The 115,343-nt window shown below is 64.5% G+C and carries 98 protein-coding genes and 1 pseudogene (2 of these 99 running past the window's edge); 55 read left to right on the plus strand and 44 right to left on the minus strand.

Translation table 11 applies throughout. The features are described from left to right. The 4 genes from KF886_05940 to KF886_05955 all read left to right on the plus strand — a co-directional run. Positions 1-585: the 3' end of a glycosyltransferase family 39 protein gene (locus tag KF886_05940; protein MBX3176877.1), read on the plus strand. Its footprint begins 1,137 nt before the window's first position; only the last 585 of its 1,722 coding nucleotides appear in the window; its start codon lies beyond the left edge, outside the window; the stop codon is at positions 583-585. A 2-nt stretch (positions 586-587) separates the two neighbouring features. Further along, a complete protein-coding gene (locus tag KF886_05945; GenBank protein MBX3176878.1) occupies positions 588-1,301 on the plus strand; it encodes a glycosyltransferase family 2 protein in 714 nt (237 codons plus the stop codon). 2 nt (positions 1,302-1,303) lie between these two features. Next, positions 1,304-2,401: a DegT/DnrJ/EryC1/StrS family aminotransferase gene (locus tag KF886_05950; protein MBX3176879.1), complete on the plus strand. Its 1,098-nt coding sequence runs from the start codon at positions 1,304-1,306 to the stop codon at positions 2,399-2,401. A 237-nt stretch (positions 2,402-2,638) separates the two neighbouring features. Next, entirely contained in the window at positions 2,639-3,340 is a 702-nt protein-coding gene (locus KF886_05955) for a hypothetical protein (protein MBX3176880.1), read from the plus strand. Positions 3,341-3,347: 7 nt separating this feature from the next. Here KF886_05955 and KF886_05960 read toward each other — a convergent pair whose 3' ends face one another. Beyond that, positions 3,348-4,145 carry an ankyrin repeat domain-containing protein gene (locus tag KF886_05960; protein MBX3176881.1) on the minus strand — a complete coding sequence of 266 codons (798 nt, stop codon included), beginning with the start codon at positions 4,143-4,145 and terminating at the stop codon, positions 3,348-3,350. Between the two features lie 92 nt (positions 4,146-4,237). Here KF886_05960 and KF886_05965 point away from each other — a divergent pair, with 92 nt between their 5' ends. Next, positions 4,238-5,002 carry a class I SAM-dependent methyltransferase gene (locus KF886_05965; protein ID MBX3176882.1) on the plus strand — a complete coding sequence of 255 codons (765 nt, stop codon included), beginning with the start codon at positions 4,238-4,240 and terminating at the stop codon, positions 5,000-5,002. Here KF886_05965 and KF886_05970 read toward each other — a convergent pair. Then, positions 4,975-6,732, minus strand: a complete 1,758-nt coding sequence (locus KF886_05970; protein ID MBX3176883.1) for an arylsulfatase — start codon at positions 6,730-6,732, stop codon at positions 4,975-4,977. The genes KF886_05965 and KF886_05970 overlap by 28 nt on opposite strands. 143 nt (positions 6,733-6,875) lie before the next feature. On the opposite strand from KF886_05970, the gene KF886_05975 reads away from it, so the two are divergent. Beyond that, the gene (locus KF886_05975; protein ID MBX3176884.1) at positions 6,876-7,892 is read left to right on the plus strand and encodes a hypothetical protein; all 1,017 of its coding nucleotides are present in this window, start codon (positions 6,876-6,878) and stop codon (positions 7,890-7,892) included. 348 nt (positions 7,893-8,240) lie between these two features. Here KF886_05975 and KF886_05980 read toward each other — a convergent pair whose 3' ends face one another. Together KF886_05980 and KF886_05985 are read right to left on the minus strand one after the other, a co-directional pair. Next, a complete protein-coding gene (locus KF886_05980) occupies positions 8,241-9,428 on the minus strand; it encodes a zf-HC2 domain-containing protein (GenBank protein MBX3176885.1) in 1,188 nt (395 codons plus the stop codon). Between the two features lie 34 nt (positions 9,429-9,462). Next, a complete protein-coding gene (locus KF886_05985; protein ID MBX3176886.1) occupies positions 9,463-10,065 on the minus strand; it encodes a sigma-70 family RNA polymerase sigma factor in 603 nt (200 codons plus the stop codon). A 392-nt stretch (positions 10,066-10,457) separates the two neighbouring features. On the opposite strand from KF886_05985, the gene KF886_05990 reads away from it, so the two are divergent. The 6 genes and pseudogenes from KF886_05990 (at position 10,458) to KF886_06015 (ending at position 17,029) form a co-directional block, all read left to right on the plus strand. After that, positions 10,458-11,831: a dipeptidase gene (locus KF886_05990; GenBank protein MBX3176887.1), complete on the plus strand. Its 1,374-nt coding sequence runs from the start codon at positions 10,458-10,460 to the stop codon at positions 11,829-11,831. A 137-nt stretch (positions 11,832-11,968) separates the two neighbouring features. Next, entirely contained in the window at positions 11,969-13,288 is a 1,320-nt protein-coding gene (locus KF886_05995; protein ID MBX3176888.1) for a putative sulfate exporter family transporter, read from the plus strand. Then, positions 13,285-13,527: a hypothetical protein gene (locus KF886_06000; protein ID MBX3176889.1), complete on the plus strand. Its 243-nt coding sequence runs from the start codon at positions 13,285-13,287 to the stop codon at positions 13,525-13,527. Before KF886_05995 ends, KF886_06000 begins: the two co-directional genes overlap by 4 nt. A gap of 39 nt (positions 13,528-13,566) precedes the next feature. After that, a complete protein-coding gene (locus KF886_06005) occupies positions 13,567-15,570 on the plus strand; it encodes a heavy metal translocating P-type ATPase (protein MBX3176890.1) in 2,004 nt (667 codons plus the stop codon). Positions 15,571-15,958: 388 nt separating this feature from the next. Continuing rightward, positions 15,959-16,318: pseudogene (locus KF886_06010) on the plus strand (DUF1559 domain-containing protein). A gap of 21 nt (positions 16,319-16,339) precedes the next feature. Continuing rightward, on the plus strand, positions 16,340-17,029 hold the full coding sequence (locus KF886_06015) for a hypothetical protein (protein ID MBX3176891.1): 690 nt from the start codon (positions 16,340-16,342) through the stop codon (positions 17,027-17,029). A gap of 180 nt (positions 17,030-17,209) precedes the next feature. Here KF886_06015 and KF886_06020 read toward each other — a convergent pair whose 3' ends face one another. Next, the gene (locus tag KF886_06020; protein MBX3176892.1) at positions 17,210-19,369 is read right to left on the minus strand and encodes a cation:proton antiporter; all 2,160 of its coding nucleotides are present in this window, start codon (positions 19,367-19,369) and stop codon (positions 17,210-17,212) included. 354 nt (positions 19,370-19,723) lie between these two features. On the opposite strand from KF886_06020, the gene KF886_06025 reads away from it, so the two are divergent. Further along, a complete protein-coding gene (locus KF886_06025) occupies positions 19,724-20,491 on the plus strand; it encodes an enoyl-CoA hydratase/isomerase family protein (protein ID MBX3176893.1) in 768 nt (255 codons plus the stop codon). A gap of 15 nt (positions 20,492-20,506) precedes the next feature. On the opposite strand, the gene KF886_06030 is transcribed toward KF886_06025, so the two are convergent. Continuing rightward, positions 20,507-21,373: an aldo/keto reductase gene (locus KF886_06030; GenBank protein ID MBX3176894.1), complete on the minus strand. Its 867-nt coding sequence runs from the start codon at positions 21,371-21,373 to the stop codon at positions 20,507-20,509. A 247-nt stretch (positions 21,374-21,620) separates the two neighbouring features. Here KF886_06030 and KF886_06035 point away from each other — a divergent pair, with 247 nt between their 5' ends. Both KF886_06035 and KF886_06040 read left to right on the plus strand, forming a co-directional pair. Beyond that, positions 21,621-21,782 carry a hypothetical protein gene (locus KF886_06035; GenBank protein MBX3176895.1) on the plus strand — a complete coding sequence of 54 codons (162 nt, stop codon included), beginning with the start codon at positions 21,621-21,623 and terminating at the stop codon, positions 21,780-21,782. Between the two features lie 11 nt (positions 21,783-21,793). Continuing rightward, positions 21,794-22,072 carry a hypothetical protein gene (locus KF886_06040; GenBank protein MBX3176896.1) on the plus strand — a complete coding sequence of 93 codons (279 nt, stop codon included), beginning with the start codon at positions 21,794-21,796 and terminating at the stop codon, positions 22,070-22,072. A gap of 73 nt (positions 22,073-22,145) precedes the next feature. On the opposite strand, the gene KF886_06045 is transcribed toward KF886_06040, so the two are convergent. After that, positions 22,146-22,664: an O-acetyl-ADP-ribose deacetylase gene (locus KF886_06045; protein MBX3176897.1), complete on the minus strand. Its 519-nt coding sequence runs from the start codon at positions 22,662-22,664 to the stop codon at positions 22,146-22,148. Continuing rightward, positions 22,661-24,571, minus strand: a complete 1,911-nt coding sequence (locus KF886_06050) for a heparinase II/III family protein (GenBank protein MBX3176898.1) — start codon at positions 24,569-24,571, stop codon at positions 22,661-22,663. Before KF886_06050 ends, KF886_06045 begins: the two co-directional genes overlap by 4 nt. A 592-nt stretch (positions 24,572-25,163) precedes the next feature. Here KF886_06050 and KF886_06055 point away from each other — a divergent pair. The 5 genes from KF886_06055 to KF886_06075 all read left to right on the plus strand — a co-directional run bounded on the left by KF886_06055 (position 25,164) and on the right by KF886_06075 (position 32,635). After that, on the plus strand, positions 25,164-26,444 hold the full coding sequence (locus KF886_06055) for a response regulator (GenBank protein ID MBX3176899.1): 1,281 nt from the start codon (positions 25,164-25,166) through the stop codon (positions 26,442-26,444). A 42-nt stretch (positions 26,445-26,486) separates the two neighbouring features. After that, positions 26,487-27,557 (plus strand): PA0069 family radical SAM protein, encoded by a 1,071-nt coding sequence (locus KF886_06060; GenBank protein MBX3176900.1) that lies wholly within the window; start codon positions 26,487-26,489, stop codon positions 27,555-27,557. A 165-nt stretch (positions 27,558-27,722) separates the two neighbouring features. Continuing rightward, complete coding sequence (locus KF886_06065) at positions 27,723-29,420, plus strand: hypothetical protein (protein ID MBX3176901.1); 1,698 nt, start codon at positions 27,723-27,725, stop codon at positions 29,418-29,420. Beyond that, positions 29,421-29,933, plus strand: coding sequence for a PaaI family thioesterase (locus tag KF886_06070; protein MBX3176902.1), 513 nt, complete (start codon positions 29,421-29,423; stop codon positions 29,931-29,933). It abuts the gene before it with no gap. Between the two features lie 239 nt (positions 29,934-30,172). Continuing rightward, a complete protein-coding gene (locus KF886_06075; GenBank protein MBX3176903.1) occupies positions 30,173-32,635 on the plus strand; it encodes a glycosyltransferase family 39 protein in 2,463 nt (820 codons plus the stop codon). An 11-nt stretch (positions 32,636-32,646) separates the two neighbouring features. Here the strand turns inward: KF886_06075 and KF886_06080 are convergent, their stop codons facing one another. From KF886_06080 to KF886_06090, 3 genes are all read right to left on the minus strand, one after another. Beyond that, positions 32,647-33,612, minus strand: a complete 966-nt coding sequence (locus KF886_06080; protein ID MBX3176904.1) for a MoxR family ATPase — start codon at positions 33,610-33,612, stop codon at positions 32,647-32,649. A 50-nt stretch (positions 33,613-33,662) separates the two neighbouring features. Further along, a complete protein-coding gene (locus KF886_06085) occupies positions 33,663-34,766 on the minus strand; it encodes an exo-alpha-sialidase (GenBank protein MBX3176905.1) in 1,104 nt (367 codons plus the stop codon). A gap of 676 nt (positions 34,767-35,442) precedes the next feature. Beyond that, on the minus strand, positions 35,443-36,705 hold the full coding sequence (locus KF886_06090) for a histidinol-phosphatase (GenBank protein ID MBX3176906.1): 1,263 nt from the start codon (positions 36,703-36,705) through the stop codon (positions 35,443-35,445). Positions 36,706-36,853: 148 nt separating this feature from the next. Here KF886_06090 and KF886_06095 point away from each other — a divergent pair, with 148 nt between their 5' ends. Beyond that, the gene (locus KF886_06095; GenBank protein ID MBX3176907.1) at positions 36,854-37,066 is read left to right on the plus strand and encodes a type II toxin-antitoxin system HicB family antitoxin; all 213 of its coding nucleotides are present in this window, start codon (positions 36,854-36,856) and stop codon (positions 37,064-37,066) included. Between the two features lie 494 nt (positions 37,067-37,560). Here the strand turns inward: KF886_06095 and KF886_06100 are convergent, their stop codons facing one another. The 4 genes from KF886_06100 to KF886_06115 all read right to left on the minus strand — a co-directional run bounded on the left by KF886_06100 (position 37,561) and on the right by KF886_06115 (position 43,430). Further along, entirely contained in the window at positions 37,561-40,608 is a 3,048-nt protein-coding gene (locus KF886_06100; protein ID MBX3176908.1) for a right-handed parallel beta-helix repeat-containing protein, read from the minus strand. Positions 40,609-40,726: 118 nt separating this feature from the next. Further along, positions 40,727-41,317, minus strand: coding sequence for a hypothetical protein (locus KF886_06105; GenBank protein MBX3176909.1), 591 nt, complete (start codon positions 41,315-41,317; stop codon positions 40,727-40,729). Beyond that, entirely contained in the window at positions 41,304-42,623 is a 1,320-nt protein-coding gene (locus KF886_06110; protein ID MBX3176910.1) for an ATP-binding protein, read from the minus strand. Before KF886_06110 ends, KF886_06105 begins: the two co-directional genes overlap by 14 nt. A 561-nt stretch (positions 42,624-43,184) precedes the next feature. Then, positions 43,185-43,430 carry a hypothetical protein gene (locus KF886_06115; protein ID MBX3176911.1) on the minus strand — a complete coding sequence of 82 codons (246 nt, stop codon included), beginning with the start codon at positions 43,428-43,430 and terminating at the stop codon, positions 43,185-43,187. A 34-nt stretch (positions 43,431-43,464) separates the two neighbouring features. Here KF886_06115 and KF886_06120 point away from each other — a divergent pair, with 34 nt between their 5' ends. Beyond that, on the plus strand, positions 43,465-44,136 hold the full coding sequence (locus KF886_06120) for a hemolysin III family protein (GenBank protein MBX3176912.1): 672 nt from the start codon (positions 43,465-43,467) through the stop codon (positions 44,134-44,136). Between the two features lie 371 nt (positions 44,137-44,507). Here the strand turns inward: KF886_06120 and KF886_06125 are convergent, their stop codons facing one another. Further along, positions 44,508-45,698: an aspartate/tyrosine/aromatic aminotransferase gene (locus tag KF886_06125; protein ID MBX3176913.1), complete on the minus strand. Its 1,191-nt coding sequence runs from the start codon at positions 45,696-45,698 to the stop codon at positions 44,508-44,510. 227 nt (positions 45,699-45,925) lie between these two features. Between KF886_06125 and KF886_06130 the strand changes: the two genes are divergently transcribed. The 7 genes from KF886_06130 (at position 45,926) to KF886_06160 (ending at position 56,364) form a co-directional block, all read left to right on the plus strand. Continuing rightward, a complete protein-coding gene (locus KF886_06130; GenBank protein MBX3176914.1) occupies positions 45,926-46,573 on the plus strand; it encodes a hypothetical protein in 648 nt (215 codons plus the stop codon). An 842-nt stretch (positions 46,574-47,415) separates the two neighbouring features. Then, positions 47,416-49,623 (plus strand): ATP-binding protein, encoded by a 2,208-nt coding sequence (locus tag KF886_06135; GenBank protein ID MBX3176915.1) that lies wholly within the window; start codon positions 47,416-47,418, stop codon positions 49,621-49,623. A 95-nt stretch (positions 49,624-49,718) separates the two neighbouring features. After that, positions 49,719-51,443, plus strand: a complete 1,725-nt coding sequence (tadA, locus tag KF886_06140) for a Flp pilus assembly complex ATPase component TadA (protein ID MBX3176916.1) — start codon at positions 49,719-49,721, stop codon at positions 51,441-51,443. A 44-nt stretch (positions 51,444-51,487) separates the two neighbouring features. Continuing rightward, positions 51,488-52,561 (plus strand): PilT/PilU family type 4a pilus ATPase, encoded by a 1,074-nt coding sequence (locus tag KF886_06145; GenBank protein MBX3176917.1) that lies wholly within the window; start codon positions 51,488-51,490, stop codon positions 52,559-52,561. 22 nt (positions 52,562-52,583) lie between these two features. Next, positions 52,584-54,197, plus strand: a complete 1,614-nt coding sequence (locus tag KF886_06150) for a PAS domain S-box protein (GenBank protein MBX3176918.1) — start codon at positions 52,584-52,586, stop codon at positions 54,195-54,197. Continuing rightward, on the plus strand, positions 54,145-55,605 hold the full coding sequence (locus tag KF886_06155; GenBank protein ID MBX3176919.1) for a sigma-54-dependent Fis family transcriptional regulator: 1,461 nt from the start codon (positions 54,145-54,147) through the stop codon (positions 55,603-55,605). Before KF886_06150 ends, KF886_06155 begins: the two co-directional genes overlap by 53 nt. Positions 55,606-55,638: 33 nt before the next feature. After that, positions 55,639-56,364 carry a trypsin-like peptidase domain-containing protein gene (locus KF886_06160; GenBank protein MBX3176920.1) on the plus strand — a complete coding sequence of 242 codons (726 nt, stop codon included), beginning with the start codon at positions 55,639-55,641 and terminating at the stop codon, positions 56,362-56,364. Positions 56,365-56,806: 442 nt separating this feature from the next. On the opposite strand, the gene KF886_06165 is transcribed toward KF886_06160, so the two are convergent. The 8 genes from KF886_06165 to KF886_06200 form a co-directional block, all read right to left on the minus strand. Then, the gene (locus KF886_06165) at positions 56,807-57,361 is read right to left on the minus strand and encodes a hypothetical protein (protein MBX3176921.1); all 555 of its coding nucleotides are present in this window, start codon (positions 57,359-57,361) and stop codon (positions 56,807-56,809) included. Positions 57,362-57,379: 18 nt separating this feature from the next. After that, positions 57,380-59,110, minus strand: a complete 1,731-nt coding sequence (locus KF886_06170) for a hypothetical protein (protein ID MBX3176922.1) — start codon at positions 59,108-59,110, stop codon at positions 57,380-57,382. 2 nt (positions 59,111-59,112) lie between these two features. Further along, positions 59,113-59,727 (minus strand): prepilin-type N-terminal cleavage/methylation domain-containing protein, encoded by a 615-nt coding sequence (locus tag KF886_06175; GenBank protein ID MBX3176923.1) that lies wholly within the window; start codon positions 59,725-59,727, stop codon positions 59,113-59,115. Position 59,728: 1 nt separating this feature from the next. Further along, the gene (locus tag KF886_06180; GenBank protein MBX3176924.1) at positions 59,729-60,184 is read right to left on the minus strand and encodes a hypothetical protein; all 456 of its coding nucleotides are present in this window, start codon (positions 60,182-60,184) and stop codon (positions 59,729-59,731) included. 289 nt (positions 60,185-60,473) lie between these two features. Then, positions 60,474-61,868, minus strand: coding sequence for a sigma-54-dependent Fis family transcriptional regulator (locus KF886_06185; GenBank protein ID MBX3176925.1), 1,395 nt, complete (start codon positions 61,866-61,868; stop codon positions 60,474-60,476). Positions 61,869-61,870: 2 nt separating this feature from the next. Then, on the minus strand, positions 61,871-63,961 hold the full coding sequence (locus KF886_06190; protein MBX3176926.1) for a PAS domain S-box protein: 2,091 nt from the start codon (positions 63,959-63,961) through the stop codon (positions 61,871-61,873). A gap of 110 nt (positions 63,962-64,071) precedes the next feature. Continuing rightward, positions 64,072-64,617, minus strand: a complete 546-nt coding sequence (locus tag KF886_06195; GenBank protein ID MBX3176927.1) for a hypothetical protein — start codon at positions 64,615-64,617, stop codon at positions 64,072-64,074. A 379-nt stretch (positions 64,618-64,996) separates the two neighbouring features. Beyond that, positions 64,997-65,833 (minus strand): hypothetical protein, encoded by an 837-nt coding sequence (locus tag KF886_06200; protein ID MBX3176928.1) that lies wholly within the window; start codon positions 65,831-65,833, stop codon positions 64,997-64,999. Between the two features lie 899 nt (positions 65,834-66,732). Between KF886_06200 and aroC the strand changes: the two genes are divergently transcribed. After that, positions 66,733-67,917, plus strand: a complete 1,185-nt coding sequence (aroC, locus tag KF886_06205) for a chorismate synthase (protein MBX3176929.1) — start codon at positions 66,733-66,735, stop codon at positions 67,915-67,917. Positions 67,918-67,951: 34 nt separating this feature from the next. On the opposite strand, the gene KF886_06210 is transcribed toward aroC, so the two are convergent. Both KF886_06210 and KF886_06215 read right to left on the minus strand, forming a co-directional pair. Then, positions 67,952-68,998 carry a hypothetical protein gene (locus tag KF886_06210; GenBank protein ID MBX3176930.1) on the minus strand — a complete coding sequence of 349 codons (1,047 nt, stop codon included), beginning with the start codon at positions 68,996-68,998 and terminating at the stop codon, positions 67,952-67,954. 602 nt (positions 68,999-69,600) lie between these two features. Next, positions 69,601-70,158 (minus strand): hypothetical protein, encoded by a 558-nt coding sequence (locus KF886_06215; GenBank protein ID MBX3176931.1) that lies wholly within the window; start codon positions 70,156-70,158, stop codon positions 69,601-69,603. Positions 70,159-70,463: 305 nt separating this feature from the next. On the opposite strand from KF886_06215, the gene KF886_06220 reads away from it, so the two are divergent. Both KF886_06220 and KF886_06225 read left to right on the plus strand, forming a co-directional pair. After that, a complete protein-coding gene (locus KF886_06220) occupies positions 70,464-71,177 on the plus strand; it encodes a superoxide dismutase (GenBank protein MBX3176932.1) in 714 nt (237 codons plus the stop codon). Between the two features lie 138 nt (positions 71,178-71,315). Next, a complete protein-coding gene (locus KF886_06225; protein ID MBX3176933.1) occupies positions 71,316-71,900 on the plus strand; it encodes a DJ-1/PfpI family protein in 585 nt (194 codons plus the stop codon). A gap of 58 nt (positions 71,901-71,958) precedes the next feature. Here the strand turns inward: KF886_06225 and fliS are convergent, their stop codons facing one another. From fliS to KF886_06265, 8 genes are all read right to left on the minus strand, one after another. Next, positions 71,959-72,399 (minus strand): flagellar export chaperone FliS, encoded by a 441-nt coding sequence (gene fliS / locus KF886_06230; GenBank protein ID MBX3176934.1) that lies wholly within the window; start codon positions 72,397-72,399, stop codon positions 71,959-71,961. Positions 72,400-72,489: 90 nt separating this feature from the next. Continuing rightward, complete coding sequence (fliD, locus tag KF886_06235) at positions 72,490-74,208, minus strand: flagellar filament capping protein FliD (GenBank protein ID MBX3176935.1); 1,719 nt, start codon at positions 74,206-74,208, stop codon at positions 72,490-72,492. Between the two features lie 347 nt (positions 74,209-74,555). Then, positions 74,556-74,993, minus strand: coding sequence for a cyclic nucleotide-binding domain-containing protein (locus tag KF886_06240; GenBank protein MBX3176936.1), 438 nt, complete (start codon positions 74,991-74,993; stop codon positions 74,556-74,558). A gap of 70 nt (positions 74,994-75,063) precedes the next feature. Then, the gene (locus KF886_06245) at positions 75,064-75,894 is read right to left on the minus strand and encodes a PTS sugar transporter subunit IIA (protein ID MBX3176937.1); all 831 of its coding nucleotides are present in this window, start codon (positions 75,892-75,894) and stop codon (positions 75,064-75,066) included. Between the two features lie 133 nt (positions 75,895-76,027). Beyond that, a complete protein-coding gene (locus tag KF886_06250; protein MBX3176938.1) occupies positions 76,028-76,213 on the minus strand; it encodes a hypothetical protein in 186 nt (61 codons plus the stop codon). Positions 76,214-76,245: 32 nt separating this feature from the next. Continuing rightward, complete coding sequence (locus tag KF886_06255; protein ID MBX3176939.1) at positions 76,246-77,112, minus strand: shikimate dehydrogenase; 867 nt, start codon at positions 77,110-77,112, stop codon at positions 76,246-76,248. A 58-nt stretch (positions 77,113-77,170) separates the two neighbouring features. Further along, complete coding sequence (locus KF886_06260) at positions 77,171-77,518, minus strand: histidine triad nucleotide-binding protein (protein MBX3176940.1); 348 nt, start codon at positions 77,516-77,518, stop codon at positions 77,171-77,173. Positions 77,519-77,689: 171 nt separating this feature from the next. After that, a complete protein-coding gene (locus KF886_06265; GenBank protein MBX3176941.1) occupies positions 77,690-79,960 on the minus strand; it encodes an aconitate hydratase in 2,271 nt (756 codons plus the stop codon). Between the two features lie 423 nt (positions 79,961-80,383). On the opposite strand from KF886_06265, the gene KF886_06270 reads away from it, so the two are divergent. The 3 genes from KF886_06270 to KF886_06280 all read left to right on the plus strand — a co-directional run bounded on the left by KF886_06270 (position 80,384) and on the right by KF886_06280 (position 82,728). Then, positions 80,384-80,737, plus strand: a complete 354-nt coding sequence (locus KF886_06270) for a DUF202 domain-containing protein (GenBank protein MBX3176942.1) — start codon at positions 80,384-80,386, stop codon at positions 80,735-80,737. A 90-nt stretch (positions 80,738-80,827) separates the two neighbouring features. Next, a complete protein-coding gene (locus KF886_06275; protein MBX3176943.1) occupies positions 80,828-81,781 on the plus strand; it encodes a sugar ABC transporter substrate-binding protein in 954 nt (317 codons plus the stop codon). Then, the gene (locus KF886_06280) at positions 81,781-82,728 is read left to right on the plus strand and encodes an ABC transporter permease (protein MBX3176944.1); all 948 of its coding nucleotides are present in this window, start codon (positions 81,781-81,783) and stop codon (positions 82,726-82,728) included. The genes KF886_06275 and KF886_06280 overlap by 1 nt, the downstream gene beginning before the upstream one ends. Positions 82,729-82,797: 69 nt before the next feature. Here the strand turns inward: KF886_06280 and KF886_06285 are convergent, their stop codons facing one another. After that, positions 82,798-83,286, minus strand: a complete 489-nt coding sequence (locus KF886_06285; GenBank protein ID MBX3176945.1) for a hypothetical protein — start codon at positions 83,284-83,286, stop codon at positions 82,798-82,800. 223 nt (positions 83,287-83,509) lie between these two features. Continuing rightward, positions 83,510-83,989 carry an OmpH family outer membrane protein gene (locus KF886_06290; GenBank protein MBX3176946.1) on the minus strand — a complete coding sequence of 160 codons (480 nt, stop codon included), beginning with the start codon at positions 83,987-83,989 and terminating at the stop codon, positions 83,510-83,512. A gap of 317 nt (positions 83,990-84,306) precedes the next feature. Here KF886_06290 and KF886_06295 point away from each other — a divergent pair, with 317 nt between their 5' ends. From KF886_06295 to KF886_06315, 5 genes are all read left to right on the plus strand, one after another. Then, positions 84,307-84,966, plus strand: a complete 660-nt coding sequence (locus KF886_06295) for a diguanylate cyclase (GenBank protein ID MBX3176947.1) — start codon at positions 84,307-84,309, stop codon at positions 84,964-84,966. A 386-nt stretch (positions 84,967-85,352) separates the two neighbouring features. Beyond that, entirely contained in the window at positions 85,353-85,919 is a 567-nt protein-coding gene (locus KF886_06300) for a DNA-3-methyladenine glycosylase I (protein MBX3176948.1), read from the plus strand. 68 nt (positions 85,920-85,987) lie between these two features. Further along, entirely contained in the window at positions 85,988-87,394 is a 1,407-nt protein-coding gene (gene leuC / locus KF886_06305; protein ID MBX3176949.1) for a 3-isopropylmalate dehydratase large subunit, read from the plus strand. 664 nt (positions 87,395-88,058) lie between these two features. After that, positions 88,059-88,655 (plus strand): 3-isopropylmalate dehydratase small subunit, encoded by a 597-nt coding sequence (leuD, locus tag KF886_06310; protein ID MBX3176950.1) that lies wholly within the window; start codon positions 88,059-88,061, stop codon positions 88,653-88,655. A 92-nt stretch (positions 88,656-88,747) separates the two neighbouring features. After that, positions 88,748-89,377 (plus strand): hypothetical protein, encoded by a 630-nt coding sequence (locus tag KF886_06315; protein ID MBX3176951.1) that lies wholly within the window; start codon positions 88,748-88,750, stop codon positions 89,375-89,377. 53 nt (positions 89,378-89,430) lie between these two features. Here the strand turns inward: KF886_06315 and KF886_06320 are convergent, their stop codons facing one another. After that, positions 89,431-90,201 carry a DUF1295 domain-containing protein gene (locus KF886_06320; GenBank protein ID MBX3176952.1) on the minus strand — a complete coding sequence of 257 codons (771 nt, stop codon included), beginning with the start codon at positions 90,199-90,201 and terminating at the stop codon, positions 89,431-89,433. Between the two features lie 745 nt (positions 90,202-90,946). Between KF886_06320 and KF886_06325 the strand changes: the two genes are divergently transcribed. Further along, positions 90,947-91,126, plus strand: coding sequence for a hypothetical protein (locus KF886_06325; GenBank protein ID MBX3176953.1), 180 nt, complete (start codon positions 90,947-90,949; stop codon positions 91,124-91,126). 34 nt (positions 91,127-91,160) lie between these two features. Here KF886_06325 and KF886_06330 read toward each other — a convergent pair whose 3' ends face one another. Then, entirely contained in the window at positions 91,161-92,789 is a 1,629-nt protein-coding gene (locus KF886_06330) for a sodium:solute symporter (protein ID MBX3176954.1), read from the minus strand. Between the two features lie 120 nt (positions 92,790-92,909). Here KF886_06330 and KF886_06335 point away from each other — a divergent pair, with 120 nt between their 5' ends. Then, on the plus strand, positions 92,910-93,164 hold the full coding sequence (locus KF886_06335; GenBank protein MBX3176955.1) for a Smr/MutS family protein: 255 nt from the start codon (positions 92,910-92,912) through the stop codon (positions 93,162-93,164). A gap of 14 nt (positions 93,165-93,178) precedes the next feature. Beyond that, on the plus strand, positions 93,179-94,798 hold the full coding sequence (locus tag KF886_06340; protein ID MBX3176956.1) for an FAD-binding oxidoreductase: 1,620 nt from the start codon (positions 93,179-93,181) through the stop codon (positions 94,796-94,798). Here KF886_06340 and KF886_06345 read toward each other — a convergent pair. After that, positions 94,795-95,925, minus strand: coding sequence for a hypothetical protein (locus KF886_06345; protein MBX3176957.1), 1,131 nt, complete (start codon positions 95,923-95,925; stop codon positions 94,795-94,797). The genes KF886_06340 and KF886_06345 overlap by 4 nt on opposite strands. A gap of 183 nt (positions 95,926-96,108) precedes the next feature. Beyond that, a complete protein-coding gene (locus tag KF886_06350; protein MBX3176958.1) occupies positions 96,109-97,362 on the minus strand; it encodes a hybrid sensor histidine kinase/response regulator in 1,254 nt (417 codons plus the stop codon). A gap of 826 nt (positions 97,363-98,188) precedes the next feature. Between KF886_06350 and KF886_06355 the strand changes: the two genes are divergently transcribed. From KF886_06355 to xerD, 3 genes are all read left to right on the plus strand, one after another. After that, positions 98,189-98,611: a sigma-70 family RNA polymerase sigma factor gene (locus KF886_06355; protein MBX3176959.1), complete on the plus strand. Its 423-nt coding sequence runs from the start codon at positions 98,189-98,191 to the stop codon at positions 98,609-98,611. A 287-nt stretch (positions 98,612-98,898) separates the two neighbouring features. Beyond that, a complete protein-coding gene (locus tag KF886_06360; protein MBX3176960.1) occupies positions 98,899-99,552 on the plus strand; it encodes an OmpA family protein in 654 nt (217 codons plus the stop codon). A gap of 105 nt (positions 99,553-99,657) precedes the next feature. Then, on the plus strand, positions 99,658-100,551 hold the full coding sequence (xerD, locus tag KF886_06365; GenBank protein ID MBX3176961.1) for a site-specific tyrosine recombinase XerD: 894 nt from the start codon (positions 99,658-99,660) through the stop codon (positions 100,549-100,551). 831 nt (positions 100,552-101,382) lie between these two features. Here xerD and KF886_06370 read toward each other — a convergent pair. From KF886_06370 to KF886_06385, 4 genes are all read right to left on the minus strand, one after another. After that, entirely contained in the window at positions 101,383-102,453 is a 1,071-nt protein-coding gene (locus KF886_06370; protein ID MBX3176962.1) for a LacI family DNA-binding transcriptional regulator, read from the minus strand. Positions 102,454-102,531: 78 nt separating this feature from the next. Beyond that, positions 102,532-103,554 (minus strand): hypothetical protein, encoded by a 1,023-nt coding sequence (locus KF886_06375; GenBank protein ID MBX3176963.1) that lies wholly within the window; start codon positions 103,552-103,554, stop codon positions 102,532-102,534. A 396-nt stretch (positions 103,555-103,950) separates the two neighbouring features. Beyond that, the gene (rlmN, locus tag KF886_06380) at positions 103,951-104,982 is read right to left on the minus strand and encodes a 23S rRNA (adenine(2503)-C(2))-methyltransferase RlmN (GenBank protein MBX3176964.1); all 1,032 of its coding nucleotides are present in this window, start codon (positions 104,980-104,982) and stop codon (positions 103,951-103,953) included. After that, positions 104,979-105,836, minus strand: a complete 858-nt coding sequence (locus KF886_06385) for a hypothetical protein (protein ID MBX3176965.1) — start codon at positions 105,834-105,836, stop codon at positions 104,979-104,981. Before KF886_06385 ends, rlmN begins: the two co-directional genes overlap by 4 nt. A 510-nt stretch (positions 105,837-106,346) precedes the next feature. On the opposite strand from KF886_06385, the gene rpmB reads away from it, so the two are divergent. The 9 genes from rpmB to KF886_06430 form a co-directional block, all read left to right on the plus strand. Further along, the gene (rpmB, locus tag KF886_06390; protein MBX3176966.1) at positions 106,347-106,628 is read left to right on the plus strand and encodes a 50S ribosomal protein L28; all 282 of its coding nucleotides are present in this window, start codon (positions 106,347-106,349) and stop codon (positions 106,626-106,628) included. A 139-nt stretch (positions 106,629-106,767) separates the two neighbouring features. Continuing rightward, positions 106,768-107,574 carry a DUF1460 domain-containing protein gene (locus KF886_06395; GenBank protein MBX3176967.1) on the plus strand — a complete coding sequence of 269 codons (807 nt, stop codon included), beginning with the start codon at positions 106,768-106,770 and terminating at the stop codon, positions 107,572-107,574. 84 nt (positions 107,575-107,658) lie between these two features. Then, on the plus strand, positions 107,659-109,134 hold the full coding sequence (gene zwf / locus KF886_06400; protein MBX3176968.1) for a glucose-6-phosphate dehydrogenase: 1,476 nt from the start codon (positions 107,659-107,661) through the stop codon (positions 109,132-109,134). Positions 109,135-109,776: 642 nt separating this feature from the next. Continuing rightward, positions 109,777-110,448 (plus strand): 6-phosphogluconolactonase, encoded by a 672-nt coding sequence (locus tag KF886_06405; GenBank protein MBX3176969.1) that lies wholly within the window; start codon positions 109,777-109,779, stop codon positions 110,446-110,448. 40 nt (positions 110,449-110,488) lie between these two features. Beyond that, entirely contained in the window at positions 110,489-111,580 is a 1,092-nt protein-coding gene (locus KF886_06410; protein MBX3176970.1) for a DUF481 domain-containing protein, read from the plus strand. A 131-nt stretch (positions 111,581-111,711) separates the two neighbouring features. Continuing rightward, a complete protein-coding gene (locus KF886_06415; GenBank protein MBX3176971.1) occupies positions 111,712-112,707 on the plus strand; it encodes a hypothetical protein in 996 nt (331 codons plus the stop codon). Between the two features lie 275 nt (positions 112,708-112,982). Continuing rightward, entirely contained in the window at positions 112,983-113,927 is a 945-nt protein-coding gene (locus KF886_06420) for an ABC transporter ATP-binding protein (GenBank protein ID MBX3176972.1), read from the plus strand. A gap of 1 nt (position 113,928) precedes the next feature. After that, a complete protein-coding gene (locus KF886_06425; protein MBX3176973.1) occupies positions 113,929-114,783 on the plus strand; it encodes an ABC transporter permease subunit in 855 nt (284 codons plus the stop codon). A 4-nt stretch (positions 114,784-114,787) separates the two neighbouring features. Then, a protein-coding gene (locus tag KF886_06430) for a hypothetical protein (protein MBX3176974.1) crosses the window boundary here: on the plus strand, positions 114,788-115,343 show its beginning. 899 nt of this gene lie beyond the right edge of the window; only the first 556 of its 1,455 coding nucleotides appear in the window; it begins with the start codon at positions 114,788-114,790; its stop codon lies beyond the right edge, outside the window.

The raw sequence follows: 115,343 nt of genomic DNA on the forward strand, positions 1-115,343 counted from the left end.
CTCGCGCTTGCCATCGCGTCGGGCTTTCGTGGGCCCCGCCGCCTGCCCGCGCTCGTGCTCCTCCTTTTCGCGGTGTTCATGGGCTACTGGTGGTTCTTCTTCACCCCGGGCCACCTGCACCGCTACCTCTGGAACAGCTACGCCATCCTCGCCCTGTTCGCGGCCCCGTGGCTCTGCCGCGCCCTGGCCGAACTGGCCCGACCGGAATTTCCCGCAAGGCGGCGGATCGCGGCGCTCGCCTGCGCCATCCTCCTCGCCGCTCCACAGGCGCGCTGGATCGCGTTCCAGGCCCGCGAAATCGCCACAAATTCCGAAATGCATCCAGAGTATGCGCTGATTGGCGCGGTCGAGGCCCTGCCCGCCGATCAGCGGATTGCCACCGACGTGGAACGCCTCCCGGGCCTGCTCCATTTCTTCGCCGGCAGGCGCGTGGAGACCGGCGAAGATCCGGTGGCCCTGCTCGCGGCGTACGACACCGTGATCGCGCGCGATTCCCCCGCGCTGCGCGGCGTGCTCCACGATGGGATCCGTGTGCAACCGGCGGGCGCCTTTGTGCTACTGTCTATCGCTGAAAACCCGGAGTAAACATGGCCCGATTACGCGTTTCCATCTTCTATCCCTGCTACAACGACTGGGGGACCATGGGCAGCATGGTCATGCTCTCCCGCCAGACCGCCGAGCGCCTGGATCTCGACTACGACCTGACCATCGTGGACGACGGAAGCGCCGATCAGACCCAGGCCCTGCTCGACGAGATAGAGAAGACCTTCCCGGACGTCAATATCATCCGCCACGAGAAGAACCGCGGCTACGGCGGCGCGCTGCGCAGCGGTTTCGCGGCGGCGACGGGCGACTGGATCTTCTACACCGACGGCGACGCGCAGTACGATGTCCGGGAGTTGGATCGCCTCGTCGCCCTGGCGGGTGACGGCGTGGACGTCGTCCAGGGCTACAAAATAACCCGCCACGACCCCCTGCACCGCATCGTGATCGGGCGCATCTACCACCACATCGTGAAGCTCGCCTTCGGCCTGAAAATACGCGACGTTGACTGCGACTTCCGGCTGATCCGGAGAACCGTTTTTGATACGGTGGCCCTCAAAAGCGACAGCGGCGTGATCTGCGCCGAAATGATGGTCAAAATACAGCGCGCCGGATTTCGCGTCGTCGAGGCCCCTGTGCACCACTACGAACGCCACCACGGAAAGTCGCAGTTCTTCAATGTGCCGCGTATTCTTCGGGTGGCGCGCAACCTGACTGGACTATGGATCCGCATGGTTGTGCTGCGGAGGGATGGCTAGCCGTGATACCATTCGTCGAACTCCAGACGCAGTTTCGCGAACTGGAAGGCGAGATCCGCGCCGCCATCGACCGCGTCCTCGCAAGAGGATGGTTCGTTCTCGGCGAGGAGTGCGCGGCCTTCGAGCGGGAGTTTGCCGACGCCATCGGCGTCGCGCATGCCGTGGGGGTCGGTTCCGGCACCGACGCCATCCAGCTCGCCCTGCGCGCAGCCGGCGCCGGGCCCGGGTGCGAGGTCATCACCGCCGCCAACACCTGCGTCCCCACCATTACCGCCATTGCCGCCTGCGGCGCGCGCCCCGTGCTCGTGGACGCGCATCCCGACACCCTCACAATGGACCCGGTGAAGCTCCCCGGGGCCATTTCCGCCTCCACGCGCGCCATTGTCCCGGTGCACCTCTACGGGCATCCGTGCGACATGGACCCGATTTGTGAAATTGCCGGCGCGCACGGCATCGCCGTCGTGGAGGACTGCGCGCAGGCCCACGGATCCCGCTACAAGGGAAGGCCATGCGGCACGCTGGGCCACTTCGCCGCCTTCAGCTTCTACCCCTCCAAGAACCTCGGCGCTATGGGCGACGCCGGCGCCGTCACGGTCCAGGATCCGGAGCAGGCCGCCCTCCTCAAAAAGCTGCGCAATTACGGCGAGGAAACCCGCTATTTACATACGGTGCAGGGGATCAACAGCCGCCTCGATGAAGTACAGGCCGCCATCTTGCGCGCGAAGTTGCCCCATCTGGACGCCTGGAACACGTCGCGCCGAGAGATTGCGGCCCGATACGACCAGGCGCTTGCCGATCTTCCCATCGACCTGCCGCCCCGCGCGCCCTGGGCCGAATCGAACCGCCATCTGTACCCCATTCGCACGAGCGATCGGGATGCGCTCCAGGCCCGCCTCCGCGACGCCGGAATTCAGACGCTCATTCACTATCCCGTGCCGGTTCACCTCCAACCGGCCTACGCGGGTCTGGGCTACGGCCCCGGCGCCTTTCCCCGGGCCGAGGCCGCCTGCGCGCGGGTGCTGTCCCTGCCGCTGTATCCCGAACTCCCCGCGGATCACCAGGATCGCGTGGTCGCCGCACTACGCCAATTCTTCGCGTAAAACCGCAAAAGCGGCGTTGCGTTTTTCCCGGCCAGGTGCTATCCTCAACCTCAGTGAGCACAAATCCAAAGGTTCTGACTGGAGGGCTATTGCATGCGGCAGCCGCGCGGATTCACACTCCTCGAATTACTCGTCGTCATTTCCATCATCAGTATCCTCGCCGCCATGCTCCTGCCCGGACTCTCCCGGGCCCGCGAGGCGGCGCGCCGGGCCAGTTGCTCGAACAACCTGCGCCAGATGGGGCTCGCATTCACCATGTACGCCAGCGAATCCCAGGGAGAGTACCCCACAATCCAGCGCTACATCGGCGACCAATGCGATATCAAGAACAAGCGGGTGCTTATGTTCGACGGGAAGTCGATCTATCCCGAGTACCTGGCCGATGCGCGCGTCCTGGTGTGCCCGTCCGGCCTGGACGCCGTTCAGGAGCAGCGCGTCGGGCGATGGAGTCGCCCCGACGGCCCCGGGGGGTCCCGTGAGGGCGGCTCCGCAAACCCCTGCCTGTTCGACCAGCTCTCCTATTTCTACCTGGGCTGGATCGTCACGACTCGGATGATCGAGGAGGTGGGTACCAAGGACGTCAGCCCCGCGTTTCGCGACGCCTTCCGCGAGGTACTCGAAGGCGATTCCCCGGAGGCCTTCGGGCAGTCCTGGAGTTTTACGGATGAATTCGGCGAGCAACGCCAGGTGCTCCGGCTGAAGGAGGGCATCGAACGCTTCCAGATCACGGATATCAACAACCCGTCCACCGCGAATATCTCGCAGAGTATCGTTGCGGTAATGTACGACCGCATCGATCTCGACCCCAGGGGCTTCAACCACGTTCCCGGCGGAACGAATGTCCTCTTTATGGATGGGCACGTCGAGTGGGTGAAGTATCCGGGCCCCTTCCCGACCAACCGCGCCTGGGCCACACTCGTGGACGAGCTGAACGTGTAAGCGCGTTCTACTGGCGTCCGCCGGCCTGCCAGATCAGCTCCGCGACCGCCATTTGTTGCGCCTCTACCGCCACACCCAGCGGCGTCAGGCGCGCCCGGTTACGCGCGTTGGGGTCGGCCCCCGCCGTCAGTAGCGCGCGCACCGCATCCAGGTCGTCATGGCGCGCCGCGAGGTGCAGCGCCGTATTGCCTTCGCCGTCCGCAAGTTCGGGCTTCGCCCCCCGCTGCACCAGGAAACTTGTGACGGTGGGATGCCCCTTCTGGAGCGCCAGGAGCAGGGGCGTGAGGCCTTCCTGGTCCAGCGTGTTGGGATCCGGCTTCCCGGAGGGGCCATGTCCCGACCAGTCGCGGTAGATGGTGTCCAGGATGGGGAGGTTCCCCTTGAACGCCGCCAGGTGCACGGGCGTCCAGCCCTCCGGCGTCGCCCGGGAAGCCGCCGCACCATAACTCATCAGCGTCTCCACCATCTTCTGGTGGCCCCGCCATACCGCCAGGTGAATCGCTTCCCACCCATCGCTCGTCGTCATCGACGGATCCGCATGGTTGCGGAGGAGCAGCGTCGCAAGCTCGATGTCGTTGTTCTTCGCCGCCGTGTGGAGCGGCGTGATACCGTCCAGATCCGGCGCGTTAACCTTGGCCCCGTTCTCGATGAGCTTGCGCACCGCCTCGATATCGCCATCCCGCGCCGCCTTGTGAATTTCCAGGAAACCCATGTGATCGCGCTGGCGGTTGACGCGCGCCTCGCACCCGGCAAGCGCAACCACCACACATACCGCCGCAAGCCATGCCGCAAGATAGCTTCTCATATCGACTCGCCCTTGAATCCCGGTTTTCCCGGCGCGACAATACGCCCCGCAACAAACCCATCCTACCATGGCCATGCCGGGAGCGCAAAACCGTGAATACGGAAGAGTACAGGCGCATGCACCACGCCGAAACCCGACATTGGTGGTACCGCGCCCTCCATGCGCGCGTACTCCACGCCTGTGAACGTTTCGCGCCGCGCGCCCGAACGATACTCGACGTCGGCTGTGGGACAGGCGGGATGCTGGCGCGCCTACCGGCCGAAATCCGCGCCGCCGGCGTCGACCTGGCGCCCGAGGCCGTGGCCCGGTGTCGTGAGCGCGGGCTGCCCATGATCACCCGCGCATCGGCGGACGCGATCCCGTTCGAAGCCACTTCGGCGGACGCCGTCCTGCTGTTGGACCTGCTCTACCACCGCAATGTGCTCGATCCGGCCCGTGTCCTCCACGAGGTGCGTCGCGTGCTGTCGCCGGAAGGTGTGGCGATCATTAACGCGCCCGCCTATGCGTGGCTGCGCTCTTCCCACGACGACGCCGTCCACACGGGCCGCCGTTTCACCCGCAGGGAACTCATCCAGTTGCTGGAGGGCGCGGGTTTCGAGGTGTGCTATGCGAGCTACTGGAACACCATCCTGTTTCCGCCCATCGCCCTCCTCCGTGTCTTGCGGCGCTGGTATCCGCCGTCGGGCTCGGATGTGTCGGAAACCGGTCCCGCCTGGGCAAACACCCTGCTCGGCGTGGTGCTGGCCCTGGAGGCCGCCGTCATGTGGCGCGTCCCGCTGCCTTTCGGCGTCTCCATATTCGCGGTGGCGCGTCCCGCACGACCGCCGATTCAACCCGTGCGCGTCACGGAGACGTAGTACGCGCCCCGCTCCACGCCGGCCTCGTCAATAAACGCCGTCTCGAGCCGGGTTTCGCCCTTTTCCAACCGGAGCGTGAAGTCCGCTGCAACGTCGCCCTCGTTCACGGGACTCGACGCCTCCTGGCCGCCAATTCGAATGCGCGCCTCCACGATCGCCAGGGCCGCGCCGCCATCCACCGCCGCGCGAATGGGCGCGTTGGCCTCCCGGGGCCAGCGGCGGAGCGCGAAGTGGTATTCGCCCGCTTCCGCAACCTCCACCGCCCAGAATCCGTTCCCCGCAAGCCCGGCCAGAATGTGTTTCTGATGCCACGGGATCTGCTCGATCGGGGTATGCCAGTCGTGCCCGTTCAGGTGCGTCGCCCCCTGGCCCGCCGCGCCGATAACCAGCGGGCAATAGCGGTCAAAGGTCCGGGAAACATCCGCCCACCAGCGCTCGTAGACCTCCCGCAAGTGCGCGGCGAGGGCGGGCTCTTCCGCGGCGCGATCCTGCTCCTGCCCGGGGTCGCGCGACAGATCGTAAAGCTCCGTCCCGTTAATCAGCCGCCAGCGGCCTTCAAGCACCGCGCTCTTGCGCCATTTCTCCGGGTGCTCGATGCGCTGGGAGTCCACCACGATCGCGCGTTCGGGCGCGGGCGTTTCGGGCGCGTTAAGCCACGGCGCCAGGGACACGCCATCAAAGGGCGGGCCACCTTCCGGGGAAATGCCGCAGTAGCCGAGCAGCGTGGGGAGGAGGTCAATGTGGGCCGAGAGCACGGGGATGTCCGCGCCCCGCGCAACCGGCCCCGCGGGCCAGCGCACGAAACACGGCACGCGGTGGCCCCCTTCGTATTCGCTTCCCTTGGCCCCGCGCATCCCCGCCCGATCGCCCGCCGATGTGCCGTTGTCGGTCATGAAGATCAAGATCGTGTCTTCCGCGATCCCCTGTTCGTCCAGCGTCTGGAGCAGCCGGCCCATATTCTCGTCGAGATTCGCGATCATCCCGTAGAAGTTGGCCTGATCGTCGCTCAGCCCCTGCGCCTTGAACGGCTCGCTGTATTCCGGGGGCACGATATACGGATGGTGCGGCGCGTTCGTCGGCAGGTAGCAGAAAAATGGCGCATCCCGGTGCTCCGTGATGAAACGCCGGGCCGCGTCAAACCACACATCGGTGCAATACGCTTCGAAGCTCTCCGGTTCGCCGTTGTGGAAGTACGTGTCGTTGATGTATTCGTTGCCCCAGTAGTCCGGCGTCTGGCCGATGCCGCCGCCGCCATGCGCCAGTACCTCCTGAAACCCGCGATCCCGCGGGCGGTACGGGTAGTCGTCGCCCAGGTGCCACTTCCCGAAAAGGCCCGTGCGGTACCCCGCCCCCGCGAAGTAGTCCGCCATCGTCTTTTCGTCGCGCGCCAGCAGCGATCGCCCCATCACCGTATGCCACACCCCGCTCCGGTTGTTGTAGCGCCCCGTCAGCAGCGCCGCGCGCGTCGGCGCGCACGTCGGGCTCACGTGGAAATCCGTCAGGCGCGCGCTCTCCGCATGCAACCGGTCCAGGTGCGGTGTCTTCAACACGGGATTCCCCAGACAACCCAGATCCCCGTAGCCCTGATCGTCGGTCATCACCAGAACGACATTCGGACGCCGGGATGCGCGCGCCGGCACCGCCGCCCCGCAGGCCAGCGCCCCAACAGCGGCCCCGCATAGAAACGCGCGGCGGGAAAAACGGGGCTGGGCGACAAAGTCAGCGGGCATGATACAACTCCTTCCAGGAATGGCGTGCGTGCCGTATACTCTTGCCCATTTCAGAAAGGATGTCAAGTTGGGCGCGCGCCCCCGGGTCAGGCATACTGGGCGCGCTCGCACAACGAAGACCAGGTCAATTTGGAGGATATACCATGCGCCGCGCCGCCCGTTTGCTGCCAATCCTGCTTGTCGCGATCGGCGGCGGCCTCGTCCATCCGGCGGGCGCCTCCACCGGGGACAATTGGGAAGTCCACCGCGTGATTCCCGGCGGGCGAATTGACGCCGTCGCCAGCCTGGGCAACGGCATAGTACTCGCCGGGTCCCGCAATCCCAAACCCGGCCACATTTTCCGCAGCACCGACTGCGGCGAAACCTGGACCGACCTCGGCAACCTGCTGGGCGAGGGCCTTCATACGGGCAGCGTCACATGCATCGCCTCCGCCGGCGAGGGCGTCGCCTACCTCGTCACGGGAGACGCGCACGTCTGGAAATCGGCGGACTGGGGGCTGACCTGGACGCCCCTGGGCCAGGTATCGGACATGCCCCGCCTCGAGCCCTACCACTTCAGCTACAGTATCACCGTGCTACCCTCGGGCACGGTATTGATCAGCAACACCAACCCGGACGGCGGCCACGTCTTCCGCTCTGAGGATGGCGGCGCGACCTGGGACGATGTGGGGGCCATATCGCCGAAGGCGCTGTACCGCTTCGAAAAAACGTCGGATGGCGTCCTCGTCAATGGCTGGGCCGGACACGTATACAAGAGCGCCGACGACGGCAAGACCTGGGCTGATCTCGGCAAGCTCAGCGACCAGGCGCTGTACGCCACGGAATACCTGGAGGACGGCGTGGTGCTGCAGGGCGGCGAAGACGGGCGCATCTTCCGGAGCGACGACTTCGGCGCAACGTGGACCGAAGTCGCCCGTTTCCCCGATTCCGCCGACGATTTCGTCTACCTGGGGAACGGCGTCGTTCTGTACAGCACCTACACGGGCGAGCGAAACGTCTACCGGTCAACCGACGCCGGCCGCACCTGGGCCTCCATCGGGCCCGTACCCGCCGGCGCCGAAGGCGACACCCTCGACCACGCCGTGGCCGTACCCTGCGGCGACGCCGCAGTCAGCGTGGGGGGAACGGCCCGAGGCAACATCCTGCGCTACCGCCCGTAGCGCCGCAACGCCCGACGCCACGGTAACCACCCCGAAAAGAACGTGGCACAGGCGTCCCGCCTGTGTTCCGCGCCGAAGGTGCGGCAGGGACTCCGACATTCCTGAGTGGATCACCCAATAACCGCCGCATATCGGCACGCCGCCACGATCATTCAACGCGCGCCAACGTGGCCTGGCCTTCCAGGTTGAGACTGCGTGAGCGGAGGGTTCGAACAGCCCATTGAGGTCGTGAACACAGCCTCGGATTTCCAAAGCGAGACGGTCCTTTCTTCATTCGTGTCCATTCGCGTTAATTCGCGGTTCAACTTTTTGGTTGTGGCAGGCGACTGCCCTGCGTCCACTCGTGGTTCACTCGTCTTCCGTCGCGTCCAACGGCTGCTCCACACCCCCCTCCGCATCCTCCCGCCGGAATTCATACCATGCCCCGTCAAGCGCCACGATAACCGGCTCCGCGACATCACACAGGTGGTGCAGGTCATTGTGCCGGTCCAACATCGCGTTCCAGGCGGCGGACGGAATCGCAATCACCGTGCGCGGCTCCGCGCCATAGCCCGCCTCGCGCCAGGTCCCATCCTCCAGGCGGAATTCGCGATCGCGCCACTGCCGGACCGTCACCGCGACGGCGTCCGCCGGCCCCTCGGCCAGATCGGGCGCCGGTGGCGCCATCTTAAGTTGGAAAGCGGCCTCGGGGGCCTCTGAACTCTCTTTCGCCGCACCGGGCCCGGCGGGCGCAACCGGTTCCTCGGCCGGCTGAGACGCGGCCCGCGCGCCCGCAGCCCGACCCAACGCGGCGCCGCCGCCAAATCCACCACCTGCCAAACCGCCGCCGCCGAAGCCGCCACCTCCACCCCCAAGCCCGACGCCCCGCGCGCCGTCATCCGCCGCCGCCGATTCGGCCTCCAGAGGCTCCGACGCCATGGCGGTTTCCGCGGCAGTGGCGCCGGCGGCCAGATCCTCCCGCCCAATCGCGCGGGCGGGCGCGGGTGGTGACGCAGGTGGCGCCGGAGCGGGTGGGGGCGCGGCTCCTGCGCTCTCCGAGAACGCGGCCACGTCTTCATCCGACATCGCGGGCGCCGATCGCAGCGCCAGCGTTTCGCCCGAGAGCGGGGCGGCGGGCGGCGCCTCGGCCATCGGCATCGCCTCGTTCGCCATGTGGGCTTCGGGCGCAGCCGCACTCGGCGCCGCCTCGTACCGCGCCATATCCAGCGCGCTCTGGCCCGACTGGGCCCCGCGCCATACCACCAGACCGCCGACCAGCGCGATTGACGCCGCCGCCAGCCCATAGCGCCACCAGAACGCGCCCGGCAGCCGCCGGGACGCGGGCCGGAGCGCTTCCCGCACGCGCGCTTCGAAATCCGCCGGCGCCTTCACCGGATGGTGATACCGGTACGCTTCCGTGACCTGCTTGTAGCCGTGCAGCTCACGGAGGCAGTCGGAGCATTCCGAAAGGTGCTCTTCCACCAGCTCGCGGTCTTCCGCGTTAAGCTCGTCATCGAGCAGCGCCGAGAATTCGGTCCGTATGTGTTCGCAATTCAAGGCCATAATCAATGGGGACGGGGCGAGGGCTTCCTTAGAGCAGCCCGCGCCGCGTCAGGCACTCCTTCAGCAGCTTGCGCGCCTGGTTCAAACGCGATTTCACCGTGCCCTCCGGGCAATCGGCGGATCGGGCGATGTCGCTGTAGCCAAGGTTGTCAAACGTGCGCAGCACAAATACCAGCCGGTACGTGTCCGGCAGGCCTTCCAGGCACGCCTTGAGCCCCTCGTCGAGCTCGCGCTTCTCCGCCAGATGGCTCGGCGTCACGTCCGTCGAGGTCGCCCGCTGCGCCACCGAAGGCGCGCTCTCGGAAAGCGCCTCGAACGATACCCCCATGTTCCGGCCCTTCCGGTTGCGATCGCGCAGCCGGTTGCGGCATGTGTTCGCGGCGATGCTGTACAGCCACGTGTACACCTGCGAATCGCCCTGGAACGTGCTCAAACTCCGGTACGCCCGCACAAACACCTCCAGCGCCACGTCCAGGCTGTCTTCATGGTTGCCAAGATAGCGGTACACCACGTTGTACACCCGGTCCTTGTAACGGCGGACCAGTTCGTCGAACGCCGTCTCATCGCCGTTCAGGCAGGCCTCCACCAGATCAATATCCGGGGTCTTTCGGACAGCTTCCAGCAATTCCACGCGTGGCGACGCTCCAACTATTTCCTGCTACCTTGGACACCAAAACCCCGTCCGGGTTCGGACGCCGTATTGTACCCCGGCCCGCTCGGAATCCGCTAATCCCCCGGGCCAGGGCAATCGCATTTAGACTTCCAACTCGAGCCGAGCGCCATACGAACCACCTTCAATGTTCAAAAGGGCGCGTGTTGGAGCGCTGGCATCCTTGCCGGCACAGATGCCGGCGCTCCAAAACGCTCACTTTCGTTTATTCAAGGTTCCAAATCGACTCAAAATTACGCCCAAATACCGAGATCGATTATAAATGCGATTGCCCTAATCCCCGGGCGTTTGCCATCCGCCGGGGACGATACGGTATGCTATGCGCTCAACCCCCCTCTGGAGAACCTCGACTCATGTCCCAAATGGAACAGGCCCTCGCCCAGGCCCGGCGCGATCGCGAGCGGCACCTCGCCGAATACCGCGAAGTCCTGGCGATTCCCAGCATTTCCACCTTGTCCGAGCACAAGGGCGACGTCCTGCGCACGGCGGAGTGGCTCGCGGCACAGCTCCGCGCGCTGCGCATGGACAACGTGGAAATCATCCCGACCGCCGGCCATCCCATCGTTTATGGCGAGTGGCTGCATGCCCCGGACAAGCCGACCATCCTGATCTACGGCCACTACGACGTCCAGCCCGTCGACCCCGTCAACGAATGGGATTCCCCGCCCTTTGGCGGCGACATCCGCGGCGACTTTCTCTACGGGCGCGGCGCTTCGGACATGAAAGGACAGATCTTCGCGCAGATCAAGGCCATGGAATGCCTCGCCGCGCACGGGGACTACCCCGTGAACGTCAAGTATCTCCTGGAAGGCGAAGAGGAAATCGGCTCGCCAAGCCTGCCGGGCTTCATCGCCGAAAACCGGGATCGGCTTGCCTGCGACGCCGTCCTGAACTGCGACGCCGGCATCCACGACAAGGACACCCCCGCAATCACCTACTCCCTGCGCGGGCTCGCCTATTTCGAGCTCGAAATCCGCACCGCAAAGAAGGATCTCCACAGCGGCCTCTTCGGTGGCTCCGTGCGCAACCCGCTCCATGTGCTCGCAGACGTGATTTCCGCCATGCACGACGCCGACGGCCGCGTGACCCTGCCCGGCTTCTACGACAACGTGCGGGCGCTGAGCGACGAGGAGCGTGAATTGCTCCGCCAGGTGCCCTACTCCGACGCGGACTGGACCGCCATGGCGGGGACCCAGCGCTGCTTTGGCGAGGCGGGCTTCACCACCGTCGAGCGCATCGGCGCACGCCCGACCCTCGAGGTTAACGGCGTCTGGGGCGGATTCACCGGCGAAGGCGCGAAAACCGTTCTCCCCGCGCGCGCCCACGCCAAAATCAGCGCGCGCCTCGTCGCCGATCAGGATCCCGACGCCGTCGAGGGGCAGTTGCGCGCCTTTCTGGAGGCGCATGTGCCGGCGGATGTCGCCTGGAGCCTGCACAAGCACTCCAGCGGCCCCGGCTCGACCATGGATCGCAAGTCCCCCTATATGAAGGCCGCCGAAGAGGCCCTCAAGACCGTCTTCGGAAAAGCGCCCCTCTTCAAGCGCGAAGGGGGGAGCGTGCCCATCGTCGGCCTCCTGCAGAAGCAGCTCGGCGTCGACACCGTGATGCTGGGGTTTGCGCTCCCAGACGACGGCATCCACGGCCCGAACGAGCGCCAGTACCTGCCGAACTTCTACCGCGGCATCGAAACCTACATCCACTACCTGTGCGCGCTCGGGACAAAATAGTCCGAAAAGCCCATCACAGGCGTCTCGCCTGTGTATCCGCGCCGTAAGGCGCGCCAACCCTCGAGTTAAGCCGGGTTGCTCAAACCCGGACCGGGCGCTCGCCTCCGACGCCCGGCGTTCAGATGGAAGGGAAGAACATGTCCACGCGACAACGCTGGGCCGACCTGATTCGGCTCGAAGACTGGTGGGCCATCTGGCTCGGATTCATCGTGCTCGCGGCGGCCTCCGCCGGCTGGATCGCCGACATCCCCAAAATGCCGAAATGGACCTGGGGCGAGTTCGGCGCCCTCGCGGAAAGCATCCCCTACGGCGGCGCGGTCCTGCTCGCCATCGGGCTCTACGTGCTGTTCGGCGCCGCGATCGCCATCATGCAGCGCGGGGGAGCCGCCGCGCGGTTCGCGCCCGGTTTCTTCTTCATCTTCGCGCTGGCCGCCGTCTCCAGTATCCTCTCGAACGAAACCATCGTTCGATACTACGGCATCAACTATGCCTTCTGGGCTGTTGGCATCGGCCTGCTGCTGGCGAATAGCTTCGGAACGCCCGCCTGGCTTCGGCCCGCGATCCGAACCGAGTTCTACATCAAAACCGGGCTCGTCCTCATGGGCGCCGAAATCCTCTTCGGCAATATCCTCCGCTTCGGGGCCTACGGCCTGATCATCGCCTGGGGCGTCACGCCCGTGGTCATTGTGTTCATGTGGCTCTTCGGCACGCGCGTCCTCAAAATGGTCAACAAGCCGCTTGTCATTGTAATTGCCACGGCCACCTCCGTTTGCGGCGTTTCCGCCGCCATCGCCGCCGCCGCCGCCTCGCGCGCCAAAAAAGAAGACCTCACCATCGCCGTCGGCATGACGCTCATCTTCACCGTGCTCATGATGCTCGCCATGCCGCTCCTCGCGCAGGCCCTCGGCCTCTCGCCGCTCATCGGCGGCGCCTGGCTCGGCGGCACCATCGACGCCACCGGCGCCGTCGGCGCGGCGGGGGCCGCGCTCGGGCCCGAAGCCGAGGCCGCCGCCATCATCGTCAAGATGATTCAGAACATCCTGATCGGCGTGGCCGCGTTCTGCATCGCCGTGTACTGGGTTACCTGCATTGAAGAAAACCCCGGCGGACGCCGGCTCGGCGTGGGGGAGATCTGGATCCGCTTCCCGAAGTTCATCCTCGGCTTTATCGCGGCCTCCCTGCTCGCCTCCTTCGCGCTCCTGCCGGCGCTCGGCGAGGACGCCGTCGAAGGCATCCTCAAAAACACCGACGCCGTCCGGAACTGGCTCTTCGCCATGGCATTCCTATCCATTGGGCTGGAGTCCAACTTCCGCGAAATGGCCACACAGATGCGCGGCGGAAAGCCGATGATACTGTATGGCGTCGGGCAGACCTTCAACATCGTGCTCACCCTCTTCGTGGCGTGGCTCGCCCTCAGCGGCGTCCTCCTGCCGGAACCGCCGGCCCTTACCCAATGAGCAGCCGTCCCCCGATAGCGGTCGCCGCGGCGCGCCTCGCGATCGCCCTCGTATCCGTCTGGTTTCTCCTCGGGACCGCCCTGCCGTGGCTCGCGCGAAGCGGCTATGCCGGTCCCGTCATGCGCGAGAACATCCGACACGACCGAGACGCGACGGCGCTCTTCTACGCCGAACACGATCGGACCTGGGAACTGCTCCGGGAAACCCGGGGGGAAGACCGCCATGCGACCGCACCGTAGATCGCAACGGGAGCGCGCGCTCCTGTCACGGAACAGATCATGAGTGGCGATCCCGCCTCCCCGCCGCGGCGCCAGACGTACGTCTACCGCATCGGCGGCATGACCGGCGCCGGCAACGCGCGCCATCTGGAGACCGTCCTCGCCGCCCTGGAAGGCGTGGCCTCCGCGCGCGCCAGCTTCATGACGGGCCAGCTCGTGCTCACAGGCGACCCGGCGCACCTCGGCGGCGAGACCGTCGTATCGGCCGTTTCGCGCCTGGGACTCGTGGCGCGCCCGGCGTCCGAATTCGACCGGGAGGCGGTCTTGAAACAACTCGCCGACGACGCGCGGGATGCCTTCCGGCGCCTGAAGCGCGCCGCCGCCATTGCGCTTCCTATCCTGCTGCTGGCCGTGGCCCGCGAGACTGGGCTGTTCCCGCACCTCCCGGCCCTGTGGCTGGAGGCCGCCCTCGCCCTCGCGATCCTCCTCGGGCCGGGACGCCGTATCGTTTCGACGGGCTGGCGCATGCTGCGGGACCGCGCGGCGGGGCGCGAGAGCTTCGTTGCCATCGGCGCCCTCATTTGCTGGGTTGCCGGGCTTCCGGATCTGGCCGGTATCCGGCTCTCCGGCTTCGCGGGCGTGGCGGGCGTGCTGATGGCCTTCCATCTCGCCGGCGCCTTCGCTCAATTGCGGGCGCGGGCCCGGGCGGCTACAGCCATGATGTCGGGCGGCGATCGCGATGCGGCCGTCTGGGCCGGCCAGTGTGCGCAGCCACCCATTCACGCCTTCGCGGGCCAGATACTCGCCGTGTTCTTGCTGCTCGTTCCGGGCGCCGCCGCGCTGAGCGCCTTCATCTGGCTGACAATCCCGGACCTGATGGATGCGCTGGGCGGCTGGGCGCGCCCCTGGATACCCTGGCGTGTTCCCGCGGATGCCGGCGGCGTCGCGGCGGCGATCGGATCCGCTGTCGCCGTCTTGATGGCATCCGCCCCCTGCGCGCTCGCCCTCGCGGCCCCGGCCCCCGCACTCGCGGCCGGTGGCGAGGGGCTCCGGCGCGGAATGGCCCTTCGCACGGGCGCCGCCGTGGAAAAGCTTAGTAATCTCAGCATCCTGTGCTTTGAAAAAACCGGTGTGCTCACCCGAGGAGAGCCCAGAGTACTCGAAGTGGTCGCCGCGCCGGGCTATGCCGCCGGAGACGCTCTCGCCTGGGCCGCCGCGCTGGAAAGTGACGTCGATCACCCGCTGGCCCGCGCAATCGTGGCCCGCGCCGCGGAGGAGGACGCGCACGCCGCCGATGTCCTGGAATCCGTCGAGCTGGTCCCGGGAGAGGGCGTCCAGGGCCTCGTCGATGGCGCATTCGTGCTGGTGGGACGCCCGGATTGGCTCGCTGGCCAAGGCGTCAACCTTCGAGCTCTGGAGCACGCCATATACCGCATCGAACACGAGGGGCGGACCCCGATACTGATTGCCCATGCGGGAAAAGCCGTCGCCGCATTCGCCATTGCCGACCGCCTTCGCCCGGAGTCGGTGCGGGCAATCAAGGTGCTCGCGCGAATAGGCGTGCAGCCCGTACTCGTCACCGGCGATACCCCGGGAACCGCCCGGGTGATCGCCGATCAGTGCGGGATAGCGAGAAGTCTGGCCGGGGTCTCCGGTGAAGCGCGCGCAAGAGAATTGGAGCGGCTCCGAAAGGAGACCATCGGTGTGGTTGGCCGCGTGCGTGGCGATGATCCGCCCCCCGAAGGAGGGGAGGCGGGACTGGAGATAACGCTGGGGGCGTCAGGCCCGGCCGCGGCCGCGGATGCCGCCATCGAGTCGCATGATCTCGGCGCGCTCGTGGCGCTCGCGTTGCTGGGCCGTTCTGCCTATGTACAAATCGTACAAAACCTCTTCTGGGCATTTGGGATCAATGCCGTGCTGCTCGCTTTCGCCATGCTTGGGCTGCTCCCGCCGGCCCTGGCATGCCTCCTCGGCGCGGCGGCGCCCCTGTTCCCCCAGTATCGCGCCGCGCGCCTGTATCGGTTTAATCCTGAACGGCTTACAGCGGAACTGATGCGCCGCTAGCGCCGCCAGAAAATTGTCGTTGCGGTGCGTGAAAAAAACCGTTGACAAATAAGCGCAAACGTGCAACGATAAGCAAACAGCTTCGCTGCCGACGTTGCGAAGCACGAGGGCAATAAGGCATCGCGGAGCGTGGTGCGCATTCGCCTGGCGAAAGAGGGTGCGGCAGTTTTTACCCTTCACTTCATGGGCGGATGCTGAAAGGAGGGTTGCCGATGGCTGTATTGTAGTCATTTCAGGTAGTTGCGGCGGCATGCGGCAGATTCTCGGGTGTGTTTCTTCCATATCGATTGACACATGATCTGTCTTCTTGGCTCTCCTGCAACTAGTATCACCATAATGTCTTTTCCATAGGTAAACTGTGCATATCGTATTGAAAGGAAGGTAATACATGTTTCCTGTATCAGCACCCCGCCGCAACAGGCTGGCGGGCTTCACACTCATCGAGTTGCTCGTCGTTATTGCCATCATCGGCATCCTGGCGGCGATCCTGCTCCCCGCACTTGCCCGCGCCCGCGAAGCCGCACGGCGCGCGAGCTGCCAGAACAACCTCAAGCAGCACGGCATCATCTTCAAGATGTACGCCAGCGAGAGCAAGGGCGAACTCTTTCCCCCGCGCGGCATCCGCTACTGGCAGGATTACCCGAACGGCCCGCAGGGTGGCGGGGTGACGCTCGAACGCGCCTATGCCACCGAGCATGTATATCCGGAATACCTGTCGGACATCCAGATTCAGTTCTGTCCCTCCGATGGCGACTACGGCAAGTCGCAGATGGAAAACTATCTCTGGAGCCCGCAGGGAGCCAAGATGCACCGGACCATCGGTTTCGGCTGGAACGCCACCGACGATCCGATTGTGAAGAACAAAGTGACCCACTCCGACGGCGGCAACAGGCACTGTAACCCCGCGATCTACGACCCCGCGCTGAATTGCTACTACCATGGCGGGTACTGGTCCTACAACTACTGGGGCTACATGGTGGATGGTTCCTGGTTCCGCACCGTGGACGACTTCGCCATCGTCTTTGGCGATACCCTCGCCCACGGCGCCAGCGCGCAATCGCTGGACGCGAAACCCGTCATTACCGCCGGCGAAGTTCATGCGCAGTGCCGTGGCTTGCTTGCGAATATGGGCCAGCCCGCCACCTTCACAATGACCGACGGGCGCGTCGTGACGGCGCAGCCGTTGCGCGAAGGCGCCGAGCGCTTCGCCATTACGGACATCAACAACCCCGGCGCCAGCGCAAGTGCGCAATCGGAAGCCGCCATCATGTGGGACAACTCCTTCTCGCTCGAAGGCGCCATCCGGAATACCGACAACTTCAACCACATTCCGGGCGGCGCGAATGTCCTCTACATGGATGGGCACGTGGAATTCGCTAAGTACCCGCAGCCCATTGGCAGCAAGGCCTTCGTCATGACGAAGGAAGCGCATCTCGATCAGACCTGGGAATCGCCGTGATCGGCGTCGCTCCCGGTGGCCCTGGTTAAGGGAGACTCTTTCTGACAACATGCACGAACGCGGGCGCGGCACTCGGGATTGCGCCCCGCGAGCCTGAAAGGTAAAGACAGTCCAATCCAAGCCGGGCCTGGCGTCCCACCCGTGGTGGCGCGCCAGGCCCGGGGTCGTATTGGCCGCAAGCTACAGCCACGGCTGGCGCTTGAACGGGGCTATGGCCTCGGAGAGACCAATCACAACAAGAACATCGCGGGCCCGCAGGCGCTCATCCGGGCCGGGGAATATTCGCTCGGATCCGCGCGCCAGGCCCGCCACGGTGACGCCATAAGTCTCCCGGAAACGGAGCTCCGCCAGGCTCTGCCCGATCTGCGTCGCCCCCGGCGGGACCAGAACCTCCGTCGCCTCAAACCGGAGCTCGCCCACATCGCTGTCCACTTCGGAAGCCTCCTCCAGAACCGCCTGCGCCTCCCGAATTACCTCCGGAGGGGCCATCAATACGAGCCGGTCGCCCGGATACAACCGAAAATCGGACCCCGGCTCGTAATGGACGCGGCCAGCCCGGCTTACCGCGAGGATGGATGCGCCCGACGCCGTCGGCAGGGGGATTTCCGAAAGCGCCTTGCCCACATGGGCGCACGACGCTTTTACCCGAATCTCCCGGAAGCCAATGGGCCATTCCAGTCCAACCGGGATCACATCCATCGCCTGCGTGAGCGCGTCCGCCGCCAGCTCCGCCCCGTCAACCATCGGCTGGAGCACAACGTGAGCGCCCCCCGCGCGGTACCGTTCCGCGTCCCGGGCGTGGACCGCCGCCAGCGCGATCTTGCCCTCGTAGCGGCGCTGGCTGAGCAGCCTGAGCAACGCCAAATCCAGATCCGGCGAACGCGTCGTGCTGACGACCCAGCGTGTTTGCCCCAGCGGAAGGTGCTCGTGGAACTCCGGATCGCCCGCGTCTCCGTAGCGCACATCGACGCCCCGCGCGCGCCACGCGGACAGCACCTGCGGGTCGAAGTCCACGGCCATAATGCGACGGCCGCGCTCGATCAAGTGCTCCGCGAGCGCGCTTCCGTAGCTGCCAAGCCCCAGAATGATCGCATCGTAAACCGCGCTATTGTCCACATGCTCGCCTCTTTCTTCCCGCGCCGGATTGCTGCGTTCGAATACGCGCAGCGGAGACGCCAGCAGGCGGTACAGGTTCTGGGAGTACAGGATCATATAGGTTGACGCAAAAATTGTGATTACGCCCACGAGCGTAACCAGCCCCATCGTTTCCGGAGTGATATGTCCCAGGCTCACACCCAGCGCCGCAACGATGAGCGAAAACTCGCTGATCTGCGCAACCGTTAATCCCGCCAGAAAACTCGTACGCCGCCGGTATCCCATCCCGCCCATGATCGCGAGCACGATCAACGGGTTCCCAGCCAGTACGAACAGGGAGAAGATAAGCGCGTTGCCAAATTGCGCCCCGACGGCGTCCCATTCCAGGCGCGCGCCCAGGTCGATAAAGAAAAAAAGAAGCAGAAAGTCCCGAAGGCTGGTGAGCCGCGCCCCGATGGCGTCGCGGTACTCGGTGGATGCGATCGCAATGCCGGCAAGAAAAGCGCCGACTTCCTTGCTGAAACCGAGCTGATCGCTCACGGCGCCGAGAAGCACGGCCCACGCGATGGCGAATAGGACAAGCAATTCCTGGGTATGGGCCAGGGCATGGAGCAGCCGAGGCAATACGAAGCGCGCAAGAAGGACAACGCCGCACAGAAAAAGCGCGCCCTTCAAGGCGATCCCAAGCATCGCTCCTGTGCTGGAGCCGTCATCGGGCAGGGCGCCGCCGAGCGTGGTCAGGGCGACAAGCGCGATAATCGCGGCAAAATCCTGTACGATCAGAAAGCCGACCGCAATGCGCCCGTGCAGGGAATCGATCTCCTTCTTGTCGGAAAGAAGCTTGACGATGATGATCGTGCTGGAGAAAGTCAGCGCCACGGCGACGTAGGCCGCGCTGACGCCGTTCATCCCCATGGCGATCGCGATCACGAAACCAACCCCGGAAGTGACGGCGATCTGGCCCACGCCCGTCGCAAGCGCGACGGCGCCGGTCGTCCGTATCAGGTGGAGGTCCAGCCGCATGCCGACGATGAAAAGAAGCAGCGCGATCCCCATGCCGGCCAGAAGCTCGATCTCGCCGTGGCTTCGAAGCAGCCCCAGCGCCGAAGGCCCCGCAAGAATGCCCGCGGCCAGAAACATGATAAGTAGCGGCTGCCGGAGTTTCTGCCCCGCGATACCCAACGCCGTCGCCAGGCCAAGTATGGCCGCAATCTCCGCGAAAGAGCTGTCGAGGTGAAAATCCATATAAACCTCTTCTGTTCCACCGGGAAGCACGCGATTCTGGAAAAGCTGCCCGCGGGGCCGGCCTCTTGGGAAACCGGGCATCACACCGCTGCGATGCCGGCCTTCGCCAATCCTGGCGCATTACAGCCGGGCGGCGGACGTCCGAAGCATATACAACACCGCCGCGTGTTGTCCATGGGCGAACCCTTACCAGGGCGCGCCGTGGCGGGCTACGGACAAATCGGACCCCGCTCGGGAGATTGCCCTCGCGGTCGTTCGCGAACTACAATGAGACACGAGCATACCGGGGAACTGTTGGCGCGATCGGCGCGCCTGGGGGTCTCCGGTCCGCCTTACCAAGGAGCATCCGCCGCCATGAACAGTCTCGTTCTAGAAGATAGCCCGCGCCCCGGCGTCACTGTTCTTACGCTCAACCGGCCAGACAAGCGAAATGCCCTCAATGTGCCGCTCATGCAGGCCCTCTGCGGCGCGGTAAAGCGCGTATCCGAACAGGATGGGCAGCGGGTGCTTGTCTTCCAGGGTGCGGGGCCCGCCTTTTGTTCCGGTCTCGACCTCCGCGAAGCGCAGGACTCCTCCATGAGCGGGGCCTCGGTGGAACTCGTGCGCACCATGCTCGAAAGCGTCTACCGCTGTCCGTGCGCGACGGTCGCCGCCGTCCACGGAGCCGCGCTCGCCGGGGGCGCCGGGCTGATGGCCGCCTGCGACATCGCCATCGCGTCCATGGACACCACCCTGGGCTTTCCCGAAGTCCAGCGGGGGATGGTCTCCGGCCTCGTGATGACCTTTCTGCGGCGCCAGCTCCACGAACGGCACGCGCGCGAGCTCCTGCTGCTGGCCGAGTCCATCAGTGCGGAACGCGCCGCTGAGCTCGGACTCATCAACCAGGCCGTGCCCGCCGACATGCTCGGCGCGACCGTGGAGCGCTGCATCAACGGCCTGCTCAAGGCGCCGCCCGGCGCCATCCGCGAAACCAAGGCCCTGTTCGATGCGCTCTGGCATCACCCGCTCGGCGCCGATCTCAACATGGCCCACGGCGTTCACGCGAAGATGCGCGAAACCGCCGAGGCCCAGGAAGGCATGCGCGCCTTCCTCGACAAACGCCCGCCCGCGTGGCTCGACTGAACGGGCGAAGCCGCGTCACGTCACGGCGTTGATCCGGCGGATCGTGTCGTCGACCTCGCCGCCGTTCAGGAAGCCGATGTTGAAGGAATGCACACAGCCGAGGCCCATCACAAAACGCAGGGACTCCTCGATCTTGTCCACGATCTCGCCCTCGCCCAGGATCTTCATCCCCAGCATTCCCTTGCCATGGTCGCACGCGGTTTGCAGCACCGCCGTGACCTCCTCGGGCGTGCCGTCCATCTTCACGCCGTAGGGGTTGATGCGGTTGAGCATTATCTCCACCCATTCGTGTTTCGAGGCAGTCTTCATCGCGTCCAGGTTGTGGCACGATACGCCAAGCGCGCGGATCTTGCCCGCCTCCTTCGCCTTGGACAGCACCTCCATACAGGGCGCCATCTTCACATCCCAGTCTCCCTCCGTCATGCAGTGCAGCAGCACCACGTCGATATAGTCCGTCTCCGTCTCCTGCAAAAAGCGATCCACGTCCGCCTGCGTCTCCTCCGCCGTCTTGCTCACCGTCTTCGTCAGCAGCAGCAGTTCGTCGCGCTTCATCCCGCCCTTCTTCATCGCCTGCGCCATGTAGGGATGCGAACCATACATGTCGGCCAGGTCAAAGTAGCGGATGCCTTCGTCATAGGCATGGACCAGCGTGTCCACAAACACATCCTTGCCCGCGCGGATCTGCGCCGAGTCCTTGTTCCACGAAACCGTCCCCGTGCCCATGCCGAGCAGCGACGTGGACAGGCCCGTCTTCCCCAGCGGGCGGAGCGTCGTCGCTTGCAAAGCCTTCACCTCGGCAGGACTCGCGCCCGCGTACATAAGCGAGGCCGCTACCGCGCCCGCGGAGGTCTTCATGAAACTGCGGCGGTTCATCTTGCGCATCGCGTCGTTCCTTCTGTAATTGCGCCAGCGCGCATCCCGTGCTGTACGCCCTCTACTCTACGCCAACAAGAGCCCCGCATCAAGCCGACAATTCCCCAGCCCCTCGCGGCCCTTGCATCCCTTGGGTCCCTGCCGTCCCTGCCGTCCCTTGGGTCCCTGCCGTCCACTCCCCGCGGAATAAAATGCATCCGTCACTTGTTACCTCCCTTACGACCTTGCCGAAACACAACAAAGGGAGCCGTGCGGCATGAAAATAAACTGGACACGAAACCTCGGAATCACCCTGCTCGGCGTCTGGCTGCTGGCCACGCAAATCTCCGCCCTGTTACGATTGCGGTTCATCGGAAGCGACCTGATTCTCGCGGCGCTCGCTATTGTCGCCGGCGCATTGATCGTATTCCGGAAATAGGAGGTTTCGCCATGCCCTGTCTCTTTACCGTGCTCGGGTTCTTCTTCCCGCGCGTCGCCCTCGTGCTCGTATGGCTCACCGGCTACGGCTCCCGCGCATTCGACACCATGCTCATCCCCTTGCTCGGCTTCTTCCTCATGCCCTTCACGACCCTCTTCTACGCCATTGCATTGAACGAGTTCGGAGCGGTAAAGGGCCTCGGGCTCGTCCTCGTCATCGTCGGCGTGCTCTTCGACCTCGGCGGATGGGGCGGCGCGGGTTCGGGCTACCGCAGGACCATTCGCACCTGAAATCCCAAACCACAAAAAAGGCGCAACAGGCAGGGGCTCAGGCATTCCTGAGAATGTCTCCACGCCACCGTCCCTACTTCAACGCCTCCCACGCGTCCCGAAACGCCTCATACGTCTCCCTGCCAAACAGCACAAAGCGCACAAGTTCAATTTCCGGATGCCCCTCCAGAATTTCCGCGGACGTCCCCACCGCAATCCGCGCCGCATCCGGGATCGGGTACCCATACACGCCACAACTGATCGCCGGAAACGCCAGCGTCCGGATCCCGTGCTCCACCGCCACCTCCAGCGCGCGCCGGTGGCAACTCGCGAGCAGCTCGGGCTCCCCGTGTTTTCCGTCCCGGTAAACCGGGCCAACAGTGTGGATGACAAACCGCGCCGGCAAGTTCCCGCCCGTCGTGATCTTCGCGTCGCCCGTACGGCAGCCGTTCAGCGCGCGGCATTCCGCCAATATCGCCGGGCCGCCCGCGCGGTGGATCGCGCCATCCACCCCGCCGCCCCCGAGCAGCGTCTCGTTCGCGGCGTTCACGATCGCGTCCACCGCCTGCCGGGTTAAGTCCCCCTCAACAATCTCAATTCGCTCGCGGCTCATGGCGCGCTTTCCTCCGCCGCCACGCCCCAGGCTTCCAGGGGCTCAAGCGCCGGCAGCGGAACCTCGGGTTCATCCGGCCACACCGGCCGCAGGCAAACCGCAACCGTCAACGTCCCGGAAGCCGGCGGGACCTCCACGTGCAGCCGCTTGACCCCGCGGTTGTTGTGCTCCGGATCCGGCCGCTCCGCTGATTCCGAAACGAGGGTTGCATTGGCTGGCGCCAGCACGTCAACCCGCAGCGTCTCGCCATTCTGTTCGAGCGACGCGCTGTGCGGGCCATGGATCGTGATCACCGCGTCCGTCGTCATGCCCCACGTCACCGGCAGCGCATCATCCAGCCGGAACTCGTCCTGAACCAGCGCCGCGCGCCGTTGCCCGAACAGCCGTAGCCCGCGGGTAACCCGCTCCGCCTGCGTGTAGGCCTTTGTCAGGTCGACAATAAAGTGGCTGCCGTCGTGGTCCGCGCCATGCCCCACGATCGCCGCTGTGCCGTTCGGATCCTGGCCCGCGCCGCCAATCAAAGGCACGTTGTGGCTCAGCGAGTTCAACCGGTAATAGTCCCATCGCTTGCCTCCCGCCTTCTTGTCCCAGTACCCGGGCAGGTTGTAATTGTCCGACCCAAGATCGCGCGCCCACCGGTTCCCCAGCGCGTCCAGCTCGAAGTTCCCAAGGTCCAGATGGCCGTGCGCCACCTGGTTGTAGCCCCCCTTGATCCCCGCAAACAGCGCCCGCCGATCATTCCACGCGCTCCGGGTCACCGCCACCGGAACCGTGCTCTCAAAGACCCGGTCCAGCGGCAACTCAACCGTCCCGGAGGCGGCCCGCGGCGTGTACCACATCAGGTGTATGGCCTGGGCGGTCTCGGCCTCAAGCAACTGGTGCTCCAGCGCGGCGACCCCCGGCAGGTCGTACGTGCGCGCCAGCCAGAAAAGCGTCGGCATCGGCCCACGGCGGCTGTTCTGCCCGCTGTCCGCAAAATTCAGGTACAGCTCGGTCGGCCCCGTCGTCAGCAGGGGAAACCATGCCGTAGTCGCGAGCCCCGGCGTCTCCGCCAGGCCGAAGGTGCTCCCCAGTGCGCTCTCCAGCGCCGAAAGCCCATACGCCGTATACCGCGTCGCGTAGTGCCAGTAGGCCGGCCCCTCCGTCCAAACGCCGTCCGGATTGTACGAGTTCAGCGCATTCGGCAGGTTTTCCACCGCCACCGGCAGGATCGCCTCCGCGTACGCCGGATCCGTCTCGGCAATGGCCAGCGCGCCGATCAGCAACCCGCTGTGGCAAACCTGGTTCCAGTTGAACGCCGACGTCACCCAGTGCGGAGGCCGCTCCCGGTTGTAGGCGTCCAGGCCCTCTTCCAGGCCCAGGCGGATAAGCGCGCTCCGGATCTCCGCGCGCGTTTCCTCGTCGAGGAAGTCATACAGCCAGTCATAGCCGATCGCCACCGCATGGCTCATCTCCGCCGTGTCGAGAAAGTGCGAGGGGTTCCAGTCGGGAAAAGCGCAGACTGTCTTCAGGATCTCCACCGCCGCCTCCGCGTACCGGGCTTCGCCCGTCCAGCGCCACGCCAGCGCAAGCGGATAAATTCGGCCCACGCACGCCCGGCTCACGTGAAGCAGGCGCGGCCCCTTCAATTCATGCCGCAGCGGCTCCGCCCCCATCAACCCATCCGCCGTCTCCCGAACCTGCCCCCACATGCGCCGCAGGTCGGGGTCGGATTCCGCCCGCGCCTTCAGCGCTTCAAGCTGCGGCCCCGTCAGCATCAATCGCGGATGCTCCGGGCGGAGCGCGTCCAGAAAGTCCTCGGGCACGGTCGCCCCGGCGATCGGCGTAAATGCAAGGGCGGCGGCCAAAATCGGAAAAAGGAGCCAGGTGCGGCTGGAGTGGATCATGGGCGTTCTCCCTCGATGCATGGTTGGTCTTTCCACCGCCCATTAGAACAATCAAACCCGCCCGCCTTCAACCCGCCGCGCAGCCCAGCCTGGCCGGCGACGCCTCACTTTTCGCAGGGCAATCGCATTTAAACTCGATCTCGGTATATGGGCGTAAACTTGAGTCGATTTGGAACCTTGAATCAACGACAGTGAGCGTTTTGGAGCGCCGGCATCTGTGCCGGCAAGGTCGGGGATTCGCCGCAGGCGAAATGCCAGCGCTCCAACGCGCGCCCTTTTTAACATTGAAGGTGGTTCATGCGGCGCTCGGCTCTAAATGCGATTGACGCCTCACTTTTCGCTTGAGCCGCCGCCTGCGCTCCGGTATACTGGCCGTAAAGCGGGGCTTTGGGGGCCGCCGTTCATGGCGCGCGGCAGGGGCGGTCTTGAACTTCATCTTCTGATATGCTTTTGAAACTCAACGGAATGTAGAACCTGTGGGACCGTACCCGGACGCCAGCAAGTCGCTGATCGGATCGCGCTACCCCAGAGCGGGCCGCCAGAAGCATCAGCACCGCTCCGGATCCGGCCCCGCCAGGGGCTTCGGCCCCAAAGGACGGAACAGGCGGTCTAAGTGAACGAGATGGACGGGCATCAGAATTCCGGCGCGCCCGGGTACCTCACCGAGCTCGAAACGCGTTGCGCCGCGCTCGAGCGGGAGCGCGCGCGACTCATCGAGCATATCCGCCACACACGGCGCCTCGACAGCCTCGGCGTGTTTGCCGGCGCCATCGCCCACGATATGAACAACTACCTCTCGGTCATCATGGGCAACACCGACATCATCGCCCTCGAGGCCAGCGGCGAGCCGCTCCTGAACCATTGCTGCGGCGAAATCCAGAAGGCCGCTTCGCGCGCATCCTCCCTCGCGGCGCAGATGCTCGCCTACTCCGGCGGCGGAAAGTACGTCGTGGACAACCTCGACCTCTCCCGCGTCGTGGACGAACTGCGCGGCCTGATGGAGTCCACCCGGCCCCATGGCGTGCGCATCGAGTTTGCGCTGGCCAAGGGCCTGCCCGAGGTCTCCGGCGACTCCGAACAACTGCAACACGTCCTGGCCAACCTCGTCGCGGGGGCTTCCGACGCCCTGGGCGGCGGGCCCGGAACCATCCGGATATCCACCGGATTGCTCGACGCCACGGAAGACTACCTCGCGACCCTGCATCCGGAAGATTTCCTGACCCCCGGCCCCTGCGTCTACCTCGAGGTCCGCGATACCGGACCCGGCCTTGACCAGGACGTGGCCGAGCACTTCTACGAACTCTCGCGCCTGCCCCGGCTGGGCGACCGCGGGCTTGCCCTGGCGGCCTCGCTCGGCGTTGTGCGCGCGCACCACGGAGCCATTCGCGTCCTCAGCCTTCAGGGCGAAGGAACCGCCGTCCGCATACATTTCCCGCCCATTGTCGACGAAATCGTGACGCGCCCCGCCGAAACCGGACTCTCCGAAAGCCTGCTCGCCGATCGCGACGGGCGCGCCCGGATTCTGCTCGTCGATGATGAGGAAATGATGCGCGCCATCGGCGAAACCATACTCGAGCAAAACGGCTACGCCGTGGTCCTCGCGAAAGATGGCGACGAGGCCGTGGAAGCCTACATCACCCACGGCGACGACCTCGCGCTGGTCCTCCTCGATATGAGCATGCCCCGCCGCGACGGCTACGAAGTTGCGCGCGCATTGCGAAGCATCCGCGCCGATATTCCGATCGTCCTGTGCAGCGGATATGCCGGTGTCGACGCCCGAAACCGCTTCGCCGGCGTCCGCTTCGACGGCTTCCTCCAGAAACCCTACCACATGCACGAATTGCTCGACGCCGTCAACGGAATGATCCGCCGCTTTGGCGAAAACGACGCTTGAAAATTTATTCAGTATGCGCTATGCTGGGGACAGGTGAACCCCATGAACTTTCGGCTGCGCGACGATGAATCCATCCCCGGGCGGGGAACCTGGTGGAATCCAGACAACCGCTTTGAGGACCGCTCCGCCGCCTACGAAGGGGAGGACGCGCCCGAGGGGCCCGCGCGTGTGCCAACCACCTATTTGGAGGACGCCTCCCAGACCATCATCGCGCGAAACAGCAGCCCCGATGTCGGCTTCGATGTCAGCATCAATCCCTACCGCGGCTGCGAGCATGGCTGCGTCTACTGCTACGCGCGGCCAACCCACGAATACATGGGCTACTCCGCGGGGCTCGATTTCGAATCCGTCATCTTCTACAAGCCCCGCGCCGCGGAACTGCTCGAACGCGAACTCTCGAAGCGCTCCTGGAAACCCGAGGTCATCGCCATGAGCGGCGTCACCGACCCCTACCAGCCCGTCGAACGCGAAATGAAACTCGCCCGGGGCTGCCTCGAAGTGCTCGCGAAATTCCGAAATCCCGTCGGCATCGTAACCAAGAATCGCCTCGTCTGTCGCGACATCGATATCCTCGCCGAGATGGCCGCGGACGGATGCGCCGGCGTCATGATTTCCCTCACCACGCTCGATCTTGCGCTCAACCGCATACTCGAACCGCGCACCTCGTCGCCCGCGCAGCGTCTGGAGGCCATCAGCCGCTTGAGCCAGGCGGGTATTCCCGTGGGCGTCCTCGTCGCGCCCGTCATCCCCGCCATTACCGACCACGAAATCCCCGCCCTGCTCCAGGCCGCGCGCGACGCCGGGGCGCGCCATGCCGGCTACGTCATGCTCCGCCTCCCGCACGCCGTCGCCCCCCTGTTCGACGCCTGGCTCGCCGAGCATTTTCCCGATCGCAAAGACAAGGTGCTCCACCGGATCCAGTCCATGCGCGGCGGCGCCCTCTACAGCGCCGAATTCGGAACCCGCATGCGCGGTACCGGCATCCACGCCGACCAGGTCGCCCACCTGTTTCAGGTCTTCTGCAAACGCCTCGGTTTCCAGCCCGGCGCCTGGGACCTCCGAACCGATCACTTCCGCCCCGCCGGCGGCGCCCAGCTCGAATTAGGCTTCTAAGCCCGCCCTATCGCCCCAGCCGCCCGAGCTGTCCCTTATGTCCCTTGTGTCGCTGCCGTCCCTGCTGTCCCTGTTGGCCCTTCCCTCGGCAGGGTGCGCCGCCGCCATCGCCATGCTATAGTAGCCGCCAGGCCGGCCCGCAAGCCGGCAAGGAGGATCCCGCCAATGACCATACCGCGCCAAGCCATAGCCATGCTCGTCGCGCTCGCCATCGCCGCCCCCGGCCTCGCCCAGACGGTCAAGTGGAAAGCCGTCGAAGGCGCCGAGCCGCCCCCCCTGCGCTACCATGGGCTCCTTCCCGGCCAGGACGACCTGGCCGCCGTAAAAGCCACGCTCGGCGAGCCCGCCCGCGCCACGCGCTGGTACAACTACAAAATGTACTACCCCGCCGAGGGCCGTCCCGGCATGTGGGATGTCGTCCATATGCTCGGCAACCTCTCCACCGGGGGCCTCGGCAGCATCGAGGCCGCCACCATCCCCGAGGGCTACGCCACCGAGGCGGAGATCCGCGCGAAGCTCGGCGATCCCGAATACCACCTCCGAATGAACACCTGGCAACTGCTCGATTACAGCGAGCGCGGCCTCCGCTTCAGCACCGATGCCGCAGGCAACACCACCGGCGTCAACTACGTGCCCCATGGCCACCGCCGCGTGCCGCCGGGTGAGCGCGATTTTGTCGATTTGCGCTGGGCAAAGCCGCCGGCGGGACCGGGAGCCCAGCTCGAAGGCCTCCAGGCAGGCGCCGCCGAAGTTGTCATCACGCCCACCGGCCCCGACTGGCTTGGCCCGGTCAAGTACACCGTCCACGACGACCTCAAATCCCGCATCCTGGTGTTCTCCCGGGGCGATCAGGCCGTCGCCCTGGTCGGCTCCGACGTATTCGGCATGGGCCACCCGGATGTTCAGGTCATCCGCGACGGCGCGCGCGCCCTCGGCATCGATCACACGATTTTCGGCATGTCCCACAACCACGCCGCCGGCGACACCACCGGCGTTTACGGCTTCTACCCCGCGGAATACATCGCCCACATCCAGCAGCGCACCATCGACGGCATCCGCGAGGCCTGGGAGAACCGCCGCCCGGTCGGGAAGCTGCTGTCGGCCGCGCGCGAACTCCCCATGGACGGCGGGCGCGTCATGGGCCTCATCCGCAACGCCCGGAACCCCGGCGTAATGGACCCGACCATCGCCACCGTCCAGGCCCTGGACACGGACGGCGCCCCCATCGCCACCCTCGTTCACTTCGCCTGCCACGTCGAGTCCCTGGAGGCGCCCGGCATGATCGGCGCCGATTTCCCCGGCTACCTCTGCGAGCAGATGAAGGCCGACGGCCTCGGGCAGCCAGTATTCCTCAACGGCGCACTCGGCGGCATGATCAGCGGGGACAACCCCGAGCGCACCCAGGAAAGCAGCCGCGAAATGGGCCTGAAGCTCGCCGAAATCGTCAAGGATCTCGTCCACGAGGGAATTCCGCCCGCCGAGTTCACCTTCCACGCCGAGGCCCGCCGCCTGGAGCTTCCGCTGACCAACCCCGCCTTCCGGGCGTTGATGGATAGCGGCCCGCGCACGCTGCACGACGGGCGCGTGGTGACGGACATGATCTACGTGCAGGTCGGAACCGCCCAGTTCATCACGCTTCCCGGCGAGCTCCTGCCCGAAGTCAGCTTCGAGATCCTGGAGAAAATGGACGGCTACCCGCGCATGCTCGTCGGCCTCGGAAACGACCAGCTCGGCTATATGATCCCGCCCTACGATTTCCGCGACGACTACTACGAAGAAACCATGTCCGTCGGCCCCGCCACCGCCCACCAGGTCCGCGATATGGCCCGGCGCATGCTCGCCGATCACGCGACCGCCCGCTGAATGGCCGCCGCGCACGATAGCCCGCCGCGTTTCGTTCCGCTGCCCGGCTGGAAACCCGCCGAGTTTCCCCGGAGCTTCGGGACCGGGCGCTCCTTCGTCTCCGGCGAGACGGCCGGCGATCGCCTGATCGTCCACTACTACGAAGAAGCCGACCCCGCCGTCCTGCATGCGCTGGTCTGGTTCGGGCCCGGCGCCGAAGGGCCCCCGGGACACGCCCACGGCGGCGGCATGGCCGCCGTGCTCGATGAGGCCATGGGCTTCTCCGCCTGGCACGCCGGCCACCCCGTCGTCGCCGCCACCATCACCGTCAACTTCCGCCGCAAGCTCCCGCTCGGCGTCGTCCGCGGCGTCACCTGCCGGGTCGAGCGCGTGGATGACCGGAAAGTCTACACATTCGGCCAGATCTACGATCTGCAAAGCGGCGCCTTCTTCACCGAAGCCGAAGGACTCTTCATCATCCAGCCCCTCGACGCATTCGGCGGCCCCGACGGCCCCCTTCCCGGAAGAAAATAGGATTGGGCAGCGTGCCACGCGATCCCGCCTCCGGCGGATTCGTGCGCCTGGAGCAACACCCGCCGCTCCCTCCAACGCCACTCCACCCAGCGTCCGCCGCGGGCGGATTAGCCATCCCTGCCGGCCTCACGCTCGCTCCCCCCGTCCACACCCCCAACGTGTGTGAATTGCGAACCAGCGGCAGTGTAGCATGGAGCTCGGGCGGACACCCCAATCGCCCCGATCGGGAGGAGGAAACCGTGACCAGCACATCCCTGGCCAGTCTCAAGGAGGAGTTCGCCACCGCGGAATCGCTTAGCCAGGAACGCGCCGCGCGTGAACCGGGACGCGGCCCGGCATTCGCCTTACTCGTCCTGCTTGCGGCCTTCCACGTCGCGGTGAACCTTTGGTGGCTCGGTGCGGACAACCACGTCATCCGTACGGACGAAGAAGGGCATATGCTCTTTGCGCGCACCTACCACGAAGTACTCTTCGTCAACGACTACCCGGATCCCATTCACCGCCTGATCGCCGCATCCCGGATCCGGCCCGGAAATCCCGCGCACCCGCCGCTCTTCCAATTGCTCGGCGCCGTAATGATCGCGACATTCGGCTACAGCACCGATGTCATAGCCGGAACCAACACCGTTTTCTTTGTGTTGTTGCTGTTCGGCTGCTATGCCCTGGCCCGCACCTTCCTCCGGCCCTGGCAGGCGCTGTTCCTCGTCTTCGCCGTCAGCTTCACACCGATGGTCTTCGCATCGTCGCGTTTCTTTATGACCGACTTCGCCGCCGCCGCCGTCGTGATCTGGGGACTCTACGCCCTGGTCAAGAGCGACGGCTACCAGCATCCGGGCTGGAGCTTCTTCTTTGGCTTGCTCATCGGCCTCGGCGTGCTCATCCGGACCATTACCTTCGCCTACTTGCTTCTCCCGGCCCTCGCCGCCGCCCTCTTGAGCCTGTTCCGGGTCCTCCGGAATAAGCCCAACGATTTCGGGCGCGGCACGCTCGCCGGGCTCACAGTCCACGGCCTCATGGCCCTCGTCGTCGCGGCCGGCGTTGCGGCGCCCTGGTACTACGCCAACCTGGAGCATTTCTACGACTTCTGGGCCAACAAGAAGGTCGGCGTAAACCGGGGCGTGCTCACCAATTTCTACCTCACGCCGGATCCGCCCGCCGCGCCATCCCCGAATGCGCCAGCCGCCGCGCCCGCGCCCCCCGACGCCGCTCCGCTGAAAACGTGGTACGCGCCGCTCCTGCAAAAATTCCAGAATCCGCCCGTCGCCTGGATCCGCTACCCGGTTTACCTGCTGAACAACGGCCTTTTCGTCCCCCTCGCAGCCCTGGCGCTGCTGGGCGCGCTCTTCGCCCCGCTGCGCCGCCAATTCCGAACCCGAACGCTCCTGCACCTCTATCTGTGCATTCTGGGCAGCTGGGTGTTCTTCTCCGTTCTCCTGCGTTTCGGCACGCCCCGCTACGCGCTGCCCGTCGCGCCACTGGCCGCCGCCCTGGCCGCGCTCTTCGTGCTCGGCCTGCCGGAACGCACGTTGCGCCTTGGCGCGGGCGCGCTAATGGCCGCCGTGCTGCTCTTCCAGTTCGGCAACCTGACCTTCAAACCCTACGGGCCCTACGCCCGCCTGGATCTGCCCGTGCCGCTCCCGCCCGCCGAGGCCCGGCATTTCGTGGATGGCCACCCGGTCGTCTACAAGGACCACCTGACCCTGAGCGATGCCTACACCCGGCTCGGCCCCCCGGAGACCGAAAACTTCAAGGAGCGCCTCCTGCAAATCATGGCCGCGCATGAAAAAACGCTCCCCGTCCGCGAGGGCCAATACGCCAACTACCAGAAGCTGAACCTCCGCGGCATGGAGCTCCACGAGCGGCATTTCTGGCCCAGCGACAACCCCTACCGCCTGCCCGGGATGGCCTCGGAAGACGCGCCACAGCGTCGCTTCCGCATGATCCACATGGGCGTCGAACCCGATCATCTGCTCCCGCGCCTGGGCGAGACCGACTACATCCTCTACCAGATCGACGCGGCCCTTTCGGAAACCGCGGCGGAGTACGTGCGCTTCTTCGAGGCGCGCGGCTTCACGCTCGTGGAGGCCTTCAACGTGCCCGCCTACGGCTGGGTGCCCGAAACCATCAACGGCGTGCTCGCCCGGAAGCTCGAAGGCGAACTGGCCCCCGTGGACGCGGCGGCGATCGCCGAGATGGACCTCTACGGCCTCCACGAACTCCGCTACTCGCCCGATTTCCAGCTTCTGCCCCCCGAACTCCGCGCGCTGGCCCGCGAATCCTTCGAATCCAAACTCAACGCGGTTGCGAGCCCCTTCCAGTTGAACGACGCCGTCACCTTCATGACCGCCGACGTAACGAACGTGGGGGAGAGCACCTTCCGCTTCCGGCTTGTATTCCAGATTCACAAGGCCCTGGACCGCGACTGGCGCATGCTGTTCCACGGCTTTGTGGCGCCCGAAAACCTCGCGCGCCTTCCGGAAGAAAAGCGGGTCCAGGGCTACGTGGATTGGAACTTCGACCCGCACCCGCCCGCGACCGAGTGGGCGCCCGGCGACTACGCCATCCTCACGCACCAGATTGTCGCCGAGCCGATGGTCTACCAGTTCAAGTTCGGGCTTTTCCAGGGCGAAACGCTCTACGGGCGCGAGGCGCTCCTCAAGACGATGGACCTCGCCGCAATTCCCCCGCCCGCCGCAAACTGAATACGCCCCGGCTACGCCGGCACCGCCACCGATTCCAGGATATCGTTGATCACCCCGGCCTTCGTGGTGCCGTCGTACTTCGATTTCGGCGTAAGCACAATGCGGTGGGGGAGGACGTGCCGCGCCATGGCCTGCACGTCGTCCGGCAGCACAAAGTCGCGCCCCTCGAGTAACGCCGCCGCCCGCGCCGCGCCGAACAGCATCAGCGAGGCGCGCGGGCTTACCCCGAGCTTCAGCCGGATGTCTTGCCGCGTCGCCTGCACGAGCCCGACCAGGTACCGCGCGATCTCCGCGTGGACCTGTACTTCCCGCGCCAGCGCCTGGATGGACGTGAGCTCGAGCCCATTCATCACCGGCGCCAGCGTTTCCAGGGGATGCTGGCGCGCCTGCGCATACAGGATAGCCACCTCCGTATCCGTGTCCGGATAGCCCAGGTTCAGTTGCGCCAGAAAACGATCGAGCTGCGCCTCGGGCAGGGGATAGGTCCCGTGGTACTCGATCGGGTTTTCCGTCGCCAGCACGAAGAACGGCGCCGCCAGATGCCGCGCCTGGCCCTCAATGGTCACCTGCTGCTCGCTCATCGCCTCCAGCAGGGCCGATTGCGTCCGGGGCGACGCCCGGTTAATCTCGTCGGCGAGCAATACGTTGCAGAACACCGGCCCCGCGCGAAAACCGAAGCTGCCGTCCTTCGGGTTGTAAATGGAGGTGCCCAGGATATCGGCGGGGAGCAGGTCCGGCGTGAACTGGATGCGGTTGTACGTCGCGTCCAGCGAACGCGCCAGCGCCTTCGCCAGCGTCGTCTTGCCCACGCCCGGCACGTCCTCCATCAGCACGGATCCGCCCGCGACCACCGCGGCCAGCAGCACGTCGATGGCATCCGCCTTCCCCTGAATCACGGTATTCAGGTTCTGCCTCAATGCGGCCAACTTCTCATGCGCCTCCGCGTCGGTCAAGGTATGCATAGTGGCTTGTTCCATCGTTTCCTCGATTCTTCTTCCGTGCGCATTGTAGCAGATCGCGGCGCCGTTCAGTTCCCCGGGGCCGGAGCCCCCTCCGTTAACCGGATCTTCGCCAGGTAAATACTCGTCTTGCCCTCGTGCGACGCATAGTAGCTCATCCAGAGCAGCCCCTCATGCCACACCAGCCCCGGATAGCTCGTGTCGCCGCCGCTGGGCAACTCGGCGAGTGGATTGAGGGAAGTCAGGAGCATCGGACGGCCCGCGCCGCCGCCCGGATCCCCGAAATCGCGGGCTATCACCTCAAGCTTCCGCAGTTCGTACAGCACCGTCTTCGCCCCGCCCGGATACCGCCGCCCCGCCGCTATCCAGTGGCCATTCGGGAGCTGCATGAAGTTCGGCCCACCCATCTGCACTTCCGTGTTGTCCCAGCGCCAGTCCACATACGGTGGCGGACTCGTTCCAAGCCACGCCCCCTTGTCACCCGCTTCCCGGCGCACCAGCGCATACATCGTTCCATCGTCGCCAAAGCGAAGCGTCGTCTCGTTCGGGCTGTCCGGCACGTTCAGGATGCTCCGGATCCGATAGTTCTCGCCGTCCTCGCTCGAATACAGCCGCAGGATCCACTCGCGCGGCTCGCCGATCCGCGCCTCATACGCCACGCCCCACGCCCGCCCTTCGCGCCACGTCACGCGCCACAACCAGTCCCCGTCCGCGCAAATCGGTTTCGGCGCGCTCCACGTCGCGCCGTCGCCTGAAAACGACACGCGCGGCCGCCGGTTCAACAGCGTGTCCCCCTCGTAAAAGGATCCCCCCAGGTTCAGCATCAGGCGGTTGTCCGGCGTCACGCACAACTTCGGGTCGCGCAGGTCCACACCCGCCTCCTCCAGCAGCCCGCACGACTCCCACGCCGCGCCATCCGCCGAACGGATCACCCGGATACGGCCGTCCGTGCCCACATGGTTCTCGCCCTCGCGAAAAGTGCAATACCACTGCCCCTCAAACCGCACCAGATCCGTAAACGCGTTGTGCGCGCCCTGATCCCAGATCTTCTCCACCGAAACCACTTCCGCCGCGATCCGCGGTTCGGCCAGGTTAACCAACTCCGCGTGCGCCCGCGACGCCACCCCGGCCAGCAACGCTACAACAGCCCCCGCGATCAACAATCTCGACATCCTGCTCTCCTCGGTTTTGTTCGTCCGCGCCATTCAGGGCTTCGCAAACCCCGCCGGCTTCAACGAGCCCTTGTCGAACGTCAGAATACAGTTGCGGCCCGCCAGAATCGAAATCTCACCTACCGGGCAGGCGGCGAAACCAACCTGCAGGCGCCCCCGGGACTCAGACATTCCTGTCGGAGTGGATCCGCAACAGAAGCCCGACCTTGCAACAATAGCGCCAACCAATGGGAGCGCGGGCGGCCCGCCCGCAACGCGCCAAAGGCGCGCCAGGGCTCCGGATATTCGTGTCTACTCGTTTTTGTGCGCCGTTCAGAGCTTCGCCAACCGCGATTCGTTATCGCGGCCTCTGTCTCATCCAGCGCGTGCGCGGGACCGGTCGGCAGGCCTCAACAACCGAAATCATTTTCTATCCGTGTCATCAGTGTAATCCGTGGGCGACAACCCTGATAGCCGCCCGCAGCAACTCCCAATGCATTCGTGTGCATTGGTGTTCATTCGTGGTTAAAAAACGCGCCGTCAATCAACCACCCAACCCAACTGCCTGCAATAAACACCCTATGTGCTCTTTGCGTTCTCTGCGGTTAAAGCCCTTCTCTATTTCTCTTCGTGCTCTTCGTGCCCTTCGTGGTGATCAATTCCTTGGTTGCGGCCAACAGCCGCCCCAAGCCCGCCCCTACTTCACCAGCACCGGCTGAACCCACGCCATCTCCACATCCCCCGCGACCGGCGGATTCTCCATCACCTTGTCCGACGTGATCGTCGCGCGGACATACAGCTCGTCGCCCTGAAACGCATACCGCGACCGCGTCTCCGTGGTCTCGTGCAGCACAGCGCCAATCGCATCGCTGTAGATCAGCGAGCTCCCCGCCACGGGCTGGCCGTCCGCGCCGAGAAACGGCGTCGCCGCCTCCGCAAAGCCCTTTCGCGTGCCGATATAGCGCGTCGTATACGTCACGCCCGGCTGCGCGTCAATCTCAACCCCCAGGCCCCCGGCGCCGCGATCGATCGCCTTCAGCGTGACCCCGCTGCTGCCGTAAAAGTCGCCCCGCCGCATCGCCTCGACAATCGCGCTCACTTCAAGCGCCTCCGCCCGCACCATCACCCAGCCGCGGCCCGGATTCGCCGCGCCAGGCTCGAATTTATGGTAGTTGTGGCTGTCGTCCGTCGCCACGCCATACAGAATATAGTCCGGGTTCCGGCGCAGCTGCATCGACTGGACAACGTCCCAGTGCCGCTCCGTGCTCGGTACGCCCCGCTCCGGGTAGCCGCGATCCGTCGGCCCCGCGCCATTGTACACCTCGAAAAAGCGGAGGCGCGGCACGGCCAGCAACGTCTCCGTGCTCAGCGCATTGCGCCAGTTCGGGTGGTTCAGGTGAACAAACATCGGCGCCCCATGTTTCGCCTGCTGCGCCTCGATCGCGTCCAGATACGCGTTCATCTTCGGCGCCGCGTCCCCCTCCTCCGGCGCCCCGGGCACGACCTCCCGCAGGTTGATCGCGTTCATGTGCGGGTTGCCTCCGGCCGTCGTCATCTCCTCCGCCTGAATCAGGATGAACTTCCCCGGCTCCTCAAAATGCGCCGCAAGCTCCGCCAGCGTCTTCAGCCGCATCTCCCGGTTCGTGCCCGTCTGCCGCAGGTCGATCCACTCCCGCCCGAACCGCTGCTGGATCGCCAGAAGACGCTCCGGCGTAAGCTTGCCATCCGCAACCACCGGCACATACTTCTCCCCCTCCAGCAGAATGTTGTGGTCCGAAAAACACAGAAAATCCCACCCCTGCGACTTGTACCAGTCCGCAATAATCTCCGGCGCACCATCCCCGTCGCTCCAGAGACTGTGTACATGCGTCGCCCCCTTGTACCATTGCGCGTCGGCGGCGGATTGGGCAGAGAAAACCAGGGCGGACGCCACCAGGGCGGCGCTAAGGATACGTTTCATCTCGGAATCACCCTTCTCGGTTCAACGCGGTTCGTGCGGCGGGACATAACGGCGCAACCCACCCCGGGCCGGGCCGATCGCGAACTGGCGGGGCGCCGGTTTGGTATGGTTTGCCCGATTCCGCGGGCCATGCTAGAATTCTTTTACCATGAAAAAGGATCTCATTTACACCATCCATCTGGAACCCGCCGAAGAGGGTGGATACACCGTGACCGTGCCGGCGCTGCCCGCGGTAATCACGCAGGGCGACACCTACGCCGAGGCTATTGCCATGGCGGAAGATGCAATCCAGACCTACATCGAGTACTGCATCGGACGCGCCAGGGGACTGCCTCAGGCGGGCCCGTGCGCCCCCGCATAACACGGATGCCCCGAACCCGCCTGTGGGTAGCCAGGGGACTGCCTCAGGCGGGCCCGTGCGCCCCGGCATGGCACGGATGCCCCGAACCCGCCTGAGGCTGTACCCCAAAAAGCAAGGGGACTGCCTCAGGCGGGCCCATGCGCCCCGGCATGGCACGGATGCCCCGAACCCGCCTGAGGCTGTGCCCCAAAAAGCCGTGCCCACGGAGACTGCTCCGAAAAAACACGCCTCAACATCCCCGTATCTGCCCAGTCCAAACCAAATTACAGCAGGTCCAAACAAGGAAGCGTCAAAGGCTGGGAGCGCAGGCGTCCCCGCCTGCCAGGCGGCAAAGCCGCCGTCCATTTTCACCCTTAGTGGGTGAGGGAAAGCGTCATAACTCGCTGTACCCGTGGAAGACGCCGTCACCGCGCAAAGAACGTGGCACAGCCGTCCCGGCTGTGTAGGCAGGCGGAACGCCTGTACACACACCGGACAGCCAGCCCCCGCGCCCATCACTCAAACGCAATCTTCGCCAGATAAATACTCGTCTTCTCCTCGTGGCTCGAGTAATACGTCATCCACAGCACATCCCCATGCCAGAGGAAGCCCGGATAGCTCGTGTCGCCGCCGCTCGGCAACGTAATCACCGGCTGCAGCGCCGTCTCCGTCATGTACGCGAACACCGTCGTCGCCTTCCCCACATAATTCCGGAAGCCCGCCCACAGCGACCCATCCGGCAGGCGGATGAAATCCGGCCCGCCCGCGCGGAGGCCCGCGTTGTTCCAGTTCCAGTCCGTATACGGCGGCTTGCTCGTCCCGATATACGCACCCTGGTCCGCCTCCTCGCGCCGCGCCAGCAGCATCATTGTGTCGTCCGGCAGGAACCGCGCCGTCACCTCGAAGCGGTTGCCCGTAATATCCAGCACGGACCGGATCCGCCAGTTCACCCCATCCGCGCTCGTGTACAGCAACAGGCTGCGCGGGTCGTCCTCGCCCACCACGTAGTGGTTCGACACGCCCCACGCCACCCCGTCGCGCCACGTCACGCGCCAGAGCCAGTCGCCCGGGCTGCACACCCGCTGCGGCGCGCTCCAGTCCGTGCCGTTGCTCGAAAACGCCACGCGCGGCTGCCGGCCCACCAGTTCGCCGCCCTCATAGTCCGAACCGCCCATGATCAGCATCAGCCGCTTGTCCGGCGTCACCGAAATCTTCGGATCCCGCAGGTCGATGCTGTCCTCGCTCAGCAACCCGCACGATTCCCACGCCGCGCCGTCCTTCGACCGGATAACCCGGATCAACCCGTCCGTCCCGACGTGGTTCTCCGCCTCGCGGAAGGTCACATAGAAGTACTCGTCATGCCGCAGTATATCCGTAAACGCGTTGTGCGGCGCGCCGTCCCAGATCTTCTCCACCGACACCAGCGATGGCTGGCGGGGCAGCGGCGGCACAAACGGCGCCCGCGCGATCTTCCGGGGCTTCTCCACCCACTCGGGCGGACCGTACAGGCCCACCGCGCTCAAATCGATCGGCCTGAACCCGAGCGCCAGCGCGGGGGAGTCCGGAGCCAGCGTAAAGTCGGCCGCCTCCGCATTCCGGAACAACGGATTCGCAATAACGCTGTGCCGGTCGTGCCCCGCCGCCTGCCACTCCGTGAACGTGCGCTCCTTGAACGTGATCGGCCGCCCGCTCGTGTCCCAGTAGATATTGTGGTCCATCGTGAAGTTGTCGTTCTGCCAGTTGCTCCCCAGCAGCTGGCCGTTGTTGAAATACACGATGTTCCGCTCGAAGAAGAACGAATTGTGTTCCTCGTTCCGTGTTCGGATGATGTTCGGCGTGTGCGAAAATGCGAAGACGTTGTTCACCACCCGGTTGTCCCGGCCGTAGTGCTGGTGGAAGCCCCCCGTCCGCGTGTTGTACACCACGTTGTTCTCCAGCACGATGTCCGTGCTGCCCTCGTCCGTGTACAACCCCCAGCCGCCATACAGCGCCGGGTGCGAAATCACATCGTGCACCAGGTTGTTCTTCACCTCCGTCCCCGGCGACACCCCCAGCAGGTACACGCCGCCCATGTCGTTGAGCTGGCTCCGCCCGATGTGGTGGATGTGGTTGAAGTTGATCTTGTTGTGATGCGCCGAGCTCGGATCGTAGCCCCACGACCAACCGACCGACACCCCCGTATAGCGAAAATCCGAAATCTCGTTGTGCGTTACCGCATTGTGCGAGGCGCGCCCGATCCATACCCCCACCGCCTCGCGCCACACCCGCCCGCCGTCGTGCAGGAAGTTGTTGTCGATTACATTATGGTCCGCCGCAAAGGCGTCACTCTCGGGGGAACTCCCCTCGCCAATCCGCACCCCACCCGCGCCGAGATCCGTCAGCTCGTTCCGGCGGACCGTCACGTGCTGCGATCCCGCCCGCAACCAGATGCCGTAGGTCCCCACATTCGCGATCCGGCAGTCCTCGATCAGGATATGCCGCGCGCCCGCCGTCTCGAAGGCCGCGTCCACACGGAACGCCGCCTGCGCGTCGCTGTGGCCCTCCGGCGCAATGGGATACTCGCAATGCCGCAGCTCCAGGCCCTGAAACTGGAGATGCTCCACAAACGCGCCGCTCGCCGGGTCGCCCTTCAGTACAATCAACTGCCGCGCCTGCGGGATGGTCGCGCGGAAGCCCTCCAGCGTTTCGCCCTTCATCGGCATGTAGTAAATCTTGTTCGTCTTGCGGTTCAGATACCACTCGCCCGGCGTGTCCAGGGCCTCAAAGAGGTGCTCCACGTAGTAGCGCTGCTCCTTCTGCCACCGCGTGAAGTGCCAGCGCGCGGGACCGGTGAACTCGATGATGTTCCGTTCCCAGTCGATGCTCTTGATGCGCAGGAGCGAGGTGCCCCACGAGTGAAACACCACCACGATCGCGTCATTGAGCGATTCCCAGCGTTGGAGCTGCTCCGGATTGAAGGCGAACTTCGTCGCACTCGGCGTCTCCTTGCCATCGGCGCCTGTTTCCATCACCGGTCCCGTGGTGTAGAAAAATTCGCTGTCCAGGGGCTCGTCCCCCGCTGGATTAGTTTCGTTGGGAATCCGCGCGGGTGTGCGACGGGCATCACCGACCCAGAGCTCGTGGAAATCCTTCACGGCGGCCTCCGCCGGCAGGTCCGCCACCCAGAAGTCGCCCTCCTGGCGCCATCCGGTAATTTGCATGCCGCCGGAAATGATTGGCGTCTCACCGGTGTAGGCGCGGTAGCTGATTGGTGCATTCGCCGTACCCGAGTCGTCCGGCGTGAAGGTGATTGCCTCCGCAATTTGATATAGCCCGCCGCGCAGGTAGACGTTGACCGCTTCGGTGAGCCCGCCGGCCGCTTTGCGTTCGCGGATGAGGTCCCGCGCGCGCTGCACGGTCTTCACCGGGCCGTCCGAGGCCTCGGCGTTGGCGTCGGCGAGCGAGCCCGACCAGGCGTCGTTGCCCGCGGGAGAGACGAAGTAGTGTATTTCGGCGCGGGCGGCGGGTGTCAGCGAGCAGGACAACAACAGGGCGAGCAAGAGCAGTGTGGAACGGTTATTCATGGGGGAACTCCTTCGGTGGGAACGAAAGGCCATTATGCAACTCGAGGCGGGGGGGCGTGCAAGGTCTACATGAGCGACGAGCGACGCTCGGGCCCAATCCACCGTTGACCAGCCGCGTTTATTCGCGATCCTCGCCGTCTCGTTTACGGACAGCTCGTGCGATTAGCGGGGCCATCTTCTCCAGTCCATGGATAGTCAGGTCCCCCTGCTCGTACAATTCCAGCCACGCCCGTCGCAGGCGGATAACCCGTTCGTCATCACGGAGGCCAAGGCGGAGGAGGGTGAACTCGGCACGCGCCTTAAGCTCGGAGGGAACACGATCCGTCACAATTACCTGAAGTGAAGGCAGCAGCAGTTCGAACCACTCGTCCTTGAGGGCGAAGGGGTCCAGAATTTGCGGTTCGCCTTGCTTCCGGTGGCTTTTCAGGTTGTTCATCAGCGCCTTGCAGGGGCGGTAGTTGCTCCACTCGTAAGCGAGGGATATATCCTCTTTACAGCCCACGTAGTGATCGACCTGTTCGTCACCGACTGCGAACATGGCGCAGTACGCGCACAGATTGTCGAAGCCTTTAAGGAGCTCCGGGCGGAAGGGGGACCAGTAGTCGTACGGTCGGGTGGCATTCGGGTGGCCCGCCAGCCATCGGGCACCCGGCTTCCTGCATTTCTCGTCGAACTCGACCGGTTCCGCAACTGGGCTAAACCTGATCATTTCCACGGTCCCCATTGCTGACTATCCAACGAGGCCAAAATGGGTCGTGGGTGGGTAGCACGCGTAGCAATTCCTTCTGTATTGATTCACGGTTTGTAAACTTGGGTTGCGGTTCCTCAACGGACCCCCGCATGTATGCCTCGGCGGCCTCGATGGCAATCTCGGCGTCTTTCGAGCGCGCTTGCTCCAGCCCGAACACCTCGGATACCAGCCATCCCACCGCGTCTCCTTGCGGCGCCCATTGCATTTCATCCACGCGGATGTCGCCATCGCGTACGTCAAAATGAAATACCTTGTCGGAATGTTCGCTGTATTCCGGCTCGATAGACGCCATAACCAGGGGCGCATGCGTCGAAGCGATGACCTGAACGGAAGGAAGCTCTTCACCGGCGCGAATCGCCCCCTCCGTACCAAGTCCTTTCATGACACGAAGCACGGCAGGCAGGAGTACACGCTGCCATTGGGGGTGCAAGTGAAGTTCCACTTCGTCGATGAGTACGGTAAATCTATGCGTGGGGTTATCGCCCAGAAGTTTACAAGCGTTTACATGCTCCAGATGGGCCCAGGTGATGAGGTAGGCCAAAGCGAGGATGCGCTTTACTCCCGCCGAAGCAAGCGTCACGGGGACTGGCCCATAGGGCGTTTCCAGCGTTGGAATTTCCCTCACGTCACTGAGGGAAATACGCGTCATTTCTCCAAGCTTCATCCAATCACTTTGGTGTGGCGTCAACTTGGAGAGCACGTCGTGGAGTAGTTGGTACTCAAGCTGGCCTCTATCGCGCCAGGTCTTCCAGTCACTGAGCAAACCTTCACAGTAGACGTTTCCATCTCCGCGCAAGCCGTTCCATATGTCATTCATATCGAAATCGAAGGACTTGGGACGGTCAGGATCCTCAAAATTCCGCGCGGACCGCTTCTTCCAGTAGTTTCGCGCGGGATCCCACAAAGAATAGCCGCCGTCAATCCGGAGGTAGAGCACCAGGCCGGGATTCGCGGGACGTGCCTGTTTCAGTGGCCATACCTCACGTTCCGAATCAAATTTGCTGGAATGAGCCATATCCCGACCACTCTTGGAGTCGAAGGAATATGTGATCGAAGCCTCTCGCCGCTTGCCGTTCAATGGCCAAGCCATCGACTGCCGCTCGTCTTTGCCGGGCCAGGTCTGGGTCAGCGCCCACCACGCAACGTCCAGGACGAAGGTCTTCCCCAAGCTGTTGTTACCGGTGAGGAGATTGAGTCGTGGCCCGAAATCCAGTCGCATCGACGCAGCCGGGCCAACATTGGTCAAATCCAGGTGATTCAGCATGCCTTCACTCCACACAGCGGTTTTCACGATCATACCGGATTACATGCGGCTCCCGAAAGCTGTCCCCCTTAAAAAGTAGAAGGCCGGGTGATCGTTGCAATCACCCGGCCATTCTTGGCTTCTTCCGATGGGCCTAGGCTAATGTCTGGCTGGACATCGGCTCGGAAGAAGTGGGGGCCCGCCTTCAGGTAGGTTGGGCAGCAGTGAACCGGCGGGCCCGCAGGCAGTGAGTCGAATCACGCAAGAATTGCGTGATGGTGAGGAGCAAAAGAAACCGGCTGTCCGGCCGGAACGGGGCGATGGCGGCCCACACTTCCGGGTGTGTTCAGCGTTTGCGAGGCGTTTTCGCGGACAGCCGGTATTTCGGCACGGGACCAATCCACGAAACCGCTCGCGGAGACCGCTCTCGCGGGCTTCGTTCTCGGTATGTGGTGCGCGGTGAATCATGGTCCAGTGCTCGTAAGGTTTTCCCGGTCTCCCGGGGGCTTGTCTTCAACTGTCTTCTATAGCGCATAAGTTATGCCAACGATGGCGTAAAGCGGAAAAACAATCATAACCTGTTTAAAATAAATAGGTTGGCAATATTTGAGCCCGCGCGGTGATCTCCGCCACGATGCGCGCAATGAACACTCCTGCACAGGCAAAAGTGTTCGATTGCGCGCCCTGAATACACTTCCCCACCGCGCCCTGCCGCCGGGGATCACGCGGATCGCCAATCAGGCCCCGCAACCCCCCGGCGACGACCCGGAAGAACGGGCGTTCGCCACCGTTGAGCTTGCAAAAAAAGGCCCCGTCGCGTACCATCATCGCAAATTCAGGTCATACCGCAGTGAGAAGCCCCATGCCCCCCGAACTCGACTATTCCCCCGGCGAAGAAATCGCCAACAGCATCACCCACGGCGTCGGAGCGCTGCTGAGCGTCGCCGGCCTCACCGTCCTGCTCGTCTACGCCGCCATGGCGGCCGATCCCTGGGTCACCGCCGGCGTCGCCGTCTTCGGCGCCACGCTCGTGCTCATGTATCTCGCCTCCACCCTGTACCACGCCTTCCCCCAGCCCGGCGTCAAGCGCGTATTCCGCAAGCTCGACCACTGCGCCATCTACCTGCTCATCGCCGGTACCTACACCCCCTTCCTGCTCGTGCACCTGCGCGGCCCCTGGGGATGGAGCCTCTTCGCCTTCCTCTGGTCCGCCGCCGTGGCCGGTTGCTGTTTCAAGGTGCTCTTCATCGACAAGGGCGCGCACCTCCACTGGTGGGACAAGGTCTCCACCGCGCTCTACATCGCCATGGGCTGGGCGATCATCCTCGCGCTCAAGCCCGCGCTCGAAATGATCCCGCATCCCGCCCTCCTCCTCATGGCCCTCGGCGGATTCGCGTACACCGGCGGCGTCGCCTTCTACCTCTGGCAGCGCCTGCCCTACAACCACGCCGTGTGGCACCTCTTCGTCCTCGCCGGCAGCACCCTCCACTTCTTCGCCGTCTTCTACTTCATCATCCCCCGCCCCGCCGGCTGATCCGCCCGAACCGCCAACACACGCCGAAAGTCCGCCGCGTCAGCGTTCGTGCCACGCGATGGCGCCCCAGCGCCTTCGTGTGCCTGGAGCAACAGTTACCCAACGCCACCAGCGCCACCCTGAACGAGCGGCGCAACAGGAGGTTGGGAATCCTGCCAGACCAAAAGGGACGTACCCGCGCACATACGCCACACGTTGCCCATCTGGCCTGGCGTCAAGCCGGATCCACTCGGCCCAGCGCCACCCAGAACGAGCGGCGCAACAGGAGGTCCGTCATCCTTGTCTGACCAGCACCCCACACCCCCACCCAAACAAAAAAGCCGGACGCCCTGAAAGACGTCCGGCCAAAGACTCAATATCACCTGCTCAAATCACAGCACGCTCGCGATCGCGTCACAGAGCGGCCCCATGTTGTCCGGCGTCATCCCCGCCACATTAATGCGCCCGGAACCCACGATATAAATCGCATACTTCTCGCGAAGCACGTTCACCTGATCCTTGTTCAGACCCGAGAACGAAAACATTCCGTTCTGCGTCGAAATGAACGAGAAATCCTGCGCCACCCCCTTCGCCTTGAGCGATTCCACGAATAGATCGCGCATCGACTGTATACGGTCGCGCATGGCGTCCAGCTCCGAAATCCAAAGCGCGCGCAACGCCGGATCATTCAGGATCGTCGTCACGATCGCCCCGCCATGGAACGGCGGGTTCGAATAATTCGCGCGGATCGACTTCTCCACATGGCTGAAGGCCGACGCGGCCACATCCGCACTCGCGCCCACCAGCGTCATCGCGCCCACGCGTTCATTGTATAGCCCGAAATTCTTTGAGAACGAGCTGCAAACCAGCAACTCGCGGCCAGCGGAGCAGAAGGCCCGCAACCCGGCCGCGTCCTCTTCCAGGCCGCGCGCGAAGCCCTGGTACGCAAAGTCGAACAACGGCAGCAGGCCCTTCTCGAGCGTCAGCGCCGCCAGCGCCTCCCACTGCGCCTGATCCGGATCCATCCCGCTCGGGTTGTGGCAGCATCCATGCAGCAGGACCACGTCGCCCGCCGGCGCGCTTTCCAGCGCCGCTGTCATCCCCGCAAAATCCAGGCACTTGCCGGCCGCATCGTAATACGGATACGACTTCGTCTCCAGGCCCGCCGCCTCGAAAATCGCATTGTGGTTCGCCCACGTCGGGTTGCTCAGCCAGATCGCCGCTCCCGGGAACTGCTGCCGGATGAAATCCCCGGCTACCCGAAGCGCCCCCGTACCCCCTGGCGTCTGCGCGGTGTGCGCCCGGTTCGACGTCACAATTTCGTGGTCCGCGCCAAACAGCAGTTCCTTCACGCACGCCGCATACGCCGGGCTGCCCGGAATGCTCAGGTAGCTCTTCGACTTCTCCTCGGCCAGCAGCTTCTCCTCGGCCCGCTTTACCGATTCCAGGATGGGCGTCTGGTTCTTTTCATCCTTGTACACGCCCACGCCCAGGTTGATCTTGTGCGGCGCCGGATCCTTCTTGAATGCCTCGGTCAGGCCCAGAATTGCGTCGGCCGGAGCCATGGAGAGTCGTTCAAACACCGTGGGATCCTTTCGTGCGCCCCATCGCGCCCGGGGGGGGGCGTGGGGCTTGCGGTTGGCATGGTTGTTCGCCGCTCCCGTAGACTGCGTCAGGCGGGCGGGCGGCGAAAGTGGAATTCGAAGAGACGAGGTTGGACGGCGGCGCGATCAATGCCCGCACGCGTCCGCGACCCCGGGCCACGGCGGCTTCCCCATCCCGCATCGTGGCTTCGGGTATGATACCGAATATGCACATTCTCACACAACGTAGGCCCCGAGGCGCGCGGCGTATTTCACGCCACATCGTCCCCCTTCTGGCCGCCTTCGCGCTCCCCGCATGCCTCCAGCCGGATTCCGGAGAGCCGCTGGAAACCGGCGCCCCGGATCACCCAATCGCCCGCCCCCCCGCGCTTTCCGTGGAACACCCCGCGCCCCGGGCGAACCTCGCGTTGGCCCCAACCCCCCTCGATCCCTGGGTCGTCGCACACAGCCTCGACGAGTTCCACGCCATATGGACCGCGCGTTTCGAACACGCCAGTGCCGACCATCCCGCCGAACAACACCTGCTGCCCTACGCCGACGCCCTGGAGCACCACGGCGCCGCCTGGGGTATCGCGCCCCGGGACGGAATCTGGATGTACGTCCCCGCCCGCCAGGCAGCCTATTCCGTCCCCGACGGCGCGCACACCCGCCTGGACCCCGCCAAAGCGCGCGACGGCCTGGCCCCGGACCCCGATTACGACGCCACGACCGTCCGGGTGGCCTACCAGGGCGCGACCCTCCGCCTGCGCGGCCCCTTGGTCGCCGCCTCCACGTGCGCCAAATGCCACGACTTCAAACCCGGCGCGCTCGTGGGCGAACTGGTCTACGAATTCACGGAGATCGCGGACGATTAAGCCCCCGGTAACCCGACAGCCGCAGAAATCGCCCGAAGCGTCGCCAATCCCCAGCGCCCAGCACGCTAGACCTTCCCGCCTGACCCACAACCAGCCACGCGCCTCCCGATTCCCGCACACATCGGCGAGCCGCACCATTCCTCCAACGCCCGCCAACGTGGCATTGCCTTCCAGGCAGAGGCAGCGCGAGCGGCGATTTCGAATCCCCCCATGCAACCCGTAATTACAGATCCCGATTCCCAAAGCAAGACAGTCCTTTCTTCATTAGTGGTAATTCTTTAGCGGAATGAAGCTGGCTTGATTCCTCGACGATACAATCCCGCGCCGCAACGGAAGTGCGGACGAATGGGAGCGCGGGCGGCCCGCCCGCAACGCGCCGGAGGCGCGAGTCTACTAGTCAGCGGTAGTCCGGCTCCAATTGTCTCGCCGATCAAGTGTGCCGATATTGCAAACACGCCATGCACCTCCGGTGCATTGCAGGCGGGGACGCCTGCGCTCCCAGCCTTGCACGCTCTCGTCGTAATATCGCGGCATGACAAGAATGGGCTGGCGCTACTTCAGACCGCTAAAGTGTTACCATTCGTGTCCATTCGCGTTAATTCGCGGTTCAAGAAAATGGTTGCGGCCCAACGCTGCACCGGAATGTTCCAGACGCCCAAAACAACCCGACGTATACGCCCTGTTGTCAAGAGTTTATGTTTGACCATCCTCCGGACCGGTGATACAATGCCTTACCGGCAACGGGTTTCCGTATGGGCTCGATTTCGCGCGCTCCTTCCGGGGGCGTTCGATTCCCGCGCGGAGCCGCGTGCCGCCACCCCTTCAGGAGTCGTCCGGGACGCATGGCCTTATTTCGAAACACAACGGAGGGTGACGCCGCCGCAGCCCCGCCGCCGCAGCGGCTGGGGGAGTTGCTCGTGTCCAGCCAGCTGTTGACCCCCGAGCAACTGGCCGAGGCGGAAGCGGAGGCCGAAAAGAGCGGCGCATTCCTCTCCAAGGTGATGGTGCAAAAGGGGTTAATCACCCAGGACGATATCAACGCCTGCTTCGTGAAGCGCTGCAAGATCCCGCACATCAGTCTGCTCGATTACGAAATCAGCGCCGACGTTCTTCAGTTAATACCGCGCGAGGTCTGCGAGAAATACGGCCTCCTTCCCATCGACAAGCTCGGCCGCATCCTCACCGTCGCCATGGTCGACCCCCTGGACAGCGAAGCGCTCGCCATCATTCGCGATCATTGCGCCGAATTGCGCCTGAAGCCGATCCTCTGCAACTGGGCGCACTTCGAACAGGTAGCCGGCAAGTATTTCGCCGAGGGAGGCGCCGCCGCAAAGGGCAATGAAGTCACCATGGAGAGCTTTGGGCTCGCCAAACTTCCGCCCAAATCGGTCGCCCCGCCCCAGCCGCCTGCGCCAAAGCCCGCGCCCGCGCCCGCCACGGGTGTGGCCCCCGCGGCCCCCGGCATCGATTCCGCCGCGCTGGTTCAAGCCATACAAGACGGCATGCGCGGCGTCGCCCAGGATATTATCGGCGCCGTGCGGGGCATGCAGGCGCCCCCCGCCGGAGCGGCTTCCACGGCCCCCGGCATTGACTCCGCCGCGCTGGTTCAAGCCATACACGACGGCATGCGCGGCGTTTCCCAGGACCTGTTGAGCGCCATCCAGGGCATGCACGCACCGGCCCCCGCCGGAGCCGGCGCGCCAGGCCTCGCCGAGGCCCTGCGAGAGAGCCTCGGAGACATCGTGCGCGAGTTGGCCGCCGTGCGCCACGATTCGCCCGCCCAATCGGAAGACATCGCCAACCAGGTTCGGGACGCCGTCTCGTCGGTCATGAAGGAAGCCATCCAGCCCCTGGTGAGCCGCCCCGCCCCCGAGCCGGTACAGGCGGCCGCGCCCGAACTGGACACCGGAGCCCTCGCCGAGGTCCTCCGAGACGCCATTGGCGGCGTCCTCGAAGAAGCCATGGCATCGCTGGCCGTCCAGATTCGCGCGGGCGCCGCCCATTCCGAAAGCGAAGCCGCCGCCCAACAGGCGCTCGTCGCCGAATTGCGATCCGCCCAGGACGCCGCGGCAAGCGCGCTCCAGGAAGTCATCAACTCCGCCCTGGCGGCACAGGCCGTGCAGGGCGCGCGCCTGGCCGAGCTCGCCGAAGCCGCCGTGCTCTCGTCGCAGCAGACCACCCAACTCGTCGAAGCCTCGCTCGTGCAGGCCGGCGCCGCGGGCGGCGCGCGCGCGCGGCACAGCTCCGTCGCCGCCTTTGGCCCGGCCAGCGACGATGGCTCCCACGCCGCCGAAGACGAGCGCGTACGGGAGGCGCTCGAAGCCGAAGTGCCCCTCGAAACATTCACCCTCGACAACTACATCGCCGGCAAGGCGAACGCCTTCACCCTGCAGGTAAGCCAGTCCGTCGCCCGGAAGCCCGGCGGCGAATACAACCCCTTCTTCCTCTACGGAAACGTCGGCCTCGGCAAAACCCACCTCATCAGCGCCGTCGGAAACCAGATCCAGCGCGAGCAGCCCGGCCAGCGCGTGGGCTACGTCTCCGCAAGCCACTTCTCCCGCCGCCTGAAAGACGCCCTCGCCGCAAACGCCCAGGACGCCTTCCGCGACAACTACTGCCACTGGGACGTCCTCATTCTCGACGACATTCAGTTCCTCGGCGGGCGCGTAGAGGCGCAGGAGGAGTTCTTCCACATCTTCAACGTCCTGCATCAGCAGGGCCGACAGATTATCATCGCAAGCGACAAGGCCCCCGACCGGCTCGGCCTCCTGGAGCAGCGCCTTATTTCCCGCTTCTCCAGCGGCATCGTGGTCGAGATCAAGCCGCCCGAGTGGGAAACGCGCATGCAAATCCTGCGCAGCCACGCCGGGAATTCGCCCGTCCCCGAGGAAATCCTCTCCCTGATCGCCATGCGCGTCCCGGGAGACGTCCGCAAGATGGTCGGCTGCCTGCGCAAGGTGCTCGCCTTCGCCGCGCACAGCGAAGGCCCGATGACCGTCGAATTGGCCACCGAAATCCTCAGCCACCTGGGGGGCGAAGCGGCCGCCTGACGGCGAGATGTACTTTCCCCGCGATTTGTATTATTCTCAAAGAGAACCGAAACACTGCGCCCCGGGGGCGTTAGAGTCTTAAAAGGAGTGCATGGATGGCCACACGCGCACCAAAGAAGCGATTGCCGGATATGCTGCTGGAGCAGAATCTGGTTACGCGCGAGCAGCTGCAGGAGTGTATCAACCTGCACCGGCAGACCGGACAGAGCCTGCCCAGCCTGCTGGTGGCGAACAACTACCTCTCCGAGGAAGACCTGGTCATCACCCTGAGCGAGCAGCTCGGCATTCCCCATATCCGCGTCGCCCACTACTCCATCCCCAAGGAAGTCCTCTCCGAAGTCCCCGAAACCCTCGCGCGGCAGTACCAGATGCTGCCCGTCAGCGTCACCGGCGATGTCTTGACCCTCGCCATGGCCGACCCCCTTAACATTATGGCGCTCGACGACCTCCGCATGCTCACCAGCTACGAGATCGAGCCCGTCGTCGCCGTCGCCTCCGAGCTGGCTGCCGCTATCAACAAGCATTACGGCGGCGGCAAGGCCGAAGACCTCTACGAATCCCTCGTCGGCAGGGAAGAGCGTGACGCGGACGTCGAGGAACTCAAGGCGGCGGACGAAATCGAGGACGTCTCCAAGCTTGAAGCCGGCGCCGAGGACGAGCCCGTCAAGAAGCTCGCCCGCCTCATCCTTTTCAACGCCCTCGAGCGCGGCGCCAGCGATATTCACATCGAGCCCTTCGAGAAAATCATCCGCATCCGCTACCGTGTCGACGGCACCCTCGAAGAGGCCAAGGCCCCGCCCAAGAGCCTCCAGCCCAATATCACCGCGCGCTTCAAAATCCTCTGCGGCTGCCGCATCGACGAACACCGCCTCCCGCAGGACGGGCGCTTCCGGATCCGCTACAACGGCCGCGAGATCGACTTCCGTGTCGGTTTTCTCCCCTGTAAATACGGCGAGAAAATCGTGCTCCGTGTGCTCGACCAGGGATCCCTCACCCTCGACCTCGACCAGATGGGCTTCGAGCCCCAGCCCATGAGCGCCTTCAAGGAGGCCCTCAAGCTCCCGCACGGCATGATCCTCCTAACCGGCCCCACCGGCAGCGGTAAAACCACCACGCTCTACAGCGCCCTGCACAAGCTCAACTCGCCCGCCGAAAACGTCGTCACCGTCGAGGACCCCATCGAATACGACCTCTTCGGCGTCAACCAGGTCCAGGTCCAATCCACCATCGGGTTCACCTTCGCCGCGGCACTCCGCCAGATCCTCCGCCAGGACCCGGATACCGTGATGGTTGGCGAAATTCGAGACGGCGAAACGGCGGACGTGGCCGTGAAAGCGGCCCTCACCGGCCACCTCGTGCTCAGCACCCTTCACACCAACGACGCCGCCGGCGTCTTCCCGCGCCTCACCGACATGGGCATCGAGCCCTTCCTCGTGCAGTCTTCCGTCGCCCTGGCCGCCGCCCAGCGCCTCTTCAAGCGCGTCTGCACCGACTGCAAGGAGCCGATCAACGTGCCCGAAGAAGTGCTCGACCGCATCCAGTGGCGCGGCTTCGACTACCTCGAGCGCGTTCAGTTCGTCCGGGGCCGCGGGTGCAGCCGGTGCAAGGAAAGCGGATACCGCGGTCGCGTCGCCGTCATCGAAGTCCTCCTCAACTGGCCGGAGTTGCAGCCGCTCGTACTCGAGCGCGCCTCGGGCTACGCCATCAAGCAACAGGCCATCGCCTGCGGCATGCAGACATTGCGGCAAAACGGCCTCGCCAAAGCGGCGAAGAGCCTCAGCACGATCGAACAAGTGCTGGAACACTCGCCCGCGGACTAGATTCGCCCCGAGAGACCACGCGGAACGGAAGCAAAGGAGAAACGATGTCCACACCGAGCATCAAGGAATTGCTGACCAAGACCATTAAGGCGGGCGCGAGCGACCTGCACCTCGTGGTGGGCGCGCCGCCCATGATGCGCCTCCACGGCGGCCTCGAGCCCCTGGGGCGCTATGAGCGCCTCACCGCCGAAGAGACGCAGGAAATAATTTACAGCGTCATGAACGAAGACCAGATCGCCGAGTTCGAGTCCACGCGCGAGTGCGACATGTCCTTCGGCGTCGAGGGCCTCAGCCGCTTCCGTCTCAACGTCTACCGCGACCGCGGTTCCGTCGTCGCCGCATTCCGCGCCATCCCTTTCGAAATCCTCACCTTCGAACAGCTCGGCCTGCCCCGCGTCATCGCCGATTTCGCCTACAAACCCTTCGGCCTGGTCCTCGTGTGCGGCCCCACCGGCAGCGGTAAATCCACCACCCTCGCCTCAATCCTCGACAAGATCAACCGCGAGCGGAACACCCACATCATCACCATCGAAGACCCCATCGAATACCTGCACCGCCACAATCGAAGCGTGGTCAACCAGCGCGAAGTACACGCGGACACCAACTCCTTTGGAGATGCATTGAAGCGCGTCCTGCGACAGGATCCCGATGTCATTCTCATCGGCGAAATGCGCGACACCGAAACCATACAGGCCGCCCTGACCGTCGCGGAAACCGGCCACCTCGCCTTCGCCACCCTGCACACCAACGACGCCCTCCAGACCATGAACCGCATCATCGACGTGTTCCCCGCCGGCCAGCAGGCCCAGGTGCGCACGCAGCTCTCCTTCGTGCTCGAGGCCGTCGTCGTTCAGCAGCTCGTTCCCCGCGCCGATGGTATGGGCCGTGTCCTCGCCATGGAGATCATGCTCGCGAACCCGGCCATTCGCTCCCTGATCCGCGCCGAAAAACTCGAACAGATCCCCTCCATGATCGAAATCGGCAAGGGCGAAGGCATGCTCACCATGAACCAGTCCCTCTACCGGCTCGCCAAACGCGGCGTCATCACCACCGAAATGGCCTTCAAGCGCAGCGCCGACCCCGAAGGCCTACAGCACCTGATGGAAAAGGGAATGTAACCCGGCGGGCCCCGGCGCTATCATGAAGAAACTGCTCGAGTACCTCCACCCGACCTACGACGGGCCCGCAACCTGGCTCTGGTTCGTCGGAATCGCCCGCATCGGGATGGTCGTGGTCGTGGCGTTGGGCGCGGAGCTCGTCACCGGCGACAAAGAAGCCTTCCGCTACCTGCTGAACGGCATCTACATCGCCGCCCTCGCCAGCAGCCTCTGGTACCTCGTCGTCCTCCGCCGCGAGGGTTCCATACCCGCCATCCTCACCTGGACCCAGGTCTTCGTCGATTTCGGCGTCGTCGCCGCCACCATCAGCTTCACCGGCGGCCACGGCAGCGCCTTCACCTTCCTCCTCGTCATCGTCATCCTCGAGGCCGGCGTCCTCATGGGCCTCCTCCAGGGCTTCGTTTTCGCCACCGCCGCCTCCGCCTTCATGGTCTACCAGGCGCTGATCCAGGCCCCGCAGGCCAGCGACCCCCTCCTCCACTGGTACCAGTACCTCATCCAGGCGCTCGCCTTCTTCTTCACCGCCTTCATCAGCGGATACTGGAACCAGCGCGTCAGCCGCATGAAGCAATTCCAGCGCGAAATCCTCGACAACATGAACAGCGGCTTCCTCATCACCGACGAAAAAGGCGTCGTCATCGCCATGAACAAAGCCGCCTGCGGCATCCTCAATCTCGTCGAGGAAAACGTCGCCGGCCTTCACGTGGACGGAATCATGGTCCCCGAGTCCGGAGCCGAGTGCCCCGTTACCACCGCCCTCCGCCTGGAGAAGGACTTCACCAGCTACGAGTTCTACGCCCGAACCGGAGAAAGCGAAACCAAGCTCCTCGGTCTCACCACCAACCGCATCCGCGACGCCCACGAACACGTCACCGGCGTTATCGCCTCCTTTACCGACCTCACCGAAATGGCCCAGATGCGAAAAGAGCTCCAGAAACAGGACCGCATGGCCGTCATCGGCGAGCTCTCCGCCGGCCTCGCCCACGAAATTCGCAATCCCGTCGCCTCCATCCGCGGCAGCATGGACGAGCTCCAACGAAACATCGATAACCCCTCGCTCGTCGATCGCCTCGCGAGGATCGCCGTCCGCGAATCCGATCACCTCAACGAAATCGTCAGCGGCTTTCTCGACTTCGCCCGCGATCCCGGGCGGCGCTACGGCGTACTCGACGTGCGCGAAGTCGCCCGCGAAGTCGAGGAGCAGCTCAACCGCAAGTACGGCGGCGCCCCCGGGCTGACCGTTACCCTGCAAACGCCCGCCGATCCCTGCCTCGTCCTGGGTGACCGAACACAGATCTGGCAGGTCTTCACCAACCTCGGGCAAAACGCCATCGAAGCCATGGACGGCCAGGGCGCGCTCGCCATCATCGTGCTTCAAAACGAGACCCGCGGCCCCGTCGAAATTCGCTTCGACGACGAGGGCCCCGGAATCGCCCCCGACAAGATGGCCCGAATATTCGAGCCCTTCTACACCGAGAAGGAACGCGGGGTCGGCATGGGCCTCGCCATCTGCCTTCGCATTATCACCGCCCATGACGGTACCATACAGGCGGCGTCCCGCCCCGGCGGCGGCACGTCGATGCATGTCCGTCTGCCCCGCGCGCGCGAGGCCGCCAGCGGATCCGATTTCAACTGAGGAGTCCACAGCCGTGCCCGTAAAACACCGCATCCTCGTCGTCGACGATGAGCTGAGCATGCGCGAGCTGATGGTCATCGTGCTCCAGAACGACGGCTACGACGTGGACACCGCAAACGACGTCGCCAGCGCCGTCGCCCTCCTGGAAAAGACCCACTACGATGTCGTGCTCACCGACCTCTACATGGGGCACGACCGCAACGCCGGCATGGCCCTCCTCACCTGGCTCCAGGAAAACGCCCCCGGCACCCCCGCCATCATGATGACCGCCCACGGCTCCGTCGAAACCGCCATCGAAGCCATGAAGCGCGGCGCCGACGACTACATGATGAAGCCCTTCAAAAACGACGAAATCCGCATCCTCGTCGAGCGCGCCATCAAGAAGCGCAATCTCGTCCGCGAAAATGTCGCCCTCCGCCAGCAGCAGGCGCAGCAGGGCGACCTGGGCAACATGATCGGAAAGAGCCCCGCCTTCCAGAACGTGCTCTCCATGATCCGGCGCGTCGCCGCACTCCCCAGCACCGTCGCTGTGCACGGCGAAAGCGGCTCGGGCAAGGAACTCGTCGCCCGCGCCCTCCACAACCTCAGCAACCGCGCAAACAAGCCTTTCGTCGCCATAAACTGCGGCGGCATCCCGGAGAACCTCCTCGAAAGTGAGCTCTTCGGACACAAGCGCGGCTCCTTCACCGGCGCCACCGAAGACAAGGAAGGCCTCTTCGTCGTTGCCAACGGCGGCACCATCTTCCTCGACGAAATCGGCGAGATGCCCCTGATGCTCCAGGTTAAGCTCCTCCGCGTGCTCGACAACAACACCGTTACGCCCGTCGGAAGCACCACCGATATCAAAGTCGACGTGCGCGTTATCTCCGCCACCAACCGCGACCTCGAAAAAATGGCCGAGGAGGGAAGTTTCCGAAGCGACCTCTACTACCGCCTCAACGTCATCCCCCTCTACGTCCCGCCACTCCGCCAGCGCCGGGACGACATACCGCTGCTCTGCCGCCACTTCGTACAGGTCCACGCGCAAAACATGAACCGCGATCGCCTCGATATCAGCCCCGACGCCCAGAAGCTCCTCTGCGAATACAACTGGCCCGGGAACGTGCGCGAGCTCGGAAACGTCATGGAACGCGCCGTCGCACTCTGCGCCACCGACACCATCGGCCTCGACGACCTGCCCGAAAACCTGCGGAACTACACCCCGGAGCTGCGCTCGTCCGCCACCCGCGCCCAGGTGCCCGACGAGGGCATGGACATGGAAAAGCTCATCGCCGACCTCGAAGTCGAACTCCTCAAACAGGCCCTCGAAAAAAGCCGCTACTCCCAGAAGAAGGCCGCGAGCCTCCTGGGCCTCACACCCAGATCGCTCCGCTACCGCCTCCAGAAACACGGCCTAGAGGCCCAGTAGCCGCCAGCGCGCGCCCGCGGGGAGGAAATCACCATGCAAAACCACGCCCTCATCGCGAGCACCGAAGCCGTCGCCCGCGCCGTGGTCCCCATCCTCTCGGTCTTTCCCGACGCGCCCCGGAAGCTCATGATCTGCGGCACCGGCTTCTTCATTCACGAGCGCGGATGCCTCGCCACCGCCGCACACGTCGTCCGCCGCGAGCACAAATGGGCCCTCTACGAGGGAACCCTGCTCGAATGCGACGTCATGGTCGAGCAACTGACCATCAACCGGGAAAAAGACGACCCGCGCATGAAACACGCCTGGGACATCGGCGTACTGCAAGTGCAGGCCCCGCAAAAGACCTACCACCCGCTCCGCCTCTCCACAAAAACACACTTCCGCCGCGGCGAGCCTATCGCCCAGTACGGCTACTACGACCAGGGCGTAAGATACCAGGTCGGCGACCTCATCGGCCTCAACGGCCTGCTCACCACCGGCGTCGTCAGCGCCTCCACCAACATCCGAATCGGCCACCTCGAGCTGGGCAGCCGCCTCATCCTCGACATCAGCGCAGGCCCCGGAAGCAGCGGCAGCCCCGTATTCGACCCGGAAACAGCCGAAGTCATCGGCATGATCGTCTCCGGCAAGGAAAAACAGGTCCTCGGCCCCGGCGTCGACCCATCCGAAATGACCATCCAGCACATTCCCCTCGGCATCGCCTACTCCGACCCCATCATCCACCTCGGCATGTGGCTTCAGAAATTCGTCGGCGGATAACCCGAATCCACCCGCACCGCCATCCAACCTCCAGAACGTGGGATACGCGTCCCGCCTGTCCACCGCCGAAGGCGCGCCAGGATCGCGGACATTCCTCCGCGGCAGGACGAGCGCAAGACATTTCGCAATCGATGCGCACGTGAAGAGGCCCAGGCCCCCGATGGTTCCGCTTTCCTCCTGGGGGCGCCGGATTTCCATTCCAGACGAATTACGTGTCTTGTAATTCTTTAGCGGAATGAAGCTGGCTTGATTCCTCGACGACACAATCCCGCGCCGGAACGGAAGTGCGCTCCCAGCCTTGCGCGCTCTCGTCGTAGTATCGCGGCATTACAAGGATGGGCTGGCGCTACTTCATACGGCTAAAGTGTTACCGTGTCTACACGTCCCGAGCTCCCTTTGCCGCGGACACGAATGGGTGTCCGCGATCCTGTGGGGCCCGGCGTCAGGGTTCCGCGATCTCGGGGTTTTCCAGGGCGTGCCGGGCGAATTCGTATTCGTTGCTGTCTTCCGGGAAGACATCGAGCATTTTACGGTAGAGCAACCGCAGGCGCGGCTGGTCTTCGAGTTGCGTGTAGCACGCAATCAATTGGTGGTACACGCCGTTGACTCCGGGCCAGTCCGGATGGTTCTGAATGACCTGTTCGAAGTAGCCGGCCGCCGTGGCGTAATCCTGCTTCTTCTGCCGGTACAGGTTGCCCAGCGCGGCGAGGCGCGCGGGGGTTTCCTCCGAGGGGGCATCGGATTCGAGCGCGGCCCGGTGCTCGGCGATAACCGTATCGGTGTCGCGCGGGGCGTCGGTGTCGCCACCGCGGGCGGACTCGGCGGCCTTTGCCCGCTCAAACTCGGCCCGGAGGGCCTCCTGGCTGTCCGGCGCGGACCCGGGGCCGCCGGGCGGGGCCGCGTCCCGGGCGCTGCCCAGACGCCCGACAATCACGGCCACCGCGATTCCAAGGACAAGCAGGGGAATGTACCAGTTCTTTATCAGCCACGCCAGCACGGGGTTGTGCTCCTTGGGTTAATCGATGCCGAGCTCACGCCAGGCGACCTGCGACACGGCGAGGATCGGGTAGTTCCCGATCATGCCAATGGGCAGGTTGTCCGCGAGCGCGGGCACTTGATAGATGTTCGGCACGTTGGTTCCCATGTCGAAGTAATTGGAAACAAAGGTGCCCATGACATTGGTTTGTTTCTGCGATGTAATCTGGTTCTGCGCGTAAAAGGCGCCCATGATGTCCAACTGCGCCGTGGAACCGACCATCATGTTGTTGGAGGCCATAATGCCGATGATGTTGTTCACCGGGAAGCTGTTGGCGATGTTGGTCTTGTTGCCGTTGTTGCAGGTGATCAGGTTGGCGTCGATAGCCACATCGCCATAGACCAGGAAGGCCGCGCGCCCACTGTAGTTGATGGTGCGGTCATTGCCCTGGCCGGTAAAGGACAAATTGCCGTTAATCCGGATCTGGCCATTGATGCGGAGAACATCGGTCGCCGGATCGAAGTAGAGATAGTCGTGATCCGCGGGCGGCAGCGAGGCGGGGAGCGATCCGCTCAACGTTTCGCCGGTCGTTGCGTTCCAGTAGAACGACGAGCCTCGCGCATTGAGCACGATATTGCCATTGTAGATTCCGTCGTTGGGTATGTTCGGATCGGCGACGAGCACCTCGTTGAAGTAGTCCTCGTGCGTGTACCACGTGCCCGTGGCGGGGTTCTGGACTCTGGAGCCATCGTCGGGATCGCGCCAGTCGTCCGTGAGCAGGGGGAAGGGCACCTTGTCGCCCAGGTCGTACAGTTCGTCCCAGCCGTTGTCGCTGAACACATTCTTTGGGTCGCCGCGGTCGCCGTCATCCACCACGGAGTTTCCGGTCCAGCCGCGGTTTACATAGGTGCCGTCCATGGTCTCTTTGTAATCGTTGCCCGCGACATTGGGCTCGCCGATCTCGGAGTTGCCGGACATGCCGACCAGGCCCTCTTTCGCGCGCAGCTTCGCCTCCAGGGTGTACACGGCCTCGCCGTTGAAGAGCGTCTGCTTCAGCGGGGGCACGCGCGCGAACAGGTGGTTGGGGATCCCGGCGTAGTTGTTGTGTATCAGGCTGGTGCCGCTCAGGTCAATTGCCGCAAGCGCCAGCGCGCCGTTGAATAGGTTGTCGCCCAGAAGGTGAACGGACCCGTGAATGCTCACGTTGCCGTTGATGAGGCCGCCCGCCTGGCCGGACCCCGCGAAGATAGCGTTCTCCCAAACGTTTACGTTGCTCGCCTCGTAGACCACCTCGACACGGCGCGTGTTCGCGCCGTTGCGGGCCATCGCGTACACCGTAAACATGTCGTCTTCCGCCGTGCTGTCGATGATGCCGTCCCCGTTGTTGTCGCGGCCGTCCTCGGCCCAATGCACGGTGTAGGCGGCGAATTCGACGTCTTCCATCGACTGGAGCGTTTGCGGCTGGACGCCCTCGGCATCGAAATCGGGGAGCACGATGCGGTTGTTCTCGTCATAGACCGGCGTCCAGCCGTCCATGCCGATGATGCCGCTGTCTCCGGTTTCCAACTGCACCCGCGCCGCGCTCACGGCGGCCTCGACGCCCTGAAAGGCGGTCGTGTAGTCCTCGTACTGGCCCACCGCGGTCCGCTGCTGGAGCGAGCGCGACATGAGCGCGCCCACCACAACGATCCCGATGGCGATGAAAAACAGCGCCAGCATGAGGGCCATGCCACTTTCCGAATTGTTCTGTGTCTTTTGCGGTCGTACCATGGTTAATTCCTCGGGTTCACTAGTTCGGTGAACTCTTGCCGGATCACGTGGCCCCGGCGGGAATGGCCTTGTGTCCGTATGGTTATCAGTACGCCACCATTTTGACTTTCGACCCAGAACCCCGCCGTGTTCTCGGGCAATTCGGCCCCATCCGGCACGGGAGCCGGGCCGGGATCGGGAGACAGATTATTTGCGAGGACTGTAACCGCGTCCCCGTTTATCATGATCAGTTGCGTCGTGGTCAGGCCGTCCCCGTTCAGGTCGTCGGCGTCGCGCTGAACGGTGATCACCCCGCTCAATTCGAGGGCCCCGCCCACGTTTACCGCGCTGCCGTTGCCGTCGATATCCGCGGCCATGCGGAAGGACAGCACATCGCCCGGAAACTGCGCGGTGTTGACGCTCACCCGCTGGGCCTGGCGCAGGCGCGGCACGATCGCCAGCAGCGCGCGCCGCGCCTCATCGTTCGAGTTGATCTTGGAGTTCTGAATGCGCGCCGTGTCGCCAATTGTCAGCGAAAGTGTAAACAACACGCCCGTGACCGCCGTCAGGATGGCCATCGATATCATCAGTTCCAGCAGGGTAACGCCGGCCCGCCGTTTGTCGTGGAGGTTCTTCATATCAGCGCCCAATCGAAGTTGTAACGTACGACTTGTACACTTGCCCGTTTTCTCGTGTCCATAGCAGGGTGGCCTTCACTTCCACCGGATTGGGAAGATCCGGAAGCGGCCCGGTGATCTTGCCCGTCAGGGGGTCCGTCGCCAGGTTCATGGGCAGCGAGATTGACGCCCCGTCCGCGTCGAAACATTCGAGTTGAATCGTCCGGTCGGCGCCGGGATGCGCGGGCTTTTCCGGCGCGTAGGTCACCAGGTCGCTCAGCGGCATGCCCCGCATCGACTCCAATATGCTGGAGAGCTCCGTATTGGCGATTGCCCGCTCCTCGTTGACCCGGCCAATCACCAGGACGCTGATCATCGAACCGAAAATCAGCGACAGCGCCACCGCCAGGATCCCCATGGCGAAGGTAATTTCGATAAGACTGAGACCCGCATTGTCGGGCAGGCTTTGCTTTTTCATTTACGTCTCCTCCAACGCTGACACGCAAGTTCCAGGGAGGTCTAAGCACGAAGCGGGCCAATATGGATCGCAAGGGTGAATGTTTTGGATATATGGTTGGAAACAATGGGGTTAGGTAGACTTGGTTTCGTGTCCTTGTTTGGTGCAGGCAAACATGTTTGCGTAATAATACGCAGTTTGTGCGAATTTTTACGCTATCGACTCTCGAATCAATCGGCCCGACCTATTCCCAAACGCGCGGCTGCCGCCCGGCGCCGATGCCCGCGCGAAGTCCTCGAAAGGACGTTGGCTATTCCTCGTGTTCACTGGCGCGAGGCCCCTTCAATCCAAACTTCTCGATCTTATAGCGAACCTGATCGCGGGAGATCCCGAGCATTGCCCCGGTGCGGGTCTGGTTCCAGTCGGCGCGGTTGAGGGCCTGGCGGAGGAGGCTTTCCTCGGCTTCGGCGAGGGTGCATCCGCCGGCGGGCAGCAAAACCTTCTCGCCCAGGCTTTCGGGCGGCGTGTTGAAGTTGGCGCGTCCGAGGATGATATCGCTCGGTCCGACCCACGGGCCCTCGTTGAGGAGCACGGCGCGCTCGATTACGTTTCGCAATTCGCGGACATTGCCGGGCCAGGCGTACTGGTTGAGCTTTTCGAGGCCGGGCGGCGAGATGCCGAGAATGCCCTTTCGGAATTCGCGGTTGAACTGGCTGAGGAAGTGCCGCGCGAGCACGGTGACGTCCCCTTTGCGATCGCGCAGCGGCGGCATGGTGATGGGGACGACATTGAGCCGGTAGTACAGGTCCTCGCGGAAGGTCCGATCGCGGACCATCGTCTCCAGGTTGCGGTTGGTCGCGGCGATCAGGCGCATATCGACGTGAATGTCCGTGACACCGCCAATGCGCTTGAAGGATTTCTCCTCGAGTATGCGAAGCAGCTTGGCCTGAAGCGTGGGGGCCATGTCGCCAATCTCGTCGAGAAAGACCGTGCCCCGGTCGGCGAGCTCGATGAGGCCTTTCTTCCGGGCGGTTGCGCTGGTGAAGGCGCCGGCCTCGTAGCCGAAGAGCTCGGATTCCAGCAGCGACTCGGGCAGGGCCGTGCAGGTGATGTTCATGAAGGGGTAGGCGCCGCGCGAGGACTCGTAGTGTAGCGCGCGCGCGACCAGGTCCTTTCCGGTGCCGCTTTCGCCCAGGAGAAGGATCGTGGTGTTGGGCCCCTGGGCCACCTTCCGGATCAGGGATTTGACGTCCATGATCTGGGGGCTCTCGCCGATGATATTGTCGAGCCCGAATTGGGATCGTTTCTGGTCGAGCTCCGTGGAGAGGTTGCGCCGCATGACACTGCTCTCGTGCACGCGCTTGACGGTGATGCTCAGCTCATCGAGGTCGAAGGGCTTCGCCAGGTAGTCCGCAGCGCCATTCTTGATGGCGTCCACGGCCCCTTCCAGGCTGGAATAGGCCGTGATGATAATTGCGGCGGAATCGGGCTGGAGTTCGTGGAGTTCGCGGACGAGCGACATGCCGTCGGTGTCGGGCAGGCGCATGTCGAAGAGCGCGAGCTCGAAGTTCTCCTTCCGGAAATGCTGCCGGGCGACGTCCCCGGATTCCGCCTCGGTGACGGTGTATCCATCCTGCTCGAGGCGCTTGCGCAAGGACCAGCGAATCATTTTTTCGTCGTCAACGACGAGTATTGAACCCGGCACGCTCACATATCTCCCGGTATGCCAATGGTAGCCACGACACCAGTGCGCCCCAAGTTCCCTATCTGTAGTGTACCACCGTGGGCTTCCACAATGCGATGGGAAACGGATAGCCCCAGGCCGGAGCCATCGACGCGCGTGGTGAAGAACGGCTCGAAGACGTGTGGGAGGATATGTTCGGAGAGGGGCTCGCCGTCGTTGTACAGGGAGATCGCCGTTCCCGTGTTCTCGGGGAACGCCCGCCACGCGAGCCGCCCCCCGGGCGATACGGCCTGGCAGGCGTTGCGCCAGAGGTTCTCCAGCACCTGCCGGAAGAGCCGGGGGTCGGCATAAACGGCAAGTTGTTCATCGCAATCGAGGGACACGGCGGCGCCGGGCGGCGGCGCTGTGGAGACGGCGAGCAACAGCGGGCGGAGCAGCACAACCTCACGCCGTGGCATGATGGGACGGGCGTATCGCAGCAACTGGTCGACCGTGTTTTCGATGCGGTCGGCCAGAATTCGGATCTCGGCGATCACCTCGCAATTCTCGGGCGGGGAATCCGGCGCGCTTGCGAGGATCTGGAGTGCGCCTTGCATCCCGGCGAGCGGGTTTCGTATTTCATGCGCGATCGTCGCCCCCATTTCACCGATCGTGGCCAGGTGTTGGCTGCGGGCGACCTTTTCCTGCATCGCCTTCAGCGCGGAGATGTCGCGCACGGCGAAGACGTAGCCGCGCGCGCCCTCGCGTTCCATGGGGGAGACGTTGAGCAGGGCGGAGAACTCCTCGCCGCCGCCGCGAAGGCCGCGCCACTCGCGATCGGCCAGCGGCGCGCCGGGTTCGTCCCGGAGGAGCGCCCGCCAGCGGTCCCCTTCGCTCGTGGCCAGGAGGTCGCTGGCCGGCATGCCGTGAAGGCGCTCCGCCGGAATTTCGAACAGGCCGGCGGCGGCCGCGTTGGCCGATTCGACGCGGCCCTCGGCGTCGAGGGTCAGCAGCGCGTCCGGTGCGGTCTCAAAGATCGTCTTCAGGCGCGTCTCGCTCGCGCGGAGGGCGCGCTCCGCCTCGCGCAATCCGGCCTCCTCTTTCCGAATTCGCGCGAGCATCTCGTCGTGGGAGCGGGCAAGCGCCCCGATTTCGTCCTGGCGCGCGGCGAGCGGGGTGGGCTGGGGGTCGCCGCCCAGCCGAACACTTCGCACGTGTTCGCCGAGCTGCCCCAGCGGATCCGTTACGAGCCATTTGAGGGCCAGGAGGATCATGCCGAAGAACACGAGGCCCGCCACGCTGACCGCGATGGAGTCGAGCCGGACGGCGGCGAGCCCGCGGGCGAGAATCGCGCGCGGCATGTTTAATTCGAGCAGCAGGGCGTCGCGCCCCTCAAGATCATGGAGGTGCGACAGGATGCGGAGCCGTTCCTCGTCCAGGGGGGTGATGCGTATCTCATCGTTCGCCAGGCCGCGCGCGCCCGGAGGAGAGGCTTCCCGGGACATGTCGACCAGGTTCAGGTTGGACTGGGTCTGCAGCCGCAGCTGGGATTCCAGCGCGCTGTCGACAACGCGCCCCATTACGACCGCGCCCCGGACGCGCTCGCCCGGCGTGGCGCTGCTGGGGAGTATCGGCCGCGACGCCACAAGCATCGGCCCGCGCGACGTGGAGAGGATGCCCCCGGTATGGCTGTCGCGGCCCCCGTGCGCGAGGAGGGGGTGGCCCGCGGGAAGGCTCGGCTTCTCCAGGTCGGGAAAGGGGCTCGGCGCGCCGGATTCGAGGTCGTGGAAGCGGCCCCAGATTAAGGTCCCGTCGGCGCCGTAAAGGTAAATGGCGTTCAGGCCGTTGTCGACGAACGAGGCCGGAATCAGGTTGGCGTCGCGGTAGGCCTGCCAGGGCTCCTCCGCAAACGCGTAGGTGTCGTCCCACGCGGCCCAGTCAAAGCAAAGAAGATCGATCCGGTCGATTTGCGCCTGGACCGCCTCCAGGCAGCGGCGCATGTCCTTGCGGGCTTCATCCTGTTCCAGAGCGAGGAAACTCGGGATGATCAGGTAGCGGTGCACCACATGGCCCGCCAGCGTAAAGAGCGACATGCCCGTCAGCAGCAGGATTAGAATCTTTCGGTGCAAGGTCATACGGGCCGTTCCGGAATTGGCGAAGCTACGACCCTAACACAGAGCGCGGGAGGAAGAAAAACGCGCGCCCCCGGCTTCGCCCGCATGGGGGCCGGGGGCGCGCGCGGAATTCAGACCCCGGACATCTCCATGCCGAAGATCCGCCAGGAGCCGCCGTAATCGCGCAGTTCGAACTCCATCGTGACCGTGCCGAAGATGCCCTCGAGCTCGACCGGGCTGATGACGACCGTATCGCCCTTGACCACGGCTTTGGCGTCCGCCGTGTTGCCCTTGATGTCCTCAAGCATGCCGTCGGCCTTTACCCGGTCGAGAAAGCCGCGGTAGCCGATCTTGTCGCCGACTTCATAGTGGCTGAAATCATCCGCGATCTGTTCCATCAGCGTATCAAGATCGCCGGCCTCCGCCGCTTCCACATAGGCGGAGACCGCCTTCATCGCCGCGTCGGTCGGGGACGCGCCCGTGTTCTGCGCGTCCACAATGCCCTTGACCAGCACCAGCAGGGCCGCCTTCTGCTCCACGCTCAGCCGGGCGATGGCCGCGCTCAGTTCCGCGTCGGGATTTGCGGCGGACTCCGCGCGCACCGGCAGGCTCCCGAGGATGAGGCCGGTGACCGCCAGGAGGGACAATACACAACATGCAAGGAGGATACGTTTCATTGGGCTCGATTCCTTTTCCAAAACGGTGGTTGGCGGGAAGCCGGCCGCGGCCGGCGCGCCGGGTGGCCCCAGACGCACAGTTGGGACCCGCGGCTGTTCGGTGAAGTTTCGGGCGGAAGGCCGCAAAAAAAATCAGCCGCCGTGGGTGGTTCAATCACCGCGCGGCGGCCCTACCCAACACGCTGAGGTTACCGTCATACGTGTTGCAGGTTCAGTATAGCAAAGGCCCGCGAAATACGCTAGCTAAAAATAGTGATAAGTATGCGTTAATTTGGAACTATTTCGTCCCGGCAGGGATCTGGCGGAGGTGGGGTGGTGTTGATCCAGGCTCACGAACGCGCCTGGGGCGCGATCGCGCGGCGCGGGGGGGATCGGGCTGCTACAGCGGCGGGATGTCGACCCGATTGCCGCAGCGCACGCAGGCGCCGAAGGTCTTGGTGAAGTTCGCCGGGATACGCATCTTCTGGCCGCACTGGCCGCATTCCACGGCGCGCTCGGGCTGCACGACGGACGGAACGGCGTCGAGCTTGAGGCTGCCCGGGGGCGGGGTGGCGCGGCCGCCGCTGCCGAGGTTCACGACGGTGGTCTTGGTGCTACGCGGCGGCGCGAGCTTCCGCAGGTGCTTGATGCGCGCGTCCCAATTCCCCTTCCAGCCGTGGTGGAGGCCCTGCTCCGCGTAGTGCAGCGCGCGGTCGTAGTTCGTCTCTTCTTCCAGCAGGTGGGACATGACCCAGTAGCCGAGATGCTCGCCCTGCACCGTGCCCGGGGGCATGCTCTGGAGTATCTGGAGCGAGTAGCGGATGTGCTGCTCGCAGCATTCCTTGGTAAAGGCCCGGGCGCGCGGCAGCTGCATCCGGAGGTGGTCGGCATCGCGGATGATTTCCTGGAGGAACATGTGGAGGGCGAACCAGTCCCCGGCTTCAATAAGGAAATGCGCGCCCACCCACTTGAGGCGCACGGCGAGGAAGCGGTCTTCCAGGTCGCTGGAGAAGCGCTGGGAAAACAGCGCCAGATCGCTGATCATATCGATCTCGCCGAGCCGGGTGGCGATGTATTCCCCGCGGGTGAAGGGGAAATCGGCCTGGCGCGATTCAATGCGCTGCTGTTCCTCGGGGGAGAAAACGCGGTGGTACGTGGGGGCCAGCCCGCACTCGTGGATCAATCCGGACGCGTCTGTGTCGCCCGTGGAATCGTTCAGGTGTTCCAGAATACGCATGACACTCCCTTTCCTCCGTTCGCCCGCATGCATGCGCCCGTCACGTGGCGCCATCTCTCCCGGACGCATCCGTACAACCCGCGCGTGCGTTTCGCAAGAACACCTGTCCCTGGCGGGAACCACCCCACCGGCGCCCCCCGGCGCGCCGAATCGCACATGACCGGGAGCCATAGTAAAGGGTGGGATCCCGATTGTCAATCATTCCGGGAGCGCGATCCGGCGGCCTCCGTGTTTGATCTGGCCCGCGGCGAACGCGCCTGAATGCGCGCCCGGCGCCGCGAAAAACTGGATCCCGGCCCGCTGGGTGTGAAAAGATCGGGGGGAGTGAATCGTGACGCCCTCAGGCGGCGTCACCGCGCCCCGCCGCCGGAGCGGAATCCACCTCAGCCCGCCCAGTTCGCGGCCTTCGTGCGCCCGCGCGGCGATTGCCGCGCGCCACCGTCCAATACCGGAAGAAAGCACCAGCGATGAATATTGTTCTCATGGGATCCAAGGGCGCCGGAAAGAGCACCCTGGGCGAGGCCCTCGCCGCGGCCACCGGCATGGAAGCGATCGACACGGACCGCCGCATCGAAGCGCGCTATGAAGCCAGCGAGGGGCGCGCCGCAACCTGCCGCGAGATCTACCAGGCGGCCGGCGAAGCGGGCTTCAGGGCCTTGGAGCGGGCCGTCGCGCAGGAGGTCGCCGCCCAGTCCTACAAATTCATCGTGACCGGCGGCGGCATGATGATGGACCCGGAATCCCGCCGCGCGCTTCGGTGCGGCGCCATTCTCGTGCTGCTGACGGCCGATTCCGACACCCTCTGGGCCCGCGCCACCGAGAAAGGGCTTCCGCCCTGGCTGGCGGGCGAGGACGGGCGCTCGAAATTTGAGATGCAGGTCGCCATACGCTATGAAGTGATGCACCCCTTTGCTGATATTGTGTTTGACACGTCGGAGGGGACGCCCGCGGTGCAGGCCGATCGCCTCCTGGAGAAGATCGGCGAGGAACTTGCCGTCCGCCAGACCGCCGCGAGCACCTATGGCGAGATCATCCGCATGACCGGATTCGGCGAGAGCCACGGCCGCGCCATCGGGACTGTGCTCGAAGGGCTGCGCCCCGGGATCGAATTCAGCGAGGCCATTCTGCAGGAACAGCTCGACCGGCGCCGTCCCGGCCAGAGCAAGGTGGTCACGCAGCGGAAAGAGCCCGACCAGGTCGAGATTCTTTCAGGCGTCTTCGAGGGGAAAACGACCGGCGCGCCAATCGCCATGGTCATCTACAACCAGGACCAGCGATCGCGCAACTACGACAACGTGAAGGACGTCTTCCGACCGGGACATGGCGACTTCACCTTCTACAAGAAGTATGGCTTCCGCGACTACCGGGGCGGGGGGCGCCAGTCCGGCCGCGAGACCGCCTGCCGCGTGGCCGCCGGCGCCGTTCCGATGAGGATCCTGAAGGAGAAGGGCGTGCGGATCGTGGCCCACGCCGTGGAGGTCGCCGGGATAGCCGCGGAAAGTTGCGACTACGATCAGATCGAGCAAAACCCGGTGCGTTGCGCGGATCCCGAGGCCGCAAAGGCGATGGAGCAGGCGATTCTCGACGCGCGCGGCGACAAGGACTCGGTCGGCGGCGTTATCCAGCTCGAAATTCACGGCCTGCCCGTCGGGCTCGGCGATCCGGTCTTCGGCAAGCTCGACGCGCGCCTGTGCAACGCGATCATGACCATCGGCGCGATCAAGGGCGTGGAGGTGGGCGGCGGATTCGCCCTGTGCAAGCTGCGCGGCAGCGAGGCGAACGACGCGATGAAGGATGGTGAGTTCCTGACGAACTACTCGGGCGGCATCCTCGGCGGGATCAGCACCGGCGAGCCGGTGGTTATGCGGGTGGCCGTGAAGCCGACCGCCTCCATCGCGAAAGAACAGACCACCACCAACGAGCACGGCGACAACGTGGCGATCGAAGTGCTCGGGCGCCACGATCCCTGCATCGTCCCGCGGGCCGTGCCGGTGATCGAGGCCATGGCCGCATTGGTCGTGCTCGATGCGTGGGAAGCCCAGAGCCGCCTCAACCCGGAGTGGGCCGAGTCCAACCCGCTCTGAACGCCCGCCGCGTCCCATTCCCCCGGCGGAATTCCTAATCGTCCGCCTCTTGCGGCTCGAAGGCGCGGTTGAAGAATTGCGCCAGGTCGCGGCTGGCCCGCGCGTCCACGGCGGCGCGCACCGCCGCCACGCGCAGTTCCTGGCCCGCGTAGATCGCCAGGGCCTTGATTGCCAGCATCGCCTCGCGCTCGCGATCCTCGCGCACGATCCCCAGCAGGTAGTCGAAGGCGTCGTCGCTGCGCGTCAGGGCGATCGGCAGCAGAAAATTCACGGGCGCGGACCGTCGGCCGGGCGATTCCAGGGCGCGGCGCAGGATCGCGAAGGATTCCGGCAGCCGCGCTTCGCCAATGGCCAGGGCGGCGCCTTCGGCAATCACCAGGTTGAAGGTGCGGAGGAACTGCGCGACAAAAGGCAGGGAACGTTCCGGGGCGAGCCGCATCAGGGCCTGCAAGGCGAGCGCGACGACATCGGGCTCTTCATCGCCCGCCAGCGCGCTCACCCGAAGCAGTAGTTCCGCCTGGTAGGCCCCCGAGTCGCCCAGGCACTCAACGGCCATGCGCCGGGTGCGCGCGTCGGGGTCGCGCAGGAGATTGGCAAGTTCCAGGTAGGCGTCGGGATAGCCCATATTGAGCAGCCCCTGAGCCGCCGCCCCGCGAACACCGGCCGCCGTGTCCTGGCTGCCCCGTGGCTCCGGATCCCGCCAGTCGCTTGCGCGCGGGCCCATATAGCGGGTTCCGCCGCCGTAGACCGGTTCCCGCTGGACATAGCGCGTCCCTGCAAGGAAGAATTCCGCGTCGGCGCAACCGAGCACGCTCAGCGCGTCCATGATCGGCTGCTTCGCGGCGCAGCCGGGATCGGACGTCACCGGCGATTCCAGAAAACGGTCGAAGGCGGCGCGAAGCTCGGGGATGAGCGCCTCGGCCTTCCATTCCTTCGCAAGTGCCGCCGCGCGCCCCGCGATATGGTTGTTCTGGTGCGCCAGGAGCCCGCGCAACGCCGCAACGCCGCTATCGCTCGGCGCCGCCTTCTCCAGGGCGCGAACTCGGTCGAGCGCTTCCTTGCTGGGGTCTTTTCTGGCCATGTCCCTAGCGTAAAACGCGTAACCCGCCGGTATCAAGGGCCGGAGCACACAGGGCAATCGCATTAGAACCCGATCGTGGCAGATGGGCGTATACTTGTGTTGATTTGGAACCTTGTAACACTTCAGCGGTCTGAAGTAGTCACCCTCGTCGCACCCAACGGTGGCGGCCCTCGGTGATCGAGCACCGTCATCCCCACGAAATGGGCTGTCGATTTACTTAACTCACCCTACACTATGGAAGGAATGAGCAGATCCGTCATCCCCGCGAACGCGGGGATCCAGTAACGCGATCGCACAAACCTCCGAATTCCACTGGATTCCCGCCTTCGCGGGAATGACGAAAACATCCAGTGTAAGTAAGGCATCTCGTATCGGCGAACGTCTTACTTCAGACGGCTGAAGTGTTTCGGAACCTTGAATCAAGGAAAGAGTGCGTGTTGGAGCGCCGGCATCTCTGCCGGCAAGGTCGGGGATTCGCCGCAGGCGAAATGCCCGCGCTCCGGCACGCGCCCTCTTCCGGGTTTCCCGTGGATCGTATGGCTATAGGCTCGTACACGAGGTTTAAAAGCGGTTGCCTTGCCGGGAGGCGTGATGCATTTCCCTTAGAAAACGCCCAGCGCGGTGAAACGGCGGGGCATGGGCTTGCCGTCGCACTCCACCGCGGTGAGGGGCGGGTGCGTCGCGTCCACGGATCCCTTCCAACGGGCGACCACGAGCAATTCCCGGCCGCGCGCGGCGACCAGGCGGCGGACTTCGCTGTCGGCCATATGGATAAAGGCGTTGGGCACAAGCGGGTGGGCCGTGCTGTGCAGGCGAACGATGGCGGAGGCCTCGCCGGGCCGCGGGGCCGTTCGAATGGTCACCGATCCGACCGCCTGAACACCGCGCGCCGGTACGTGTGCGAACTCGCCCCGCGTTTCCGGATTGTGGCTTCCGAAATAGCCCGCCAGGGTGATGTCGCTGGCGGAGACCTGAAAGCGCGGGCACGGGAGATCCACCGGCTCGCGAAGCCCGTTCCCGTAGACGCGGATGGCCCCGGGACGTTCCACATAGTAGACGGACGGGCGGAGCAGCAGCACGAGCGGCGGCCCCACCAGCGCGCAAAGCAAGGCCCCGAGCAACGCCTTGCGGGAATACTCCAGCAGATCGCCAACACGCATGTTCCGGCTTTCCTCACCGCGCGCCCCGATGCGCACGCGCCCTCCACTCCCTGGCCCAACCTCGGCGGCGTCCCGACGGCCGCTATGCTCCAGTATGACCAGGGGGATAGAATGGCGCAAGTCCCGCTTTGCGCCGCTCGGTACAACGCGGCGACCCAGTTTGCCGCGACCTGAACCTGGCGCCGTAGTGAATTGAGTTTCCGTATGCCCCGCTCCGTGCTGAATTGGCGTTGACCGCGCGCCCGGATGGAGCAAGCACAACCCCGGGGTTCCGTCGAACCGAGGCCCCGACAGGAGATATCCCCATGAATTCACTGAATCCCACCCGCCGTACTTTTCTCGCAAGCACGGCCGCTCTCGCCGGGGCGCTTGCCGTGGCGCCCGGCAGCGGCGCACAGGCCGCGGGCCCCTTTGAACTTCCGCCGCTGGGATACGCGTTCGGCGCGCTCGAGCCCCACATCGACGCCCGCACCATGGAGATTCATCACGGAAAGCACCATGCGGCGTATGTCAACGGGCTGAACGCCGCCGTGGAGGGGGTCGATGCGGTGAAGGGGCTGTCCGTGGAAGAGATTCTGCGGCGCATTGGCGCCGTTCCCGAGGACCGGCGCCAGGCCGTCATCAACCATGGCGGCGGTCACGCGAACCACACGCTGTTCTGGGATATTCTGACGCCCGGAGGAGCCCCCGAGCCGGGCGGCGCGCTGGCCGGGGCGATCGGCGAGACCTTCGGCGGGGCCGACGCCTTCAAGGAGCAGTTCGCCAAGGCGGCCATGGGCCGTTTTGGAAGCGGCTGGGCCTGGCTTGTCGTCAATCCTACCGGCGCGCTCGAAGTCGTAAGCACCCCGAACCAGGATTCGCCGCTGATGGCCGGCAGCACGCCGCTGCTCGGCCTGGATGTCTGGGAGCACGCCTACTACCTGCATTATCAGAATCGCCGGGCCGAATACGTGAATGCATTCTGGAACATTGTCAACTGGGACCGGGTTGCCAGCCGCTTCGGGGCCGCCACATCCTGATGCGCGGTTCCGACCGCGCCCGCCCGCCGCTTCAGCCCCGGCCTCGGGGCTGCGCGCGGGACGGCGGGTATGGTAGGGTTGGTGTTGGGTTGGCGGCGGCGCGCCGCCGGGTTTCGTCCGGAAAGAGGAGCAATATCAATGGCTGCCAAGCGTATCCTGATGATCGTGGGGGATTTCGTGGAAGATTACGAGGTCATGGTGCCGTTTCAGGCCCTGCAAATGGTGGGGCATACGGTGCATGCGGTCTGCCCCGACAAGAAGGCCGGCGATACTGTCCGGACGGCCATCCACGATTTCGAGGGCGATCAGACGTATAGCGAGAAGCCGGGGCACAACTTCTCCCTGAACGCGGCCTTCGGCGAGGTGGATCCGGTCTCTTACGATGCCCTGGTGCTGCCGGGCGGCCGCGCGCCGGAATACCTGCGCTTGCACGATAGCGTCCTGGACATGTGCCGCCACTTCGCCGAAGCGGAAAAGCCGATCGCGGCCATCTGCCATGGCCTCCAGATACTCTCCGCGGCGGGCGTGCTCTCCGGTCGGGCGTGCAGCTGTTATCCGGCGGTAGCCCCGGAAGTGCGCGCGGCGGGCGGCCAGTACGTGGATATCCCGGTGGATGCGGCGCACACCGAGGGCAACCTCGTGTCGGCGCCGGCCTGGCCGGCGCACCCGGCCTGGCTCGCGCAGTTCCTGGCGCTGCTGGGCACGCGCATTTCACACGAATAAACGAACGCCCCGGCGGGGCAATCCGCCGGGGCGACATTTCTTTCTTGTCTTCCGGGCGCTACCCCTGGATGTTCAGCACCGAGGATCCGTGCTGGTTGATGCGGGGCGCGTCTCCCGCCTGGGCCGCCGCCTGCTGGAAGGCCTCCTGCCAGGTGTCCCGCATGCCCGCCATCAGCTGGACGCACTCGTCGATCGGCTCGGCGGTCTTGCGGATATTCGCGGTGATGAGCAGGTGCTGGAAGTACTCGTAGAGGCGGTCCAGATTCCGGGACACTTCCCCCTGCTTCATATCCAGCGAACCGCGGAGTTCGGCGATGATCTCCTGCGCGCGGATCAGGTTGTTGTGGACCGCCTCATTCTTGCCCTTGCCGAGCTGGCGCTTCGCTTCTTCCGCGCGCTTGATGGCCCCGTTGAACAGCATGACAACGAGCTTGCCCTGCGACGCGGTTTCGACATCGACCGTGGTGTAGGTATTCAGTCTGGAAGCGGTAGCGGTCATAGCGGCACTCCTCTTCTGATTGCGAAGGCAATCGTTAAAAAACAATAGCGCGAAAGCGGCCCGAAAGCAAGGGCGGCGGCGGGCGGCGCGTCACCGGAACGACCCGATGCGGGAAAGCGCCGCGGCCTGATTCTGGTACACCGCCGAAATCTGTTCGAGCGCGGTGAACTGGCGGCGCAGGCGCGTCTCGCGCATCTCCAGACGCTCCTCGAGCCGCGCGATCTGGTCGTTGGCCGTCTGGATCTGCTGGTCTATCGTGCCGTTGGCCCGGATACGCTCGTTCAGGAAGCCGTTTGTCCGGGTTGCCGAGTCCAAAAACGTAAACAGCTTGTCCGCGATGCCGTTCTCCCCGTCATTCGCGAACAGTCTCTGCACGTTCAAACGGTCCTTCTGCAGCGCCTCGCGGAACTTGTCCTCGTCGAAGCTCAGCGTCAGCCCGGCCTCGCTGTTGAAGTCCGCGCCGCTGCTGATGCCCAGGTCGAGCAGGCTTTCGAAATCGCCGCCGAGCCCGGCCACCTGCTGAAAGATATTGTTTACGAGGAAGCTCTCAATGGACCGGATGCCGCTGTCGCCCCGAAGGTTTCCGTTCGCCCCGAGCTGGTTCCGGAGTTCCGAGAGCGCGGTGTTGAAATTCTCCACGAAGCCGCGGATTTCCTCCACGATGGCGTCGTTGTCGTTGGAGATCGTTATTGTGCTGGTCCCCGCGCTCAGCAGCTCCAGCGTGACGCCGCCAATGGCGTCCGTAATTGTCGTGGTGTTCCGCGTCTGGAGCGGCCCCCCGTTCACCGTGAACTGTGTGTTCGCGCCCGCCGTCTGCACCGCCGTGTCCAGGTTCACGAGATCCAGAAAATTGCTCGTGTCGCCCGCGCCGCCGAAGCGGATGGTGGGGCTGCCCAGCGTCTTCGAAACCACCCGGATCTGGTCCGTCGCGGAATCGTACGTGGCGTTTACGCCCGCGCCCGATTCGTTAATGGCGCCCAGCACGTCAAACAACGACTGCGACGAGGGGTCCACGGCGATGGAAACGCCGTTGATCGAAAAGGTTCCCGCGGTGAGCGCGCCATCGCGGAAGCTGTATTCATTCAAGGTCTGTGCCGGATCGACCGCGCCGAGATTGCGCGTGCTCGTGACCGAGGTGGACCCGTTCACGTCGGGGAGCTGGGTGGCGCCCGCCACGTTCAGGGCGCTCAACAGGTTGCTCGTGTCCGAACTGGCCCCGAAATTGATGATGCTGCCGTCGCCCGCCACCGTATTGGCGATCGTGACCTTATCCGAGACGCTGTCGTAGGTCGCCGTGATGCCGGCCGCGCTGCTGTTGATGGCGCTCAGCACCGAATCGAGCGAGTCGCTCGCCGGATCGACATTGAATTGCACGCCGTTGATGGTAAAGGTTCCGGCGGCGATTTCGGTCACGATGCCGCTGCTGTTCAGCGTGGCGGCGGAATTAATCGGTGCGCCTATGGATCCGCCGCTTACGGCGGTCGTGGCCGTGGCCAGTTGCTGCACGTCGATGGTGAAGGCGCCGGTGACCGGTGTGCTCGACGAGACCGAGGACGTCAGCACCTCGGGCTTGCTGGAAGTTGACGCATACGCGTTGAAAATGTTGTTGAGGCGGAAATCCTGCGCCGCGTTGCGGAGGGTCTGGAGCGTCGTGCGAAGCCCGCGAATAGCGGTTTGCTGCGTCTCCAATTGGGAGATGCGGTCCCGAATGCGCCGGATGGGCTGCCGCTCGAGCTGGATCAGCGACCGGATCAGGGACTCGCTGTCCAGGCCGGTAATCAGTCCGCCCGCGCTGAAGGTACCGCTCATAGTGACACTCCATCGGCCCGGGCCGCGCGCACGCGCCACATGGCGCACGGCTTGCCGGCCCAATCATCCAAGGGTTTTATCGGCAAATTTGCGCCAGGCTTTAGCGAGAATGGAGGCGTGGTGTGGGGCCGTGCGCGGGCGGGTATCCGCAGCGCTGCGACGACGCCTTCTCCAGTTTGGACCACTGCGCCAGGACAACGTATGGCGGCGAAAGTCGCACTGATCGATAATATCGAATGGAGAGCGGCGAGGGTCGGAAGAACCACATACCAACAATAACGATTCATAATCGACGCTTGTGGCGGAAAAAACACCACAATGTGTGCGATGCGCCGCTCCGATGTCCGCTACTCTTTGAAGGCCGCCAGCCGCTTGTTGGCTTCGCGCAGGCGGTGACTCAGGGTCTTTATGATGTTGAAGAGCACGCGAATAGCGACGCGTTTCGACATTAACCGCTCAAAAGTGCTCTCGGTGAGCACGAACAAACGGCTGTCATTGATCGCGGTCACGGTAGCGCTGCGCGGCTCCTTGTTTACCAGCGCCATCTCCCCGAACATATCGCCGGTCCGCAGTTCCGCCAGGCATTTCTCCCCGTCGAAAACGCCCAGCTTACCCCCGAGCACGACGTACATCTGGCTGCCGACCGTCCCCTGAACAAATATGTCCTGGCCGGCGTCGACGTGCATGGTCATGCCCTTGGCGAAGATCTTCGCGACCTCCTCGCGGGACAGGCCGTGGAAGAGCGAGACGTGCTTAATGTACTTATCAACCGTTGCGGCATCCATCGTTCCCTGCACTCCCCTGCGGCGGGCATCCGTCACGCCCCTCACGGGGCCGGGCTATCCCGCGTTTCGGTTACACGATATAAATGAAGCGGCTGCAATTGTTGCACGTGTGTATGTGGTCGTTGTCCTGGCGGACGCGCTGGGCGTACTGGGAAGGCAGCTTCATGAAGCAGCCCTGGCAGGTGTCGCCCTCCACGGGCACCAGCGCGGGGGCGCGCCCCTTCGTGAGGCGGTCGTAGTGCTTGAGGATCCGGGGGTCGATCATCGCGCGGATGTTCTCGATCCGCTGCTTGATCTGCTTCTTGCCGGTGCGCGCGGTTTCGTACATTTCCTGGCAGAGCTGGAGACGGGCGAGGAGAACCAGGTCCGCGTGGGCGTCCTGGGCCTTCATCAGGTCCGGATCCGTCTTGACCTGGCTCTCGTAGGTTTCTTCCTGCTTGACCAGGGAGGCGGAGAGATTCTCGAGCAGGGAGAAGAGCTCCCCGTCGGTCTTCGCTTCCAGGAGGGCCTTCATGTGGTCTTCTTCACGCAGCAGTTTCGATATCGTCGCGATGAAATTGAGGTAGGTCGTCTGCTGGGTGGGGGGGTAGCAGATGAGGAAGACCAGATGGACCGGGTTCTTATCCACCGCCATGAAATCGAGGCCCTTGTCGATCCGGCCGACGGCGCAGATGAGGGACTTGAGGCCGGAAACGCGTGCGTGGGGCACGGCGATGCCGTGGCCTATGCCCGTGCTCTCGGTGGTCTCGCGCGCGAGGATCTGGTCGAGCGCGGGCCCGGCGTTCTTCAACTTCTTGGTCTCAAAAAGATGGTTGGTTAGCTCTTTGAGGGCGTCGGCCTTGTTGCGGGCCTTCAGCTTGGTGACGATGCAGTCCTCGGTAATGAAATCGGTAATCAGCATATGCAGGTCGGTCCTTCGTGGCGAATCCCGACCGGAAGTATTGCGCGCGCGCCGCGCGCGCCCGGCGCCGGTCGTGTAAACCCGGGGAGTATACTAGCACGTGACCGCGAAGACAAACAATGTAAAGGCCAGGTTACTTGTACCAGATGGACGTGACCACGATGGGGTCCGAACTCTGGCCGTGGTGCCGTTCCATCCCGCAACTCTGCTTGACGAAGAGCACTTCAATGCTCTCGCGCTCGATCCAGGCGTTGATCTGGCCGTCACACTGGGACAGGCCGTCCAGGTTCGACTTGGCGATGAAGGTCCGTACTTTCATGATTTCTCTCTTCTCCCCTGGCAGGGTGTGATTCAAGCGTCCGGCGGGGCCAGCGCCGAAAGCAGCGCCTCCCGCATGACGGCGACCGGCGCGGGCGCGCCGGTCCAGGTTTCAAATTGTTCGGCCGCCTGCTGCACCAGCATCTCCGAGCCGAGAACCGTCGTGCAGCCCGTGGCTTCGGCCTCGCGGATGAAGGCGGTCTTCAGCGGGCGGTACACCATATCAAAAACGATCTGGTCCGGCCGCAGATGGCCCGCTGGAACGCACATCGCCCCCTCGTGCGGATGCATTCCGACGGGGGTGCCCTGGATGATTATGTCGTGGCTGGCGAGCGCGCCCTCGATCTGTTCCCGCAGATGGCCGCTGCCCACGGGGCAGGCTGCCGCGGTGGACACCTCGTGCGCCAGCGCGCTGGCCTTGCGCGGCTCCCGCGCGAGGATGCTCACCTGGCCGATGCCCGGCTGCATGGCGAACGCAAACGCCACCGCGCGCACCGCGCCGCCGGCCCCCAGGAACAGCACGCGGCGGCCCTCCAGTGAAACGCCCGCCTCGCGAAAGGCGCGGAGCGTCCCGGTGCCGTCGGTCACGCTGCCCCGCAGGACGCCCTTCGTGTTCGTCACCGTGTTGATACAGCCCACACGCTGCGCCATCGGATCGAGCTCGTCCATCTCCGCCATCGCCGCGACCTTGTGCGGGATAGTGACGCTGAGCCCGCGAAAGCCCTCCATCGCGCGCATGCCGCGCAGGCACGCGGCCACATCCTCCACCCGGAACGCCCCATACACGAAATTCAGGTTGGCGGCGGCGAAAGCCGCGTTGTGGATGGCGGGGGAGAGCGAATGGCCGACGGGATTGCCGATTACGGCGCAAAACTGCGTCTGGGTATCGATGGAAGGGATCACGGGCAAGGGGATTCGCGGTTGAACTTTTTCGGTTGAGGGGCGCGGGATGGCCGGATCAGCCCGGGGGCCACGAAAGCTGGCGGCCGCCGAGCAAATGCAGGTGAACGTGAAACACGGTCTGGCCGGCTTCCTCGTTGCAGTTGATGACGTAGCGGAACCCGGGCTCCGCAATGCCCTCGGCCTCCGCAATGGCATTGGCGCGAAGAAACATCCGGCCGATCAGCGCCGCGTCATCCGCGCTCGCGTCCGTAATCCGGGGTATGTGCTTCCGGGGGATGATCAGGCAGTGGGTGGGCGCGCCCGGATTGATGTCGCGGAACGCGTAGAACTCCTCGTCGGAATAGACCTCCGTGGAGGGAATCTCTCCCGCGGCGATCTTGCAGAACAGGCAGTCTTCGGCCATGAATCCATTCTCCTTCGCACAGACAGCCGCCCGACCGGCGGCTACCGCCCATGGTAGCGTGGCGGTCCGCGAAAAACAATAACCTTGGCGCGGCGAGGAAACCGGCGGGCGCGCGCAAGAAAACCCCGGAACCGCGCCAGGGCGATTCCGGGGTGTGGCTTCCGAAAGCGATTAGTTGTTCTGTTGCTGCTGCTTGATCAGGTTCAGGGCGCTGCCGGCCTTCCACCAGCCGATCTGGCCCGCATTGAAGCTGTGGTTGGCGGGGAACTCCTCGCTGGAGCCGTCCGCGTGCGTCAGGCGGATGGTCAGCGGGGTGTTCGGCGCGAACGCGTCCAGCCCGAGAATATCGATGGTGTCGTCCTCCTGGATCCGATCGTAGTCCGCCGGGTCCGCGAAGGTCAGCGCCAGCATGCCCTGCTTCTTGAGGTTCGTCTCGTGGATGCGCGCGAAGCTCTTCACCAGCACGGCGCGCACGCCCAGGTGGCGCGGCTCCATGGCGGCGTGTTCGCGGCTGGAGCCCTCGCCGTAGTTGTCGTCGCCCACCACAATGGTCGGCACGCCCGCCGCCTTGTACGCCCGCGCCGTCGCCGGCACCTCGCCGTATTCGCCGGTGAGCAGGTTCTTCACCTGGTTCGTCTCGTCGTTGAAGGCGTTCACCGCGCCGATGAGGCAGTTGTCGGAAATGTTGTCCAGGTGCCCGCGGAACCGCAGCCACGGACCCGCCATGGAGATATGGTCGGTCGTGCACTTGCCCTTGGCCTTGATCAGCAGCCGCGCGCCCGTGATATTGCCGCTGTTCGGCGGGAAGGGCTCCAGCAGCTGGAGGCGGTTGGAGTCCGGAGCCACGACAACCTCCACGGTGCTGCCGTCCTCCGCCGGGGCCTGGTAGCCCGGGTCGTCGCAGCCGAAGCCATTCGGGGGCAGTTCCACGGCCGTGGGCGGATCCAGCTTCACGGCCATGCCGTCTTCATTAACCAGCGTGTCGGTCACCGGGTTGAACGTCAGGTCGCCGGCGAGCGCCAGCGCCGTGACCATCGCGGGCGACGTCACGAACGCGTGGGTCTTAGGATTGCCGTCCGCGCGCTTGGCGAAGTTGCGGTTGAAGGAGTGCACGATCGTGTTCTCCTTCTGCTCCTCGCCATGGCGGTAGCGCGCCCACTGGCCGATGCACGGCCCGCAGGCGTTGGCAAGCACCTTCCCGCCGATGGTTTCGAAATCCCCCAGCACGCCGTCCCGCTCCACCGTCGCGCGCACGAGTTCGGAACCGGGCGTGATAGTGAACTCGGACTTCGCCTTGAGGTTCTTCTCCCGCGCCTGACGCGCCACGGACGCCGCCGACGTCATGTCTTCGTAGCTGGAGTTGGTGCAGGATCCGATGAGGCCCACTTCCACGTGCTTCGGCCAGCCATTTTCCTCGACGGCCTTCTTCATCTGCGAGATGGGCGTGGCGCGATCGGGCGTGAAGGGACCGTTCAGGTGGGGTTCCAGCTCGCTGAGGTTGATCTCGATCAACTGGTCGTAGAACTCCCCGGGATTCGCATACACCTCGGGGTCCGGGCGGAGGTGATCGGCCTGGGCCTGGGCCAGCGCGGCCACGTCGGGGCGGCCCGTCGCTTCCAGGTAGCGGACCATGGAGTCATCGAAGGCGAAGGTGGAGGTGGTGGCCCCGATTTCCGCGCCCATGTTGCAGATGGTGCCCTTGCCCGTGCAGGACATGCTCTCGGCTCCGTCGCCGAAGTATTCCACGATGGCGCCCGTGCCGCCCTTCACCGTGAGGATGCCGGCCACCTTGAGGATCACGTCCTTCGGGGTGGTCCAGCCGCCCATTTCGCCGGTGAGCTTCACGCCGATGAGCTTGGGGAATTTCAGCTCCCACGCCATGCCGGCCATTACGTCCACCGCGTCCGCGCCGCCGACGCCGATGGCGACCATGCCCAGTCCGCCGGCGTTTACCGTGTGCGAGTCCGTGCCGATCATCATGCCGCCCGGAAACGCGTAGTTCTCCAGTACCACCTGGTGGATGATGCCCGCGCCCGGCTTCCAGAAGCCGATGCCATATTTGTTGGACACCGACGCCAGGAAGTCGAAGACCTCCTTGTTGTTGGTGATCGATTCCGCCAGGTCCGCCACCGCGCCCGACTTCGCCTGGATCAGGTGGTCGCAGTGCGCCGTCGACGGCACCGCCACCTTCTTCCGGCCCGCCTGCATGAACTGCAAGAGCGCCATCTGCGCCGTCGCGTCCTGCATCGCCACGCGATCCGGCGCGAAATCGACATAGTCCACGCCGCGCGTGTAGGCCTGGGTCGCGGCCCCGTCCCACAGGTGCGTATACAGGATCTTCTCCGAAAGGGTCAGCGGGCGTCCCACGACCTTGCGCGCCGCGGCGATGCGCTCCGCCGCCCGCGCGTACACCTTTTCAATCATGTCAATATCGAATGCCATGCTAAACACCTCTTCCTGGAAGAACGCGGTTTGAACGGATTGCCCCGGGCGCGAGGCGCGGGTGCACAACCGTGCGGGCGCGATTGCCTGAACACCCCCGCCGGGCGTGCCGGCGGGGCGCTATTTATTGTTGCGCGCCGGCTCTGGTGGAGGTCCCAACCTCCGTAAACCCGCATTATACTAGGCAAAACGGGAAAGGCGCAAGAGCGGTTTTGCAGTTGACAGTTGGCAGTTGACAGTTGACAGTTGACAGTTGACAGTTGACAGTTGGTACACAGTTGCCGCTCCACTAAAGCCTCCAGCCTACAGCCTCCAGCCTACAGCCTACAGCCTACAGCCTACAGCCTCCAGCCTAAAGACCTAAAGCCTAAAGCCTAACTCCCCATTGCCAGATGGATCGCGGGTTCCGGTATACTGGGGGCCATGTTTCCAAACCCCTACGAACGTTTTCGCGGCCAGAAGTTGACACTGAACGATTTTCTGGCGATTGACCGGACCGAGCTGGCGAACGAGCGCACGCTGCTGGCCTACGGGCGAACGGCGATCGCGCTCCTGATCACCGGGGGATCCGCCATCAAGTTCTTCGACGCCCCGCTGATTTCCGCGGCGGGCGTTGTCTTCATTCTCGCCGCGATTGTGGTCGCCCTCATGGGTTGGCGCCGCTACGTCGCAATGCGGCGGCGCGTTGCGGCCGCCCTGGAACGCCAGACCGGCGAGTCGACCCATCCCCTGGAGGAAAAAACGGAACCGCAGCACGATCACGAAGAGCAGGAATAGGGGAGGGGATGGGGGCGGCAATCCGCTGCCGGTGCGCCGGCCTGTATGAATCCGCGGCGATTGCGCCGCGTTAGCGAAGGAGAGAGACCCATGAAGCGACTGTTTGGAATACTTGCGTTGGCAATGTGCCTCGGGCCGCTGGCCGGCTGTGGCGGCGGATCGGCCCCGGAGAGCGCGGGGGCGGACACGAAAAAGCCCGCCGTAGCCCTCATCATGAAGTCCCTGGCGAACGAGTTCTTCAAGACCATGGAAGACGGCGCCAAGGCCCACCAGGCGGCGAATCCAGACGCCTACACCCTGATCGCCGAGGGCATCCCCAATGAATTGGACGTGAACCGGCAGGTCCAACTCGTTGAGCAGATGATGGCGCGCAAGGTGGATGCGATCGTGCTGGCGCCCGCCGACTCCAAGGCGCTCGTCGCGGTGTGCAAGCGCGCCCAGGACCAGGGCATCATCGTGGTGAACATCGACAACAAACTCGACGCGGCCGTCCTCGCGGATCAGGGCATGGCCGTGCCTTTCGTCGGGCCGGACAACCGCGCCGGCGCGAAAAAAGTCGGGGACTACCTGGCGGCGCAGCTCCAGCCGGGCGATCCCGTGGCCATCGTCGAGGGCGTGCCCTCGGCCTACAACGCCATCCAGCGCAAGCTCGGCTTTGAAGACGCCATGAACGCCGCCGGCATGAGCATCGTCACCAGCCAGTCGGCCGGTTGGGAGCAGGCGAAGGCGAATGAGGTCGTGACCGCGATGATCACGAGCCGCCCGGATCTAAAGGCCATACTCTGCGCCAATGACAGCATGGCCCAGGGCGCGATCTCGGCGCTGCGCGCGGCGGGCAAGCTCGGCCAGGTGAAGGTGGTCGGCTTCGACAATATCTCCGCCGCCCGGGCGCTGCTCGCGGAGGGCGCGCTCCTCGCCACCGCCGACCAGCACGCGGGCGATCTGGCGGTCTTCGGCATCGAGTACGCCCTGGAGATGCTGCGGGGCGGCGCGCAGCCCGCGGACCAGGAAACGCCGGTGGACCTGGTTACGGCGGCCCCCTGATGCCGGTCCTCCGCCATATCATCAATTACCTGGGACTCGCCGCGGCGCTCGCCCTGCTCGTGGCCTTCTTCGGGTCCCGGTCGGAGCATTTCCTCAGCCAGGGCAACTTCCTGTCGCTGGCCAACCAGATACCCGACGCGCTGCTCATCGCCACCGGCATGACCTTCGTCCTGATCATCGGCGGTATCGATCTCTCGGTCGGCTCGGTCATGGCCCTCTGCGGGGCGGTCCTCGGCACGGCCATCGTAGTCTGGGGGTGGCCGGTGTACCTCGCCATCCCGCTCGCCCTGGCGACCGGCGCCGCCTGCGGGCTGATCAACGGCCTGATCGTCGTGCGCTGGCGCCTGCCTTCCTTCATCGTCACCCTCGGCATGCTCGAGGCCGCGCGCGGGGCCGCCTACCTCGTGACGAACTCGCAGACCCTCTATATCGGGCGCCCCGTCGATCAGCTGACCGGCATCACCGCCGGCGGATTGACCCTGTTGTTTTTCGTGGCCATCGCGGTCGTGCTGCTGGCGCAGGGCGCGCTCTCGATGACCACCTGGGGGCGCGGACTCTTCGCCCTCGGGGCCAGCGAGGAAACCGCGCGGCTCTCCGGGCTGCCCGTGAACCGCCTCAAGGTCGTGGTCTTCATGCTCAGCGGCGCCGCCGCCGGCCTGGCTTCCGTGGTCCTGTGCGCGCGCCTCTCCAGCGCCGATCCCAACATGGGCTCGGGCTACGAGCTGAACGCCATCGCCGCCGTCGTCGTCGGCGGAACCAGCCTGCTCGGCGGACGGGGATCCGTCATCAACACCTTCTTCGGCGTCCTCATCATCGCCGTGCTCGGCTCCGGGCTCGTCCAAATCGATGTCGACGACCCCGTGAAGCGCGTGGTGACCGGCGCGGTCATCGTGGTCGCCGTCATTCTCGACTACTACCGCGGCCGCTGGAGCCAGGCGCGCCGCTGAACCACCCGAAAACAAAAAGCCCCGGGCGACACGCAAGCGGTCGCCCGGGACGCTGGAATTCAGGGTAACTTACTGCGCCTGCGGCTCGGCGCCTTCCTCGGCCGGCGCCTCTTCCTCCGTGCCGCCAAGCTCCGCTATTACCTCGGCCGTCACGTCCTTGGAGGTGATGCCCGGGGCCATATAGGAGACTTCAAGCGCGATAATTTGAACGCCGGTTTTTTCCGCAACCGCGGGCATGGCCTGCTCAATCGACGCCTCGAAGTCCTCTATCGCCTTCCGCTGCATATCCTGGGCCTCGGTCTGGATCTGCTGCATGGCCGCCTGGTCGCCGCTCTGCTGCGCCTGCATCATGCGCTGTTGGAGGCCGTTGACCTGCTCCATGAGGCGTTGCTGGACGCCCGTGGCCTCGGCAACGCGGCCCGGCTGAAATGTCCCGACGGTAATGGCGGGCGCCGCTTCCTGGGCGCGCAACGTGCCGTGTTGCCCGAACAGGGCCACGATGGCGGCGGCGCAAACGCCGGTAACAATCCAGATCTTTTTCGTGCGTGGTGCGGACATGCTGGGTGCCTTTCGAAGGTACAGGGTGGAGCGCAACGGAAAAACGCGTTGCTCCCCCGGCCGGTGCGCCGGTTTGGGAACGGGAAGGAGTAAGGGAAAGCAACGCAGAATAAGCGCCACACAGTATCACGGTGGTTATACGCCACGCAAACACACAAAGAAAAGCCGCCCCGGACGCGCCGCGCGAGACGGCGGAGGATCCGGGGCGGCATCGACCTCAGGGCTACTGGCCCTGAAGTGGCGGTAGGGACAACTCCGGAGCGGCCGCCACGGCGCCGCCCATCTCCTCGATCACCTCGTCCGTCACATCCTTCGATGTGATGTCCGGCGCCATATAGGAGACTTCGACCGCGATGAGCTTCAGGCCCGCCTCTTCCGCCACAGCGGGGAGGGCCTTGTCAATCGATGCCTCGAATTCCGCCACCGCCTTCTGCTGCATCGCCTGCGCTTCCGACTGGATCTGCTGCATCTGCTCCTGGTCGCCCTCCTGCTGCGCCTGTTGCATGCGTTGCTGCAAACCGCCAATCTGCTCACTCAGGCGCTGCTGCAAACCGGTGGCCTCCGCAATACGGCCGGGCTCGAACGTGCCGATCGCAAACCCTTCGGCCGCGCGGGTCGTGCCCTGCGACCCCAGGAGCGCGGCCAGGGCCGCGCCGCAAACTCCCGTCAGGATCCAGATGCGCCGCTTTCGTTGTGGAGTCATGGATATGCCTTTCATCGTTGGATTCAAGCGCATCGCGGCAATAGGGGCTTCCCGAAAGCGTTGCGCTCAAGATGGGGTTTTGCCGTGTAGGGTGGGAAGCGCTGCCGATAGGGTTCTTCGACCCTAACACGCCTCCCGCGGCTCCCGCAAGCCGAATCCGGGCTTTGAACCAAATTGGAACGATATCCCCGCGCTTGAGGAATCGAACGCACGAAATGCGGGCGATTCCACTTGCAATCCGCAGGCTCTTATGTTATACATAGGAAATAATACATAGGTCATCCTATGTATGAGAATGTGCATACCCGGAGGTTACCATGTCGGATGCCGCGATGGATCGCATTGACCCCCTGACCAAACTGCCCGGACGCGCCGCCTTCGAAGCCGATTTCGCGGCGCGGCTCGCGCGCAAGGCGAAGAATCCGGCCGTGGTGTCCCTCGCGGTCCTGGATATTGACCTGTTCGGCGCGATCAACGAGGCCCATGGCCGGGATGGCGGCGATCAGCTCATCCGCGATCTGGCGGAAGCCCTGCGCGCGCGCCTTGACGCCTCGTGCGCAGTCTACCGCTTCGGCGGCGACGCGATCGCGGCGGTAATGCCGGGCGTGGAGAAGGAGCAGGCCTTCCTCCAGATGGAAGCGTTCCGCACGGCCTGCGCGGGCGATCGGGAAGTGGCGGTGGCGGGGAAGACCGTACAAATCCCCGTGACGGTCAGCGCCGGACTCGCCAGCTACCCGGACGACGGCGACAAGGCCCCGGATGTTGTGCACAAGGCGAACGAGGCGCTGTACCGCGCGAAAGTAAGCGGCCGAAACAAGGTCTGCCTCGCTCGCGAGGAGAAGATGGTGACGAAGACAAGCCACTACATGCAGGGCCAGCTCCTCGGCCTGCGACGCCTCGCCGAGCGCAAGAAAATCGGCGAGGCCGTGCTGCTGCGCGAGGCGCTGAACGACCTGCTGCGGAAGTATAATGCGTGAGGAGGCTTTTTAGGCTTTAGGCTGTAGGCTGTAGGCTGTAGCGATTAAGTAGTGGGTCGTGAAGGTGGGTAGCGACATGACGCCGGGCAGGGGCCTGGCGCGGGCGTCCCTCCCGTGAACGAAGACCGAACAGGAATGTGGCACAGGCGGCCCGCCTGTGAAAAAACGCCGCAAGGCGCGCCGGAATGCGGATAAGCCCGAAAAGCTACAGCGCCGGAAGACAGCGCGTCGCGGCATAGCCACGTAGTGGCGGCATACCGTAGGGTGAAGCGAGGTCGCGCAACAGCGCGAACGAGCGAACCCTGGGTCAGTACGTCCCCCAGCATGGAACCCCCGAAGGGGGTGACGGAACAAACACGACACGGCAAACGCCGGGAGGTCGAACGATGCGCGAAAAAACCCGCTGTGGATGGGCGAAGGGCGACCTCGACATCGCCTACCACGACACGGAGTGGGGCGTGCCGGTGCACGACGACCAGAAACTCTTCGAGTTCATTATCCTCGAAGGCGCCCAGGCCGGCCTCAGCTGGAGCACGATACTGAAAAAACGCGAGGGTTACCGCAAGGCCTTCGCGAACTTTGAAGTCCAAAAGGTGGCGCGCTTTACCGAGGCGCGCCAGGAACAACTGCGCCAGAACCCCGATATCGTCCGAAACCGGCTGAAAATCGCCGCCGCCGTGGCCAACGCCCGGGCCTTCATTCAGGTTCAGGAGGAATTCGGCAGTTTTGACGCGTACATCTGGCGCTTCGTGGATGGAAAGCCCATAGTCAACCGCTGGAAGTCGCTCGCCGATCTGCCCGCGAGCACGCCGGTGTCCGACGCCATGAGCAAGGACCTGAAAAAGCGCGGGTTCCGATTCGTCGGCTCGACCATCTGCTACGCGCACATGCAGGCCACGGGCATGGTGAACGATCACGTGGTGGACTGTTTCCGCTACCGCGAACTCGCATGACCGGAGTGAGTATTCAATCGCGCGGCGCGCGTGCGCCGCGTTTACGCCAAGAGAAGAGGTAGGAAAAAATGGCCAGGAATATCTACGAGAAAATCTGGGACGCCCACGTTGTGGCGGAGCCCGAGGGACAGGACACGATCCTATACATCGACCGGCACTACGTGCACGAGGTCACGTCGCCGCAGGCGTTTGAAGGCCTGCGCCTCAACGGACGGAAGGTGCGCCGCCCCGAGCTCACCTTCGCGACCATGGACCACAACATCCCGACGACGGACCGGTCCGTTCCGATCAAGGATCCGCTCTCGAAGCAGCAGGTGGAAACCCTGAAGAAAAACTGCGAAGAGAACGGGATCGTCTGCTTCGACATGTACGACCGGCGTAACGGCATCGTGCACGTGACCGGGCCGGAGCAGGGCCTCACCACGCCGGGCATGACCATCGTCTGCGGCGATTCGCACACCTCCACGCACGGGGCCTTCGGCGCGCTGGCGCACGGCATCGGCACCTCGGAAGTCGAACACGTTCTCGCCACGCAGACGCTCCTCCAGAAGAAGTCGAAGACCATGGAGGTGCGCGTGAACGGCGCGCTCCCCGTCGGCGTCACCGCGAAGGACATCGTGCTGGCCATTATCGGAAAGATCGGCACGGCCGGCGGCACGGGCTACGTCATGGAGTACACCGGCGAGGCCATCCGCGCGCTCAGCATGGAAGGCCGCATGACCGTCTGCAACATGAGCATCGAGGGCGGCGCGCGCGCGGGCCTCATTTCGCCCGACGAGAAGACCGTGGAATACCTCAAGGGCCGCCCCTACCTCCCGAAGGACAGGTCCTTTGAGGAACTCGCCGGGGAATGGAAGCAGTGGGCCTCCGATCCCGGCTGCGCCTACGACCGCGTGGTGGAGCTCAATGCCGCCGACATCGAGCCGCAGGTCACCTGGGGCACGTCGCCGGGCATGGTGAAGAGCGTGAAGGGCAAAACGCCCGTGCTCGCCGAACTCGAAGGCAACGAACGCCTCGCCGCCGAGAAGGCCCTGCGCTACATGGGCCTCGGCGAAGGCGTGCCGCTCACCGAGATCAAGATCAACAAGATGTTCCTCGGCTCCTGCACCAACGGGCGCCTGGAGGACCTCCGCGCCGCCGCCAGCGTGATCAAGGGCTACACCGTGCACCCCGGCATCGAGCAGGCGCTGGTCGTCCCCGGTTCCTACGAGGTCAAGAAGGCCGCCGAAGCCGAAGGCCTCGACCAGGTCTTCAAGGAAGCCGGATTCGAATGGCGCGAGCCGGGTTGCTCCATGTGCCTGGCCATGAACGACGACATCCTCCAGCCCGGCGACCGCTGCGCCTCGACTTCCAACCGGAATTTCGAGGGGCGGCAGGGCAAGGGCGGACGCACGCACCTCGTGAGTCCCGCCATGGCCGTCGCCGCCGCCATCAAGGGCCACTTCGTCGACATCCGCGAGTGGCAGTTTAACTGAAACTATGGAGCGGGGACTTTCCAGTCCCCGAACGGGGACACGAATGTCCCCCCTCCTTGAGGAGATACACCATGCAGAAATTCACGACCTTGAAGGGCGTCGTCGCCCCGCCATTCCGTCATTCCCGCGAAAGGGGCTGTCGGTTTACTTAACTCACCCTACACTATGGAAGGAAGGAGCAGATTCGTCATCCTCGCGAACGCGGGGATCCAGCGACGCGATCGCGCAAACCTCCGAATTCCACTGGATTCCCGCTTTCGCGGGAATGACGCCATAGGGCGTTAGCACAAACTTGTAGGTTTTGACGCGTCCGCACCAGTTAAATCGACAGTCCCGAAAGCGGGAATCCAGTAACGCGGGCGAGGCCATTCCGTCATTCCCGCGAAAGCGGGAATCCAGGAACGCGGACGAGGCCACAGTAGAAATTCTCAAGAGCCCCGCTTTCGCGGAGAAGACATAAAACCACCGCGGCACATCCACCGCAGGAGATACACCATGCAGAAATTCACGACCTTGAAGGGCATCGTCGCCCCGCCATTCCGTCATTCCCGCGAAAGCGGGAATCCAGTAACGCGGGCGAAGTGACGATGGATGCTTTAGCAAGCCCCAAATGTGCGGCTATAACATAAAACCACCGCGGCACATCCACCGCAGGAGATACACCATGCAGAAATTCACGACCTTGAAGGGCATCGTCGCCCCGCTCGAAGCGCTCAACGTCGATACCGACCAGATCATCCCCAAGCAGTTCCTCAAGCGCATCGAGCGCACCGGCTACGAGGACATGCTCTTCTTCGACTGGCGCTACCTCGAAGACGGCAAGACGCCCAACCCCGATTTCGAGATGAACGCCCCGCGCTACCAGGGCGCCAGCATCCTCCTGGCGAAGGACAACTTCGGCTGCGGCTCCTCCCGCGAGCACGCGCCCTGGGCCCTCGACAACTACGGCATCCGCTGCATCATCGCGCCGTCGTTCGCCGACATCTTCTACAACAACTGCTTCAACAACGGCATGCTCCCCATCGTGCTGCCGTCCGACGTGGTTGATGGCCTCTTCCCCGAGGTCCGCGCGACCGAAGGCTACAGCCTCGAGATCGACCTGCCCAGCCAGACGATCACCAGGCCCAACGGCGAGACACTCTCGTTCGAGCTGAACGCCTTCCTCAAGGAGCGCCTCCTCAACGGCTGGGATCAGATCGGCCTGACCCTCCTCCACGACGCCGAAATCACGGCCTACGAACAAAAACGCGGCGTCGCATAGTCGGGGCGCTTCGCCCCTGTTGGCGGCCCCGCGCCAGGTTTGGCGCGGGGCATTTTCCTTCGAGGCTGTTGCTCCGACAGGAGTTGAGAGTGATGTGTATCAGCACCCAGATTCGTGATCAGGTAAAGGCATTGGTCTCAGAGGATTTGGAAAGGGCGCTTGTCATGGCCCGCGAGATTCCTGATCCGTGGTTTAGGTGCCAGGCCCTGTCGTTTGTGGCACTGCGCACCCAGGAGTTGAACGCCCGGAGAAGCCTGATTGCTGACGCCTTCCAAGCAGCGCTGCTCTTGAGAGAGCGGAATCGAGTTGTTAGCGTATCCGCCTGGCCCCTTCGAGTCATTGCGGAGTCGAATGACGCGAAGTGGACCGAGCTCGAGTGTAAACGCCTGCTGGAAATCATGAGCAAAGAACCCAGTCCGATCCGACGTGCGGACGCACTGGAGTTTCTAATTGGGGCAGCGGCCTATGGGCCGCGTTATGTGTTTGAATTGGTTTTGAGCGAGTTTCGCAATGCCTGCCTTACGCCCTTGTCGGGGGGACGGCGCAACAAGCGGGGCCAGTCGCAGTTGTATGGCGCGTTGAAGGTGATAGCCTTTGTAGACCCTGGAATGATCGACGAGTACGTGGCGTTAATCGACGGACCTGAATTGTCTGTGAGGGCCAGATCTTGGGCTGAAAGTATGGGTAGTATCCGGCAGAACTCTTTTCCGCCACATTTCTGACCGAATGAATCCGGGCCCGCGCGCCGGTAGGTCCCGGCTGGGGTCCACCCGCCCTACGCCCGCGGACGCCACGGAAAAAACGCGGGCGTCTTACGCGCGTATTCCTGGTAGGCCGGCCGGGTTTCCGCCATCCGCTTTTCCAGCAGCGGTACGCCGGACACCTTCAGCAGCAGCAGGGTCATCACGATCGGGCTCAGTATCGTGAAGCCCACATTGGGCGCCGGGAGCGCCACGAGAAACAGGCCCCACCACACCACCGCCTCGCCGAAATAGTTCGGGTGCCGCGTATAGCGCCACAGCCCCTGATCCATGACCTTCCCCGCATTTTCCGGGTTCGCCTTGAATCGCGCCAGCTGCCAGTCGCCCAGTGCTTCAATGAAGAGCCCCGCCCCGAATACCAGTGTGCCCGCCATCACCAGCGCGGACTCCGCCGGCACGGCGTTTTCCGCCATCAGCGTGATCTGGATCGGCAGCGCAATGAACCACGTCAGGAAGCCCTGGAGCAGAAAGACCGTGAAAAAGCTGATCCACGCGAAGCGGGCGCCGTGGTGTGCGCGCATCGCGCGGTAGCGGTAGTCCTCGCCCTTCTCCCAGTTGCGCCAGGTGATGTAGATGGCGAGGCGCGCGCCCCAGAGGAACACCAGGCCCGCCAGCAGCACCTTGTGCGGCGTGACCGGATCAACCGTGCGCAGCCCGGCAACGCAGACCAGGATAAAGCCCAGCCCCCAGAAGCGATCGGCGATGCTCGCGTCCCGCGCGGCGAGGCTGATCACCCACTGAACAACGGCAAAGGCCAGCAGGATAACGGCCGAAAGTAGCAGCATGGCGTGAGGTTCCTTCCGGCATCAGCGTACCCGTTCCGGCGAGCGAAGGTAAAGATTGCGACGGTTTGATGCAAATCTGGCTGAAATGCGCCCCCCAGGAGGTTGGGCATCCTGCCCGACACAACAAACGCCCACGCCATCACGACCGCGACATTGGCCGGCAAAGAGGCGCAGCCCCCAACGCCCCGTGCCACGCGATGGCGCCCCCGGCGCCTTCGTGTGCCTGGAGCAAGACGCCCCAACCTCGCCAGCGCTACCCCGCGCGAGCGCTACACAGGATCGCGGGCATTCCTGCCCGCGGCAACGAGTGCTGCAACACCCACAACACCCCACCCCTTCCAAGTCCACCCCAATCCACCAACCAACCCTCGCCAGCTTCACCCCGCACGAGCGGCGCACTCGGACCGTCGTTCGACCCATGTTCACCCGCCTCGAAATCCGAGGAAATGCAGTCAATTCGTCATTCGCGTGAATTCGCGTGAATTCGCGGTTCAAATTAACGCGTTTACAGCCAGATGCTGCCCCGCGCAATTCGCGGCCCTGTTTCGATGCCGGATCCCCGTTTTGAGACTGATACCCCCGACGGGCGCACGACCTCAGCACCAGGCTCTGAAAATCTAAACCACTGCAACACAGCAGGTTAACGTCCATAGGCCAGTTTGGCACGAAACCGGCTCATCACCCCGCAGACGCCCGATGCGGGCATGGACACAGAACAACCCCCGCAGGGGTGGAGGAAACACCAATGGCGACCATTAAGATTCAAGATCTGGAGCAGCGCGAAGTGTCGAGTGAAGAGGCGAAAATGGTGCAGGGCGGCTGGGAGCTCGAGAACGTGCGCATAACGTCGTATCAAGTCTCCGGCGGCAGCGAAAGCACCTTCACCGGCGGGGTGCGCGTCGCCACGGGCGATGTCAAAGGGTGACGGCTGTTCGCGGACTTCCCGCTGGCCGGCGGTCTTATCCCCGGAAGTAGATCCACACAAGCAGCACGAGCCCGAGGAGCACCAGCGTAAGCCCCAGATCGGCCCGGCGCCACGATGGCGACACCGGCTGCCCGAGCGGCGCGACGCCCCGGACGGTGGCGTGCGTGAGGCCCTGGACCCGGTTGGGGTCCGGGGCCCGCGTGATCAGGCTCACCACCACCAGCACCGCCGTGCAAACCCCGAAGAGCAGCAGGGCGTAGTGCAGGAAGTTGATCGTGGCGATGTACATCAGCGCGCCCTCTTCGCCGAGGCTGGCCTTGTTCAATTCCAGCGCGAGGCGGCCCATCCCCAGGGCGAAGCCGGTGAGCAGCGACGCGATGGCCCCCGCCGCGTTGACCCGGCCCCACAGCAGGCCGATCAGGAAAACCGCGGCGATCGGCGGCGCGATGTAGGCCTGCACGCTCTGGAGATACTGGTACAGCTGTTCGGAAACATTCGCCATCAGCGGGATCCACAGCAGCCCCAGCACCACGAGCACCCCGGTGGAAAGCTGCCCCACGCGCACGAGCGTCCGCTCGCTCGCGTCCGGATGCAGCTTGCGGTAGATGTCCCACGTGATGAGCGTCGAGCACGAGTTGAACACCGACGAAAGCGAGCTCATCAGCGCCGCGAGCAGCCCGGCAATCACCACGCCGCGCAGGCCCATCGGCAGCACCGTCGCCACCAGCACCGGCAACGCCTGATCGCTGCGTTCCAGCGCCAGCGCGCCCGACTGCGCGAGCACCATGGCGATGATACCGGGAACCACGAAAATGAACAGCGGAAGCTGCTTCAGCAGGCCGGCCATGATCGTGCCGCGCCGCGCATCGTCCTCGCCGTGCGCCGCAAGCACGCGCTGCACGATAAACTGGTCCGTGCACCAGTACCAAACGCCCAGAATGGGCGCGCCGAAGAGAATCCCCGTCCAGGGAAACGCGGGATCCGTCATCGGCTTCCACACCGAAAAGAATCCCGCCGGCGCGGCCTCGCGCAACGCGTCCCAGCCGCCGGCGTGCTGCAGGCCGATGATCGTGACCAGCACCGACCCGCCGATGAGCACGAAGACCTGGAGCATGTCCGTGTAGAGCACCGCTCGGAGGCCCCCCAGGATCGTGTACACGCCCGTGGCGACCACCACGAGCAGCGCGCCGGTCCAGAAGTCGATGCCCATCAGCGACTCGAAGACGATCCCGCCCGCCGCAATGGTGACGGAGATCTTCGTCAGGACGTAGCCCACCACCGAGATCCCCGCCAGGTACCAGCGCACGGCGGGGGAGTAGCGCCGCTCCATGAACTCGGGCATCGTGAACACGCCGCTGCGCAGGTAGAAGGGGACGAAGAACCAGCCGAGCAGCAGGAGCACGAGCGAGGCCTGCACCTCGAACTGCGCCACGGCCAGCCCGCTGGCCGCGCCCGTGCCCGCCAGGCCGATCAGGTGCTCCGATCCAATGTTTGACGCGAAGAGCGACGCGCCGATGACGAACCAGCCCACGTTGCGTCCCGCCAGGAAGTAGTCCGCACTGTTGCGCTCGTGATCCTTTTCGCCGCGGGAGGCCCACCAGGCCACCCCGAACACCAGCCCGAAATAGCCCCCGATTACCGTCCAGTCCACCGCATTGAGCATGGGCTTCTCTCCTTCGCCTTTGCCGCGCGCATACGCTATACTTTCCGCCACGCCCCGCGCGGCTGATGGTACTGCATCCGCGCGCGCGGTACAACTCCAGCACGGATGGGACAGGCCGGCATGGCGAAGTTGAAACTGGATCTGCACGAAATATACAACAAGGGCGACCGCATCGAGGTGGAGCTGAACCGGATTATCCGCGAGGCCGTGGAAAAGCGGATCAGCCTCGTGGAGATTATCCCCGGCAAGGGAAGCGGCCAGCTAAAGAAGAAGGTCTTGAAATTTCTCGAACGCGGAGAAATCAAACAGCTCTACCACCGGATCGAAAAGGACAGCAAGAATTTCGGGCGGCTGTTCGTGCATTTCCGGCATTGAGTGGGGGAAAGGCGATGTCCGACGAACACGCGATCCATCCCGCTATTGCGGCCTGGTCCGCGGCGCTGGATCCTTCCCGGGTCGACGCCTCCGCGGAGACCATCGCGCGCTATGCGCGCACCATGCAGCCCCACGGCACAGCGCCACGCTGCGTCCTCTATCCCGAGTCCGCCGCCGACGTCCAGGCCATCGCCCGCATTGCCCAGGAGCATGCCTGCCCGATTTACCCGATTTCCGGCGGGCGCAACTGGGGCTATGGCGACGCCTGCGCTCCGGAGCCGGGCGCGGCTATCGTCGACCTGGGCCGCATGCGCCAGATTCTCGAAATCAACGCGGAACTCGGCTACGTGGTCATTGAGCCCGGCGTCACGCAGCAGCAACTGTACGAGGCGGTGCGCGCGGCCGCGCCGGACTACTGGGTGGACATCACCGGCGCCGGGCCCGATGCGACGATCGCGGGCAATGCGGTCGAGCGCGGCTTCGGCCACACGCCCTACGGCGATCACGTGCGAAGCACCTGCGGCATGGCGGTGGTGCTGCCCGATGGACGCCTCCTGGAAACGGGTTTCGGCCACTACCCCGGCGCGAAAACGAAGCACGTCTATCCCTACGGCGTCGGGCCCATTCTGGACGGCCTCTTCCTCCAGTCCAACCTCGGCATCGTGGTTCGCATGGGCGTCTGGCTGTACCCGCGCCCCGAGGCCTTCAGCTTCTTTCTCATCCGCGTTCCTCGCGACGAGGACCTGGCGGAGGCCGTGGATCGTCTGCGACCCCTGCGCATGCACGGCATCCTCAACAGCGCGGTGCACCTGGGCAACGATCTTCGCGTCTTCACCAGCATGGACCGCTACCCCTGGGAACGCGCCGGCGGCGAAACGCCCCTGCCCCCGGCCCTGCGCGAGGAGCTGCGCGCCGAAACGCGGCTCGGCGCCTGGAACATCACCGGATCCCTCAGCGGGACGCCCGCACAGGTGCGCGACGCCAGGCGGCGGCTGCGGCGCGCGTTTCGCGGGCTCGGGCGCACCATGTTCGTCAATGATCGCAAGCTCGCGCTGGGCAAATGGGTCTGCGGATGGCTGAACCGCGCCGGTTTAGGGCGCACACTCAAGAAGCACCTCGACGCCCTCGATCCCAACTACGGCCTGCTCAAGGGCATTCCCACCGACATGCCATTGCAGAGCCTCGGCTGGCGCCTGCGCGACGCCGAGCCCGAACGCATCGTGGACCCCCTCGAAACCAGCGCGGGCCTGATCTGGCTCGCCCCGGTGCTGCCCCTGTGCGGCGCCGGCGCGCGGCAATTGCTCGATGCCGTCGAGCCCGTCTTCCACGCGCACGGCTTCGATCTGCCCGTGACCTTCACCCTGCTTAACGAGCGCGCCATGGTCGCCGTGCTCAACGTCTCCTTCGACCGGAGCGCGCCGGGGGAGGGGGAGCGCGCCGCCGCGTGCTACGAGGAAGCCGCCTCCGCAGCGATGGCCCTCGGCTTCATACCGTACCGCAGCAGCCCCCAGGGCATGGCCAAACTGGCGCTGCCCGGCGATGTGTTTTGGGAAGTCGCCGGCGAAATCAAGCACACCCTGGACCCCGGCGGCGTGCTCGCCCCGGGGCGATACATCCCCACCAGGCCGCGCTAGTCCCCGAAGATATCCCGTTCGCCGCCGCGGACTTCGGGCAGTTTATCCTCGTAGACCTCCACGCCGCGCTCATCGCGTAGTTTCTCCATCATGGCGGCGTAGGCGATCGGCGCCGCCAGCATCGGCGTCGCCTCTTCCAGCGTTAACGTGCGCGCGGGCCGGTGCTCCAGGACCTTGAACACCAGGTAGGTCGCCGGCACCGTCTGCTGAACCGGCTGGCCGCTTGCGTCCTGCCCCGCGCGCGCATACTCCGGCATGTACAGCGGCCCGAGGATGTCGCCCTCCCGGGCGCCCGAGGCCTGGTCCCAGAAAGTCTGGAAGCGCGTCAGGCTCGGGTTGTTCTCAATGTCCGATTCAATCCCGTAACGCATACTGCGCGCCAGGTATTCTTCGAGGATGGCGTCGAACGACTCGCCGTTGTTCACGCGCTCGCGGACCCGGCTCGCCTCCGCGCTGGATTCCGGATCCGACGCGGGGAACTGGAGGCCGAGGAAGGTCATGCCCTCGAAGGTGTGCAGTTGTTCCTGGTTGATCTCATATTCCAGACGGAGCGCCTCCGGGTCGAGTTCGATCTCCCCGTTACGGAACGCCTCCGCCGCAAGCGTGTGCACCGCCGCCTCGCCCTGCATCTGCTCGATGAGCCGATCCGTTTCCTGCTCAATGATGTTCTTCATTGCCTGGATGTCCGCCGCCCGAAGGTTGTACACCTTCATCAACTCCGTCTCCTCGCCATCCTTGGGAACCGGGACCGACCACATGTGCCGGTATTCCTGCTCGCGGTCGCCGCTCTGCTTGAAGAACTGCTCGCGCGCCATCTCCCGATCGATGTTCAGCTTCCCCTCCTGCGCCATCTGCTGCCCGAGCGGCATCTTGATCTGGCGGTCAATGTACTGGTCGAGCACACGCCGATAGTCCATCCGCGACCGGATGATCGGGCGCTCGTCGTCGTCCATCTCGTAGATGAGCCGGAAAAGATCCCCGCGCGTGATGCTCTTGTCCCCGATCTTCGCGACCACGATGCGATCGGTATCCGCAATCAGCCCGCAACCCGGGCCGGTGAAAAATGCGCCGCTGACGACGAAGACAAGGGCGGCCAGGCCGCCCAGGTACTGCTTACCACGCCACATGGCGATACTCCTTGGGTATAGGGGGCCGGCGCGCCGCCGGCTGCCAGACATCGCCGGTTATAGTAGCACCGGGCCGGGGCGTGTGCAAAAAAGAACGGCGCGCCGCAATGGATATGCCGTTGGCTGGACAGGAGGGGGCAATGCGGCGCAACGGATGGCGCCGGCGCCGCGTCGTGAAAGCCTTCAGGCCGCCGGGCCGCGCCTCTCCTGCGTCCGGACGGGGAAGTGCAGCAGGAAGCAGGCGCCGCGTCCGTCCCGGGGCATCAGCGTGACGTCGCCGCCGTGTTTGAGCATGATGTTGCGCACCACGCTCAGGCCGAGCCCCGTGCCCTTCTTGCCCTTCGTGCTGAACAGCGTCTGGAAGATGCGCGGCCGGTGTTTGTCCGGGATTCCGGGGCCCGTGTCCCGGATCTGAAGGAGAATTTCGCCGTTCTCGCAACGCGTCTGGATGTGTATCTCCTGGGACTCCTCCTGATTCTCCATCGCCTGGCACGCGTTGTAAATCAAGTTGAGGATCGCCTGCCGGACCAGCACAAAATCGCCGACGCAAATGGAGATTTCAGTACTCAGTTCCGTGTGCAACGCCACCCGCTGCCGGTTCAGCAGCGGCTGCGCGACGTCCAGGCACACTTCCACCGCCGAATTGATGTCAAAGGGCATCAACTCCTCCGGCGAGTGCCGCAGGAAATTCATCGTCGACCGCACCAGCTCCGTGCAGTGGCGAACCTGCGATTCCATCGTGCCGAGGCGCTTCGCCAGGCTCTCCGCCGTGGGATCCGCGCTCAGCAGTTCGAGGTGCGTGCCCAACACGGAAAGCGGTGTGCCCAGGTCGTGCATCGTCCCCGATATCAGCCGCCCGAGCGTCTCGAAGCGGTTGGCCTCCATCGCCAGACATTCCAGCGCGCGCCGGTTCATGTCCCGGCGCCGTTTCTCCATGCAGGCCTGGACCTTCTCCTGCATCGTCTCGTGGTCGAATGGCTTCTCCAGGTAGGCGAAGGCCCCGTATTCAATCGCCTTCATCGCCGTGTCGAGTTCGCCGTAGCCCGTGAGGATGATAAACTCCGTATCGAAGCCCCGGCGCCGCGCCTCCCGCAGCAAATCAATGCCCGTCTTTCGCGGCATCCGGATGTCCGTGATGACAATGTCCACAGGCTCCTGTTCAAGGTGTGCCAGGGCGGACTCCACATCGTTCGCCAGCGCCACCTCATACTCCTCCTTCAGCAACACGCGGAGGGACTGGCGCGGGCCATTTTCATCGTCCACAATCAGGATGCGCGACGTATCGTCCAAGTTGAGATCGCCCAGGGACTGGGCCGTGCTGCGGGTGCTTTTCATAGGCTCCGGGCCGCGGCTGGCGGCGGCGTGTCGAACCGGCTCCGCCGAGGCGACCGCCAATTGATGCTCCAGGGGGGTTAAGAGCGGGGATACCAGTTCCACGGCGAACTCCATTCCAGGGATCAAACCAGACCACACCATTGTCCGTCCGGATCGCAGCGGCCTCGTGTCGATGGCGCTGCAATTTCGGACGGCTGCCCATAAGTAAGCACAAATTACGCCAAAACTGCGAAATGGTATAACATGCTGTAAAGATATCGGTTATGGGGCCTGCGTTGTCGGCGTCCGATGTACATTTTTGTACGAAGGGCGTTCAGGCCCGAGAATGTGTACAGAAATGTGCAGCGCCGAAGGGCTTTCCAATGCGCCAGCGTGGAACATAACGCACGTCCAGGTTTTCTTTTTGAGTTGTCCCCAAAAAGTGCGCATATTCCCGATTAAGGCATATTCACATCGTGTTCGCGCCATCGAAAAACGCCCTTGTATATGGCGCCGGAACGTGATAGACTTCTGCAATTGAAATCGCAAGGAATTCGTTCGATGCATACCCCGTCAGGCCAGAACAAAACCATGTGCACCGCGACGCGCGTAAACGCCGTGGTGTGGCGCGCCATTGTACGTGGCGGCGCCCGGCCTGAGGTGACGTATATGCACTGACGAAATCCAGCAACATTCAGTAGCGCATACCAGGCCGCGGGCGAAAGCGAATCGCCCGCGGCTTTTTTCGTACCCCACGGACGCGGCCTCCGGGCCGGCCACAACCCAAACCCAAGAAGGAATACCCCAATGAAACACGTAATCACCACCGTACCGAACAACGCCATGTGTGTAGCCTCCGCCGCCGGGACGCGACTGCGCGCAACCAGCCGATGGTTCATCACGGGACAGGGTGACAGTGAACAACGATTCAGGGAAAGTGAACAACGTTATGGCCAGCTATAATCCAGATTTCTGGGAGGTCCCCACCGAGTCCGCCACGCTCGATCGGGTGCCTTCGACCGAAGCCCTTTATTACGAATCCGACGAAGATCGGGAGCGGCGCTACGCCATGCAGGCCTTCTACGAGGAAGTGCGCCCCTCCGTCAACAGCTTCATCGAAAATTGCCTCACGCGGCGGCAGCAGGAGGTGGTGAAGCTCTACTACTACTACGGGAAGACCCAGGAAGACATCGCGGTCATTCTCCAACTGACCCAGTCCACCGTCAGCCGGCACCTCTTCGGCACCGTCCGCGGCGGCAAGAAGGTGGGCGGGGCGATTCCGAAACTGCGCAAGCTGGTCGACCAGAGCGATGACCCGAAGATCTCGGGGGCGCTCGCGGCGCTCCAGGGCAAACTGCGGGAGGCGGTTTGATGGCGCGCGCGGCCCAGTTTTTCCAGTATTCTCGCGATGCGCCCGCCCGAATGTTGCACCGGTCCCCCCTGCGTGTTAGAATACCTTCAAAGGGGATCCGGGCACTCGGCCCGGACGGCGTGCGCCGCTGGCGATACCCGAAAACAGTGCAAAAAATCCGGGTATTGCTTGACAGGCCCTGAGCATTGTGGTTAAATGGTGGTTACAGAGTACCGTGTACTTTGTATGACCATGGAACAACGCGGAAAAACTTGTTTCAGTTGAAGCGAAGAAGGAGAACGACCGTGATGAAACGATTGATCGCATTGGCTCTGATTGCCGCCCTCTGTGGATTTGGTGGCAGTGCGGAAGCCGCAAAACAGTGGGACGACATGTCCTGGTGGGGCAACACGGGCGCGACGCCCGAGCCGACGGCCGACACGAAGGGCCGTTCGGGGTACTGGTGGTGGCCGAAAGAGCCCGCTTCCAACGCCAATGACGGCGAGCTCTGGGGCAACCGCGGTATCGTCTACCACAGCCCCTGGCAGAAGCCCATGGTGGAGGAAGAGACCAAGCCCCCGGCCCCGCCGGTTGAACAGCAGCCCGCGCCGAGCCGTACCGCTATCGTGCTGAACAACGTCCTGTTCGACTTCGACAAGTCGAACCTGAAGCCGGAGGGCAAGGCCGAACTGGACAAGCTCATCGCCGAGATGCAGAAGTTCCCGGGCGACACGGTCGTGGTTATCGGCCACACCGACAGCATCGGCACCGACGCCTACAACATGGCCCTCGGCCAGCGCCGCGCGGACTCCGTGGCGGCCTACCTGTCGGCCAACGGTATCGACGCCAGCCGGATCGCCACCAAGAGCATGGGCGAGAGCCAGCCCGCGGTGCCGAACGACACCCGCGCGAACCGCGCGCTTAACCGCCGCGCCGAGTTCGAGATCACCCTCGGCAACTAAGCCGCGCGTGACGCGAAACGACGTACCTTCAGCCCGGCGCCTTTCGAGGCGCCGGGCTTCGTTTATGCCGGGGCCGCGCCCCGCGATATCGGAATGGAGCCGCGCATGACCTCGCTGGACGCCGCCCTGGATCGTTACCTCGAGATGGCCGTCTTCGAGGCCGGACTCGCCGAGGCAACGCTCGCGGCCTATGGCGCCGACCTCCGCCGATACACCGGCTTCCTCGTCGACAACGGGGTGACCGATCTGGAGGCGGTGATGCGCGAGGACATCCTCGATCACCTCGGGGGCCTCATCGCGAGCGGATTGCAATCCCGCTCGATCGCGCGCCACCTGAGCGCCATTCGCCGCTTTCATCAGTTCGCCCGCGACGAGCGCCTGGCCCCCGGCGACCCCTCCGAGGGCATCGAGACGCCGCGCCTGCCGCGCCTGCTCCCGCACAGCCTCTCCCGCGACGAAGTCGAGCGCCTGCTCGCCGCGCCCGCCGCCTGCGAGGATGAAGTCCGCGCGGCGCGCGATTCGGCCCTCCTCGAACTGTTCTACGCGTGCGGCCTGCGCATTTCCGAACTGGCCAACCTGCCGGTCAACATGATCAACCTGGAAGAGAGCGTCGTGCGCGTGCGCGGCAAGGGCAGCAAGGTCCGCCTGATCCCGCTCGGCGCCCGCGCGCGCTCCCTGCTGCTCGCCTGGCTACAGTTTCGAAACGCCGGGCCCCGCAAGGACGACACGCTCTTCCTCAACGCCGCCGGCAAGCGTCTCGGCCGCGCGGCCGTGTGGAAAATCGTGAAGCACTGGGTCCGCGCCGCCGGCATCGCCAGAAACGTCACGCCCCACATGCTGCGGCACAGCTTCGCCACCCACCTCCTCGACAACGGCGCCGACCTCCGCGCCGTCCAGGAACTCCTCGGCCACGCCGACATCGCCACAACCCAGATCTACACCCACGTCAGCACCGCGCGCCAGAAAGAGGCCCACCGTAAATTCCACCCCCGCGCCTGAGGGGCGGCTGACAGTTGACAGTTGACAGTTGACAGTTGACAGTTGACAGTTGACAGTTTTGCGCTGCACCGATTAGGTTGGTTTGGGCTTGTTTGGTGTACGTTCGACCCAGGGGCTCCGGCATTCCAGTCTGAGCGTATGGTGTCGCAAACCTTCCCGCCCTCGGCGCCACCAGACGCGACCAAAACCACCTGCAAAAGAAAGTGGCACAGGTCCATGACGCGCCGGAGGCGGGCGTCCCGCCTGTGTTCCGCGCCGAAGGCGCGCCAGGGACCCGGACATTCCCGTTGGTTCATCCGGTTTGGTCGTACGGGATTATTCACAGGCGTTTCTTCGTGCCCGAATTATCCGGAACCGCCAATGTATGCCGGTTGGAGCCTCAGTTGACGAAATCGGTTCGACTGGTCTTTCGGCCCGAAGGGCCAGTGCAGCTCCCAGCCCCGGGCAACGCCCGGGGAACACGGGGACACCACCTTCTCCGCCCTGAAAGGGCAGCGCAGTGGTGAGCCAGTCCAGCGTTTCCGAAGTTCAACTGCGCTGTCCGCCTTCGGCGTATCTTCGGCCCATTCAGGGCGTATAAGAAACCCGCCACTCAAACCCCTGCGTTGGCCCTTCGGGCCGAAAAGAGTGCGTTGGCATCCAGTTCTGCTGCCGAGTACACCGTCTGCGCTACAGAAAAGGTCCAGGGAATCTTCTATCCGCTCATAACGTCGCCGCCTGGAAATGAGAACCGGGCAATCGGCTCAGATCGGCCGTCACCGTTGCCGATGTACCTTCAAACCGGATGAGCCTTCCTGTCTGAGCAGGACTGGGACGGTGAAAATCCCACACTCACGTATGCGTCGTGAAGATCGGCTTCCAGGGCGCCGGCTCCGTGTCGTGCGGCGTGTCGTACAGGATTGGCTGGTACACCACCTGAAACGGTTCAGCCCGCCGCTCGTAGAACCAGTCGGCCAGCAGTTCCAGGCCCTCGGAGCCCGCCTCGCGCAGCGGCAGCCACACATGCGCCCGCGCCTCCGAAACAACCGCCGCCCGGTACGTGTAGGTCCACTCCACGATATCCAGATTCTCGCCCGGCATGCGCCCCGCGCGCCGGGCGCCCTCGCGGATGCTCCCGCCGTCTTCCGCGCCGCTGCTTTCGACAATCGCCGTGACATCCCGCTCCAGGAGAAGCCGGTGCGTCAGGCGCGCGTTCTGTTCCGTGTCGAAGCCCGCCGGGCGCACCAGCGAATCGTCAAAGGGAATGCCCGCCTCCTCCAGCGCGCGCCCGTAGCCCCGGCGGCGCTCCACCCCCGGCTGGAACCCGTCCAGGCCGAGCAACAGCCCGACCCGCGTGTGCCCCTGGTCAATCAGAAACTTCGTGCTCAGATACGCCGCCGCCTCATAATCCACCGTCGCGCAGGAGACCTCCGGGAAGCTGTCCAGCCGCCCCATGACCATATACGGGCAGCCCGCGTCGTGGATCCGGTGAATAATCGTGTCGTGCGTCCGCAACGGACCCGCCACGACGCACGCGCCGAAGCGCTGCTCGCTCACGCCCCGCGCATAGTCGTACTCGTCCCCCCGGAGCGGCGGATTCAAGTCGAATCCGATGAATTCGCCCGACTGGAAGATCCGGTTGAGCTCGAAAAAGAGCCAGCTCAGCACATCGTCGCTGATCGGGATAATATCGTGCGGCGACGTGACCGCCACCCCGATGCAGTCAATGCGCTGGCGGCGGAGGCTGCGCGCGCCGGAGTGGGGGTGGAAGTTGACCTCCCGCACAAACGCCGCCACGCGCTCGCGCGTGGCCCGGCCGACGCCCGGCTGTTCGTTGATGACGCGGCTCACCGTGCGCGCGGAAACGCCCAATTCGTGCGCAATGTCGTGAATCGTGTAGCGGCCTGGAGTTCGTTGCGCCATGGCTGGATGCGGCTCTCCCGTGTTCCACCCGCTGCCTACACACTAGCACACCGGTCACGGCCGGGGCGATCCGGGTGGCTACGGGGTCAGGTGGATCTCGCCGAACTGTTCGAAATAATAGACGAACTTGAACGCGGATTCGTCTTCCGGCACGCCGGCCAGGATCCGGAGCCGCAGCGGGCCGTGGTACTTCATGCCCTCTTCCTCCTGGATTTGGCCATCTACGACCAGCTTAATGTCCCGAACCCCGAAGCATTTGTCCATATCGTCCAGGCCCTTGTAGCGCATGGACAGCGGGGCCAGCATCAGTTCGCCGGGTTCCCAGTGGGTGAAGCCGCTTGTGCGCGGCTGCGGCGTAATGGTCACGTCAATCCAGACATAGCGAAGCGGGCGATCGGGCGCCCCGTTACAGCCCTCGCCCTCGCCCTCGTCCTCGTCCTCGTCCTCATCCTCATCCTCGCCGTTACCATCCGCGTCCGCCGGTTTCTCCGCCCACGCGTGCCCGTGCACCGTGCACGTGGCCCCCGCCAGCGCCTTCCCCTTCATCCGGAACGGCGTGGTGAACAGCCGCATGAAAAGCGCCCCCACCAGCTTCTTGACGAGAAACACGAGAATGAACCACCCCGCAATCAGGATGCCGCCGGTCAGATAACTGATATACCCGAAATACATCGCCGCCAGCACCGCCGCCAGCAGCGCCAGCCGGACCGGCTTGATGCGAAAGCGGCGTTCCGCCGCCGGCGCATCATTCGATGCGTCCTCCGCCTCCGGAATCTCCTCCGCATCCTCCGCCGCGGGCTCGTTGGCCCAGAAGGCCTGCTGGGGCGCCGCGTTCTGCCGGGTCAGCGCGGCGGCCACGCGATCCCGCACCGGCTGGATCTTCTCATAACGGAATTCGTTAAGCAGCCGGTCGCACACCGCCAGCGATTCCGAAAGGCGGCCGAGCTGCTCAAACGTCCGCGCCTTCGCGTTCAGCAGGCGGTGATTACTGGGAAAATGCTGCTCCAGCGCCTCCAGTTCGACCAGCACATCCTCATACCGGCCGTACGTGAAGAGCTTGTCCGCCTTGCGGAAACGGTCCTGCGCCTCTCTGCTGTCCATCCAGCCAAGTTCCTCCCTGGGCTTCGTTGCGCACAAAACCCCAGCCCTGAATTTCCCGATTGCCACGAGTTCAGAACGAAAGCCACCCCCGCACGATCCGGCGCTATAGTGTGCCGCGCATTCGAAGAAAGTCAAGCATCCCGAGAAGCCCGCGCCCGCCCCGGCCAGGCGCCCGCCTCGTGCCACGCGATGGCGCCCCAGCGCCTTCGTGTGCCTGGAGCAAGATGCACCCAACCCACCCAGCGCTACCGCACACGAGCGATTCCAGATCCCGGACGGCCAGGCGCCCGCCTCGTGCCACGCGATGGCGCCCTAGCGCCTTCGTGTGCCTGGAGCAAGGCCTGCCCAACCTGTCCAGCGCCACCGCACACGAGCGATTCAACACCCCGCCCCAACCTACGCCGCCCCGTGTGTACGCCGCAACTGCCCGCACGCCGCGTCGATATCCTGTCCCTTCTCCTTCCGCATCGTGACCTTCAGGCCGCCGGCCTCCAGCATGCGCTGAAACCGCGCGCAGGCATCCGGCGGCGACGGCGTATACGGCAGCCCGGACACCGGGTTCCACGGGATCAGGTTCACCGACGTTTTCAGCCCGGCGCAAAAGCGGAGCAATTCGCGGGCGCATTCCGGCGTGTCATTCACGCCATCCAGCAAGGTCCACTCGAAGGTGATCTGGCGTTCCGACCGCTCCACGTAGTCCACCAGCGTCTCGTGAAGGCGTTCCAGCGGGTACTTGCGGTTGAGGGGCACCAGCTCGGATCGCAGCGCGTTGTTCGCCGCATGCAGCGACACGCTCAGGCGGACCTGCCAGTCCTCCGCCGCGAAGCGGGCGATTTCCTTGATTTCGCCCGCGGTCGAGACGGTGATTTTCCGCGCGCCGATGCCGACCCCGTCTGGATCCATCAGGAGCCGGATACTGCGCACCACATTGTCATAGTTCCGCATTGGCTCGCCCATACCCATATAGACGATGTTTGGGGTGCGGTCCGCACCCGGTTCGTCGCGCAGGAAATACAGCACCTGCTCCACGATCTCGCCCGGGCTCAGGTTCCGGGTAAACCCGGCCAGCCCCGTCGCGCAGAAGCTGCACTTGAGCGCGCAGCCCACCTGCGACGAGACACAGATCGTGGCGCGGTCCCGATCGCGAATCAGCACCGACTCCACGGTCTCGCCGTCGTGCAGCTGGAAGAGCGCCTTTTTCGTTCCCGTGCGTTTGGAAACCTGCATCTCCGCCAGCGTCAGTTGCGAGGCCGAGGCCTCCGCCGCGAGGCGCTCCCGCAGCGGCTTGGCGAGATTCGTCATCGCGGCGAAATCAAACACTTGCTTGCCGTGGATCCACTGAAAGATCTGGCGGCCCTGAAACGGTTTCAGGCCAAGCTGCTCGGCCACCGTTTTCTTGTCCAGGTCGGTTAAGGGAATTCGGGTCATCGTTCACTTTCTTCCCGCGCGCCGCGCACTTCGCGAAAGCCCCGGGAGAGCAGATCGCGCCGCACGTCCTCCACGTCCTCCACGGGCCGGGGCTCCGCGCGGTTAACCTGGGGGTTCGACTGGACTTCAAAGCTCAACTCCCCGTCGCCATCCGGCAGGAACGAGGTCGTCTTGCCCGCCATGTACACGCCGTCCACGCGGCCGTAGTTCTCGTACACCGTGCGCGCCACCCGCGACCCGTCCCGGCCAAAGAGCGTGCTCTCCACCACGAACCAGCCCTCCGGACCCGGCGCGACAACCAGTTCCCGTTCAAGGCGGCGCGGGCGATCCGCGGCAAACACCGCCACCACCGCGCGGCGCGTTTTCGGGTCATACTCCAGAATCCGCAGGCTTTCCTCCGCCACGCCCCGCAGCGCGTCCACGAGGAAAAACTCGCGGAAGATCAACGACGGCGCGATGTCCAGGGCGACATCCTCGAAGCGGTCGCCTTCCCGCCCGTAGTAGAAGGTCTGCTCCTGCGGAACGTCCAGCAGGAAAACCGGGCCGTCGGCGTAAATGTTGACCGATTGGCCCACCTTGAAGGCGCGGGCGTAGAAGCGCCCCGGGCGCAGGTAACGCACATGGCTCCGATCGAAACGCTGCGTCGCGGCCTGCCCCGGCAGGCGCATACGGATGGTCCCGCCGCTCGAAAAATTGGTCACGGCCCGGTCCGGGGCCGTCAGGTCCGCCAATATTTCGCCCGGCGCCGGGGCTCCAGCCGGGAGATCACCCCCGGGAGCGGCCGTCTGGGGCAGGTGCTGGCATCCCGCCAGGCCGGCGAGAATAATCAGGATACAGAGTGGGTAGTGTCGCATGGAGGGTCTTTGCGCCGGAGGGCGGGGCAGTCGCATTTAAAGTCGATCTCGGTATATGGGCGTAAACTTGAGTCGATTTGGAACCTTGAATCAACGATAGTGAGCGTTTTGGAGCGCCGGCATCCGTGCCGGCAAGGTCCGGGATTCGCCGCAGGCGAAATGCCAGCGCTCCAACACGCGCCCTTTATAAGATTGAAGGTGGTTCATGTGGCGCTCGGCTCGAGTTGGAAGTTTAAATGCGATTGCCCTGCGCCGGAGGGCGGGGGATTGGAATCGGGCCCGTTCGTATGCTATGATTCCGCAGTTTGCGCCGCGAAGTATAGCACGCGCGGCCGGACAAACCCAATCATTTCATGTAAGCAAGCGCCAGTCCAGGGAGTGCCGTGTCCTGGATAGGGCGCGGGAAGGGGCTGGCGCGAGGCCGGCCAGAGCAATACCGCCCGCAGGGTGCACTTGGGTGCAATCCCGGATGCCGGGATGGCCCGCGACGCGGGAGAAAGGGAATGAACGATGGCACGTGTATGTGAATACAGCGGAAAGCGCCCGCAGGTTGGCAACCGCGTTGTCCGCCGCGGTAAATCCAAGAAGAGCGGCGGTATCGGCCTCAACGTGACCGGCATTTCGCGCCGCCGCTGGAAGCCGAACCTCCAGAAGATCCGGGTTGTCGATGAAAACGGCCGCGTACACACCATCAAGGTCTGCGCGCGCTACATCAAGGCCGGCAAGTTCGTCAAGTCCCCGCGCGGCGCGCGCAAGGCCGAACTCGCCGCGCTGGCGGCCAAGTCCTCCTGACCCCATTGCCCCGAAGGCGATTCTCGCCCCGGTGCGTCCCACGACGTATCCGGGGCGTTTTTCATTCCGGTTGCGGGCGCGTTCCGTGCTATGCTTGCAGAAGCCAGGCAGGCTCGGCCCCAGTGAAGGAAGCATCCCAGTGAAAGTCATGATTATCTGCGCCATCGCGCTCGCCGCGACGCCGCTCCACCGGCAGGATCCGGCGGAAGTCAATGCCTATCTCGCCGCGCTACACGCCGCGCACCCCGACTTCCTCACGCGCTTCAAGCAGATCGTGGCGGACAGCGCCGGGACGCCCTACCACGACGGGCCCCTGGGCGAAGGGCCGGGCGCCCCCCACGACAGCGACCCCCTCATCGACCTGACCCGCGTCGATTGCGTGACCTTCGTGGAGCAGAGCGCCGCGCTGGCCTGGGGCCGGACATTTCCCGACGTTACGGACAAGCTCCAGCATATTCGCTACGCGGGCGGCCAAATCGATTTCGGGGCGCGCCATCACTTCCTCGTGGCCGACTGGATTCCGGGCAACCCCTGGTGCCGTGAGATCACGGGGGCGCTCGGTATCGAGACCGCCACCGTAACGCGCACCATATCCAGGGCCGAGTTCTTCCGCAAGGTAAAGGCCCCCGAGGTCGGGCAGGATATCCCCGATCGCGACGTCAGCGTGACCTATATTCCGATCGGCCAGGCGGAGCAGCTTGCCCGCACCCTGGACCAGCCCGCCCTCATCGTCTTTATCGGGCATGTGGACTGGCTCTTCGCCTTGCATTGCGGCGTCTTCCTGCCGGAAGGCCCGGGCGCCGGATCCCTTTACCACGCCAGTTCCCGGGAGGGGAAGGTCGTGCGCATGGACTTGGGAGCCTATGCCGCGGAACAGGCCAACCGCTACCTCGGCATGGCCGTCTACGCGATCGCCCCGACGGGACCGGGCGGCGCCGCGGAATAAACCGGCGCTTCCCGCGTTTCCATTATGCGCGCTCCGCCGGCCTTCCGGCGGATCGCGGTTGCCACCCGAAAAGAAAGGTTACCCATGCGCAATGCAATCGATAGATCCCACCCCCTGGCCGTGGTCGTAATCGGCGCTTCGGGCGATCTGGCGCTGAAAAAGATATTCCCCGCCCTGTTCGCCCTCTATTGCCAGGACCTCCTGCCCAATTCCTTTCACATTGTCGGATTCGCCCGCAGCGAGATGAGTGTGGAGGCTTTCCGCGAACGCGTCGCCGCCCGCCTGACCTGCCGTTACGTCCCCGGCGAGCGCTGCGACGAGCACATGCGCGAATTCCTGGCCCGCTGCGCCTACGTCGCCGGACACTACGACCAGGCCGGCTCCTTCCGGCAACTGCACGCGGAACTCGACAAGCTCGACCCGGGACGCCAGGAGAACCGGGTTTTCTACATGGCGATCCCGCCGTTTCTCTTTCTGGACGTCGCGCACGCCCTGCGCGACGCCGAGCTGGTGTCCCAGGGCGAGGACAGGAACTGGAGCCGCGTTGTCATCGAGAAGCCCTTCGGCAGCGACCGCGCCAGTTCCGACGCCCTCACCGAGAGCATGTGCCGCGTTTTCAACGAAGAGCAGACCTACCGGATCGACCACTACCTGGGCAAGGAAGTGATCCAGAATCTGCTCGTACTGCGCTTCGCCAACCTGATCTTCGATCCCATCTGGAACCGCACCCACATCAAGAATGTTCGCATCACGTGGACCGAGAACCTGAGCCTCGAGGGCCGCGCCGGCTACTTTGACCAGTACGGCATCATTCGCGACGTCATGCAGAACCACCTGCTCCAGATGGTGGCCCTCGTGGCCATGGAGCAGCCCGTGGCCCTGCATTCGAGCTACGTCCGCGACGAGAAGGTCAAGGCGCTCCGCGCGGTAGCGCCATTGAAGCTGGAAGACCTTGTCGTGGCCCAGTACACCGCCGGCGTCGCCGATGGCAAGCAGCACTTCGGCTACCTCGAGGAAAAGGGCACGCCGCCCGGCTCCATCACGCCGACCTACGCCGCCGCCGTGCTCAAGCTCAAAAACCGCCGATGGGACGGCGTACCCTTCCTGATCCGCGCGGGCAAGGGCCTCGACGACTCCAAGACCGAGATACGAATACGCTTCCGGGAGGTGCCGGGCAACATATTCGCCGATGCCGCCGCCAAGCTGCCCAGCAACGAACTCGTTATCTCCGTGCAACCCGATGCCGGCCTGACCATGCGCATCGTCAATCGCGTCCCCGGGCTGGGCATCCGGCTCGACGAGACCAAGCTCGACCTGCGCTACGCCTCGGCCTTCGAAGGGGCCATTCCCGACGCCTACGAATCGCTGATCCTCGACGTGATCCAGGGCGACAAGAGCCTCTTCATCCGGGCGGACGAACTGGAGGCGGCCTGGGATATCTTTACCCCCGTCCTGCACGAACTGGAGGCGCGGAAAGTCCAGCCGGAGACCTACCCCTTCGGTTCCGCCGGTCCCGAGGCCGCCGACGCGCTCGCCGCCCGCTTCGGCGCCCGCTGGTAGCATCGCGCCCCAACGAATACGATGTTTCCCGCGCCAGTCCGCGCGAGACGCGCACAGGAGGTTACGCATCCTTGCCTGACCCGAGATCACCGTCGTACCTCCCGAAATTCCTCGGGGATCGGCATTCACCCGGATCGTTCAACGTGCGCCAACGTGGCGTAGCCTTCCAGGCTGAGACAGCGTGTGCGGTGCCTTCGAACGTTGGATTATACTGTTGCTCCGCAACCTCGAAATCCCAGGAAAAATTAATCGTTTCTTCATTCGTGTGAAAGCAAACTACTATCCGTCATTTTCTTGTTTTTCAGCAAGTTTATTGGAGAGTCAAGCGGTAATTCATTCATACAAAACAGGTTACGTAGCCGAAGCGCGGGTTCGAGATTCGGCCCCATCTATCGGCAAAGCCTTGAGAAAACGCCCCGAAGCTGCATTGGCCCTTCCGACCGGAAGGGCGGGAAACCCAAGTCTACTCTACATTCAATAACGACGCGCCTTGAACCACCATACAATTCGCGTTTATTCGTGTTCATTCGCGGTTCAAGTTCATTCGGTTGCGGCCCAAGTCTGCCCTGCGTTCATTCGTGGTTCACACAATTTGGGTTGCGGTCCCGCGGAACCTGTACGAAGGAAGGGAATATTAGATTCATGTCCATTGCCGTAACCACCTTTGACTCGAAAACCGCCCTCCTGGCCGCGCTCGACGTGAGCCTCCGGGAAGCGTTGACCACGTCCCATGCGGATCGCTTTGCCGCGATCATCTCCGGCGGCAGCACACCCCTGCCGGTATACAACGCCATTGCCGAGAATCCGCCCGCCATTGCCCCAGGCGCCGGCCTGGCCTTCGCGGACGATCGCCACGTGCCGATGGATTCGCCGGAGAGCAATTACGGCAACGCCCGGCCCATGATCGAGGCGCTCCGCATCCCCGAGGACCGCCTGCTCCGGATCCATCCCGAACTCTCCCTCGAGGCCGCCGCCGATCGCTACAACGACGACTGGGCCGCCTTCTTTGCCGCCGGCGGCGTCATCCCCGTGGCCTACCTCGGGCTCGGGGCGGACGGGCACACCTGCTCGCTCTTCAACGACGCCGACCTGGCGCGTTGCGAGGGTCGCTTCGCGGCCCCCGTCTACAAGGATTCGCCGCCCCACCGGGTGACCATTGGCCCCGACGTGCTGGCGCGCGTCGACGAGGTCGTCTTTGTGGTCGCCGGAAATGATAAAATAGAAATGATAGAGACCTTGTTGAACAATCCCGGCGCGATTCCGGCGGGAAAGGCGACAGCAGGTTGCCGTTCCGTGGCGTTGTGGCGCGCGTGAGCGCGGTCCGCGCGGGATTGACCGAACTTGAAGCGGTTTTGTGTTTCGTTGTTGTTTCAGAGCCCGCGCGCATGTTAGGGGAAGCTTCCTGCTCCTCCTGATGGTCGGCCTGTGTCTGCCGCCCGCCGCCCGGGCCGATCTCCTCGTCACGGGCCAGGGCGAATCCCTTTCCGGCGAGTTGAGCCGCATCGCCAGCGGAATCGTGGTGTTTCGCACCTCCATGCGCGGGCAGATGATGATGCCCGTCGACGAAGTGCGCACGCTGACAACCACCGGGGGTGACTGGGCCGTCACCGATCGTGACGGAGATGTGCACATCGGCCAGTTCACGGCGGAGGGCCTGGTGGTGTCGGGGGAGGGCGCGAAGGCCGGCCCGATCGCTCTGAGCGAAGTCACGGATGCACGCCTCCTGCCCGCCGCGAGAGCCGCGGGTTCCGCGGACGCCGGCCCCAGGTGGCAGGCCTCCGCCGGCATTGGCGTGCGCGCGCACGACGGCGTCGATGGGATCCTCGCCCCGGAGGCCCGCGTCGGCCTGCGCGGCGCGGACTCCCGCGGCAGCCTCGATCTCGACCTGCGGTTCAACCCGGAGGATTCCGGCGCCTTCCCCGAGTATTTTCGCGGCGGGCTGGAGCTTTCGGGTGCGCGCGAGGCGGAATGGGCGCCGTTCGTACAGGCGCTCGTGGAACGCGACCGAAACCTGGCCCTGACCGCCCGAACGGACCTCACGGTTGGCGTTCGTTACCAGTTTGACCGGACGGAATCGCACCACCTGGAGGCCATCGCGGGGTTCGGCGGAAGCTACGGCGTGTGGGATCGCGATTTGATCGAGGCCCGCAACGTTGCGGTGCGCGATGATCGCGCCGACCGGACCGATCTGAATCTGCACCTTGAATTGCGCTATTCCCGCCGGCTCTTCGGGCACGCCGACTGGGATAACCGGATTTACCTACGGCCCAGCCTGACCGACGCCGACCATTTCCGGGCCGGCGCCTCGTCGTCGTTGCGCTATCCCATTACGGACCAGCTGGGCTTGCGGCTGGACATGCTCTTGCGCTACGAGCCCGCGACGGTCTTCGAACCGATTGACTCGGTCGACACCAGCCTTGGCGCAAGTATACAATTCGACTTCTAACGCCACTGGCGCCTTAAAATCCGGGCTGCGCGAATACAGCCTCTGTGGCTTGCGGAGCCCCCGGCCCCTGGCCAGGGCAATCCAGCCCCCGTTTCCGGGCTGGGCAACCAATCAGGATATCCGAGCAGTTCATGAAATCGACCCTCTGGTACGTCGCGCGAAGCGCCGAGATCTTCGTGGGCCTCGTCTATCTCGTGGCCGCCGTTCTGAAAGCGCAGGACATTAATCTGTTTATTGGCCAGATTCTGGCCTACCAGGTATTTACCAGCCCCGGCGCCCTCGTCGCCGTCGCCCTGGGAACCCTCGCCGTGGAGACCTTCCTGGGGGGCGCCATGGTTCTGGGCCTGCGATGGCGTCCGCTGGTATTGGGGCTGGGCGTGGCTGTCCTGATTTTCTTCTCCCTGCTCATCGTATACGCGTGGCAGGTGCACGGCTTGAAGGATTGCGGCTGTTTCGGCGCCATCTCGTTCACGCCCCCGCAGGCGATCGGCAAGAACGTCGTACTCATCGGCCTGACCGCGCTCGCCTGGTACGGCCTGGTCCGGCGCGCGCGTGGCGCGGCGACGTCCCGCTGGCACGGCGCGCGCCTGGGGCTGCCGGTCGCCGCCGCCGCGATTGCCTGCGTGGTCGCCATACCGCAATTGGGCAGCACCAGCGCCCGCGTACCCCGGACCGGACACGGCGCGGAAGCCGCCTCGCCCGAGGGGGCCGCGCCGCCCAGGTCCGACGGGCCCTTCGCGGCCTTTACGGTCACCAATAGCTTCGGCGAAACGCTCGACCTTGGGCAGGGGGAGTACCTGGTCGCCCTGCTCAGTATGACCTGCGACCACTGCATGGAGTCTGTGCCGCAGCTCAACGCCTACCTCTCCGAAAGCGCGCTGCCGCCCCTCGTCGCCCTGTGCCTGGAGCCCGAAGCGGGCAGCCTGGACCAATTCGCCAGCATGACCTCGCCCATGTTTCCCATGCACTCCATCGGCAAGGACATGCTCGCGTGGTCCCGCATCTGCCCCGGCGTGCCGCCCCGTTTGAGTTACGTCCGCGACGGCGTGGAATTAACCGCCTGGACCGACACCATGCCCGATTTTCAGACGCTCGTGGATGGGATTGCCGCCGCGGCGCCCGAATGAACCGCGCAAACTGCGATTTTTTCGCCGGATTTTCGCGCTTTGATACTTTGCATAATTTCCATTCGTTTGTTATTATCTCCCGGCTGTGTAGTGTGGGCCGGTTGGGCTGGCGCCGTCATGAAGCGCATATCCCTGCCGCGCAATCGCACTGTGGAATCATTCATTGGCGTGTTTTATGCAGTTTTCAATACTCGCGGAAAATTCCGTCTCCGGCGGCGCGCCCGGTACGCGCGTCCGGTCCGCCGCTCCCCCAACCATAGGAAAGGCCTCATTCCGTGTCTGTAGTGATTGAAACGAAGGGACTGACGAAAATATACGAAAGTCCTTTCCGCGGGCAGGATGTCCATGCCCTGAAGAATCTCGACCTGCAAGTGAACGCGGGCGAGATTTTCGCCTATCTGGGCCCGAATGGATCAGGTAAGACGACCACGATCAAGATGTTACTCGGGCTAATCTTCCCCACGGCCGGGGACATCGAGATTCTCGGGGAAAAGGACATTACCTCCGCCAGGGTCCGCCGCAATATCGGCTACCTCCCGGAAGGCGCCTACTACCCCGACTTTCTCCGGGGCGAGGAGATTCTCAGCTTCTACGGGCATCTGTATGGCCTGGCGGGCGCCGAGCTGCGCTCCCGGGTTGACGCGGTGCTCGAAGAAGTCGGTATGGCCCACGCGCGCCGGCGTCTCCTGCGCGGCTACTCCAAGGGCATGCGCCAGCGTATTGGCCTGGCCCAGGCGCTCATCAGCGATCCCCAGATTCTTATTCTGGACGAGCCGACAACCGGCCTGGACCCGATCGCCCGCAAGGAAATGCGCGATATTCTGGCGCGCCTGCGGGACCGCGGCAAGACGCTCCTGATTTCGAGCCACGAGCTCCTGGAAGTGGAGCTCATCAGCGATCGCGCCGGCATCCTCTACGAGGGCGAACTGCAAAAGCTGGGCACGATCGACGAACTCCTCACCGACCGCGACGTAACGATCGTGGTCGAGGGCGCCTCCGACGATGCGCTGAGCGCGCTCGCCGCCCGGGGCATTACGGCCGAGGACCGCATCGAAGGCAGGCTCGTGCTCCGCGTCTCGAACGAGACCAGCGCCTACGAGGCCCTCGCCCTCTGCAAAGATCAGAACCTGAACCTGTTGAGTGTGGCGCCGCGCCGCGAAACCCTGGAAGAACTCTTCGTCCGCACCGTGGGTGAAGCACAAAATCGGAGTAAGGCTTGATATGTCGGCGGTAATGGATTACATGCGCGGCCCCTGGTACATCGCGTTGTTCACGTGGCGCGAGGGTATCCGCAAGAAAACCCTGGTCGGCTTTCTCATTCTGAGTCTGCTCGTCATCTTCGGCGCAAGCTTCATGTCGGCCTTCCTCAACCAGTCCACCGCCTCGGCGGAATCGCAATCGGAACTGGATCTCAAACTGATCAAGGATATCTGCGTCACGACGATCTCGATCTTCGGCATGCTGATCGCCATTTTCATTTCGGCTTCCGTCGTGCCCAATGAGGTGGAGAACAAGGTCATCTACACCGTGCTGTCCAAGCCGGTGCGCCGCCTCCAGTACCTGCTCGGCAAGTTCATCGGCGTCCAGATGATCATCCTGGCGAACCTGTTGCTCATGGCGGGCCTGTTCTTCATCGCCATCTGGAGCAAGCAGGGCGTCATGCCCACACTGCTGTTGTGGTCGGTGTCGCTCACCTACTTCGAGTTCCTCGTGGTCTCGGCGTTCACCTTCGCCATCTCCTGCACCTCCACCTCCGCGGTGCTCCCCACCATCGGCGGCCTCTTCATCTACATGATCGGGAACCTCACCGAGTACCTCAAGGACGTGCACCTGCGCGCGCGGGAGAGCGAGGAAGCCTTCAGCATGCTCCTCGGCAACCTGGCCCAGTGGCTCTACAACATCCTGCCCAACCTCCAGAAGTTCAGCATGAAGAATTACATACTGGACATGCCGCCGAACGACCCGCTGCCCCCCGAAGTCTGGGACCAGATCCCCAATCTTCTGATTTACGGGCTGGCCTACGCGCTCTCGGGCTATCTGATCGCGTATTGGGTATTCCGCCGCAAGGAGCTGTAGCACCATGGCCAATTTCATGAAAAGCCATCCGAACATCACGCTCGCGGGGCTCATCACGATCGTGACCCTGCTCGGCGCGATTCAGGGCCAGCGGCTCGACCGGCTCTTTGAGGCCGACGCGTTTTACAAGTGGATGACCGCCGCCGCGACCAACGAGCGCTTCAACTGGGAAGAAGCCACGGATCACGAGGATCCCGAGCTCTACCGGAAAGTCGTGGAGGCCTCGGCGCCGCTTCTCGCCGATGTGGACACGAGCGCCGTGGCGGCGCCCGAGGGGACCAGCCGCCTCAGCCTGGCGCTGAGCGAGCAGGAGAACGCTCGTATCGTCTACGAACTCGCAAAAGGCCGCGAGATGCGGGATCTCCGGGCGGAGTTCCTGGAGAAGCTGCGGAAGGACCGTCTCTACTACACCCAGGACCTGACCTACCAGAAAGTCGTCGCCGGCATGGAGGGCGAAGGTTCCGTCAGTATCTTCAACCTCTTTTTCGGATTCCGAAAGGTTGCCGCGAACTTCATCTGGCTGCAGGTCGACCGTTACTGGCATATGGGGCACCTATACA

The sequence above is a fragment of the Candidatus Hydrogenedentota bacterium genome (genome assembly GCA_019637335.1).
GTDB lineage: Bacteria > Hydrogenedentota > Hydrogenedentia > Hydrogenedentales > JAEUWI01 > JAEUWI01.

Coding starts and splice junctions, on each gene's coding strand:
- KF886_06290 (MBX3176946.1), bottom strand. CDS start 83,989: ATGACTCCACAACGAAAGCGGCGCATCTGGATCCTGACGGGAGTTTGC.
- KF886_06250 (MBX3176938.1), bottom strand. CDS start 76,213: ATGAAAGTACGGACCTTCATCGCCAAGTCGAACCTGGACGGCCTGTCC.
- KF886_06385 (MBX3176965.1), bottom strand. CDS start 105,836: ATGCGACACTACCCACTCTGTATCCTGATTATTCTCGCCGGCCTGGCG.
- KF886_06070 (MBX3176902.1), top strand. CDS start 29,421: ATGGCCGCCGCGCACGATAGCCCGCCGCGTTTCGTTCCGCTGCCCGGC.
- xerD (MBX3176961.1), top strand. CDS start 99,658: ATGACCTCGCTGGACGCCGCCCTGGATCGTTACCTCGAGATGGCCGTC.
- KF886_06020 (MBX3176892.1), bottom strand. CDS start 19,369: ATGGATTTTCACCTCGACAGCTCTTTCGCGGAGATTGCGGCCATACTT.
- KF886_06130 (MBX3176914.1), top strand. CDS start 45,926: ATGCACATTCTCACACAACGTAGGCCCCGAGGCGCGCGGCGTATTTCA.
- rpmB (MBX3176966.1), top strand. CDS start 106,347: ATGGCACGTGTATGTGAATACAGCGGAAAGCGCCCGCAGGTTGGCAAC.
- KF886_06150 (MBX3176918.1), top strand. CDS start 52,584: ATGAAGAAACTGCTCGAGTACCTCCACCCGACCTACGACGGGCCCGCA.
- KF886_05995 (MBX3176888.1), top strand. CDS start 11,969: ATGTCCACGCGACAACGCTGGGCCGACCTGATTCGGCTCGAAGACTGG.
- KF886_06190 (MBX3176926.1), bottom strand. CDS start 63,961: ATGACCTTGCACCGAAAGATTCTAATCCTGCTGCTGACGGGCATGTCG.
- rlmN (MBX3176964.1), bottom strand. CDS start 104,982: ATGACCCGAATTCCCTTAACCGACCTGGACAAGAAAACGGTGGCCGAG.
- KF886_06035 (MBX3176895.1), top strand. CDS start 21,621: ATGAAAATAAACTGGACACGAAACCTCGGAATCACCCTGCTCGGCGTC.
- KF886_06160 (MBX3176920.1), top strand. CDS start 55,639: ATGCAAAACCACGCCCTCATCGCGAGCACCGAAGCCGTCGCCCGCGCC.
- KF886_06285 (MBX3176945.1), bottom strand. CDS start 83,286: ATGTCCGCACCACGCACGAAAAAGATCTGGATTGTTACCGGCGTTTGC.
- KF886_05990 (MBX3176887.1), top strand. CDS start 10,458: ATGTCCCAAATGGAACAGGCCCTCGCCCAGGCCCGGCGCGATCGCGAG.
- KF886_06155 (MBX3176919.1), top strand. CDS start 54,145: ATGTCCGTCTGCCCCGCGCGCGCGAGGCCGCCAGCGGATCCGATTTCA.
- KF886_06425 (MBX3176973.1), top strand. CDS start 113,929: ATGTCGGCGGTAATGGATTACATGCGCGGCCCCTGGTACATCGCGTTG.
- KF886_06120 (MBX3176912.1), top strand. CDS start 43,465: ATGCCCCCCGAACTCGACTATTCCCCCGGCGAAGAAATCGCCAACAGC.
- KF886_06345 (MBX3176957.1), bottom strand. CDS start 95,925: ATGTGGCGTGGTAAGCAGTACCTGGGCGGCCTGGCCGCCCTTGTCTTC.
- KF886_06145 (MBX3176917.1), top strand. CDS start 51,488: ATGTCCACACCGAGCATCAAGGAATTGCTGACCAAGACCATTAAGGCG.
- KF886_06275 (MBX3176943.1), top strand. CDS start 80,828: ATGAAGCGACTGTTTGGAATACTTGCGTTGGCAATGTGCCTCGGGCCG.
- KF886_06080 (MBX3176904.1), bottom strand. CDS start 33,612: ATGGAACAAGCCACTATGCATACCTTGACCGACGCGGAGGCGCATGAG.
- KF886_06260 (MBX3176940.1), bottom strand. CDS start 77,518: ATGGCCGAAGACTGCCTGTTCTGCAAGATCGCCGCGGGAGAGATTCCC.
- KF886_06050 (MBX3176898.1), bottom strand. CDS start 24,571: ATGCATCGAGGGAGAACGCCCATGATCCACTCCAGCCGCACCTGGCTC.
- KF886_06405 (MBX3176969.1), top strand. CDS start 109,777: ATGTCCATTGCCGTAACCACCTTTGACTCGAAAACCGCCCTCCTGGCC.
- KF886_06265 (MBX3176941.1), bottom strand. CDS start 79,960: ATGGCATTCGATATTGACATGATTGAAAAGGTGTACGCGCGGGCGGCG.
- KF886_06215 (MBX3176931.1), bottom strand. CDS start 70,158: ATGCGTGTTGGCGATCTGCTGGAGTATTCCCGCAAGGCGTTGCTCGGG.
- KF886_06200 (MBX3176928.1), bottom strand. CDS start 65,833: ATGCGTATTCTGGAACACCTGAACGATTCCACGGGCGACACAGACGCG.
- KF886_06170 (MBX3176922.1), bottom strand. CDS start 59,110: ATGGTACGACCGCAAAAGACACAGAACAATTCGGAAAGTGGCATGGCC.
- KF886_05945 (MBX3176878.1), top strand. CDS start 588: ATGGCCCGATTACGCGTTTCCATCTTCTATCCCTGCTACAACGACTGG.
- KF886_06115 (MBX3176911.1), bottom strand. CDS start 43,430: ATGATGGTACGCGACGGGGCCTTTTTTTGCAAGCTCAACGGTGGCGAA.
- KF886_06370 (MBX3176962.1), bottom strand. CDS start 102,453: ATGGCGCAACGAACTCCAGGCCGCTACACGATTCACGACATTGCGCAC.
- KF886_06325 (MBX3176953.1), top strand. CDS start 90,947: ATGGCGACCATTAAGATTCAAGATCTGGAGCAGCGCGAAGTGTCGAGT.
- KF886_06135 (MBX3176915.1), top strand. CDS start 47,416: ATGGCCTTATTTCGAAACACAACGGAGGGTGACGCCGCCGCAGCCCCG.
- KF886_06270 (MBX3176942.1), top strand. CDS start 80,384: ATGTTTCCAAACCCCTACGAACGTTTTCGCGGCCAGAAGTTGACACTG.
- KF886_05975 (MBX3176884.1), top strand. CDS start 6,876: ATGCGCCGCGCCGCCCGTTTGCTGCCAATCCTGCTTGTCGCGATCGGC.
- KF886_06090 (MBX3176906.1), bottom strand. CDS start 36,705: ATGAAACGTATCCTTAGCGCCGCCCTGGTGGCGTCCGCCCTGGTTTTC.
- KF886_05955 (MBX3176880.1), top strand. CDS start 2,639: ATGGGGCTCGCATTCACCATGTACGCCAGCGAATCCCAGGGAGAGTAC.
- KF886_05960 (MBX3176881.1), bottom strand. CDS start 4,145: ATGAGAAGCTATCTTGCGGCATGGCTTGCGGCGGTATGTGTGGTGGTT.
- KF886_06300 (MBX3176948.1), top strand. CDS start 85,353: ATGCGCGAAAAAACCCGCTGTGGATGGGCGAAGGGCGACCTCGACATC.
- KF886_06065 (MBX3176901.1), top strand. CDS start 27,723: ATGACCATACCGCGCCAAGCCATAGCCATGCTCGTCGCGCTCGCCATC.
- KF886_06360 (MBX3176960.1), top strand. CDS start 98,899: ATGAAACGATTGATCGCATTGGCTCTGATTGCCGCCCTCTGTGGATTT.
- KF886_06355 (MBX3176959.1), top strand. CDS start 98,189: ATGGCCAGCTATAATCCAGATTTCTGGGAGGTCCCCACCGAGTCCGCC.
- KF886_06225 (MBX3176933.1), top strand. CDS start 71,316: ATGGCTGCCAAGCGTATCCTGATGATCGTGGGGGATTTCGTGGAAGAT.
- KF886_06415 (MBX3176971.1), top strand. CDS start 111,712: ATGAAATCGACCCTCTGGTACGTCGCGCGAAGCGCCGAGATCTTCGTG.
- leuC (MBX3176949.1), top strand. CDS start 85,988: ATGGCCAGGAATATCTACGAGAAAATCTGGGACGCCCACGTTGTGGCG.
- KF886_06210 (MBX3176930.1), bottom strand. CDS start 68,998: ATGGCCAGAAAAGACCCCAGCAAGGAAGCGCTCGACCGAGTTCGCGCC.
- KF886_06095 (MBX3176907.1), top strand. CDS start 36,854: ATGAAAAAGGATCTCATTTACACCATCCATCTGGAACCCGCCGAAGAG.
- KF886_06180 (MBX3176924.1), bottom strand. CDS start 60,184: ATGAAAAAGCAAAGCCTGCCCGACAATGCGGGTCTCAGTCTTATCGAA.
- KF886_06085 (MBX3176905.1), bottom strand. CDS start 34,766: ATGTCGAGATTGTTGATCGCGGGGGCTGTTGTAGCGTTGCTGGCCGGG.
- zwf (MBX3176968.1), top strand. CDS start 107,659: ATGCGCAATGCAATCGATAGATCCCACCCCCTGGCCGTGGTCGTAATC.
- KF886_06240 (MBX3176936.1), bottom strand. CDS start 74,993: ATGGATGCCGCAACGGTTGATAAGTACATTAAGCACGTCTCGCTCTTC.
- tadA (MBX3176916.1), top strand. CDS start 49,719: ATGGCCACACGCGCACCAAAGAAGCGATTGCCGGATATGCTGCTGGAG.
- KF886_06320 (MBX3176952.1), bottom strand. CDS start 90,201: ATGCTGCTACTTTCGGCCGTTATCCTGCTGGCCTTTGCCGTTGTTCAG.
- KF886_06280 (MBX3176944.1), top strand. CDS start 81,781: ATGCCGGTCCTCCGCCATATCATCAATTACCTGGGACTCGCCGCGGCG.
- leuD (MBX3176950.1), top strand. CDS start 88,059: ATGCAGAAATTCACGACCTTGAAGGGCATCGTCGCCCCGCTCGAAGCG.
- KF886_06060 (MBX3176900.1), top strand. CDS start 26,487: ATGAACTTTCGGCTGCGCGACGATGAATCCATCCCCGGGCGGGGAACC.
- KF886_06175 (MBX3176923.1), bottom strand. CDS start 59,727: ATGAAGAACCTCCACGACAAACGGCGGGCCGGCGTTACCCTGCTGGAA.
- fliS (MBX3176934.1), bottom strand. CDS start 72,399: ATGACCGCTACCGCTTCCAGACTGAATACCTACACCACGGTCGATGTC.
- KF886_06315 (MBX3176951.1), top strand. CDS start 88,748: ATGTGTATCAGCACCCAGATTCGTGATCAGGTAAAGGCATTGGTCTCA.
- KF886_05970 (MBX3176883.1), bottom strand. CDS start 6,732: ATGCCCGCTGACTTTGTCGCCCAGCCCCGTTTTTCCCGCCGCGCGTTT.
- KF886_06330 (MBX3176954.1), bottom strand. CDS start 92,789: ATGCTCAATGCGGTGGACTGGACGGTAATCGGGGGCTATTTCGGGCTG.
- KF886_06105 (MBX3176909.1), bottom strand. CDS start 41,317: ATGATCAGGTTTAGCCCAGTTGCGGAACCGGTCGAGTTCGACGAGAAA.
- KF886_06245 (MBX3176937.1), bottom strand. CDS start 75,894: ATGCTGATTACCGATTTCATTACCGAGGACTGCATCGTCACCAAGCTG.
- KF886_06295 (MBX3176947.1), top strand. CDS start 84,307: ATGTCGGATGCCGCGATGGATCGCATTGACCCCCTGACCAAACTGCCC.
- KF886_06100 (MBX3176908.1), bottom strand. CDS start 40,608: ATGAATAACCGTTCCACACTGCTCTTGCTCGCCCTGTTGTTGTCCTGC.
- KF886_06005 (MBX3176890.1), top strand. CDS start 13,567: ATGAGTGGCGATCCCGCCTCCCCGCCGCGGCGCCAGACGTACGTCTAC.
- fliD (MBX3176935.1), bottom strand. CDS start 74,208: ATGAGCGGTACCTTCAGCGCGGGCGGACTGATTACCGGCCTGGACAGC.
- KF886_06340 (MBX3176956.1), top strand. CDS start 93,179: ATGTCCGACGAACACGCGATCCATCCCGCTATTGCGGCCTGGTCCGCG.
- KF886_06015 (MBX3176891.1), top strand. CDS start 16,340: ATGGAAAACTATCTCTGGAGCCCGCAGGGAGCCAAGATGCACCGGACC.
- KF886_06030 (MBX3176894.1), bottom strand. CDS start 21,373: ATGCGCAAGATGAACCGCCGCAGTTTCATGAAGACCTCCGCGGGCGCG.
- KF886_06195 (MBX3176927.1), bottom strand. CDS start 64,617: ATGAAACGTATCCTCCTTGCATGTTGTGTATTGTCCCTCCTGGCGGTC.
- KF886_06045 (MBX3176897.1), bottom strand. CDS start 22,664: ATGAGCCGCGAGCGAATTGAGATTGTTGAGGGGGACTTAACCCGGCAG.
- KF886_06110 (MBX3176910.1), bottom strand. CDS start 42,623: ATGCTGAATCACCTGGATTTGACCAATGTTGGCCCGGCTGCGTCGATG.
- KF886_06335 (MBX3176955.1), top strand. CDS start 92,910: ATGGCGAAGTTGAAACTGGATCTGCACGAAATATACAACAAGGGCGAC.
- KF886_06000 (MBX3176889.1), top strand. CDS start 13,285: ATGAGCAGCCGTCCCCCGATAGCGGTCGCCGCGGCGCGCCTCGCGATC.
- KF886_06025 (MBX3176893.1), top strand. CDS start 19,724: ATGAACAGTCTCGTTCTAGAAGATAGCCCGCGCCCCGGCGTCACTGTT.
- KF886_06040 (MBX3176896.1), top strand. CDS start 21,794: ATGCCCTGTCTCTTTACCGTGCTCGGGTTCTTCTTCCCGCGCGTCGCC.
- aroC (MBX3176929.1), top strand. CDS start 66,733: ATGCACCCCTTTGCTGATATTGTGTTTGACACGTCGGAGGGGACGCCC.
- KF886_06375 (MBX3176963.1), bottom strand. CDS start 103,554: ATGGACAGCAGAGAGGCGCAGGACCGTTTCCGCAAGGCGGACAAGCTC.
- KF886_06220 (MBX3176932.1), top strand. CDS start 70,464: ATGAATTCACTGAATCCCACCCGCCGTACTTTTCTCGCAAGCACGGCC.